At 67.0% G+C, this 115,343-nt stretch carries 93 protein-coding genes and 1 pseudogene (1 of these 94 running past the window's edge); 50 read left to right on the plus strand and 44 right to left on the minus strand.

Features of this window, described 5'->3' with window-relative positions; genetic code table 11:
* From AVE30378_RS05570 to AVE30378_RS05585, 4 genes are all read right to left on the minus strand, one after another.
* On the minus strand, nt 1-586 hold a 586-nt coding region (locus tag AVE30378_RS05570), incomplete at its 3' end, for an enoyl-CoA hydratase-related protein (RefSeq protein ID WP_208742356.1).
* A complete protein-coding gene (locus AVE30378_RS05575) occupies nt 583-1,878 on the minus strand; it encodes an acetyl-CoA C-acetyltransferase (RefSeq protein WP_129239780.1) in 1,296 nt (431 codons plus the stop codon). The genes AVE30378_RS05570 and AVE30378_RS05575, both read right to left, overlap by 4 nt.
* 12 nt (nt 1,879-1,890) lie before the next feature.
* On the minus strand, nt 1,891-4,239 hold the full coding sequence (locus tag AVE30378_RS05580; RefSeq protein WP_129239781.1) for an acyl-CoA dehydrogenase: 2,349 nt from the start codon (nt 4,237-4,239) through the stop codon (nt 1,891-1,893).
* Between the two features lie 50 nt (nt 4,240-4,289).
* Entirely contained in the window at nt 4,290-4,955 is a 666-nt protein-coding gene (locus AVE30378_RS05585; RefSeq protein ID WP_129239782.1) for a TetR/AcrR family transcriptional regulator, read from the minus strand.
* A 385-nt stretch (nt 4,956-5,340) separates the two neighbouring features.
* Between AVE30378_RS05585 and AVE30378_RS05590 the strand changes: the two genes are divergently transcribed.
* The 3 genes from AVE30378_RS05590 to AVE30378_RS05600 all read left to right on the plus strand — a co-directional run bounded on the left by AVE30378_RS05590 (nt 5,341) and on the right by AVE30378_RS05600 (nt 9,255).
* Nucleotides 5,341-6,945 carry a glucosamine inositolphosphorylceramide transferase family protein gene (locus tag AVE30378_RS05590; RefSeq protein WP_129239783.1) on the plus strand — a complete coding sequence of 535 codons (1,605 nt, stop codon included), beginning with the start codon at nt 5,341-5,343 and terminating at the stop codon, nt 6,943-6,945.
* Between the two features lie 564 nt (nt 6,946-7,509).
* A complete protein-coding gene (locus AVE30378_RS05595; RefSeq protein WP_129239784.1) occupies nt 7,510-8,259 on the plus strand; it encodes a helix-turn-helix transcriptional regulator in 750 nt (249 codons plus the stop codon).
* Nucleotides 8,260-8,616: 357 nt separating this feature from the next.
* Nucleotides 8,617-9,255 (plus strand): response regulator transcription factor, encoded by a 639-nt coding sequence (locus AVE30378_RS05600; protein WP_129239785.1) that lies wholly within the window; start codon nt 8,617-8,619, stop codon nt 9,253-9,255.
* Nucleotides 9,256-9,618: 363 nt separating this feature from the next.
* Here AVE30378_RS05600 and AVE30378_RS05605 read toward each other — a convergent pair whose 3' ends face one another.
* Genes AVE30378_RS05605 through AVE30378_RS05665 form a run of 13 tightly spaced genes read right to left on the minus strand, consistent with a single transcriptional unit; the run spans nt 9,619 to nt 22,859 of the window.
* A complete protein-coding gene (locus AVE30378_RS05605; protein ID WP_129239786.1) occupies nt 9,619-10,866 on the minus strand; it encodes a glycosyltransferase WbuB in 1,248 nt (415 codons plus the stop codon).
* Complete coding sequence (locus tag AVE30378_RS05610; RefSeq protein ID WP_129239787.1) at nt 10,863-11,423, minus strand: putative colanic acid biosynthesis acetyltransferase; 561 nt, start codon at nt 11,421-11,423, stop codon at nt 10,863-10,865. Before AVE30378_RS05610 ends, AVE30378_RS05605 begins: the two co-directional genes overlap by 4 nt.
* On the minus strand, nt 11,420-12,307 hold the full coding sequence (locus AVE30378_RS05615) for a glycosyltransferase family 2 protein (RefSeq protein WP_129239788.1): 888 nt from the start codon (nt 12,305-12,307) through the stop codon (nt 11,420-11,422). The genes AVE30378_RS05610 and AVE30378_RS05615 overlap by 4 nt, the downstream gene beginning before the upstream one ends.
* Before the next feature lie 13 nt (nt 12,308-12,320).
* Nucleotides 12,321-13,451 (minus strand): glycosyltransferase, encoded by a 1,131-nt coding sequence (locus tag AVE30378_RS05620; protein WP_129239789.1) that lies wholly within the window; start codon nt 13,449-13,451, stop codon nt 12,321-12,323.
* The gene (locus tag AVE30378_RS05625; RefSeq protein ID WP_129239790.1) at nt 13,444-14,736 is read right to left on the minus strand and encodes an O-antigen ligase family protein; all 1,293 of its coding nucleotides are present in this window, start codon (nt 14,734-14,736) and stop codon (nt 13,444-13,446) included. Before AVE30378_RS05625 ends, AVE30378_RS05620 begins: the two co-directional genes overlap by 8 nt.
* A gap of 27 nt (nt 14,737-14,763) precedes the next feature.
* Nucleotides 14,764-15,666 carry a glycosyltransferase family 2 protein gene (locus AVE30378_RS05630; RefSeq protein ID WP_129239791.1) on the minus strand — a complete coding sequence of 301 codons (903 nt, stop codon included), beginning with the start codon at nt 15,664-15,666 and terminating at the stop codon, nt 14,764-14,766.
* A gap of 36 nt (nt 15,667-15,702) precedes the next feature.
* Nucleotides 15,703-17,019: a lipopolysaccharide biosynthesis protein gene (locus tag AVE30378_RS05635; RefSeq protein WP_129239792.1), complete on the minus strand. Its 1,317-nt coding sequence runs from the start codon at nt 17,017-17,019 to the stop codon at nt 15,703-15,705.
* A 24-nt stretch (nt 17,020-17,043) separates the two neighbouring features.
* Nucleotides 17,044-17,997, minus strand: a complete 954-nt coding sequence (locus tag AVE30378_RS05640; RefSeq protein WP_129239793.1) for a GDP-L-fucose synthase family protein — start codon at nt 17,995-17,997, stop codon at nt 17,044-17,046.
* 6 nt (nt 17,998-18,003) lie between these two features.
* Entirely contained in the window at nt 18,004-19,113 is a 1,110-nt protein-coding gene (gmd, locus tag AVE30378_RS05645) for a GDP-mannose 4,6-dehydratase (RefSeq protein WP_129239794.1), read from the minus strand.
* 10 nt (nt 19,114-19,123) lie between these two features.
* Nucleotides 19,124-19,486 (minus strand): VanZ family protein, encoded by a 363-nt coding sequence (locus AVE30378_RS05650; protein WP_129239980.1) that lies wholly within the window; start codon nt 19,484-19,486, stop codon nt 19,124-19,126.
* 25 nt (nt 19,487-19,511) lie between these two features.
* Entirely contained in the window at nt 19,512-20,942 is a 1,431-nt protein-coding gene (locus AVE30378_RS05655; RefSeq protein ID WP_129239795.1) for a mannose-1-phosphate guanylyltransferase/mannose-6-phosphate isomerase, read from the minus strand.
* 5 nt (nt 20,943-20,947) lie between these two features.
* A complete protein-coding gene (locus AVE30378_RS05660) occupies nt 20,948-21,460 on the minus strand; it encodes a GDP-mannose mannosyl hydrolase (protein WP_422393621.1) in 513 nt (170 codons plus the stop codon).
* The gene (locus AVE30378_RS05665; RefSeq protein WP_129239796.1) at nt 21,450-22,859 is read right to left on the minus strand and encodes an undecaprenyl-phosphate glucose phosphotransferase; all 1,410 of its coding nucleotides are present in this window, start codon (nt 22,857-22,859) and stop codon (nt 21,450-21,452) included. Before AVE30378_RS05665 ends, AVE30378_RS05660 begins: the two co-directional genes overlap by 11 nt.
* Before the next feature lie 247 nt (nt 22,860-23,106).
* Here AVE30378_RS05665 and AVE30378_RS05670 point away from each other — a divergent pair, with 247 nt between their 5' ends.
* From AVE30378_RS05670 to AVE30378_RS05700, 7 genes are all read left to right on the plus strand, one after another.
* On the plus strand, nt 23,107-24,243 hold the full coding sequence (locus AVE30378_RS05670; RefSeq protein ID WP_129239797.1) for a polysaccharide biosynthesis/export family protein: 1,137 nt from the start codon (nt 23,107-23,109) through the stop codon (nt 24,241-24,243).
* A 61-nt stretch (nt 24,244-24,304) separates the two neighbouring features.
* Complete coding sequence (locus tag AVE30378_RS05675) at nt 24,305-26,566, plus strand: GNVR domain-containing protein (RefSeq protein ID WP_129239798.1); 2,262 nt, start codon at nt 24,305-24,307, stop codon at nt 26,564-26,566.
* 21 nt (nt 26,567-26,587) lie between these two features.
* Nucleotides 26,588-27,991, plus strand: a complete 1,404-nt coding sequence (locus AVE30378_RS05680) for a phosphomannomutase/phosphoglucomutase (protein ID WP_129239799.1) — start codon at nt 26,588-26,590, stop codon at nt 27,989-27,991.
* Nucleotides 27,992-28,004: 13 nt separating this feature from the next.
* Nucleotides 28,005-29,672: a glucose-6-phosphate isomerase gene (gene pgi, locus AVE30378_RS05685; protein ID WP_129239800.1), complete on the plus strand. Its 1,668-nt coding sequence runs from the start codon at nt 28,005-28,007 to the stop codon at nt 29,670-29,672.
* 16 nt (nt 29,673-29,688) lie between these two features.
* Nucleotides 29,689-30,738 carry a UDP-glucose 4-epimerase GalE gene (gene galE, locus AVE30378_RS05690; protein ID WP_129239801.1) on the plus strand — a complete coding sequence of 350 codons (1,050 nt, stop codon included), beginning with the start codon at nt 29,689-29,691 and terminating at the stop codon, nt 30,736-30,738.
* Nucleotides 30,739-30,923: 185 nt separating this feature from the next.
* Nucleotides 30,924-31,871 (plus strand): serine O-acetyltransferase EpsC, encoded by a 948-nt coding sequence (gene epsC, locus AVE30378_RS05695; protein WP_129239802.1) that lies wholly within the window; start codon nt 30,924-30,926, stop codon nt 31,869-31,871.
* A 57-nt stretch (nt 31,872-31,928) separates the two neighbouring features.
* Nucleotides 31,929-32,747 carry an NAD-dependent protein deacetylase gene (locus AVE30378_RS05700; RefSeq protein WP_129239803.1) on the plus strand — a complete coding sequence of 273 codons (819 nt, stop codon included), beginning with the start codon at nt 31,929-31,931 and terminating at the stop codon, nt 32,745-32,747.
* A 173-nt stretch (nt 32,748-32,920) separates the two neighbouring features.
* On the opposite strand, the gene AVE30378_RS05705 is transcribed toward AVE30378_RS05700, so the two are convergent.
* From AVE30378_RS05705 to AVE30378_RS05715, 3 genes are all read right to left on the minus strand, one after another.
* Entirely contained in the window at nt 32,921-33,775 is an 855-nt protein-coding gene (locus AVE30378_RS05705) for an inositol monophosphatase family protein (protein ID WP_129239804.1), read from the minus strand.
* Between the two features lie 234 nt (nt 33,776-34,009).
* Nucleotides 34,010-35,479 (minus strand): NAD-dependent succinate-semialdehyde dehydrogenase, encoded by a 1,470-nt coding sequence (locus AVE30378_RS05710; protein ID WP_129239805.1) that lies wholly within the window; start codon nt 35,477-35,479, stop codon nt 34,010-34,012.
* Nucleotides 35,480-35,626: 147 nt separating this feature from the next.
* On the minus strand, nt 35,627-36,892 hold the full coding sequence (locus AVE30378_RS05715) for a 4-aminobutyrate--2-oxoglutarate transaminase (protein WP_129239806.1): 1,266 nt from the start codon (nt 36,890-36,892) through the stop codon (nt 35,627-35,629).
* A gap of 172 nt (nt 36,893-37,064) precedes the next feature.
* Between AVE30378_RS05715 and pdxR the strand changes: the two genes are divergently transcribed.
* Entirely contained in the window at nt 37,065-38,606 is a 1,542-nt protein-coding gene (gene pdxR, locus AVE30378_RS05720; RefSeq protein WP_353851447.1) for a MocR-like pyridoxine biosynthesis transcription factor PdxR, read from the plus strand.
* On the opposite strand, the gene AVE30378_RS05725 is transcribed toward pdxR, so the two are convergent.
* Nucleotides 38,555-39,451, minus strand: coding sequence for a DUF72 domain-containing protein (locus tag AVE30378_RS05725; protein WP_129239807.1), 897 nt, complete (start codon nt 39,449-39,451; stop codon nt 38,555-38,557). The genes pdxR and AVE30378_RS05725 overlap by 52 nt on opposite strands.
* A 104-nt stretch (nt 39,452-39,555) precedes the next feature.
* Here AVE30378_RS05725 and AVE30378_RS05730 point away from each other — a divergent pair, with 104 nt between their 5' ends.
* The 7 genes from AVE30378_RS05730 to AVE30378_RS05760 all read left to right on the plus strand — a co-directional run bounded on the left by AVE30378_RS05730 (nt 39,556) and on the right by AVE30378_RS05760 (nt 50,172).
* Nucleotides 39,556-41,664 carry an ATP-dependent helicase gene (locus AVE30378_RS05730; protein WP_129239808.1) on the plus strand — a complete coding sequence of 703 codons (2,109 nt, stop codon included), beginning with the start codon at nt 39,556-39,558 and terminating at the stop codon, nt 41,662-41,664.
* Nucleotides 41,665-41,729: 65 nt separating this feature from the next.
* Nucleotides 41,730-42,734, plus strand: a complete 1,005-nt coding sequence (locus AVE30378_RS05735) for a magnesium and cobalt transport protein CorA (RefSeq protein WP_129239809.1) — start codon at nt 41,730-41,732, stop codon at nt 42,732-42,734.
* Nucleotides 42,735-43,037: 303 nt separating this feature from the next.
* Entirely contained in the window at nt 43,038-43,682 is a 645-nt protein-coding gene (locus AVE30378_RS05740; RefSeq protein ID WP_129239810.1) for a thermonuclease family protein, read from the plus strand.
* Nucleotides 43,683-43,770: 88 nt separating this feature from the next.
* Entirely contained in the window at nt 43,771-46,008 is a 2,238-nt protein-coding gene (locus tag AVE30378_RS05745) for an ABC transporter substrate-binding protein (RefSeq protein WP_129239811.1), read from the plus strand.
* The gene (locus AVE30378_RS05750; RefSeq protein WP_129239812.1) at nt 46,005-46,982 is read left to right on the plus strand and encodes an ABC transporter permease; all 978 of its coding nucleotides are present in this window, start codon (nt 46,005-46,007) and stop codon (nt 46,980-46,982) included. The genes AVE30378_RS05745 and AVE30378_RS05750 overlap by 4 nt, the downstream gene beginning before the upstream one ends.
* Before the next feature lie 5 nt (nt 46,983-46,987).
* The gene (locus tag AVE30378_RS05755) at nt 46,988-48,487 is read left to right on the plus strand and encodes an ABC transporter permease (protein WP_129239813.1); all 1,500 of its coding nucleotides are present in this window, start codon (nt 46,988-46,990) and stop codon (nt 48,485-48,487) included.
* Nucleotides 48,484-50,172, plus strand: a complete 1,689-nt coding sequence (locus AVE30378_RS05760; protein WP_129239814.1) for an ABC transporter ATP-binding protein — start codon at nt 48,484-48,486, stop codon at nt 50,170-50,172. Before AVE30378_RS05755 ends, AVE30378_RS05760 begins: the two co-directional genes overlap by 4 nt.
* A gap of 67 nt (nt 50,173-50,239) precedes the next feature.
* Here AVE30378_RS05760 and AVE30378_RS05765 read toward each other — a convergent pair whose 3' ends face one another.
* The 3 genes and pseudogenes from AVE30378_RS05765 to AVE30378_RS05775 all read right to left on the minus strand — a co-directional run bounded on the left by AVE30378_RS05765 (nt 50,240) and on the right by AVE30378_RS05775 (nt 54,085).
* Complete coding sequence (locus AVE30378_RS05765; RefSeq protein ID WP_129239815.1) at nt 50,240-50,785, minus strand: MarR family winged helix-turn-helix transcriptional regulator; 546 nt, start codon at nt 50,783-50,785, stop codon at nt 50,240-50,242.
* Nucleotides 50,786-50,823: 38 nt separating this feature from the next.
* A pseudogene (locus AVE30378_RS05770) lies at nt 50,824-52,017 on the minus strand (collagen-like triple helix repeat-containing protein); the annotation flags it as partial.
* Nucleotides 52,018-52,375: 358 nt separating this feature from the next.
* Nucleotides 52,376-54,085 (minus strand): ShlB/FhaC/HecB family hemolysin secretion/activation protein, encoded by a 1,710-nt coding sequence (locus tag AVE30378_RS05775; RefSeq protein ID WP_129239816.1) that lies wholly within the window; start codon nt 54,083-54,085, stop codon nt 52,376-52,378.
* Between the two features lie 479 nt (nt 54,086-54,564).
* Between AVE30378_RS05775 and AVE30378_RS05780 the strand changes: the two genes are divergently transcribed.
* The 17 genes from AVE30378_RS05780 (at nt 54,565) to AVE30378_RS05860 (ending at nt 70,656) form a co-directional block, all read left to right on the plus strand.
* Nucleotides 54,565-55,395: an MHYT domain-containing protein gene (locus AVE30378_RS05780; protein ID WP_129239817.1), complete on the plus strand. Its 831-nt coding sequence runs from the start codon at nt 54,565-54,567 to the stop codon at nt 55,393-55,395.
* Between the two features lie 123 nt (nt 55,396-55,518).
* Nucleotides 55,519-55,707 (plus strand): Flp family type IVb pilin, encoded by a 189-nt coding sequence (locus tag AVE30378_RS05785; protein ID WP_129239818.1) that lies wholly within the window; start codon nt 55,519-55,521, stop codon nt 55,705-55,707.
* Between the two features lie 172 nt (nt 55,708-55,879).
* A complete protein-coding gene (locus tag AVE30378_RS05790; RefSeq protein ID WP_244234974.1) occupies nt 55,880-56,383 on the plus strand; it encodes a prepilin peptidase in 504 nt (167 codons plus the stop codon).
* Entirely contained in the window at nt 56,350-56,790 is a 441-nt protein-coding gene (locus AVE30378_RS05795) for a TadE/TadG family type IV pilus assembly protein (RefSeq protein ID WP_244234975.1), read from the plus strand. The genes AVE30378_RS05790 and AVE30378_RS05795 overlap by 34 nt, the downstream gene beginning before the upstream one ends.
* A gap of 1 nt (nt 56,791) precedes the next feature.
* On the plus strand, nt 56,792-57,283 hold the full coding sequence (locus AVE30378_RS05800) for a TadE/TadG family type IV pilus assembly protein (protein WP_129239820.1): 492 nt from the start codon (nt 56,792-56,794) through the stop codon (nt 57,281-57,283).
* Complete coding sequence (gene cpaB / locus AVE30378_RS05805; RefSeq protein ID WP_129239821.1) at nt 57,280-58,230, plus strand: Flp pilus assembly protein CpaB; 951 nt, start codon at nt 57,280-57,282, stop codon at nt 58,228-58,230. The genes AVE30378_RS05800 and cpaB overlap by 4 nt, the downstream gene beginning before the upstream one ends.
* Nucleotides 58,231-58,293: 63 nt before the next feature.
* On the plus strand, nt 58,294-59,661 hold the full coding sequence (locus AVE30378_RS05810; protein WP_129239822.1) for a type II and III secretion system protein family protein: 1,368 nt from the start codon (nt 58,294-58,296) through the stop codon (nt 59,659-59,661).
* The gene (locus AVE30378_RS05815) at nt 59,658-61,001 is read left to right on the plus strand and encodes a pilus assembly protein CpaE (protein ID WP_165360103.1); all 1,344 of its coding nucleotides are present in this window, start codon (nt 59,658-59,660) and stop codon (nt 60,999-61,001) included. The genes AVE30378_RS05810 and AVE30378_RS05815 overlap by 4 nt, the downstream gene beginning before the upstream one ends.
* 37 nt (nt 61,002-61,038) lie before the next feature.
* Entirely contained in the window at nt 61,039-62,403 is a 1,365-nt protein-coding gene (locus AVE30378_RS05820) for a TadA family conjugal transfer-associated ATPase (protein ID WP_129239824.1), read from the plus strand.
* Nucleotides 62,403-63,329 carry a type II secretion system F family protein gene (locus AVE30378_RS05825; protein ID WP_129239825.1) on the plus strand — a complete coding sequence of 309 codons (927 nt, stop codon included), beginning with the start codon at nt 62,403-62,405 and terminating at the stop codon, nt 63,327-63,329. The genes AVE30378_RS05820 and AVE30378_RS05825 overlap by 1 nt, the downstream gene beginning before the upstream one ends.
* A 13-nt stretch (nt 63,330-63,342) precedes the next feature.
* Nucleotides 63,343-64,341 (plus strand): type II secretion system F family protein, encoded by a 999-nt coding sequence (locus AVE30378_RS05830; protein WP_129239826.1) that lies wholly within the window; start codon nt 63,343-63,345, stop codon nt 64,339-64,341.
* Nucleotides 64,341-65,213 (plus strand): tetratricopeptide repeat protein, encoded by an 873-nt coding sequence (locus AVE30378_RS05835; protein WP_425265777.1) that lies wholly within the window; start codon nt 64,341-64,343, stop codon nt 65,211-65,213. The genes AVE30378_RS05830 and AVE30378_RS05835 overlap by 1 nt, the downstream gene beginning before the upstream one ends.
* 22 nt (nt 65,214-65,235) lie before the next feature.
* Complete coding sequence (locus tag AVE30378_RS05840; protein ID WP_129239827.1) at nt 65,236-65,670, plus strand: DUF3613 domain-containing protein; 435 nt, start codon at nt 65,236-65,238, stop codon at nt 65,668-65,670.
* 30 nt (nt 65,671-65,700) lie between these two features.
* Nucleotides 65,701-67,806 carry a TadG family pilus assembly protein gene (locus AVE30378_RS05845; RefSeq protein ID WP_129239828.1) on the plus strand — a complete coding sequence of 702 codons (2,106 nt, stop codon included), beginning with the start codon at nt 65,701-65,703 and terminating at the stop codon, nt 67,804-67,806.
* Nucleotides 67,807-67,855: 49 nt separating this feature from the next.
* A complete protein-coding gene (locus AVE30378_RS05850) occupies nt 67,856-69,247 on the plus strand; it encodes a sigma 54-interacting transcriptional regulator (protein ID WP_129239829.1) in 1,392 nt (463 codons plus the stop codon).
* A gap of 117 nt (nt 69,248-69,364) precedes the next feature.
* A complete protein-coding gene (locus AVE30378_RS05855; protein WP_129239830.1) occupies nt 69,365-70,075 on the plus strand; it encodes a DUF2968 domain-containing protein in 711 nt (236 codons plus the stop codon).
* Nucleotides 70,076-70,197: 122 nt separating this feature from the next.
* Nucleotides 70,198-70,656, plus strand: a complete 459-nt coding sequence (locus tag AVE30378_RS05860; RefSeq protein WP_129239831.1) for a DUF1178 family protein — start codon at nt 70,198-70,200, stop codon at nt 70,654-70,656.
* A gap of 119 nt (nt 70,657-70,775) precedes the next feature.
* Here AVE30378_RS05860 and efp read toward each other — a convergent pair whose 3' ends face one another.
* From efp to AVE30378_RS05875, 3 genes are all read right to left on the minus strand, one after another.
* Complete coding sequence (gene efp, locus AVE30378_RS05865; protein ID WP_129239832.1) at nt 70,776-71,333, minus strand: elongation factor P; 558 nt, start codon at nt 71,331-71,333, stop codon at nt 70,776-70,778.
* Nucleotides 71,334-71,487: 154 nt separating this feature from the next.
* Nucleotides 71,488-72,600 carry an elongation factor P maturation arginine rhamnosyltransferase EarP gene (gene earP / locus AVE30378_RS05870; protein ID WP_129239833.1) on the minus strand — a complete coding sequence of 371 codons (1,113 nt, stop codon included), beginning with the start codon at nt 72,598-72,600 and terminating at the stop codon, nt 71,488-71,490.
* 6 nt (nt 72,601-72,606) lie between these two features.
* Nucleotides 72,607-73,809 (minus strand): DUF2863 family protein, encoded by a 1,203-nt coding sequence (locus AVE30378_RS05875; RefSeq protein ID WP_129239834.1) that lies wholly within the window; start codon nt 73,807-73,809, stop codon nt 72,607-72,609.
* A gap of 209 nt (nt 73,810-74,018) precedes the next feature.
* Here AVE30378_RS05875 and AVE30378_RS05880 point away from each other — a divergent pair, with 209 nt between their 5' ends.
* Nucleotides 74,019-74,795, plus strand: coding sequence for a DODA-type extradiol aromatic ring-opening family dioxygenase (locus AVE30378_RS05880; RefSeq protein WP_165360104.1), 777 nt, complete (start codon nt 74,019-74,021; stop codon nt 74,793-74,795).
* 74 nt (nt 74,796-74,869) lie between these two features.
* On the opposite strand, the gene AVE30378_RS05885 is transcribed toward AVE30378_RS05880, so the two are convergent.
* The 5 genes from AVE30378_RS05885 to AVE30378_RS05905 form a co-directional block, all read right to left on the minus strand.
* Complete coding sequence (locus AVE30378_RS05885; RefSeq protein WP_244234976.1) at nt 74,870-77,257, minus strand: TonB-dependent receptor; 2,388 nt, start codon at nt 77,255-77,257, stop codon at nt 74,870-74,872.
* A 122-nt stretch (nt 77,258-77,379) separates the two neighbouring features.
* A complete protein-coding gene (locus tag AVE30378_RS05890; protein WP_129239836.1) occupies nt 77,380-78,408 on the minus strand; it encodes a FecR family protein in 1,029 nt (342 codons plus the stop codon).
* Nucleotides 78,395-79,012, minus strand: a complete 618-nt coding sequence (locus AVE30378_RS05895; RefSeq protein ID WP_244234977.1) for a sigma-70 family RNA polymerase sigma factor — start codon at nt 79,010-79,012, stop codon at nt 78,395-78,397. Before AVE30378_RS05895 ends, AVE30378_RS05890 begins: the two co-directional genes overlap by 14 nt.
* Before the next feature lie 63 nt (nt 79,013-79,075).
* Nucleotides 79,076-81,781, minus strand: coding sequence for an aconitate hydratase AcnA (gene acnA, locus AVE30378_RS05900; RefSeq protein ID WP_129239837.1), 2,706 nt, complete (start codon nt 81,779-81,781; stop codon nt 79,076-79,078).
* 261 nt (nt 81,782-82,042) lie between these two features.
* The gene (locus tag AVE30378_RS05905) at nt 82,043-82,972 is read right to left on the minus strand and encodes a LysR family transcriptional regulator (protein ID WP_129239838.1); all 930 of its coding nucleotides are present in this window, start codon (nt 82,970-82,972) and stop codon (nt 82,043-82,045) included.
* A gap of 148 nt (nt 82,973-83,120) precedes the next feature.
* Here AVE30378_RS05905 and AVE30378_RS05910 point away from each other — a divergent pair, with 148 nt between their 5' ends.
* The 3 genes from AVE30378_RS05910 to AVE30378_RS05920 are packed head-to-tail and all read left to right on the plus strand — an operon-like array spanning nt 83,121 to nt 86,549.
* Nucleotides 83,121-84,008 (plus strand): SDR family oxidoreductase, encoded by an 888-nt coding sequence (locus AVE30378_RS05910; RefSeq protein WP_129239987.1) that lies wholly within the window; start codon nt 83,121-83,123, stop codon nt 84,006-84,008.
* Nucleotides 84,005-85,507 carry an AMP-binding protein gene (locus AVE30378_RS05915; protein WP_129239839.1) on the plus strand — a complete coding sequence of 501 codons (1,503 nt, stop codon included), beginning with the start codon at nt 84,005-84,007 and terminating at the stop codon, nt 85,505-85,507. Before AVE30378_RS05910 ends, AVE30378_RS05915 begins: the two co-directional genes overlap by 4 nt.
* A 55-nt stretch (nt 85,508-85,562) precedes the next feature.
* A complete protein-coding gene (locus AVE30378_RS05920; RefSeq protein ID WP_129239840.1) occupies nt 85,563-86,549 on the plus strand; it encodes a Bug family tripartite tricarboxylate transporter substrate binding protein in 987 nt (328 codons plus the stop codon).
* Nucleotides 86,550-86,592: 43 nt separating this feature from the next.
* On the opposite strand, the gene AVE30378_RS05925 is transcribed toward AVE30378_RS05920, so the two are convergent.
* Nucleotides 86,593-87,429: a FadR/GntR family transcriptional regulator gene (locus AVE30378_RS05925; RefSeq protein ID WP_129239841.1), complete on the minus strand. Its 837-nt coding sequence runs from the start codon at nt 87,427-87,429 to the stop codon at nt 86,593-86,595.
* Nucleotides 87,430-87,722: 293 nt separating this feature from the next.
* On the opposite strand from AVE30378_RS05925, the gene AVE30378_RS05930 reads away from it, so the two are divergent.
* The 8 genes from AVE30378_RS05930 to AVE30378_RS05965 all read left to right on the plus strand — a co-directional run bounded on the left by AVE30378_RS05930 (nt 87,723) and on the right by AVE30378_RS05965 (nt 98,167).
* On the plus strand, nt 87,723-88,922 hold the full coding sequence (locus tag AVE30378_RS05930; protein WP_129239842.1) for an ABC transporter substrate-binding protein: 1,200 nt from the start codon (nt 87,723-87,725) through the stop codon (nt 88,920-88,922).
* 90 nt (nt 88,923-89,012) lie between these two features.
* Nucleotides 89,013-89,870 carry a branched-chain amino acid ABC transporter permease gene (locus tag AVE30378_RS05935; protein ID WP_129239843.1) on the plus strand — a complete coding sequence of 286 codons (858 nt, stop codon included), beginning with the start codon at nt 89,013-89,015 and terminating at the stop codon, nt 89,868-89,870.
* Nucleotides 89,870-90,859: a branched-chain amino acid ABC transporter permease gene (locus tag AVE30378_RS05940; protein WP_129239844.1), complete on the plus strand. Its 990-nt coding sequence runs from the start codon at nt 89,870-89,872 to the stop codon at nt 90,857-90,859. The genes AVE30378_RS05935 and AVE30378_RS05940 overlap by 1 nt, the downstream gene beginning before the upstream one ends.
* The gene (locus tag AVE30378_RS05945) at nt 90,856-91,635 is read left to right on the plus strand and encodes an ABC transporter ATP-binding protein (RefSeq protein WP_129239845.1); all 780 of its coding nucleotides are present in this window, start codon (nt 90,856-90,858) and stop codon (nt 91,633-91,635) included. Before AVE30378_RS05940 ends, AVE30378_RS05945 begins: the two co-directional genes overlap by 4 nt.
* Nucleotides 91,632-92,330, plus strand: coding sequence for an ABC transporter ATP-binding protein (locus AVE30378_RS05950; protein WP_129239846.1), 699 nt, complete (start codon nt 91,632-91,634; stop codon nt 92,328-92,330). The genes AVE30378_RS05945 and AVE30378_RS05950 overlap by 4 nt, the downstream gene beginning before the upstream one ends.
* 31 nt (nt 92,331-92,361) lie before the next feature.
* Complete coding sequence (locus AVE30378_RS05955; protein WP_129239988.1) at nt 92,362-93,645, plus strand: Zn-dependent hydrolase; 1,284 nt, start codon at nt 92,362-92,364, stop codon at nt 93,643-93,645.
* Entirely contained in the window at nt 93,642-95,156 is a 1,515-nt protein-coding gene (locus tag AVE30378_RS05960) for a M81 family metallopeptidase (RefSeq protein ID WP_129239847.1), read from the plus strand. The genes AVE30378_RS05955 and AVE30378_RS05960 overlap by 4 nt, the downstream gene beginning before the upstream one ends.
* A 794-nt stretch (nt 95,157-95,950) precedes the next feature.
* Nucleotides 95,951-98,167 (plus strand): TonB-dependent receptor, encoded by a 2,217-nt coding sequence (locus AVE30378_RS05965; RefSeq protein ID WP_129239848.1) that lies wholly within the window; start codon nt 95,951-95,953, stop codon nt 98,165-98,167.
* A gap of 90 nt (nt 98,168-98,257) precedes the next feature.
* Here the strand turns inward: AVE30378_RS05965 and AVE30378_RS05970 are convergent, their stop codons facing one another.
* From AVE30378_RS05970 to AVE30378_RS06005, 8 genes are all read right to left on the minus strand, one after another.
* A complete protein-coding gene (locus AVE30378_RS05970; protein ID WP_129239849.1) occupies nt 98,258-99,112 on the minus strand; it encodes an amidohydrolase family protein in 855 nt (284 codons plus the stop codon).
* Nucleotides 99,113-99,118: 6 nt separating this feature from the next.
* The gene (locus tag AVE30378_RS05975) at nt 99,119-100,210 is read right to left on the minus strand and encodes an ABC transporter ATP-binding protein (protein ID WP_244234978.1); all 1,092 of its coding nucleotides are present in this window, start codon (nt 100,208-100,210) and stop codon (nt 99,119-99,121) included.
* Between the two features lie 10 nt (nt 100,211-100,220).
* Nucleotides 100,221-101,825 (minus strand): phytoene desaturase family protein, encoded by a 1,605-nt coding sequence (locus AVE30378_RS05980; RefSeq protein WP_129239851.1) that lies wholly within the window; start codon nt 101,823-101,825, stop codon nt 100,221-100,223.
* A complete protein-coding gene (locus AVE30378_RS05985) occupies nt 101,822-103,483 on the minus strand; it encodes a class I adenylate-forming enzyme family protein (protein WP_129239852.1) in 1,662 nt (553 codons plus the stop codon). Before AVE30378_RS05985 ends, AVE30378_RS05980 begins: the two co-directional genes overlap by 4 nt.
* A gap of 3 nt (nt 103,484-103,486) precedes the next feature.
* Nucleotides 103,487-104,305, minus strand: a complete 819-nt coding sequence (locus tag AVE30378_RS05990; protein ID WP_208742357.1) for an ABC transporter permease — start codon at nt 104,303-104,305, stop codon at nt 103,487-103,489.
* Nucleotides 104,302-105,147, minus strand: coding sequence for an ABC transporter permease (locus AVE30378_RS05995; RefSeq protein ID WP_129239853.1), 846 nt, complete (start codon nt 105,145-105,147; stop codon nt 104,302-104,304). The genes AVE30378_RS05990 and AVE30378_RS05995 overlap by 4 nt, the downstream gene beginning before the upstream one ends.
* Before the next feature lie 69 nt (nt 105,148-105,216).
* A complete protein-coding gene (locus tag AVE30378_RS06000; RefSeq protein ID WP_129239854.1) occupies nt 105,217-106,290 on the minus strand; it encodes an ABC transporter substrate-binding protein in 1,074 nt (357 codons plus the stop codon).
* 43 nt (nt 106,291-106,333) lie between these two features.
* Entirely contained in the window at nt 106,334-107,821 is a 1,488-nt protein-coding gene (locus AVE30378_RS06005) for an aldehyde dehydrogenase (protein ID WP_129239855.1), read from the minus strand.
* Nucleotides 107,822-107,936: 115 nt separating this feature from the next.
* On the opposite strand from AVE30378_RS06005, the gene AVE30378_RS06010 reads away from it, so the two are divergent.
* A complete protein-coding gene (locus tag AVE30378_RS06010) occupies nt 107,937-108,833 on the plus strand; it encodes a LysR family transcriptional regulator (RefSeq protein WP_129239856.1) in 897 nt (298 codons plus the stop codon).
* A 30-nt stretch (nt 108,834-108,863) separates the two neighbouring features.
* Here AVE30378_RS06010 and AVE30378_RS06015 read toward each other — a convergent pair whose 3' ends face one another.
* On the minus strand, nt 108,864-109,463 hold the full coding sequence (locus AVE30378_RS06015) for a transglycosylase SLT domain-containing protein (RefSeq protein ID WP_129239857.1): 600 nt from the start codon (nt 109,461-109,463) through the stop codon (nt 108,864-108,866).
* A 216-nt stretch (nt 109,464-109,679) separates the two neighbouring features.
* On the opposite strand from AVE30378_RS06015, the gene AVE30378_RS06020 reads away from it, so the two are divergent.
* Nucleotides 109,680-111,572 (plus strand): patatin-like phospholipase family protein, encoded by a 1,893-nt coding sequence (locus tag AVE30378_RS06020; RefSeq protein ID WP_129239858.1) that lies wholly within the window; start codon nt 109,680-109,682, stop codon nt 111,570-111,572.
* Between the two features lie 17 nt (nt 111,573-111,589).
* Nucleotides 111,590-111,919, plus strand: a complete 330-nt coding sequence (locus AVE30378_RS06025) for a hypothetical protein (RefSeq protein WP_129239859.1) — start codon at nt 111,590-111,592, stop codon at nt 111,917-111,919.
* A 129-nt stretch (nt 111,920-112,048) separates the two neighbouring features.
* Here the strand turns inward: AVE30378_RS06025 and acnB are convergent, their stop codons facing one another.
* Together acnB and AVE30378_RS06035 are read right to left on the minus strand one after the other, a co-directional pair.
* Nucleotides 112,049-114,640 carry a bifunctional aconitate hydratase 2/2-methylisocitrate dehydratase gene (acnB, locus tag AVE30378_RS06030; RefSeq protein ID WP_129239860.1) on the minus strand — a complete coding sequence of 864 codons (2,592 nt, stop codon included), beginning with the start codon at nt 114,638-114,640 and terminating at the stop codon, nt 112,049-112,051.
* 175 nt (nt 114,641-114,815) lie between these two features.
* Nucleotides 114,816-115,343, minus strand: the 3' portion of a protein-coding gene (locus tag AVE30378_RS06035; protein ID WP_129239861.1) for an FxLYD domain-containing protein. 369 nt of this gene lie beyond the right edge of the window; the window shows 528 of its 897 coding nt (coding positions 370-897); its start codon lies off the right edge, out of view; the stop codon is at nt 114,816-114,818.

Here is a 115,343-nt window from a genome sequence, read left to right on the forward strand (position 1 = left end):
GCAGGCGGGGAGGGACCCGCGCGTCCGCCAGGCCCAGCGCCGCCGCGCGCCGCGCGTCGGCGCCGCGGCCCGTGAGCATCATGTCGAGCGCCGCGGGCGCGCCGATCAGCCGCGGCAGGCGCAGCATGCCGCCCCAGCCCGGGAAAATGCCCAGCATGACCTCGGGCAGCGCGAGCGACGCGCCGGGCTGGTTGGCCACCAGGCGGTAGCGGCAGGCCAGGGCCAGCTCCAGGCCGCCGCCCAGGCAATGGCCCTGGATCAGCGCCAGGGTGGGGTAGCGCACCGCGGCCAGGCGGTTGAAGAGGTTCCAGCCGCGCGCGACCAGCGCGCGCGCTTGCTCGGGTGTGTCCAGGCTGGCGAATTCGTTGACGTCCGCGCCCACGATGAAGCCCGTGGCCTTGCCGGACCGGATGACCAGGCCGGCGGGCGGCGCGGCGTCCAGCGCGTCCAGCACGACGGTCAGTTCGGCCAGGGTATCGGCCGACAAGGCGTTGACGGCGCTGCCGGCCCGGTCGAACGTCAGCCAGGCCAGGCCGTCGGGATCGCGGTCCAGGCGCCAGTGGGAAAGCGTATCGATCGTCGTCATGGGCGGTCCTCGTCCAGGGTTTCGACCAGCATTGCGCCGCCTTGGCCGCCGCCGATGCAGATGGCCGCCATGCCGCGCCTGGCGCGCCGGCGCTTCAGGGCGTCGAGCAGGTGCAGCACGATGCGGGCGCCGGAGGCGCCCACCGGGTGCCCGATGGCGATCGCGCCGCCGTCGACGTTGAGCCGGGCGGGATCGAGATCGCCCCAGGCCGCGGTGCCGAGGTGTTCCCGGCAATAGGCCTCGTCGCGCCAGGCCGCGAGGCAGCCCAGCACCTGCGCGGCGAAGGCTTCGTTGATTTCCCACAGGTCGAGGTCATTGAGCCCCAGGCCGTGGCGTTGCAGGATCGGGGTGGCGGCATGCACCGGGCCCAGGCCCATCTGCGCCGGGTCCAGGCCGGCCCACTGGCTGTCCACGATGCGGCCCAGCGGCCGCAGGTTCCATTTGCGGACGGCTTCTTCCGAGGCCAGCGCCAGCATGGCGGCGCCGTCGGTGACCTGCGAGCTGTTGCCTGCCGTGATATTGCCCCAGGGTTTGTCGAACACGGGCTTGAGCCTGGCCAGCTTTTCCGGCGTGGAGTCCGCGCGCACGCCGTCGTCTTCAGGGTACAGCCTGCCTTGCGTGTCGATCAAGGGCGCGATCTCGCCCATGGGGCCACCGGCGCGGGCCGCCAGCGCGCGCCGGTGGCTCTCGGCCGCATAGGCGTCCATCGCGGCGCGGTCGATGCCGAAGCGGGTGGCGAGGTTCTCGGCGGTCTGCCCCATGGACAGGCCGACCACGGGGTCGGTCAGGCCCTTGAGCAGGCCGATGACGGGCGCCAGGTTGCGCAGCCGGAACCGGCGCAGCGCCGCCAGTTTGGCGCCCGCGCCGCGCGCCGCGTACCATCCGGCCAGCCAGCGCACCATGTCGTCCGAGAACAACACCGGCGCGCGCGACAGCGCGTCGGTGCCGCCGGCCAGCACCAGTTCCGAACGGCCGGACTGGATATTGGCGATGCCGGAATCCAGCGCCTGCATGCCGGACGCGCAGTTGCGCATCACGGTCCAGCCCGGCACCTTGTTGCCGCAGCCCAGCCGCAGCGCGATCACGCGGCCGATGTTCACTTCGTCGGGGGAAGGGGCGGCGCAGCCCACGATGACCTCGTCGAGGTCGGCGGGCGCGAACGGCTGGCGCAGCAGCAGGGCGCGGCCCGCCTGCACGGCGAGGTCGCCGGCGGAGAAGGGGCCCGGGCCGGACCGCGCCTTGAGGAACGGCGTGCGCAGGCCGTCGACCACGTAAACCGGTTTGAATGCCATCCGATTCCTCCTTCAAGCGGCCTTGCGTTCGGCGGCGGGATCGACCCGATCCACGGTGCCGAGGTCGAAGGCGAAATCATCCACTTTCACCACGGCATCGCGCAAGCGGTTGCGGCGCTTCATCACCGCGTATTCTTCCGCGGTGATGCCTCCGATGGCGAAAGCGGCATCGGCGATGTCACGCACGTTGGCTTGCGGATTGCCGTCCAGCGCGCCGCGCTTCTCGAGTTCGCGGATCTTGGCCTCGATGGGCTCGGCGTCCAGCGTGGCGGCCAGCGCCTGTTCGATGGCGCCCACGGGTTCCGCGTCGGTGGCGGGCAGGTGGCAGCCCGCGGTCAGGCGGTCGCGGGTGGCGCCAGGCTGGATCAGCAGGCGCGCCACGTCCTGGCCCAGTTGGTCCGACGGCAGGGCCTGGCGGCGGCCCCACGGAAAGATGAGGCGGGCCAGGCACCAGGCCACGGCCCGGTTGGGAAGATTGTCCAGCACGCCGTCGAAGGCCTGCTGCAGCTTGAACAGCGCGTCCTGGATGGACCAGTGCGCCAGGGGTTCGTCGGCGGCCTGGCGGCCTTCGTCCTCGAAGCGCTTGAGCGTGGCGCTCGCCAGGTACATCTGCGAGAGGATGTCGCCCAGCCGCGCGGACAGGCGTTCGCGCCGCTTCAGGCTGCCGCCGAGCACCAGCATCGAGGTGTCGGCCAGCAGCGCGAAGGCGGCGCTGTAGCGGCTGAGCAACTGGTAGTAGCGTTTCATGGCGGGCGCGGCGTCGGCGTTCACGCCGACAAACCGCGCGCCCGTCAAGGCGGTGCCCGCGGCGCGCAGCGCATTCCCGGCGACGAAGGCGGCGTGGCCCCAGAAGGCCCGGTCGAAATCGGCCAGCCCCTGCCGGCGGTCGGACGACTGCGCGGCCTGCATTTCCGCCAGCACGTAGGGATGGCAGCGGATCGCGCCCTGGCCGAAGATGATCAGGCTGCGGGTGAGGATGTTGGCGCCTTCGACGGTGATGCCGATGGGAATCTGCTGGTAGGCGCGGCCCAGGAAGTTGGAGGGGCCCAGGCAGATGCCCTTGCCGCCGATGACGTCCATGCCGTCGTTGACGACCTGGCGGGCGCGTTCGGTCACGTGGTACTTGACGATGGCGGAGACGACCGACGGCTTTTCGCCCAGGTCCACCGCGCCGGCCGTCATGGCGCGGGCGGCGTCCATCATGTAGGTGTTGCCGCCGATGCGCGCCAGCGCCTCTTCCACGCCTTCGAATTTGCCCACGGGCATGCGGAACTGGCTGCGCACGCGGGCATAGCCGCCGACGGCGCGCGCCGTCAGCTTGGACATGCCGGTATTGGACGAAGGCAGCGAGATCGAGCGCCCCGCCGCCAGGCACTCCATCAGCATCCGCCAGCCCTGTCCCGCCATGGCCGGGCCGCCGATGATGAATTCCAGCGGCATGAAGACGTCGGTGCCGCGCGTGGGGCCGTTCATGAACATCGCGTTCAACGGGAAATGGCGGCGGCCGGTGTCCACGCCCGGGTGGTCGTGCGGCACCAGCGCGCAGGTGATGCCCAGGTCTTTCTTGCCGCCCAGCAGGCCGTCGGGATCGTACAGGCGGAACGCCAGGCCCAGCAGGGTGCATACCGGCGCCAGCGTGATGTAGCGCTTGTCCCAGGTGACCTTCATGCCGATCACTTCGCGGCCCTGCCATTCGCCCTTGCACACGATGCCGCTGTCCGGGATGGCGGCGGCGTCGGATCCGGCCCAGGGGCTGGTCAGCGCGAAGGCGGGCACTTCCTCGCCGCGGGCCAGCCGGGGCAGGTAGTGGTTCTTCTGTTCGTCGGTGCCGTAGTGCAGCAGCAGTTCGGCCGGGCCGAGCGAGTTCGGCACCATGACCGACACCGCCAGCGCCGACGAGCGCGTGGACAGCTTGGTCACGATTTCGGAATGGGCATAGGCGGAGAACGCCAGGCCGCCGTATTCCTTCGGAATGATCATGCCGAGGAAGCCCTCGGCCTTCAGGTAGTTCCAGACGTCCGCCGGCAGGTCGAAGCGTTCCTGCGTGACGTTCCAGTCGTCGACCCTGCGGCAGGCCTCTTCGGCCTGGTGGTCCAGGAAGCGCTGTTCCTCCTCGGTCAGCCGCGGGCGGGGATAGGCGAGCAGGCGGCTCCAGTCGGGCCGGCCGCGGAACAACTCGCCCTCCCACCAGACCGTGCCGGCCTCCAGCGCATCGCGCTCGGTGTCCGACATCTGCGGCAGCACCTTGCGGTACAGGTTGAAGATCGGCGCCGACAGCAGGGCCCGGCGGATGGGACGCACGCCCAGCGCGGCGGCGGCCAGCACCGCGACGACGGCCAGGGCGAGGATGACTGCGTTCATGTTCTTGTCTCCATGGATGTTCGGTTCCGGCCGGCGGGCCGCGGTGCCGGTCAGGGCACCGGCGGCAGGGGGGAGCGCAGGCCCCCGAGCAGGAAGCTCATCAGGCGCGGCAGCAGCAGGTCCGGGTTGTCGGGCTGTTCGGCTTCGTCGATGGTCCAGCCCGTGACCGAGCGCAGCAGGTCCGTGCCGATGATGGCGTACGACGTGGCGCCCAGCATGAACTGGAAGCGCCACATGATTTCCGCGCGGGGCACGTCGGGCAGCGCCGCGAACAGCGCGTTGCGGTAGCGCTCCAGCACGTCCGCGTATTCCTCGGCAAACAGGGCGCGGATGAAATCCGAAGGGTCCGTCATGGTGCGTTCCAGCAGCGGCAGGAAGGTGCTGCCGGCCTGGGCGGGGTCGGCGGCCAGACGCAGCAGCGTGCCGAAGAAGGCGTCCACGATCTGCGACGGCTTGAGGGGCTTGCCTTCGGCTTGCGCCTCCAGTTCGTCCAAAAGCCGCAGGCGTTCGTGGTTCAGCACCGCCAGGCGGCGTTTGAGCACCGCTTGCACGAGTGACTCCTTGGAGCCGAAGTGATAGTTCACCGAGGCAAGGTTCACGCCGGCCGCGCCCGTGATCTGCCGCATCGACGTCGCGTCGTGTCCCTGCTGCGCGAACAGGGCTTCGGCGGTGTCCAGGATCGCTTCACGGGTAGAGGGGGATCTGATTTCTTGCATAAGGTTGAATTCAAACGTTTGTTTAAAAATCATTATGCGTTAGGGATGGCCGAGATGCGAGCCTCGGCTATCCCCAATAGGGTTTACCACTAGCGTTCAGGCGCCCGTCATGTCGCGTTCGTCCGTTTCCGCGCCGGCTCCGCCGCATGGATGAGCGGGACCGTGCGGCTGGACGAGCCGGCGCCTCGGCCGTCCGGACGAGCTTGAGCCTTTTGCCCTCGGGCTGGCGCTCTAGGATAAATGTGGTCTGGAAGACAAGCGCAAAAGCACGCAGTATCGGCGCGAGGGATCGAATGCGCAGAGCCGAAAAAGCCCGCATGCATGGCTAGCCCGTTCGCGGTACGGGCAGGGAAAACGGACTCGCCCCGACACAGGAGCAGGAGAAATGAAGACCTACAGAGTGGGACTGCTGGTTGATGGGTATGAGCAACCCGGCTGGATGCATGAGATGGTCGAGTGGCTCCAGCACAGCCAGGATTTCGCTATTGCTGCTTTGCTGGTGATGAACGGGGCGCTCGACGACAGGCCGCCCCGCCTGGGGGCGCGCGCCCTGTTCGGCACGCTGTCGCGCCTGGAAGCCCGGCTGCTGCCCGCCAAGCAGCGCGACATGCTGGCTTGCCACGACCTGCGCGACAGCCTGCCGCTGGAAGCGGCCGCCGTCGTGCCGCTGGCGCGGGACGCCGCCGCGGCCGAGAGGCAGGACGAGGTCGCCGCGCTGGCGCTGGATCTGGTGATCACACTGGGGTCGTCGCCGGCCTCGCGCGAACAGATGGCGGGCTGGGCGCGGCTGGGCGTATGGCAGTTGAGTTATTCCGACATCGCGGTGGCGACCAGCCGGTACGCCGGCTTCTGGGAGGTCTACCAGCGCGAGGACCACACCACCGTGAAGCTCTGGCGCGTCGGGCTCTGCGTCGAAGACGACGAGCTGCTGGACCAGCGCAGTTTCAACACCGAAGTGTTCTGGTTGAAGAACCAGGCCCGCGCGTTCAGCCTGGGAAATTTCATGGTCTATGACGCGCTCCAGGCGCTGGCCCGTTCGCGGCAGGGCGCCGCGCCGCCGGGCATGCAGATCATGAGCGGCCAGCGGCGGGCGGATCCGGCGGAGTGGGATAGCGCGGCTTATATCGCGCGTCAGGCGTGGTTAATGTCCGATTTAATTGTGCGACGCATCATGAAACGCAACGTGCGGTGGCGGATCGGCATGTTCCCGTCTGCCAGGCAGCAGGCCGTGGTGTCCGAGGCCATGGTGTTGCAGCCGCCCAAGGGCAGGTTCTTCGCGGATCCGTTCGTATATACACAGGACAAGAAGCCATATATATTTTTCGAAGACTACGATTTTAATTCCCGCAAGGGCACGATCTCTGTCGCCACCTACTCCGACGGGGCTTTCCGCCTGCTGGGAACCGCCCTGAACCTGCCGTACCACCTGTCGTTCCCCTATATCTTCGAGCACGACGGCGTGACCTACATGGTGCCGGAGACCTGCGGAAACCGCAGTATAGAATTATGGAAATGCACGGATTTTCCGCTGAAATGGGAGTTGGATGTTAATCTGATGACGAATATATCGGCGGTCGATACGATTATTTTCAAACACGGCGAATACTGGTGGCTATTAACTAATATCGACCGCACCGACGGGCAAAGTCATTGCGACGAATTGTTCGCCTTTTTCGCCGATTCGCCGCGCTCGACGGAGTGGACGCCGCATGCCTGCAACCCCATCGTCCGCAACCCGATGCGCGCCCGCAACGCCGGAATCGTTGTGTCGCCTGGCGGAGAGGTGATCCGCTGCGCCCAGTACCAGGGCTTCTGCCACTACGGCAAGGGCGTCTCCCTGAACCGGATCGAAGAACTTTCGCCGTCCAGCTACGTGGAAACGGACGGCGAAATCCACTACGCGAGCTTCCTGAGGAAGCGTCATGCTTCAATGCACCATTGGCACCACCAGGGGGGGCATACGGTATTTGACTTCGCCTATATGGAGTAAATGATGCCGGCCGCGCAAAAATTAAAATGTTACCCATATTTCGAATACGGAAAGCGCCCACGGGCTCGATGTGTCCGAGGAAACATCTAGACAGCTATTGGCCCCGAAAACGGAAGTTCCTGGCCGCGTCTGGCAGATGCCCCGACGCGGCTTTTTCATGGTTGTAACAGCGGCGGCGGCGGCCGGATCCGCCGCCGGGCGAGGCCGCCGTCATAGGGAAAACGGCGTTTGTGGCAGAGAGAATTCCTGGTGGAAACCCTAGCGTCTGAAAGAACGAAAGGAACATCTCATCCGGATTTACGATAGTGATTAAGGCTAACGAATGATTTCTGTTTTTGTCGGATTATATCGCCGCGAAACGTCTTGATTTTGCCAATTTCGAACCATAAGATGGGTTCATGCCATCCGTTATGTTGGCTACCAAAGTCTCCCAGCCCAAATGCCCCGGTTCGGCTTCATTAGATACTCCGGGATATTGCGGACCACCCCCGCGGGGCTGGATAAAAATAGTCTTCAGCACAGCGAAGATCCCTTCTAGGCCCGTCGAAAAACCGGGAGGACACCATGGCCAAGATGGTCCTGATTGAAGCCCATCCGCTCCTGCGGCTGGGGTTGTGGCAGATTCTTAGCAAGTTGGATGATGTGTGGGAAATCGAGGGGATGGGCCTGGCGGACGTTTCCAAGGCCGATGGCGTGCATGCGGGTGCCGATCTCCTCATCTACGGATTGCCGGTGGACACCGACGAGGCGTGGAGCGCGCTGCACGAAATCCAGCGCGTCCTGACGCCCAAGCGGATCCTGCTTCTGACGGACGTGATGCCGTTGCCCATGCCGGTGCAGGGGCTGCCGGGCGCAAGCGTCTACGGCTGCCTGATGAAAACGGCTTCGGTCGAAATCCTGGAAGCGGCCATTCGCCTGGTCATGGCGGGCGGGCAGTGCTTCCCCAGCGAGCAGGCCCTGCAGACTTCCGCGCAGGCGGTCTGCGCCTTGCCTGCCCGGGACGCCGACGATGCCGCTTCCAAGGGCGCCATGCCCGTCAGCGCCGGCGCGCAGTTGCTGCAGATCACGCCGCGCCAATATGAAGTGCTGGTGCTGCTGGCCCGGGGGTATCCGATCAAGACGGTCAGCAGGATGCTCAATATTTCGGTGGCCACGGCGAAGACGCATGCCTGCACGCTGTACCAGCGGCTGCATGTCAAGAACAAGGGCGAAGCCGTATACGCGGCGCTGCAGCGCGGCGCGACCCTGGAATGGCATGAACCCAACGGCAGGGACGTGGATGCCGGGCAGATGTACGGGCGCAAGGTCGGATAGCGGTTGCGGGTTGCGCTGCCTGCCCGGCAGCCTGGAACGCCAGTTCCGGTGCTGCCGGGCCCGCGCATAGCCATCCTGGCTACGTCATACATAGCAGTGAGGTGGTTGCAGCACAAGCGTATTCCTCCACCATTCATCCACCTGAACGAGATTCAGCGAACGTAGCCGCTGATAGCATGGGTTGTGTCCGCAAGCATGGGTCGAAAGGGCGAACCACCGCCGCCTCGCCAATGCGATCCGATGCCGTGGACGAGCTTCCCGTGAGGTCGGTGACGCAAATAGCCTGCCGTTGCAGCAATGATGCGCCAGCGTCATGGGAACCGTGTATGGGCCGTGTGTCACAAGGTTCCCCTCGGGATGACAACCGTACTGATCGAAGACTACGCTCTGCTTCGTGTCGCGATCCAGCATGTGCTGGAGCGTGTGCGGAACGCCGACGACATCCTGGCCATCTCGCCAGCGCATCTGCTCAATATGTCCAGCTCGATCAACCGCCCAGTGGAACTGCTGGTCGTGGGTTGCAGCGGCCTGGCCGAACAGGACGTGGGACTCCTGTCGCAATCGATGGCGTTCTTCATGCCCCGGCTGGTGCTGGTGCTGTATTCCGTGCTGGACCAGGGCGTCATGGCGGCGTGCGCGCGCGCCGGAGTCGCGGGCTACCTGCCCAAGGCGTCCAATCCCGACGCGCTGGCCGCCGCGGTCAACCTGGTGCTCGCGGGCGGCGAATGCTATCCGCAACCCGTCGCCCGGCCCCATGGCGCCGTGCACGCGCCGACGCAGGAACTGCGCGAACTGACGCAACGACAGGAAGAGATCCTGCAACTGCTGGTACAGGGCAAGACGATGCGTGAGATAGGCGAGCACGTCGGCATTTCGGTGGCGACCGTGAAGAGCCATGCGCGCACCCTGTACTGGAAGCTGAATGCGCGCAACCAGGCCGAGGCGGCCTATATCGCGGTGCAGATGGGGCTGGTCAGGAGCGGCGGCCAAACATGAGCCGGCGCGTAGGATGGGTGGAGCGCGGGAGTTTTTAAGTAAGAACTCAGGTATCCAGCGCGCGAAACCCATGCGGCCGTGGGCAGACAGTGCCCGCAATGCAGGTGTCTGACACCCCTGAAACGCTGGTGCAAGCCGAAGGTTAAACCCATGCGGCCGTGGGCAGACAGCGCCCGCAATGCAGGTGTCTGACACCCCCGAAACGCCGATGCAAGCCGAAGCTTGTCTCCCCGGGTGTCAGACACCGATGGAGCAGACTGTGCCCGGCATCGGCAGGAAAACAACCGATTGCGGCAGCATGGGTTTCGCGCGCTGGATACCTGAGTTCTTACTTAAGAACTCCCGCGCTCCACCCATCCTACGTCACACGCCAGCCCCCGCCGGTTTTCCCTTGGAGGCCGCGACGGCGGCGAATTCGCGTTCGGCCGCCGCCAGCACGGCGTCCACGTGCAGGTGGGCCTGCGCGTACTGGCGCGCGGCGGCGCCCAGCGTTTCCCGGATCTGCGCGTTGTAGCTGAGCTTGCGCACCGCCTCGGCCATGGCCGCGCCGTCCTCGGGCGGCGTCACGAGGCCGCAGCGTGCCACGACGGCGGCCAGTTCCGTGCCGGGCGCGGCGCCGCACACCACGGGCCGGCCACTGGCCAGCATGCCGGTCAGCTTGGAGGGCATCACGAGGTCGGCCGCGCCGGCGCGTTGCGGCAGCAGATGGATGTCGGCGGTGTTCAAGAGTTCGCCCAGCCTTTCGGCCGGCTGCAGGTCCAGAAAGGCGACGCGGGGGAGCCCCTGGCATTGGGCCTCGAGCGGAGCGCGTTCCGGGCCCTGGCCGCAGAACACGAACCACAGGCGCTGCTCGCGGCCGAGCCGCCGCGCCACGTCCGCCAGCGTGTGCAGGCCTTGCTTGCCGCCCATGTTGCCCGAATACAGCGCGACGACGGCGTTGTCCGGTATGCCCAGCTCGGCGCGGTAATCGCCGCCTTCGCGCGGCGCGATCGCGTCCACGTCGATCCAGTTCGGCAGCAGCACCGCGCGGCCCGGCTCCACGCCCTTGGCCAGCGCCAGGTCCAGCATGCGGTTCGAAATCGTGGAAACGCGGTCGAAGCGGCGCATCAGCCAGCGTTCGGCGCGGCGCACGGCGGCGCGCAGGCCCTTGCCCTTGAGCAAGCCCAGTTCGAACGCGGCATCGACTTCGTAGTCCTGAATGTGCAGCCACGCGCGGGCGCCGCAAAGCCGCGCCGCCAGCCAGGCGGCGGGCGCGCAGAAGAGCGCGGGCTCGACCACGAGGACAATGTCGGGCCGTCCGGCGGCGGCGCGCAAGAGCGAGGGCAGGCTGGACAGGGCGAAGCTCGCCAGGTGGACCAGGCGCTTGAGTCCGCCCGGCTTCCCGGGGACCCAGAGCGGCGCCCGGCGCACCGTGACGCCGCGCCGCGTCTCCTTGGCATAGCGGCCCGCCCGGTAGCCCGGGTGCACCTCCCACTGGGGATAGTAGGGCGGGGCGGTCACCACGCCGACTTCATGTCCGCGCGCGGCCAGCCATTCGGCCATCTCGGCGCTGTATTTGCCGATGCCGGTGAGTTCGGGCGCGTAGTTGATGCCGTAGATGAGGATCTTCATGCCGCGCCAGCCTTGCGCGGCCGGACGGGGCGGCACGGGTTGCCGTGGCACACCATGGCGGGCGGCATGTTGCGGAACACCGAGCTGCGGGCGCCGACCACGGCCTCGCGCCCGATCGTCACGCCGGGGCCGACGAATACGTCGGTCGCCACCCAGGCGCCTTCCTCGACGCGGACGGCGCGTTCGCGCAGGGGAAATTCGGGCTGCGCGGCGTCGTGGTCGGCCGCGCACAGATAGCTGCGCTGCGAGACCACCGCGTGGGCGCCGATCTGGATGGGGCCCAGGCTGTAGATCACCGCGTCGTCGCCGATCCACGCGTAGTCGCCTATCTCCACCTTCCAGGGATAGGTCACGGTGGCGGTGGGCCGGATCAGCACCTTGCGGCCGATGCGCGCGCCGAAGCATCGTAGCAGCCACCGGCGGAATCCGTATGCGACCTGCGGCGACCAGCGGAACAGCGTGCCTTGCACCAGCCACCACAACTGCACCGTCAACGCGGAGCGGCCGCGCTGGCCCGGGGCCAGCGCAAAGCGGTCCAGACGCTGGAGCGCGCTCATTTCGCCGCTCCCGCCACGGTGCCGTCGCGCGCCGCGGCGGCGCTGGCCTGGCGCGCCTTCCGGAGTTCCTCGGTCTTGATCCGGATCTGCCAGTAATACATGGCGCGCGCCACGGCGTAGTCGTAGCCGGCCTTGCCGTCCAGGAAGCCCAGCCGGAAAACGTAGGAGTGCAGGAAGGAGATCGGCGCCTTGAACGGCATGGCCTGGAAGATGCGCTTGAGCAGCGCGCGGGCGCCGACGTTGGCTTCGCGCGGATCGTTCATCAGGCCCTTGGTGCGCAGGTTGGCCTCCCAGTCGGAGTAGCGGTTGTGCTTGTCGAAATAGTGATAGAGCGAGTCATGGTCGTTGTGCACCATGCGCTGGCGCAGGGCGAAGGTCCCGCCCTGGACCTGCGGCTGGTAGTGTCCTTCCACTTCCCACATGTGGGCGACGTCCAGGTCGTCGTAGTCCAGGAAGCGCGACCGGTCGCGCGCCAGCAGCGCCAGCTTGTAGACGCGATGGCCGTGTTCCAGCTTCTTGCCGCAGAACACGTAGTCGAACGGCACGAAGGCGCCGCCCGCGCCGGCGGCGAAGCGCGGCAGCGCCTCGCGTATCTCCGCGGCCAGCCCGGGCGTCATTTCCTCGTCGGCGTCGACGTACAGCACCACCGGGTGCGAGAAAGGCAGTTGTTCCAGGCACCACTGCTTTTTCTTCGGGTACTTGCCGTTCCATTGGAAGTTGGACACCTTGGCGCCCAGCGCCGCCGCCATCGCGCAGGTGGCGTCCGTGCTGTTGGAATCCACGACGAAGACCTCGTCGAATTCGGCCAGCGCCTTCAGGCACTTGGCGATATTGCGTTCCTCGTTCTTCGTCATGACGACGACCGAAACCGGTATCTTCTGCATGATGCTGTCCTGTTCAGGGCGTGCCGCGCTGCATCAGCGGCTGGAATAGCGCGATGACGTTGCGGCAGTGCCGTTCTAGGGAAAAGGCGTCGGCGCGTTCGGGGCCCTGGGCGGCCAGCCGTTCCCGCATGTCGCCGTCATAGGCCAGCCGGCGCACCGCGGCGGCCAGCGCGGCGGCGTCGCCCACGGGCACCAGCAGGCCGTAGCGGCCGGAGTCCAGGATTTCGGCGGGGCCATGGGGGCAGTCGGTGGAGATCACCGGCACGCCCAGGCACAGCGCCTCCACGAGCACGTTGCCGAAGCTCTCGCGCACGGAAGTCAGGGCGAACGCGCCGGCGCCCGCGATCACGGGAAACGGATTGTCGATGTGGCCGGCCAGCGTGACCCGCGTGCGCGAGCCGTGATCGTCGATCCGCTTCTGCAGGGCGGCATGTTCGGACCCCTCGCCCAGGATGGTGAAGGCGATGCCGGGGTCGTCCAGCAGCGCGGCGGCGTCGACCAGCGTGGCGTAGTCCTTCACCGCTTCCAGCCGCCCGACCGCGACCACGCGGTAGGGCGCCTGGTCCGACGGTTCCTGGGCGCGGTGCGCGCCCTGCTGGCGGACATTGTCCAGCGGCACGCCGTTGTAGATGGTGTGGACCTTGCCGCGCAGCGGAGGGAACATGCTGACCAGGTCCTCCTTCACGCCGCGCGACACGCCCACCACCGCGTCATGGCGCCGGTAGGTCTGGCTGACGAGCCAGTATTTCAGGCGCCGCATGCGCGAGGCCCCGTAATGGATGGCCGGACTGCTGTGCTCGAAGGCGACCGTGCTGAAACGCCCGCGCAGCAGTTTCTTGGCCAGCACCACCAGCATGTTGCACAGCAGTCCGTGCGAGCAGACGATGGCCGGCTTGTCGCGCCTGATCTGGCGAAGCAGGCGGATGAAGGCCATGGGCAGCATCAGCCGCAGCCGGGTGGGCGACTCGATGATGGGCAGCGCGCGCGTCACCTGGGGGTTGGAGACGGGGTACTCCCGGTTGCGCGAACGCAGCAGGAACAGGGCGGAATCCACTCCCTGTTCCGGCAAGGCGTCCACGATGAAGGCGACGCATCTTCCGACGCCGCCGTGCAGGTCCGGCGCGACAAACAAGACATCAGGCATGAGGAATCACTCGTGGTGGAGTCCGGCGCCCGGTGTCCGGACGAGGGCTGGGGGCGGACGGCGCGGTCGAGGGGACGGGCATGGTCTGCGCATTGCGCATCAGCGACAGGCAATAGCACAGCAGGAAACCGGTGAAGGCGGTCTTGGGGGCGTAGGCCAGCCCGCCGGACATCGAGTCGATGAAGATGTAGACGGGCGCGGTCGCCAGCAGGTAGCGCCTGTGCAGCTCCAGGCCGGGATGCGCGTATCGCCTGAGCAGCGTCAGCAGCAGGATGAGCAGGGGCGGCAGCATGATCATGGTCGTTCCGACCACGCCGAATTTCATCAGGTAGAAGGCCCAGGAATTGTGGGCGAAGGTGCTGAGTTCGAAGCCGTTCTCGCCCATGACCCAGCTCCGGAAGCCGGCGCCCTTGCCGAACACGGGGCTTTCCGCGAAGAAATCCATCTGCCCCTGCATCTCCTGGATGCGCGCGCCGTAGCTGGAGTCCTCGTCCAGGCGTTCGACGCTGAAGATGCGGTTGGCCAGCACGTCCAGGTAGCCGATGCTGGCGAAGACCAGCACGCCGGCGATCGCGGCGGGCGCGAACACCAGGATGGCGCGCCGCCGGATCTCGGGGCCGGCGCCCAGCATCACGGCGATCAGGACGGAAACCGCCAGTTGCAGGTATTGGCTGCGGTTGAGCGAAAAGACCAGCGCCAGCAGCATGTAGACCGTCAGCGCATAGGCCTTGGGCCCGGAGACGTTCAGGGTGCGGCGGAAGTACAGCAGCGACACGACGCCGAACGGGATGGCCCAGACGCCCAGGCGCACGTTGCGCAGCGGGTTGGACACGCTGAAGCCCTGCACCTGTTCCAGCAGCATCAGCGTGGCGACGGCGAGGCAGGCGGCCACGATGTATTTCTGCAGCACCGCGTAGGCGGCCGGGCTGTCGATGTCCTTGTAGCAGAGGAAAGGCGTGCACAGGAAATAGAACACGATGCGCAGGTCCCGCGCCACGTCGCCGGTTTCGATGCCGGGGTGGTGCATCGACACCAGCAGCAGGTACACCACCGAGAGGCTCTGGATGCCCAGCAGCAGGCCCAGCAGACCGCGCGGCAGGGCGTAGGCGGCCGGATCCGCGAGCCGCAGCGCCTTGACCACCAGCATGGCGACGAACAGCACGTCGAAGGGGGACAGCTTGAAGCTGCCTACGCCCAGGACGAAACGGTCGTCGTTGAGGGCGAGCGCCGTGAAGGCGAACAGGCCCAGCAGGTGCAGGGTGGACAGGCGGCGGTGCGGATTCATTGCGGCTTTTCTCCGTGTGGACGGGACCTAGTGCGCGGACCAGTCGTCGCGGCCGAATATCTTGGTGGTCAGTTTGTCCAACAGGTAGGACAGGTCGCCCTGCCGCGCGTGCGCGGCCACCTTGGAGGCGCGGCAGGACAGTTCGAACAGCCGCCCCAGTCCCGGCTCGGTGCGCCGGATGCGCGTCACGATCTGTTCGCGCTCTTCCAGCAGCACGTCCTGCATCAGCGCGGTCTTGGTTTCGTCATGGGCCGTGTACACGCCCATGGCGTCGGGCACGATCAGGTTCTTGCCTTCGCGCAGCAGGCGGCTCCACAGTTCCAGGTCCATGCAGTAGCGCATGCTTTCCTGCAGCAGGCCGTACTTGCGCAGCAGGTCGCGGCGGAAGATGGCGGACTGGTTGGGAATGGACGCCTTCACGACCGTCAGCGTGCCCCGGTTGACCGGCGTGTAATGGATCTTGCGGAAGATCCGGTTGTCCGCGTCCGCCACGAACAGGTTGCCGCTGACGATAGGCGCGCGGCCTTTCGAGGCCGCCGAGCCCAGTTTGCGCAGCGCGCCCGGGAAGTACAGGTCGTCCGAGTTCTGCCAGCCCACGTAGTCGCCGGTGGCGCGCTCGAAGCCCTTGTTGATGGCGTGGGACTGGCCGCGGTCCGGCGTGCTTTCCCAGTAGGTCAGATAGCGCTCGTACTTGCGGATGATGTCCACGCTGCCGTCGGTCGAACCGCCGTCGATAATGATGTATTCCAACCGCGGATAGCCCTGGTTCAGCACGGACAGGATGGTGCGTTCCAGGAAGCGGGCCTGGTTGAACGAGGGGGTCACGATGGTCACTTTCGGCATCAGGCCGCCGGCGATCGGCGCTGGCGGGCGAAGCTCGCGGACGAAGTCGATGAGCTGACGTGAATACTCGTTATGACGCTTGCGCATGTAGGACCTCAGCATGTTGGTTGGTGTGAACAAGCCCTAGCGGGTGGCCGCAGGCAAGGCGCCCGGGAAATCGGGGCGGGATTGACGGATGGCGAGTGCCACGCCGGCCAGCGTGATCGCCCCATAGGCCATGCGGCCCCAGGCCGCGGCGTGTTCTCCCGCGACGTGCACCAGCCCCGCCATGACGCACAGCATGGCCAGTCCGCCCAGGCCGTTCAGGATGGCGATCGCGCGGGAATTGCCGAGTCCCAGCAGGGAGAAATGGGCCGCGGCGTTCAGGGACAGCAGGCCCGACGCCACGATGAGCAACTGGAAGGTCCCGAGATGATCCCGGGCCACGTCCGCGCTCAGCAGCACGTTCAGGAGCGGATGGCTGACGGCCAGCACCGCGAGCGTCGCGCCGGCGGACAGCGCCAGGTTCCACAGCATCATGCGGCGGATTTCGCGTTCGGCGGCCCCGGGGTAGGGGGGCGAGACGGACAGGCGGCTGACGCGCGGCATGGCCTTCTGGAAAATGGCGACCGACGCGGTGTGGATGATCTGGCCGACCTGCACGCCCACGGTATAGATCGCCAGCGCCGCCGGGCCCATCAGGCTGCCCACCAGCACGCGGTCCACCGATCCGAAGGCCAGGGCGCTCAGGCTGTTCAGCCACGACCAGCGGGAGAACCGGAAGGCGTCCATCATGGCGCCGCGGTCGCGCACGGGGCGCACCAGCAGCCGGCCGTAGGCGCGGGAGAACACGCCCATCTTCACGGAGCCGGCAAGCAGCAGCCCGAGCGCCTGGGCCAGGCCGGTCCAGGTGGGGGAAGCCGTCAGCCAGGCCGCGGCGCAGGCCAGCGCCATCGTGCCGCTGCGGCTGAACACCTCGCACAGCGCCGTGGAACGGAAGTCCTCGCGCCCTTTCAGGCAGCCGGAGAACAACTGGTCGTACTGCTGCGTCAGGTAGATGGCCAGCGCGGGCAGCGCCAGCATGGTCACCGCCACGCCGCCGAAGGTGGCGCCGGGCCAGCCCAGGCCCACGGCGCCCCAGAGCAGCAGCGCGGCCAGGGTCACGACGCCCAGCGCGCAGCCGATGAGCGACAGGCTCACGCCCGCCGCGCGGTAGGCGCCGCCGGGCTCGTGCAGGCGTTCGGACACCAGCTTGGTAGCGGTCACGGCCGCGCCCAGGTTGGCGGCGTTGCCGAAGCCGGCCAGGGCGATGATCATGGAGTACTGGCCGAAGCCCACCGTCCCCAACTGCCGGAACAGGATGGGCAGGGCCACCAGCGCGGCGACGGGGCCGATGCCGTACTCCACCAGCCCCCAGAAGGAGGCGTTGCCGGCGATGTGTTTCCTGAGCAGTCCAAGCATGGCTAGGGCCTGTTGACGCGGCCGTCAGGCCACGGGCAGCGCATGCTGGGTGCGCTCGCGCAGAAAGTGTCCGTAGGCCAGCGTGATGCCGTGCGTCAGCGAGATCTCCGGCCGCCATCCCAGCGCCCGCACCCGGGTCGAGTCCATCAGCTTGCGCGGCGTGCCGTCGGGCTTGCCGGTGTCATAGACGATGTTGCCGGTGTAGCCCACGACGCGCGCCACCAGCCTGGCCAGCTCGGCGATCGAAATGTCCTGGCCGGCGCCGATGTTATAGATGCCTTCGGCCTCGGGATGCTCCATCAGCATGACGCAGGCCTGGGCCAGATCGTCCACGTACAGGAACTCGCGCAGCGGCGCCCCGGTGCCCCAGATGGTCACGCTGTCCTGGCCCGATTCGAGCCCTTCATGGAACTTGCGGATAAGCGCGGGCAGCACGTGGCTGCTGTGCAGGTCGTAGTTGTCGCGCGGGCCGTAGAGGTTGGTCGGCATGGCGCAGATGAAGCGCGCCCCGTACTGGCGCTGGTATGCCTCGCACAGTTTCAGGCCGGCGATCTTGGCGATGGCGTAGGGTTCGTTGGTGGATTCCAGGGGCCCGGTCAGCAGCGCGTCTTCGCGGATCGGCTGGGGGGCTTCCCGGGGGTAGATGCACGACGACCCCAGGAACAGCAGCTTGCGCACCCCCGCCGCGTAGGCGGCGCGGATGACGTTGCACTGGATCATGAGATTCTTGTAGAGGAAATCCACCGGATGCGTCTGGTTGGCCAGGATGCCGCCCACCTTGGCGGCGGCCAGGTACACCACGTCGACCGGCGTGGTCGAGAAAAAGCGGTGCACCTGGTTCTGGTTCTCCAGGTCCAGCTCCTCGCGGCTGCGGGTCACTACGTTGGCATAGCCGCGGCGATGCAGTTCGCGGACGATCGCGGCGCCCACCATGCCGCGATGGCCGGCGACGAAGACGCGCTGCTCCAGGTTCGTCATGGCCGACTACTCCTTGTAGGCATAGATTTCGTAGCCGTTCTGCTCGACCAGCGCATCGCGCCGCGCGTCCCGCAGATCGCTTTCGATCATTTCCTTGACCAGTTCCGCGAACGTGGTGCGCGGCGACCAGCCGAGCTTCTCGCGCGCCTTGGTCGGGTCGCCCAGCAGGGTCTCCACTTCCGTGGGCCGGAAGTAGCGCGGGTCGACCCGCACGATGACCTGGCCGGGCTTGACGTCGTGCACCGGCGAGAACAGCACGGTCGCGGTCTCGTCCAGGCCTTCGCCCTCCCAGGCCAGCAGGATGCCCAGCTCGCGCGCGGCGGTGTTGATGAATTCGCGGACGCTGTATTGCATGCCGGTCGCGATGACGTAATCCTCGGGGGTGTCCTGCTGCAGCATCAGCCACTGCATTTCGACGTAGTCCCGGGCGTGGCCCCAGTCGCGCAGCGCCGACAGGTTGCCCAGGTACAGGCACTCCTGCAGCCCCAGCACGATGCGCGCCAGGCCGCGGGTGATCTTGCGGGTGACGAACGTCTCGCCGCGCTTGGGCGATTCATGGTTGAACAGGATGCCGTTGCAGGCGTACATGCCATACGCCTCGCGGTAGTTCACGCTGATCCAGTAGGCGTACAGCTTGGCCGCGGCGTACGGGCTGCGCGGATAGAACGGGGTCGTCTCCTTCTGCGGAGTTTCCTGCACCAGGCCGTAGAGTTCGGACGTCGAGGCCTGGTAGAAGCGGGCCTTGTTCTCCAGCTTCAGGATGCGGATCGCTTCCAGCAGGCGCAGCGTGCCCAGGCCGTCGGCATTGGCCGTGTACTCGGGCTCCTCGAACGACACGCCGACGTGGCTCTGCGCGGCCAGGTTGTAGATCTCGTCGGGCTGCACCGACTGCACGATGCGGATCAGGCTGCAGGAGTCGGTCATGTCGCCGTGATGCAGCACGAAATTGCGGGGCTGATCGTGAGGATCCTGGTACAGGTGGTCGATGCGGGCCGTGTTGAACAGCGAAGCGCGCCGCTTGATGCCGTGGACCTCATAGCCCTTGGCAAGCAGGAACTCCGCCAGGTAGGACCCGTCTTGGCCGGTTACGCCGGTAATCAGTGCCCGTTTTGGCATGGTTGTATCCTTAAGACTTAGTAACTGCACGAAAGGAGCCGAAGGCTGCGGTACCAATGTGCAATGAGATTACTGTTGCACCAGCCGCAGAGATATCGGCCAAAAGGTCTAAGAAATCAGCCTGTCGATAGGGAAAAAGGGACTGGATTGATTCATCCAGCGCACCCAGCGCCGAGACCGCCAGCAGGGCCGTCAGCCCGGGGCGCCGGTTGACCGAGAGATAAATGAGCCCGGTCAGGAAGGCGTAGGCCGCAAGGTGCAGGCGCTTGTCCCCGAAGGCGTCGGACATGTCGGACGCCAGCCCGGGCAGATTGCCCACCGTCACCAGCGCGAGGAAGAACAGCCCGGCGGCCGGCAGGCAGATCCGGGCCATGCCGGGGCGCCAAAAAGGAATACGGTCATACCCTTCCATACATGTCCTGGAATCGAACGATGTCGTCTTCTCCGAGATAGGCTCCCGACTGCACCTCGATGATCTCCAGCGGGATCTTCCCGGGGTTTTCCAGGCTGTGGATTTCGCCCAGCGGGATGTAGGTCGACTGGTTCTCGGTCAACAGGTACTGCTTGTCGCCGTTGTAGATGCGCGCCGTTCCCGACACCACGATCCAGTGTTCCGCCCGGTGGTGGTGCATCTGCGAGGACAGGCGCGCCCCGGGTTTCACCGTGATGCGCTTGACCTGGTAGCGCGGCCCCTGGCCGACCGAGTCGTAGGATCCCCAGGGCCGCTGGACCTCGCGGTGGTGGTTGAGTTCCGAGCGGTGCTGGGTCTTGAAGATCTCGACCAGGCGCTTGACGTCCTGCGAGCGCGACTTGTGGGCCACCAGGACGGCGTCGGCCGTTTCGATGACGACGATGTCGTCCAGCCCCACCGAGGCGACCAGCCTGCTGGTGGAGTGGATGAGGCAGTTGCGCGAATCCTCCACCATGACGTCGCCCGTGGTGGAGTTGCCCTCCACCGTCTTCTGGGCGATGCCCCAGACCGCGTCCCAGGCGCCCACGTCGCTCCACGATGCCGCCAGCGGGATGACGACGGCGCTGTCCGTGCGCTCCATGATGGCGTAGTCCATCGAATCGCTGGGGCAGTCCTCGAAGGACGGGCCGTCCAGGTGGAAGAGCGCGTTTTCGCCATGCCCGGCGGCCACGGCCGCCTGCACCTGTTCCAGGATCCTGGGGGCCAGCCTGGCCATTTCCGACAGGAAGACCGAGGCCTGGAAGGCGAACATGCCGCTGTTCCAGTAGTAGCCGCCGTCCTCGATGAAACGTTGGGCGACTTCGGGCGACGGCTTTTCGACGAAGCGGCGCACGCGGCGCGCGGGCTCCATGGCGCCGGGCTCGTCGGCCTGGATGTAGCCGTAGCCGCTGAGCGGAGCGGTCGGCTTGATGCCGAAGGTCACCAGCGCGCCCTGCCGCGCGGCTTGGTAGGCCTCGGCGAAGGCGGCGCGCAGGACGTCGCCATCCTCCAGCACGTGGTCCGACGGCATGATGAGCATGACCGGGTCTTCGCCGTCGCGCATCGCGCGCAGGGTGGCGGCTGCGATCGCCGGCGCCGTGTTGCGCGCGTAGGGTTCCAGGATCACCTCGACGTCCTTGATGCCCAGCTCCAGCGCCTGCTCGGCCGCGATGTAGCGGTGCGCGTCGTTGCACACCAGCGTGGGCCTGGCCTCGGCGCCGGCCGAGCCCAGGCGCCGCAGCGTGTTCTGCAGCAGACTGCGGTCATCGGTCAAACGGATGAACTGCTTCGGCAGCAGTTCGCGCGAAAGCGGCCACAGGCGCGAGCCGGAGCCGCCGCAAAGAATGACGGCCCGGTACGGGGGAGGGGGATTGGTCATGGCGCTCACTCCTTGAAGTAGGCCTGGGTGTATGGATGCACGCCGGGGTCGGCGGCGATCGCCTCCGCGGGCTGCCAGCGGTAGCTGCGGTGCTGGGCCTGGGGCAGGCTGGAGATGTCCAACGGGATTTCCGCCTCGTAGGCGAGGACGACGTAATGGGTGGAGCGTCCGGCTTCGCCCGCGAAATTGGTGCCATAGAAGTGCTCGTACACGCCCCTCGGCTTCCAGGCCTGTTCAGGGACGGGCACGCCCAGCTCGTCGCGGGCGATGCGGCGCAGCGCGTCGCGCAGCGTTTCGTTCTTGCGGATGCGCCCGCCCGGCACGAACCAGGCGCCCTGGGCGGGCGGGTTCGCGCGCAGGCCGGTCAGATAGCGGCCGGCGGCGTCGCGCAGCAGCAGGTCGATGGACACCAGGGGCAGCATCTCGACCGCGCGGCGGAAGTCGGCGCCGGCCAGCATGCCGTTCTTGCGCGCGGCCGGCTCCGGGCGCGCGGGCCATCCCAACGGTTCAGTAGACATTGCGGCCCGTCCATCCCGATACCGCCGTGCGGGCGATGATCAGCAGGTCCATCCTGAACGTCCAGTTCTGGATGTAGTAAATGTCGTGCTCGACGCGGTCGCTCATCTTGCGCAGCGTGTCCGTCTGGCCCCGCAGGCCATTGACCTGCGCCCAGCCCGTGATGCCCGGCTTGACGCGGTGGCGCATCATGTAGCGCTGCACCAGGTCCTTGTAGAGTTCGTTGTGCTCCAGCGCGTGGGGCCTCGGGCCCACCACGGACATATCCCCCATCAGCACGTTGAGGAACTGGGGCAGTTCGTCCAGGCTGGTGCGGCGCAGGAATCCGCCGATCCGCGTGACGCGGGAATCGTTGCGCGTGGCCTGCGTCACCACGCCGTGTTCCTGGTGCATCGTCATGGTCCGGAACTTGTAGACGTGGAACACCTTGCCGTCCACGCCCAGGCGCGGCTGGGTGAAGAACACGGGGCCGCGCGACGTCGCCTTCACCAGCAGGGCCACGGTCAGCATCAAGGGAGAGAGGCCGATCAGCGCGCAGAAGGCGAAGCTGCGGTCGAAGACCTCCTTGGCCAGCCCCCGCACGCCGGCGGCCGGCAGGCTGTTCAACTGGATGGCGGGCAGGCCCAGGAATTCGCCGATCTGGTGCCCGAGCAACTGGATGGACATCACATCGGGGATCCAGCGGATGTCCACCAGGTCATTGCGCAGGTGGTACAGGACTTCGCGCAGCTCCTGGCCCGCCTCCATCGGAAGCACGATCCAGATTTCGCGGACGTTGTTCTCGTGCACGAAGCCGTGCAGGCCGTCCAGGTCGTGCAGCCGGCGCACCTGGGGCGGCAGGTTCTCGTGGGGCTCGGCGTAGATGCCCGCCACTTCATAGCCCGTGCCGCGGTAGCGCTCGACGCGGCGCCACAGGTCGTGGCCCAGCGCCCCGAAGCCCACCAGCAGCACGCGCTTGCGGTCCAGCCCGCGGTCGCGCGCCGCGCCCAGGGCCGCATAGACCGCGATGCGCACGCCGGCCAGCGTCAGCGCCGCCATGACGAACCACGTAGCCGCCCATATGCGGGATATCGCCGCGGTCTGGTGCATGAGAAAACTGATGCAGATGCCCAGCGCGAACACGGTGGCCCATGCCGCCAGACTGCGCCCGACCAGGTCGGCCAGCCGCCGGCCGCGCCAGGACACGTACAGCCGGAAGGCGGGGAAGATGGCGATGACCCCGAGGCCGCACAGGTACACAAGGAACAGATGGATCTGCGGGGGATCCGCCAGAGCATCGTCCGAGAATTTCAATCCGGTGGCAGTCAGGCCGCAGGTAATGACGATCGCGGCGTCGAGCAAGCGATAGAGATAGCTTGCTCCGCTGAATCTTGCCGACGTGTCCGCTTGAGACGGGTCCATCGCGCACTCCTGTTCGTGGGGAGCCGCCTTGCCGTGCGCCGGGAAAAACCGTGCACCGCCGCAAAGCGTGGGGCTACCGACAAAATCTTATTGAGTGCCAAGCCCACCCGAAACCTCCAAACGATGTAGGAGAAGGCTTAGGGCATCCGTCGAATGTGCGGGGCCAGGAAAAGGGAGTGGAATGTCGCAACCCGTTACGCATCGGGCTCCTTTCCAAGCAACGAAGTCATTCACAAGTGGATTTGCCATGACTACTTTTTTCGGAACGTTGAGCCGAGCCATAGCCGCTATCGCGCTCGTGTCCTCGCTGGGCGCTTGCGCCCTGTCTCCCGGTATGACCTTTGACGCCAATCAGCTCGCAGACCCGCTGGATCCCAATTCGAAGGCCGTGATCAAGGAAATCACGCCCAGTCTGGTCCTCGACGACCAGCGCGCGCGCGAAGCGCTGCTGGACAACGCCGGCATCGACCGCCTTTATGGCAAGTCCGGACCCTACGTCATCGGCCCGGGAGACATCCTGTCGGTCGTGGTGTGGGACCACCCCGAGCTCGTCCTTCCGACGCAAACCTACGCCATTGGTTCTGGGGTAACCGAACTAGCCATCGGGGATACCGCTTCGGGCATTCCGGGCTATACGGTCTCATCCACTGGATATATCCAATTTCCCTATGCCGGACTGCTGAAAGTGGCGGGGTTGACGGAACTCCAGGCGCGCAATCTCATAGTGAACAGTTCAGGCAAGTACATCCAGGATCCGCAGATCACCGTGCGCGTTCTGGGATATCGCAGCAAGCGCGTCTACGTCGATGGCGAAGTGACGACGCCGGGCACGGTTGCGATCAACGATATTCCGATGACCCTGCTGGAAGCGATCAACAGGGCCGGCGGCATTTTGCCGACGGGCGACCGCAGCGCAGTGTACGTGATTCGCGAGGGGCGGCGTACCCGGGTGAACCTGCCCGCGCTGATCGAGCGCGGCCAGGACCTGAACCAGGTACTGCTGAAGCCGGGCGACATCGTCAGGGTGACGCCGCGCGACGACAGCAAGGTATTCGTGATGGGCGAAGTCACCGTGCCCACCGCGGCAGTGATGCGCGACGGACGCATGTCGTTGACCGAGGCGCTGGGCTTGGCCGGAGGACCGAACCAGTTGACCGCCAATCCGTCGCAGGTGTTTGTCGTTCGCAGCACGGAGCAGGCGACGCCGCTGGTGTTCCACCTGAACGCCGGTTCGCCGCAGGCCCTTGCGGTGGCGGAGAAGTTTGAGTTGCAACCCAAAGACGTCGTGTTCGTGGATTCGGCCGGCCTGGTGCGGTGGAACCGCTTCATCAGCAACCTGTTCCCGAGCGCGCAAACGGTACAGACCGTGAAAGCCATTGACTAGTTTTTGATCCACGCCTTTGGGGACGCCGCGACCGCAGCGGCGTCTTCTCTTGGAGAGCTGCATGTCGTTGCCCATCGAATCGTTCGAGCCGTCCGTGCCGGCTCGCCAGCAGGAAACCCCGTTGTCGTCCCACGTGGACGCCATCTTCTCCAACCGGTGGATGATCATTGCGATCGCGCTGCTCGCTTTCCTGGGAGCGCTCGCCTACGTGATGGTCACCCCGAAGGTGTTCTCGGCCGACATCATCGTCCAGGTGGAGGAGGAGATGCCGCAGGGCCAGAGCCGCAGCCTGCTCGGGGACGTCTCGACCATGTTCGACACCAAGGCGGAGACCTCGGGCGAAATGGAGGTGCTGCGTTCGCGCATGGTCGTCGGTCCGGCCGTCGACAAGTTCCTGCTGTACATCCACGCCAAGCCGCGCTATTTCCCGGTGGTGGGCGAATGGCTCGCGCAGCGCTATGAAAGCATGCCCTATCCCACGAGCCTGCCGCGCGGCGGCTACGCGTGGGGCGGCGAGGCCATCGCGATCTCGCAGTTGGACGTGCCCAACGAATGGCTGGGCAAGCCCTTCCGCGTGACCACGCTGGGAGAGGGGCGCTTTACGCTGAGCGACAAGCTGACCGGCGCGACCTTCAACGGCACGGTCGGCAAGCCCGAGCACTTCCTGCTGCCGGGCGGCGGGGCCATGGACGTGCACATCGACGCGCTGACCGGGCGCCCCGGCACCGAGTTCGTCGTGTCGCGCAGTTCGCGCCTGGCCGCCATCGAGGACGTGCAGGCGCGCCTGGGCATTTTCGAGCGCGGCCGCACCTCGGGCGTGATCGGCGTCACGCTGGAAGGCAACGATCCCGCGCTGACCACCGCCGTGCTGAACCAGATCGGGCAGGAGTACGTGCAGCAGAACGTGAACCGCAAGTCGGCCCAGGCCGAGAAGTCGCTGGTTTTCCTCGAACAGCAGTTGCCCGTCCTCAAGGGCGAGCTGGACGCGGCCGAGACCAAGTACAACGCGCTGCGCAACAAGCGCGGCACCATCGACCTGAGCGAAGAGGCCAAGCTGATCCTCGCCCAGTCGGTGGACGCGCAGACCAAGGTGATGGAGCTGCGCTCCAAGCGGCAGGAAATGATCACGCGCTTCGCGCCCACCCATCCGAGCATCGTGGCCATCGACCGGCAGATCGCGGGCCTGACCGGCGACGTGAACCGCATCGGCAACAACATCCGGCAACTGCCCGACCTCGAGCAGGACGTGGTGCGCCTGGTGCGCGACGTGCGCGTCAATACCGAGCTCTACACGGCGCTGCTGAACAACGCCCAGCAACTGCGCCTGATCCGCGCCGGCAAGGTGGGCAACGTGCGCATCCTGGACGCCGCCGTGCAGCCCGACAAGCCCGTGCGCCCCAAGGCCGCCATCATCATCGGCGTGGCGACGGCGTTCGGCCTGATCTTCGGCATGCTGTGCGCCTTCGTGCGCAACGCCCTGTTCGGCGGCCTGTCCGAACCGGACGACGTCGAGCGCCATACCGGACTGCCGGTGCTGGCCGCCATCCCCTACAGCGACATGCAGGACAAGCTGTGGCGCCGCAGCCGGCGCAAGAACGCCACCGTGCCCGCGCTGCTGGCGCAGAGCCAGGGCAACGCGCCGCCCATCGAAAGCCTGCGCTCCTTCCGTAACGTGCTGCAGGCGTCGCTGCGCCAGTCGGCCAACAACATGGTCATGTTCACCGGCCCCGTGGCCGGGGTGGGCAAGTCCTTCCTGTCGGCCAATTTCGCCTTCATCCAGGGCGGCGTGGGCAAGCGCGTGCTGCTGATCGACGCCGACTTCCGCAAGGGTCAATTGAACCGCTATTTCGGCGTGCCCAAGGAAGACGGCCTGTTCGAGGTGCTGTCGGGCACGATCCCGCTCAGCCGGGTGCGCAAGCACAGCGTGTCCGAGGGCGTGGACTTCATCGCCACCGGCGCGGTCACCTTCGACCCCTCCGAGCTGCTGGCCTCGCCCGTGTTCGGCGAAACCCTGCGCGAACTCGCTTCCCAGTACGACATGGTGATCCTGGACACGGCGCCCGTGCTGTCGTCCCCGGACGCGGCCGTCGTCGGCACGCACGCCGCCGCGGTCATGGTGGTGGTGCGCTCCGGCATGAACACGGTGGGCGAGATCCGGGAAACGGCCAAGCGCCTGATCCAGGCGGGCGCGCCGGTCGACGGCGTGCTGTTCAACGGTCTCAAGCTCCTGCCGGAACGCTTCGGCTTCCGGTCCAAGTACGGCAGTTACCGCTACTCCCGTGCGGCGTATTACGGCGACTTCAAACAGAACGGCCCTAAGTGAACGCCACCCGGAGAAAATGGCATGCACGGAACATTTGGCTGGGACACCCCGCAAATTCTGGATGCGGTTTTCAAGGCTTATGACATACGCGGCACGGTGCCGGACGAGATCGACGCGCGTTTCGCGCACAGCCTGGGCATGGCGGCGGGAGCCCGGGCGCGCGAGCAGGGCGCGCGGTCGATGGTGGTGGGGCGCGACGGCAGGCTGAGCAGCGTGGAGCTGGCGGCCGCGCTGCAGGCCGGCCTGCGCTCGGCGGGCATGCACGTGATCGACATCGGCATGGCGACGACGCCGATGGTGTATTTCGCGGCCCGCCTGATGGACACGGGCTCGGGGATCGCGGTCACGGGCAGCCACAACCCGCCCGCGCACAACGGCTTCAAGATCGTGCTGGACGGCGCCTCGCTGTATGGCGAGGGCATCACCGCGCTGCGCGACGCGATGCGCCAGCCGATCGAGTCGGCCAGCGTGGCCGGCGGCCGCACGCAGATGCAGATCATGCCGTGCTACGCGGCGCGCCTGATGGGCGACATCCGCATGGCGCGCCCGATGAAGATCGCCATCGACTGCGGCAACGGCGTGGCGGGCGCGGTGGCGCCGCCGCTGTTCCGCGCGCTGGGCTGCGAAGTGACCGAGCTGTTCTGCGAGGTCGACGGCTCGTTCCCCGGCCATCATCCGGACCCCGCCGATCCGCAGAACCTGCAGGACCTGATCTATTGCCTGCGTTATTCCGACTGCGAGGTCGGCCTGGCGTTCGACGGCGACGGCGACCGGCTGGGCGTGGTGACGAAGTCCGGCCAGATCATCTGGCCCGACCGCCAGTTGATCCTGTTCGCGCGCGACGTGCTGTCGCGCAATCCGGGCGCCGAGATCCTCTACGACGTCAAATGCAGCCGCCACGTGGCGCGCGCGGTGACCGAGGCCGGCGGCAAGCCCACGATGTGCAGGACCGGGCATTCGCTGATCAAGGCCAGGATGCGCGAAACCGGCGCGCTGCTGGCCGGCGAGATGAGCGGCCATATTTTCTTCAAAGAGCGCTGGTACGGCTTCGACGACGGCATCTACGCCGCCGCGCGGCTGCTGGAGATCCTGTCGGCCGCGCCGGACCCGTCCGCGCTGCTGGAGAATCTGCCGCAATCCTGCGCCACGCCTGAAATCAAGCTGGGAACCGCCGAGGGCGAGCAGTTCGATCTGGTGGAGGCGCTGCGCGCGCAGGGGGAATTCCCCGGCGCCGTCTCCGTCAGCAATCTGGACGGTGTCCGGGTGGACTATGCCGACGGCTTCGGCCTGGCGCGTCCGTCCAACACCACGCCGACGGTGGTATTGCGTTTCGAAGGGGACACCGTGGCCGCCCTGGCCCGTATCGAGGAGGACTTCCGCAACGCGTTCCGACGCATTGCCCCTCATGTTCGTTTACCGTTTTAAGGAGCATCACGCGATGGGAAAGGCCAAATATGCGATTGAGGCGTTGAGGGCGAATTCCGGGCTGGCGGACAGCCCGGAGTGGCTGGCGTTTGCGCAGGCCGCGCACTCCGCCGAGCTGGATGCCGGCGCGCTGAAGGTCATCGAGGCGGCGGGCTTGTGCGTGGATCTGACCATGCAGCGGCAGTCCCCGGCGCTGGACGCCGCGGCGCAGTCGCTGCTGCAGGCGCGCGGGCTGGCGGACGCGCGCCGCGCGCTGTTCGCGGGCGAGCCGGTCAACTGGACCGAAGGCAAGCCGGCCTGGCACACGGCGCTGCGCGCCGGGCGCACGCGCGAGCAGCCGGACGGGCAGGACGCGGATTCCGTCTGCGAGTATTCGCGCATGGCGGACTTCGTCCGCAAGCTGGACCAGGCCGCCGATTTCTCCACGGTGCTGCACATCGGCATCGGCGGCAGCGATTGGGGGCCGCGCCTGGCGATCCAGGCGTTCGGCGGGCCGTCGCAGCGCCGGCAGATCCGCTTCGTGTCCAATATCGACGGGCATGCCTTCCACGACGCCGTGGCGGGGCTGGACCCGCGCCGCTGCCTGGTGGTGGTGTCCTCCAAGTCCTTCACCACCGCCGAGACGCTGCACAACGCGCGCGCCGCCATCGCGTGGCTCAAGCACGGCGGCGTGGCCGACGTGTCGGAACACCTGGCGGCGGTCACCGCTAATGCGTCGGCCGCGCGCGCGCTGGGCGTGCCTTCCAGCCAGGTCTTCAAGATGTGCGACTGGGTGGGCGGGCGCTATTCGGTCTGGTCGGTGGCGGGCCTGTCCATCGCGCTGACGGTGGGCGCGGAGGTGCTGATCGGCATGCGGGCGGGCGCCGAAGCCATGGACCAGCATTTCCAGCAGGCGCCGTTCGCGTCGAACGCGCCGGTGCAGCTCGCGCTGGCGGGGCTGGTCAATTGCAGCGTGCTGGGGCACAACTCCCTGAACATCGCCGCCTACAGCGCGCGCCTGCTGCACCTGGTCACCTACCTGCAGCAACTGGAGATGGAATCGCTGGGCAAGCGGGTCGCGGGCGACGGCGCGGCGGTCGGCGTGCCGACCGCGCCGATCATCTGGGGCATGCCGGGCACCGATGGACAGCACACCTTTTTCCAGTGGCTGCACCAGAGCGAGGACGGCGCGCCGGTGGACTTCATCGCCAGCCTGCAGGGCCATGCCGACAGCCCGGACGCGCACCGCATGCTGCTGGCCAACTGCCTGGCGCAGCGCCAGGCCCTGCTGCGTGGCAAATGCCTGGAACAGGCGCTGATGGACGTCGCGCACATCGACGACCAGGAGCGCGCGCTGAGCCTGGCGCAGCACATGGTGCACCCGGGCGGGCGGCCGTCCTCCCTGATCGTGCTGCGCCAGTTGGATCCGCGCGGACTGGGCGCGCTGCTGGCCCTGTACGAGCACAAGGTGTTCGTGCAGAGCGTGGTGTGGGGCATCAATCCCTTCGACCAATGGGGCGTCGAGCTGGGCAAGCGCCTGGCCACCGGCATCGAGCGCGAACTGGCGGTGCCGGTGTCGGCCGGCCTGGTGGACTGGGGGCACGACGCGTCCACCTCGTACTGGATCGACCGCTACCGCAGCCATGCGCAGGCGCCGCGTCCGCGCCATGCCTGGGTGCCGGGCGTGGCCGCGCATCTGTGACGGCGGAGGTCAGCCCATGCCGGACCTGCATGTATTGGTGACGGGCGGCGCCGGCTACATCGGCACGCACACGCTGGTGGCGATGCTGGCGGCCGGCCAGCGCCCGCTGGTGCTGGACGACTTCAGCAACGGCAGCCGCGAGGCCGTGCGCCGGGTGGAACGCCTGTGCGGCGCGGAGATCCCGCTGGTCGAAGGGGATATCCGCAGCCCGGGCCTGGTCGAGTCGGTGCTGGCCGCCTCTGCGGCCCGCGGCGCGCCGGTGGCGGCGGTGCTGCACCTGGCGGGCAGCAAGGCGGTGGGCGAGTCGGTCGCGGACCCGCTCAAGTACTACGACAACAATGTCGGGGGCTCGGTGGCCTTGCTTCGCGCGATGCGCGAGGCCGGCGTGGCGCGGCTGGTGTTCAGTTCGTCCGCCACGGTCTATGGCGAGCCGCAATACCTGCCTTTCACCGAGGCGCATCCGCTGGCGCCGACCAACCCCTACGGGCGCACCAAGCTGATGGTGGAAGAGATACTGCGCGACGTCTGCGCGGCCGACCCCGCCTTCAGCGCCGTGACGCTGCGCTACTTCAATCCCATCGGCGCGCACCGCAGCGGGCAGATCGGCGAAAGCCCGCGCGATACGCCCAACAACCTGTTCCCCTTCATCACCCAGGTGGCGGTGGGCCGCCAGCCTTTCCTGCGCGTCTTCGGCGACGACTACGACACGGCCGACGGCACCGGCGTGCGCGACTATCTGCACGTCATGGACCTGGCGCAGGGCCACGTGCGGGCGCTGGCGTATTCGGAGGGCCACCCCGGTTTCGTGGCGGTGAACCTGGGAACCGGGCAGGGCACCAGCGTGCTCGAACTGGTGCGGGCCTTCGAGCGCGTCAACGGCTGCCGGATCCCCTTGCAGCCGCAGCCCCGGCGCCCTGGCGACATCGAACGGATGTGGGCCGATCCGGCGCTGGCGGCCTCCCTGCTGGGATGGCGCAGCACGCACGGCGTGGACGCCATGTGCGCGGACGGCTGGCGCTGGCAGCAGGGCAACCCCCAGGGCTACGAGCCGGAGGCCGGGACATAAACCCCTACGCCGTGTCGGAAGGATTCCGCGAAACGGGCGCGAGCGGTTACAGTTGACGGGAATATTGCGAAGCAGCATTGCCCGGCGGCCAGGCCGCCGGGACGATACACCGTCAGCGAGGCATCTCCCATGTTCGATTTCAACCCGTATGCCGGCGCGGCCGGCGCCCGGCCGGAGCTCCGGCGATGAGCGGGCCCACCTACATTGCGCCGGCCCACTGGAACCTGGACAGCATCGTGTCCGGCCTGCGCGAAGCGCGGGTCGCGTGGCGCGGCCCGCGCGGCCGCCTGCGCGAGGACGCCGGCCTGCGCGAGTTCCCGTCCCTGGAAAGCCTGCGCCAGATCATCAAGGAACTCTGTGGCGCCTTGTTCCCGATGCGCCTGGGGCCGATCGACCTGCGCGAGGAGGTCGAGGATTTCTACGTCGGCCACACCATCGGCGCGGCGCTCGACGCGCTCCTGCACCAGGTCTGTCTGGAACTCCAGTACGTGGGCCGGCCCGAGCAGGCCGCGTCCTCGGGCACGCGGCAGCGGGCCATCGAGATCGTGCGCCAGTTCGGCGCCGAACTGCCGCGCGTGCGCGCCGCGCTGGACCTGGACGTGACCGCCGCCTACCAGGGCGATCCGGCCGCGCACAGCGTGGATGAAGTGCTGCTGTGCTACCCGGGCGTGGCGGCGATGATCCACCACCGCCTGGCCAACGTCCTGTACCGCCTGGGCGTGCCGGTGCTGGCGCGCATGGTGGCCGAGATCGCCCACGCCGACACGGGCATCGACATCCATCCCGGTGCCACTATCGGGCGCAGCTTCTTCATCGACCACGGCACGGGCGTCGTGATCGGCGAAACCGCCATCATCGGCGATCGAGTCCGCCTCTACCAGATGGTCACGCTGGGGGCCAAGCGCTTCCCGCCCGGCGAGAACGGCGAACTCAAGAAAGGCCTGGCGCGCCACCCCTTGATCGAAGACGACGTGGTGATCTACGCTGGCGCCACGATTCTCGGCCGCGTCACGATCGGCAAGGGCTCGACCATCGGCGGCAACGTCTGGCTCACGCGCAGCGTGCCGCCGGGCAGCAACGTCACCCAGGCCAGCCTGGTCAGCGACATGCCCGACTGCGGCCTGGGCGGCTGAACGCCGCTGCCCGCGGGTGCCGCCCCGCGCACCCGGGGCGGCCGCATTGGAGTCAGGATGGATACACGAGTCTCGGATCTGGCCGCGCTGCGCGGTTTCATCGACCGCCACCCGCGGCTGTTCGTGCTGACCGGGGCGGGCGTCAGCACCGATTCGGGCATTCCCGACTACCGCGACACCGAAGGCGAATGGAAGCGCAAGCCGCCCATGACGCTGCAAACCTTCATGGGCGGCGACCTGGCCCGCGCGCGCTACTGGGCGCGCAGCATGGTGGGCTGGCGCCGTTTCGGCCACGTGCAGCCCAACGCCTCGCACCGGGCGCTGGCCCGGCTGGAATCGCGCGGCCGCGTGGCGCTGCTGGTGACGCAGAACGTGGACGGCCTGCACGAGGCCGCCGGCAGCCGCGAGGTCGTGGACCTGCACGGCAGGCTGGATCAGGTGCGCTGCATGGCCTGCGACTGGCGCGGCGGGCGCCACGCATGGCAGGAGGCGCTGCAGGACGGCAATCCGGACTGGACGCTGCTGGACGCCACGGACGCGCCCGACGGCGATGCGGACCTGGACGGCGAGGATTTCACCCGGTTCCGCGTGCCGCCCTGTCCGAACTGCGGCGGAATCGTCAAGCCGGATGTGGTCTTCTTCGGCGAGACGGTGCCGCGCGCGCGGGTGGACCGCGCCAACGCGGGCCTCATGGGCGCCGACGCGGTGCTGGTGGCGGGGTCGTCCCTGATGGTGTATTCCGGCTACCGCTTCGTGACCGCCGCCGCGCGCAACGGCATGCCCATCGCGGCGATCAACCTGGGCCGCACCCGCGCCGACAGCATGCTGACCCTGAAAGTGGAATTGCCCTGCGCCGTGGCGCTGGATGCCCTGTAACGGGCGGGCGGAAGGCCGCCGCCGCCGGCCGGTTTTTGACCGGTTTAAGCAAGTGCTTGCCCCGCAAGGATTTTTTTACGCTGTTACAGACCTTTCCATAGGGTTGTCCACAGGAACTGGGGATAACTCCTAGGGATAACCCCGATTTTTGGACCTTTCCCGGGGCGGATCTGTCAAGCCTCCGCGGCCTCTGCCGCGTCCCCCATTAGCGCCTTGCGCGCCGCATGCCAACTGCCGGCGTCCGGCGCGTACAGCAGCCCGCCGGTCCGATGGGTGGGCTTATAGGGAGATCCGTCGAAGTGCGCCGAGTAGCCGCCGGCCTCCCGGTGCAGCAGCCAGCCCGCCGCGTGGTCCCAGGCGGTCAACTGGTTGTACAGCGCGACGTGGCAGTGCCCGGCGGCCAGCATGCGGTATTCATGCGCGGCGCAGCGCAGCGAGGCCGTGCTGGCCAGGCGCGAGAGGTTGCCGTTGACGGCCGTGCGCAGCGGCTCGGGCAGGGCGCCGGTGGCGATCAGGCCGTCCATGTCCTCGGGAGGCGCGGGGCTGGCCACCGCCAGTGGGACCTGCCGGCCGTTCTCGTACTCCATCCACGCGCCTTCGCCGCGCACCGCCAGCGCGCTGTCGCGGTTGAGGGGATCGTAGATCACGCCGGCGATCACGTCGCCGCGATGACAGGCGGCGACCATCATGCCGAAGAGCGGCAGGCCCGCCACATAATTGCGGGTGCCGTCGATGGGGTCGATCAGGAAGGCCAGGTCGGCGTCGACCAGCATGTTCAGCAAGGCGGGGTTGCGGGCCGAGGCTTCTTCGCCGATCAGCACGGCGCCCGGATGCAGCTTGGACAGGCGCGCCGCGATGAGGCGCTCGGCGGCTTCGTCCGCGTCGGTCACGAGGTCGCGCGGAGAACTCTTGCCGCGCACCGCGCCTTCCGGCAGGTTGCGAAAACGCGGCATGACCTCCGTTTGCGCCGTTTCGGCCAGAACGGCCGCAAGCCGGCGGGTGTCCTCGCGGGTAAAGGTTCTGCTCATACGGGCTGGGCCTGCTCATCTGGGGAACGGGCAAATCTACCATGCCTGGCGGGATGGGCTGGTGTCAGACACCCGGGAAGGTTCGCGTCAGCCCGTAAGGGCGTCTCGTACGGGTGTCAGACACCGGGACGGCCAGGCGTCAGACGCTGAACGAGATCAGGTGTCAGACACCCGTACGAGACAGCCTCACGAACCAAGGCAGCCCCACCCGGGTGTCTGACACCCCCCCAGAACTCACCCCCCCAAATCAACGCAGAGGTACTTGATCTCCAGGTATTCCTCGATCCCGTACTTCGAGCCTTCGCGGCCCAGGCCGGATTGCTTGACGCCGCCGAACGGGCCGACTTCGTTGGAGATGATGCCGGTGTTGATGCCGACGATGCCGTACTCCAGCGCTTCCGACACGCGCCAGATGCGGGCGTAGTCGCGGGTGAAGAAGTAGGCGGCCAGGCCGAAGATGGTGTCGTTGGCCATGCCGATGACTTCCTCTTCCGTATCGAAGCGGAACAGCGGGGCCACCGGGCCGAAGGTTTCCTCGGTCGCGAAGCGCATCGACTGGGTCACGTCGCGCACCACGGTCGGTTCGAAGAACGTGCCGCCCAGCGCATGCGGCTTGCCGCCGGCGATGACCTTCGCGCCGTGCGCGGTGGCGTCGGCGATGTGTTCCTGCACTTTTTCCACGGCGCTGCTGTCGATCAGCGGACCTTGCGTGACGCCGTCGGCGAAGCCGTCGCCCACCTTCATGGCCTCGACCTTGGCCACCAGGCGCTTGGCGATCTCTTCGTAGACGCCGGCCTGCACGTAGATGCGGTTGGCGCACACGCAGGTCTGGCCGGCGTTGCGGTACTTCGAGGCCAGGATGCCGTCCACGGCGCGGTCCAGGTCGGCGTCGTCGAACACGATGAAGGGCGCGTTGCCGCCCAGTTCGAGCGACAGCTTCTTGATGGTGGGCGCGCATTGCTCCATCAGCGTGCGGCCGACTTCGGTCGAGCCCGTGAAGCTCAGCTTGCGGACCACGTCGCTTTCGCACAGCGCCGCGCCGATTTCACGCGAGCTGCCGGTGATGACGTGGAAAACGCCCGCGGGCACGCCCGCTTCCTCGGCCAGCACGGCCAGCGCCAGCGCGGTCAGCGGCGTCTGCTGGGCCGGCTTGACGACCATGGTGCAGCCGGCGGCCAGCGCGGGGCCGACCTTGCGCGTGATCATCGCGGCGGGGAAGTTCCAGGGCGTGATGGCGGCGGTGACGCCGATGGGCTGCTTGAGCGCCATCAGGCGCTGGCCGGCCTTGGGGCTTTGCAGAATGTCGCCGTCGATGCGCTTGGCTTCTTCGGCGAACCACTCCAGGAACGAGGCGGCGTAGGCGATTTCGCCGGCGGCTTCGGTCACGGGCTTGCCCTGTTCGGACGTCATGATGGCGGCCAGGTCCTTCTGGTGCTGCACCATGAGCTGGGCCCACTTCAGCAGGATCGCGGCGCGTTCCTTGCCGGTCTTGGCGCTCCAGGCGGGCAGGGCGGCCTCGGCGCTGGCGATGGCCTGTTCGGCTTCCTTGCGGCCCAGCTTGGGCACCGACACGATGGTCTTGCCGGTGGAGGGATTGTCCACGGGGATGGCGGGGCCGTCGCCGGCGCCCACCCACTTGCCGTCGATGTAGCAGGCGTCGCGCAGCAGATTGGGGCGCGCCAGGGGTTGGGTCAGTGCAGTCATTGTTGGAGTCTCCTTGAATGGAATGCGGCCGGCCGGGAAACGCTTGCGGGCGCCGCGGGTTTTCCGGCTCGATGGCCGAGCCGGAAACCGCTACGCCCGCAATGCTTGTGCCTGCCCGCCGGAAATCGGATGCTCAGGCCCCGGTCGTCAGGCCGCCAGCGCCTCGGACAGGATGGCCAGCGCGCGATCGAACTGGGCCTCGGGAATGGTCAAGGGGTACAGGAACCGCAGGACGTTGCCGTACACCCCGCAGCTTAGCAAAATCAGGCCCTTTTCGATGGCGCGGGCTTGCACGCGCTTGACCGCTTCCGCGTCCGGCTTGCCGGTGGCGGGATCGTTCAGCTCCAGGGCGACCATGGAACCCAGGCCGCGCACGTCGGCGATGCCGGGGACCTTGGCGCGCAGGCCTTCCAGGTGCGCGCGCAGCTTGTCGCCCAGTTGGTCGGCGCGTTCGCACAGCTTTTCCTCGGCGATCACGTCCAGCACGGCGTGCGCGGCGGCGACCGCCAGCGGGTTGCCGGCGTAGGTGCCGCCCAGCCCGCCCGCGGCCGGGGCGTCCATGACGTCGGCGCGGCCGACCACGCCCGAGATCGGGAAGCCGCCGCCCAGGCTCTTGGCCATCGTGATCAGGTCGGCCTGGACCGCGTGGTGTTCCATGGCGAACAGCTTGCCGGTGCGGCCGAAGCCGGTCTGGACTTCATCGGCGATCAGCAGGATGCCGTGCTCGTCGCAGACCTTGCGCAGCGCCGTCATCAGTTCGGGCGGGGTGATGTTGAAGCCGCCTTCGCCCTGCACCGGCTCGATGATGATGGCCGCGACGCGCTTGGGGTCGATGTCGCACTTGAACAGCAGGTCCAGCGCCTTGAGCGAATCGGCCACGGTGATGGACTGGGTGGCGTTGGGGAACGGCACGTGATAGATGTCGCCGGGCATCGGGCCGAACGACAGCTTGTAGGGGGCGACCTTGCCGGTCAGCGCCATGCCCAGCATGGTGCGGCCGTGGAAGGAGCCGGAGAAGGCGATGACGCCCGAGCGGCCGGTGGCCGAACGCGCGATCTTCACGGCGTTTTCCACGGCTTCCACGCCGGTGGTGAAGAAGGCGCTCTTCTTCAGGCCGTCGATGGGCGCCAGGCGGTTGATGCGCTCGGCCAGCGAGACATAGCCTTCGTACGGCACGATCTGGTAGGCCGTGTGCGTGAAATTGTCCAGTTGCGCGGAGACCGCGGCCTTGACCTTGGGGTGCAGGTGGCCGGTGTTCAGGACGGCGATGCCGCCCGCGAAATCGATGTATTCCTTGCCGTTGGCGTCCCACAGCGTGGCGTTTTCGGCGCGCACCGCGTAGAAGTCGCACATGACGCCGACGCCACGCGGCGTGGCCAGGGAACGGCGGGTATTCAGGTCCTGATTCTTCATCTCAGCCTCGCAGAGCATGATGGGCGGTAAAAAAACCCCACGCCGCGCCTTCGGCTTGCCGCCCCCCGAGGGGGCGTTTTTTACCTGGGGGCGGCCCGGCGGTAATAAACCCTATTTAATGCTACGATGGCCCCATTTGTGGGAACCACTTTGATAAATCAGGTAGAACCAATTGCGTTCCATCGTCGGTGACTTGCTGCTGCTGCGCCTGGCCGATGGGTCCGGCGAGCCCATGAACAAGCGCTTGTACCAGGGCATCCGGGAAGCGATCCTGGACGGGGCCATCGCCGCGGACTCGCGGCTGCCCGCCACGCGCGACCTGGCGGCCGAACTCGGCATCGCCCGCAATACGGTTGTCCACGTCTACAGCCAGCTCCTGGCGGAAGGCTATACCCGCAGCCGCCAGGGCAACGGCACCTTCGTCAACGCCTCCGTCCCGGATTCCTACCTGGCCAGCGGCCGGCGCCGGCGCCAGCCGCCGCCGGCCCAGCCGCGCCCGGCGCTGTCCCCGCGCGGCGCGGCCATCGTCGACGGCGCGTCGGCCTCGCCCTACCAATGGGGCGCCTTCATGCCCGGCGTGCCCGACCTGACCGAATTCCCGCACAAGAAGTTCGGCCGCATTTTCAGCGCCCTGTGGCGCAATCCCTCGCCCGACCTGCTGACCTACGCCTATGGCGGCGGCCTGCCGGCGCTGCGCGAGGCGCTGGCGCAGCATCTGGCGCTGACCCGCTCCATCGACTGCGACCCCGAACAGATCATCATCACCGAGGGCTCGCACCAGGCCATCGACCTGACCGCCCGCATCCTGGGCGAGGCCGGCGAGACGGCCTGGGTCGAGGATCCGGGCTACTGGGGCGCCCGCACCATCCTGCAGGCCAACGGCCTGCGCACGGTGCACCTGCCCGTGGACGAAGAGGGCATGCGGCTGCCCGAGACCGCCGCCACGCCGCCGCGCTTCATTTTCGTCACCCCGTCGCACCAGTATCCGCTGGGCCCGGTCATGTCGCTGGCGCGCCGCCGCCAGTTGCTGGCGGTGGCGCGCCAGAGCGGCAGTTGGATCATCGAGGACGACTACGACAGCGAATTCCGCTTTTCCGGCCGCCCCATCGCCTCGCTGCTGGGGCTGGAGCCGGACGCGCCCGTCATCTACATGGGCACGTTCAGCAAGACGCTGTATCCGGGCTTGCGGGTCGGCTACCTGGTGCTGCCCAAGGCCCTGACGGCCGCGTTCCAGGCCGCGCACGCGGAGCTTTACCGCGAAGGCCACCTGATGACGCACGCCGCGCTGGCCACCTTCATCTCGGAAGGCCATTACGCCGCCCACATCCGCCGCATGCGCATGCTGTACGGGCGCCGCCGCGCCATGCTCGTCAACCTGATCGAACGGCGGCTGGGCCCCGACTGGCTGCATCGCGACGCCAGCATGGCGGGCCTGCATCTGGTGCTGACCCTGCCGCGGGACATGGACGACCTGCGCGTCGTGGACGTGGCGCGCGGCAAGGGCGTGCTGACGCGCGCGCTGTCGCGCTACTACGTCAATGAAGAAGGGCGCCGGCCCGGCCTGCTGCTGGGCTACGCCTGCGTCCCCGAGAACGAGATCGCGCGCAAATTCGAAGTGCTGCTGGAAAGCCTGGCCGAGGTGGCGCGCGCGCCCGCCGCGGATCAAAAGCGCGGCAGCGCTGAGGCGAAGGCGGCGGCGTTGCGCATGCCCTGATCCTCGAAGTTGGTGTTGAACACCGCATGCGCCTGGGCGCTTTGCGCGGCCAGGCGGGAAAAACGTTCGGCCAGTTCCGCCAGTTCCTGTTCCGAATATTCGTACTGGAAACGTCCCGAGGACGCCGCGCCGGCGGCGTTCCACGCGGCCGCGTTGCGGCCATGCAGGCGGAGCAGGGTCAGCTCCGGATGCGTGTTTTCCCAGACGGCGGGCACCGTGTTGTCGAAGCCCTGCGGCGCGTCGACGACCGTGTGCACCACGCCCAGGTCGCGCTCGAACGCCAGCGTATCGGCCGTGGCCGCGGGGGTCTCGAACCAACTGCGATGCCGGAACTCCACCGAGATCAAGTGTTCTTCCATGCGCCGCGCGCAATCGGCCACGCGCGCGCGCCCGCGCGCATCGCGCCGGATCCAGGACGGAAACTGGAAATGCACCGCGCCGAGTTTGCCGGGCATGCGCAAGGGCTCCAGCGCCAGTTGATACCGGCGCCACAGTTCGCCGCGAAGATCCTCGGGCATCTGGTCGTGATAGAGGGCGGCCTCGGGACTATCGCCCAGTTCGCGCCGGATATCCGCCGGCAGCGCGGCAAGTGGCGTCCGGTGCCCGGTGAACAGCCGGAAGGCCTTGATGTTGAAGACGAATCCGTCCGGCGTGCGCTGGTCCCACAGATAGGCGTTTTCCGCGGTGGGCAGGGCATAGAAGCTGGAATCCACTTCGGCCATCCCGTACCGCGATGCGTAAAAGCGCAAGCGTTCTTCGGCGCTGCGGGCCTCGGGCGGATAGAAGCGTCCGCAGGCCAGCAGGGTGGGATCGGTCCAGGAGGCGGTGCCGGTCAGGAGGCGCATCGGACGAAAGTCAAAAAATTCTGTATAAATATACAGTGTTCATCCAGAGCCGGGCAACGCCCCGGCTCGTTATTTCCCGAGGCCGCCGTGCGCGGCCCTGTTCCATGTCCGACCCGACCCGCCTGCCGTCCCCGTCCGATTCCAACCGTCCCGACCCCTTAGCCGACCTCAACCCCGCCCAGCGCGAGGCCGCCGAGTTTGGCGTGGCCGGCGCGCCCGGGGACGACGGCCCCCTGCTGGTGATCGCGGGAGCGGGCTCGGGCAAGACCAATACGCTGGCGCACCGGGTCGCGCACCTGATCCTGAACGGCGCGGATCCCCAGCGCATGCTGCTCCTGACGTTCTCGCGCCGCGCGGCGCTGGAAATGGAGCGGCGCGTGGGGTCGGTGCTGCAGCGGGTGATGAACCTGCGCGCCACGCAGCAGCCGCCGTCGCTGCCCTGGGCCGGCACCTTCCACGCGATCGGCGCGCGGCTGTTGCGCGATTGCGCGCAGCGGATCGGCCTGTCCGAAGCCTTCACCATCCACGACCGCGGCGACGCCGAGGACCTGATGGGCATGGTCCGCCATGAACTGGGCCTGTCTTCCACGAAATCCCGGTTTCCGCTCAAGGGCACCTGCCTGGCCGTCTATTCGCGCGTGGTCAACAGCCAGACCCCGGTGGCCGACGTGCTGAAGACGTCCTTTCCCTGGTGCGCCCAATGGGAAGAGGAACTGAAGAACCTGTTTCGCGGCTACGTCGCGGCCAAGCAGGACCAGCAGGTGCTGGACTACGACGACCTGCTGCTCTATTGGGCGGAGATGATGTCGGACCCCGGGATAGCGGCCGACGTGGGGGCGCGCTTCGACCATGTGCTCGTGGACGAATACCAGGACACCAACCGCCTGCAGGCGGCCATCCTGCTGGCGATGAAGCCCGACGGGCGCGGCCTGACCGTGGTGGGCGACGACGCCCAGTCCATCTATTCGTTCCGCGCGGCCACCGTGCGCAACATCCTCGACTTTCCGGCCCAGTTCCCCAAGCCCGCGCGCGTCATCACGCTGGACCGCAACTACCGTTCCACCCAGCCCATCCTGAACGCGTCCAACGCCGTCATCGGCCTGGCGACGGAGCGCTACGCCAAGGATCTCTGGACCGACCGCCAGTCGTCCCAGTTGCCCGAACTGGTGACGGTCAGCGACGAAGCCGGGCAGGCGCGCTGGGTGGCCGACCAGGTGCTGGCGCAACGCGAAGCCGGGGCCGCGCTCAAGTCGCAGGCCGCGCTGTTCCGCACCTCCAGCCACAGCGCCGCGCTGGAACTGGAGCTGACCCGCCGCAACATCCCCTTCGTGAAGTTCGGCGGCCTGCGCTTCCTGGAGGCCGCGCACGTGAAGGACCTGCTGTCGCTGCTGCGCTGGGCCGAGAATCCGCGGGGGCGCATGGCGGGTTTCCGCGTGGCGCAACTGCTGCCGGGCATCGGCCCCGCCACCGCGGGCAAGCTCATGGACGCCATGTCAGCGTCGGCGGAACCCTTGCGCGCGCTGCGCGAATTCAAGCCGGGCGCGGCCGCGCAGGAAGAATGGGGCGGCTTCGCCGATACCTACGCGGCGCTGTGCGATCCGGGATTGAAATGGCCGGCCGACGCGGACCTGGCCCTGCGCTGGTACGCGGGGCAACTGGAGCGCCTGTACGACGACGCGCGCGTGCGCCGGGCGGATCTCGACCAGTTGTTGCGCATCGCCTCGGGCTACCCGTCGCGCGAACGCTTCCTGACCGAACTGACGCTGGATCCTCCGGACGCCACCAGCGACGAATCGGGCGCGCCGCTGCGCGACGAGGACTACATGATCCTGTCCACCATCCATTCCGCCAAGGGGCAGGAATGGAAGGCGGTCTACGTCCTGAACGCGGTGGACGGCTGCATTCCGTCCGACATGAGCACCGGCACCGCGGAAGAAATCGAAGAGGAGCGCCGGCTGCTGTACGTGGCGATGACGCGCGCCAAGGAACGCCTGCAGCTCATCGTGCCGCAGCGCTTCTACGTGCACCAGCAGACCGGCATGGGCGACCGCCACGTGTACGGCTCGCGGACCCGCTATATCTCGAATGCGATGCTGCCGCTGTTCGACCACCTGCCCAAGCTGCCCGACCTGCCCGCGGGGCGCGGCGCGCCGAAAGAGCCCCAGGCGCCCAGCGTGGACGTGGCCCGGCGGGTGCGCAGCCTGTTCTCGTAGAACGGGCTATCATCGCCCGATACCTACAAGCTGTCCGGCAGGGATCGCATTGCCCGAGGGTGTTTATGTCTACTGAAGAACGTGCCGCCGACCCGACGACGCGCGAGGTCGTGGCGTCGATCGCCTACGTGAACGGACGGCGGGAGCGCGAGGTTCCCATCGACCAGGTCGCGCAGTACGTCGGCCGGGACCAGGGCATGCTCTGGATCGGCCTGCGCAATCCCGGTCCGGAACTGCTGGCCAGGGTCGCGCGCGAACTCGGCGCCTGCGACAAGAACCAGGAAGAGATGCTGGAAGCCCACCGGCGGCCGAAGATCATCGACTACGGGAACATGATCCTCATCGTCGCCATCACGGTGGAGGTCGAGGCCGAACGGCCCATTTTCGGCGAGACCCAGTTCCTCATCGGCGACGGTTTCCTGGTCACGGTGCGCCGCGGCGCCACCGCCGGCCACAGCCCCCTGCGGGAACGGCTGGAGGCCTCGCCCGATCTTCTCAAGCGGGGCAGCGACTACGTCGCGTCCGAATTGCTGGACTGGCTGGTCGACCGCTACGTCGCGGCGGCCGGCAAGATCGAGACGGTGGTGGAGGGCGCCGAGCAGAAGCTCCTGATCCGGGGCGCCAAGGACTCCGACATCCGCAGGCTGTACCGGCAGCGGCGCGACCTGCTGCGCATCCACACGGTGGTGTCGCCGCTGGCCGAGATCTGCCGCCGGCTGGCGCGCGTGGAAATGTCGGCCGTGGACGAGCACGCCCGCCCGTACTTCGGCGAAGTGGCCGACCGCGTGCTGCGCGTGGACGAACTGTTCAATTCCCTGCGCGAATCCCTGGCGTTCGCCTTCGAAGCCAGCCTGATGATCGGCCAGGCGGCGCAGAACGACACCACCCGCAAGCTGGCCTCCTGGGCCGCCATCCTGGCCGTGCCCACCGCCATCGCCGGCATCTACGGCATGAACTTCGAATTCATGCCCGAACTGAAGTCCCCCTGGGGCTATCCCGTCACCCTGGGCGCCATCGCGACGGCGTGCTCCGTCCTGTACTGGCGCTTCCGCAAATCCGGTTGGCTGTAGGATGGGTGAAGCGCGAGAGTCCTTAAGCAAGAACCCCAGCATCCAGCGCGCGCAACCCATGCGGTCGCAATCGGCTGTTGTCGGCCGATGCCGGGCGCCGGTTTCTCACGGCCGCATGGGTTGCGCGCGTTCAGCGCTGTCGTTCTTGCTTAAGGACTCTCGCGCTTCACCCATCCTACGCCGCTACTCCCTGTTTTTCGGCTCCCGGCAAGAATAGCCGCCCCGCCGCCGGGCCGCCCCAAGGCGGCGCGGGGGCCGACCATCTATGGCACACTCCCACCGTTTTCCTACCTGGAGCCGGCGGTGCGTCGCAAATCTCCCTTTGGCGGCAGCAAGCTGACCGCCCTGGCCGTGGCCGTGATTCTTGCGGCCGCGGGCGCCATCGTCAATTGGCTGCAGCCCTCGGAGCCGGAAGGGCGGCGGTCGCCCCCCTCCGCCCAGAACCGGCCGGGCCCGGCCCTGGCGGGCGGGATTCCCCAAGGCAGCTACACGCTGACCGGCATGATCGTCAATGTCGCCGACGGCGATACCGTGACCCTGCGCGCGCCGGACGGCCAGCGCAGGATCCGCATGGACAGCATCGACGCGCCCGAGGAGGGCCATGGCGCCGAACAGCCCGGCCAGCCCTATGCCGAGGCCTCGCGCAAGCACCTGGCCGGCCTGGTCGCGGGCAAGACGCTCACCGCGCAATGCTACGAGCAGGACCAGTACGGACGGGACGTCTGCGCGCTGATCCTGGAAGACGGCCGCTCCGCCAACCGCGCCCAGGTCGAGGCCGGCTACGCCTGGGCCTATACGGCGCGGCAGGGCGACTACCTGCGCGACAAGGCCATGCCGGACCTCCAGCGCCAGGCCAAGGCGGCCGGGCGCGGCCTGTGGGCCCAACAGGGCGCCATGCAGCCCTGGAAATGGCGCTATGACTGCTGGCGGCAGCGCCAATGCGGCTGACCGGCAGCCGGCCGTAGGGGATGCCTGGGTATGGGCCCGGGCCCGTGTTTGCTATCCTCTGTCGCAACGATTCGAAGGGAAGGTTTCCATGCGTGCACTGAAGCGGCTCTGGGCGACGGCCATGCTGTTGTTGCTGGCGTTGGCGGGCTGCTCGCAAGAAAGCCCCATCAACAGTCCCTATCCGTCCGGCGCCGAAGCCCGGAACACGCTGTATTCCGCTTTCGTCAAGCGTTCCCCGAAGTACCTGGACCCGGCCAGTTCCTATTCCGGCGATGAAACTCCCTATACCTACAACATCTACGAGACGCTTTACGGCTACCACTATCTGAAGCGGCCGTACGAACTGGTGCCGCGCGCGGCGGCGTCGATCGATCCGCCGGTCTACCTGGACGCGCAGGGCAACACGCTGCCGGCCGACACGCCGGGCGAGCAGATCGCGCAAAGCGTCTACGACATCAAGATCCGCCCGGGTTCGCGCTTCGCGCCCCATCCGGCGTTCGCCCGCAAGCCCGACGGCGGCTACGACTACTATCCGCTGGCGCCGGGCGAGCTGGACGGCAAGTACTACATTCCCGATTTCCCGCGCACCGGCACACGCGAACTGACCGCCGACGACTACGTCTACGCCTTCCGCCGGCTGGCCAGCCCGCGCGTGGTGTCGCCGATTTCCTCCCTGATGGCCGAGCACGTGGCCGGCCTGAAGGAATACGGCGAACGCCTGCGCCAGCGCGACCAGGCGCTGCGCCGCGACGCGCCGGGCGGAGCCGGCGCGCCGCCCTGGCTGGACCTGCGCGAGCCCGACGGCTTCACCGGCGTGCAGGCGCTGGATCCGCACACGCTGCGCATCCGCGTCAACGGCAAGTACCCGCAGTTCAAGTACTGGCTGGCCATGACCTTCACGGCGCCCATCCCCTGGGAGGCCGACCGCTTCTACAGCCAGCCCGGCATGGCGGCGCACGACCTGTCGTTCAATACCTGGCCCGTGGGCACCGGCCCGTACATGCTGGTGGAGTCCTTGCAGAACCGCCGCCACGTGCTGGGCCGCAATCCCAATTTCCACGGCGAACCCTATCCCTGCGAGGGCGAGCCCGGCGACCGCGCCGCCGGCCTGCTGGCGGACTGCGGCAAGCCCACGCCCTTCATCGACCGGGCGGAATTCAGCGTGGAAAAGGAAATTACCCCGCTGACGGGCAAATTCACTCAGGGCTATTACGACATGCCGCAGATCGAGCGCGGCGAGTACGGGGTGGCCATGTTGGTCGCCGCCGCCGACAGCCAGGACAAGGCGCGCCTCTACAGCGAGCACGGCATCAAACTGCCCACCACGGTCGAGACCGCCAACTGGTACATGGGCTTCAACTGGCTGGACCCCGTCGTGGGCAAGGGCGATACGCCCGAGCAGGAGGAAAAGAACCGCAAGCTGCGCCAGGCGATCAGCATCGCCTTCGACTGGGAGGAATACGTGGCGGTGTTCGAGAACAGCCAGGCGTCCGTGGCCTACGGCCCGGTGCCGCCCGGCGTGCTCGGCTACCGCGATCCGCCCGAGGGCGTGAATCCGGTGGTCTACGACCTGGTGGACGGCAAGCCGGTGCGCAAGTCCGTGGACGCGGCCAAGCGCCTGCTGGCCGAAGCCGGATACCCGGACGGCCGCAACGCCAAGACCGGCGCGCCGCTGGTGCTGTACTACGACTCCATGTCGGGCGGCGGCTCCAATCCGCAGTTCGACTGGATGCGGCGCCAGCTTGCCAAGATCGGCGTCCAGTTGGACGTGCGCGCCACCGACTACAACCGCTTCCAGGACAAGATGATGCGCGGCGCCGCCCAGATCTTCCTGTGGGGCTGGAGCGCCGACTATCCCGACGCCGAGAACTTCCTGTTCCTGTTGTACGGCCCGAACGCCAAGGCCAAGGGCGGCGGCGAGAACGCGGCCAACTACGCCAGCCCCGAGTACGACCGCCTCTTCGAACAACTGAAGTTCCTGGACGACGGCCCCGAAAAAGAACAGTTGATCGCCAGGATGGTGGCCATCGTGCAGCGCGACGCGCCCTGGATGTTCGGCTATTTCCCGATGTCGGGCGGCGCCTACCAGCAATGGGTGGGCAACGCCAAACCGACGCAGATGGTTCGCAACACGCTCCAGTACATGAAGATCGACCCCGAACTGCGCCAGCGGAAAATCGACGAATGGAATTCTCCGCGGTGGTGGCCCATCGGTGTCTTCATATTGCTGCTGGCGCTGGCGGTCTGGCCTTCCTACGTGGCGCTGAAGCGGCGTGAACGCCAGACGGCATTTGTGCCGCGCGTCGGCAAGGAGCATCAATCATGATCGGCTACGTGATCCGCCGGCTGCTGTACGGCGTGCTGATCCTGATCGGCGTGAACCTCTTCACCTTCATCCTGTTCTTCGCGGTGAACACGCCCGACGACATGGCGCGGCTGGCCATCGGCGGGCAGCGCGCCAACCAGGAAGCGGTGGAAAAATGGAAGGCCGAACGCGGCTACGACAAGCCGCTGTTCTTCAATGGCCAGGCGCAGGGCGCGGCGCGGCTCACCGACACGGTGTTCTACCAGCGTTCGGTGCCGCTCCTGGCCATGGACTTCGGCGCCTCCGACGGCGGCCGCGACATCGGCCGCGAGATCCAGACGCGCATGGGGCCCAGCCTGGCGCTCGCGGTGCCCACCTTCGTCCTGGGGCTTTTCGTCAGCATCGTCTTTTCCCTGACGCTGGTGTATTTCCGGGCCACGCGGCTCGACTTCTGGGGCGTGGTGCTCTGCGTGCTGCTGCTGTCCATTTCCAGCCTGTTCTACATCATCGCCGGCCAATGGGTCTTCGCGAAGCTGCTGCGGCTGGTGCCGTTCTCGGGCTTTTCCGGGGGGCTGGACGCGGTCAAGTTCCTGGCGCTGCCGGTGCTGGTGGCCATTGTGTCGCGGCTGGGGCCGGAGGCGCGCTTCTACCGCACCCTGTTCCTGGAGGAGATCGGCAAGGACTACGTGCGCACCGCCCGTTCCAAAGGGCTGGCCGAGCGCGTGGTGCTGTTCCGGCACGTGCTGCGCAATGCCATGCTGCCTATCCTGACCAGCACGGTGGCCGCCTTGCCGCTGCTGTTCATGGGCAGCCTGATCGCGGAATCCTTCTTCGGCATCCCCGGCCTGGGCAGCTACACCATCGACGCCATCAACGCGCAGGACTTTTCGATCGTGCGCGCCATGGTGTTCCTCGGTTCGGCCCTCTACATCGTCGGGCTGATCCTGGCCGACATTTCCTACACGCTGGCCGACCCCCGCGTCAGATTCGAGTAGCCGACATGCCCAAGTTCGTCTTCCTCTGGACCGATATCGCGCTGTGGCTCATGGCGCTGGGCGCCGCGGCCTACGCCTGGCGCGTGCGCCGCAGCCCCAACCTGCGCGCGACCTGGGTCCGCGTCGCCCGCGATACGCCCGCCATGTGTTCGGCCGTGATCCTTTCCGCCTTCGTCGCGGTCGGCCTGCTCGATTCGGTGCACTACCGGCCGCTGCTGCCGCCGGCGCCCGGGGCGGCGGCCGACGCGGGCCCGGTCTATGCGCCCGCGGTCCAGTCGGCGCTGGACGGCCTGCTGGCCGGCACCGTGCTGACGCGGCCGGAGAAAACCTATTCCGTGCCGCTGGCCGTGCGCCAGTTCACCAAGGAAACCCTGCTCGTCGACGGCAAGCCGGTGCGCGACTTTCCCCGGCTGCGTGGCGCGGGCGTGCACCTGGACGATCCCGACGGGGATCACTTGGGCGACGTGTTCAAGCGGCTGGGCGGGGGCCTGGCCGGGGGGCTGGCGGTCGCGCTGGCGGCGGCGGGGCTGCTGTCTGTCGGCCTGGCGCGGCGCGCCCGGGCGGCCGCCGACACGGGGAGCGGCCATGCCGGCGTGCCATGGGTCGCCATGTTGCTGACGTTCACGCTGCTGTGCCTGGCGGTCGGCGCCCTGGCCGGGCTGTCCAGCGGCTACCATGCGCTGGGCACCGACCGCATCGGCAACGACGTGCTGTGGCAGGCGCTGAAAAGCATCCGCACCGCGCTGGTCATCGGCAGCCTCACCACCATCGCCATGCTGCCGCCGGCGATCGTCTTCGGCATCGCCGCCGGCTATTTCAAGGGCAAGGTCGACGACGCCATCCAGTATCTCTACACCACCATCACCTCGATCCCGGGCGTGCTGCTGGTGGCCGCCTGCGCGTTGATGATGCAGGTCTACATCGACAACCACGCCGACCTGTTCGATACCTCCGCCGCGCGCGCGGACCTGCGCCTGTTCCTGCTCTGCATGATCCTGGGGTTCACGGGGTGGGCGGGGCTGTGCCGCCTGCTGCGCGCGGAAACGCTGAAGCTGCGCGAACTGGAATACGTGCAGGCGGCGCGGGCGTTCGGCGTGTCGCACTGGCGCATCATGACGCGCCACCTGCTGCCCAACGTGGCGCACCTGGTGCTGATCACCATGGTGCTGGAATTCTCGGGCCTGGTCCTGTATGAAGCCGTGCTGTCCTACCTGGGCATCGGCGTGGATCCCAGCATGAATTCCTTCGGCTCCATGATCGACGGCGCCCGGCTGGAGATGTCCCGCGATCCCATGGTCTGGTGGAATCTGATGACCGCTTTCATTTTCATGCTGGCGCTGGTGCTGGCGGCCAATCTGTTCGCCGACGCCGTGCGCGACGCCTTCGACCCCCGCACCCGCCGCTACAAGCCCGGCCGCATCGCCCGCTACGGCCTGTTCGGCCGGGGGGCCAAGCCCGCGCTGGCGGCGGACGCCCGCCAGTCCCGGCCGGGAGACGCGCCATGAACCAGGCTCCCTTGCTGGAGGTGCGCGGCCTGGACGTGGACATCGCCGGCGAAAGCGGCATGACGCACGCGGTCAAGCGCTTGCAACTGGCCATCGCCCGGCGGCAGACTTTCGCGCTGGTCGGCGAATCCGGCTGCGGCAAGAGCATGACGGCGCTTGCCTTGCTGCGCCTGCTGCCGGACGCCGGACGCATCGTGGGCGGGCAGATCGACCTGGACGGAGAAGACCTGAACCGCCTGCCGGAAAGCGCCATGCGCGGGGTGCGGGGCGGCCGGATCGGCATCATTTTCCAGGAACCGTCCACCAGCCTGAACCCGGTCATGCGGGTGGGCGACCAGATCGTCGAAACGCTGGCCGCCCATACGCCCCTGCGCGGCGCGGCGGCGCGCGCGCGCGCCATCGACTGGCTGCGGCGGGTGGGCATCCCCGAACCCGAGCGGCGCGTCGACGACTATCCGTTCCAGTTCTCGGGCGGCCAGAAGCAGCGCGTCATGATCGCTATCGCGCTGGCGGCCGAACCGTCGCTGCTGATCGCCGACGAGCCGACCACGGCGCTGGACGTCACCGTGCAGGCGCAGGTGCTGGACCTGCTGGCCGACATCCAGCGCGAAATGGGCATGGCCGTGCTGCTGATCACGCATGACCTCGCCGTCGTGAAGAACGTGGCCCACCACGTGGCCCTGATGCGCGGGGGCGAGATCGTGGAGAGCGCCGACGCCGAGGAGTTCTTCCGGGCGCCCAAGCATCCCTATGCGCGGCAACTGTTCGAAGCCATTCCCACCTTCGAGAAGCGCGGCGTTCCCTTGACGGAGCCGGGCCGCGAGGCCATGGCCCGCGGCGGCCGCGCCGCGGACCGGGCCGCGCGCGGCGGCGTGGTGCTCGACGTCCAGGACCTCAAGGTCCATTACCCCGTGCGCAAGGGCCCGCTGCGCCGCATCGTGTCCTGGGTCAAGGCCGCCGACGGGGTCACGTTCACGCTGAAGGCGGGCGAGACCCTGGCCCTGCTGGGCGAGTCCGGCTGCGGCAAGACCACCACCGGCAAGGCGCTGCTGCGGCTGATCGACGGCGCGCGGGTCTCGGGCCGCGCCATGCTGCTGGGACAGGACCTGCTCGTCGCCGACCGCCGCAAGCTGCAGCGCCTGCGGCAGGACATCCAGATTGTCTTCCAGGATCCCTACGCCTCGCTCGATCCGCGCATGCGGGTGGGAGACATCCTGGACGAAGGCCTGGCGTCCCTGCGGCGCGGCATGAGCAAGGAGGCGCGCGCCGAACGGGCGGCGCGCCTGGTCGAACGGGTCGGCCTGCCGGCCAACACGCTTGCCCGCTATCCGCATGAATTCTCGGGCGGCCAGCGCCAGCGCATCGCGATCGCGCGGGCGCTGGCCGTCGAACCGAAAGTGCTGATCTGCGATGAGCCCACGTCCGCCCTGGACGTGTCGGTGCAGGCGCAGATCCTGGACCTGCTGCGCGAGCTGCAGGACGAACTGGGCATCGCCTACCTGTTCATCACGCACAACTTCGGCGTGGTCGAATACCTGGCGGACCGCATCGCGGTCATGGAGGGCGGCCGCATCATCGAACTGGGGCCGGCCGCCGAGGTGCTGCATGCGCCGCGCCAGGACATGACGCGCAGGCTGCTGGCGGCCGTGCCGCGCCTGCAGTTCGGTCCGTCCGGACCCGCCTGAAAGCCGATGCGCCCCGTTCCTCGCGGAACGGGGCGCGCATTGCCATGCCCGGGCCGGAGTCCGCCCGTCAGAACGTGCGCTGCGCGCTGCCCGCTTCCAGCCAGACGAGCGTGTCGTGCCGCAGGGCGCGCACGCACTGCGCCAGGTAGGCGTGCACCGTCTCCAGCTCCATGGCGTCGTAGCGGCGCGCCGTCGCCGCGACCGCGTCGGCCACCCACTGCCGTTCCTGCAACAGGTGCTGGCACTGTTCCTCGACCGGCCGGATGACGATCATGCGGCGGTCCAGGGGATGGCGGCCGCGCTGCACGTATCCGGCCGCCTCCAGCCGGTTGATCAGGGCCGTCGCGCCGCCCGAGCTGATGCCCATCAACTGGGCGAGCTGCCCGGTGGGCAGGGCGTCGAACTCCATCACCAGCTCCAGCGCCTTCAGGTCGGCCAGTGGGATGCCCAGCTTTTCGGCGAGGGCGGACTGGCACGCCGCGTGGTAGGCGGCGAACTGCCTGCCCAGCATCAGGACGACGTCCTCCAGCATCTCCGGACGCGCTTCGCTTCTGCGCGCATCGGGCATCACGGTCACATGCTCGTGGCGCAGAATGGTCTCTTGTTGCAGCATGGCTTCGCTCCCTTGAGGATGGAGGATCATTGCCGGGCCGACAGGCCGCCCAGCAGGCCGCCCAGGAGGCCGCCGTTGGCGGCGCCGCCGCCGGTAGTGCCGCCGGTAGCGCCGCCGGTCAGGCCGCCCGTGACGCCGCCGAGGCCGCCGGTCAGCGAGGCGACGGCTCCGGTGGCGTTCGCGAGCGTCGCGCCCAGCGGATTGGCGTTGCCCGGCGTGGCGTGGAGCAGGCCGCCGGCGCTGGCGACCGTGCCGCCCAGGCCTTGCAGCACGCCGTTCAGTCCGGCGGCTTCCCCGGGCAGCGATCCGCCCAGGTTGGTGACGGTGCCGCCCAGGCTGGTCAGCAGGCCGGCAACCGGCGCGCCCAGCCGGGTGGTGTCGCCCACCTGCTGGGTCAGCCCGGTCGCGGTGCCGGCGAGCGGGCTGGCGCTGGGATCGAGCGCCGCGCCCAGGCCGGCCAGCGTGGGTTGCAGGCCCAGCGGCAGCACGTTGTCCACGGTCTTGCCGGCATTGCCCAGCGCCGGTTCCAGCAGCGGGGTCGACGGGCCGCCCAGCACGCCGCCGGTGATGCCGGACGCCGCCTGCGTCACGGGATTGAGCAGGCCGCCCTGTCCCGACAGGCCCGCGGTCAAGGCGCCCACGGCGCTGGTGGCGTTGCCCAGCACGGTCGTCAGGGGATCGGGGTTGTTCGCGTCAGCATGCAGCAGGCCGCCGGTGCTGGCCACCGTCTTGCCCAGGCCGTCCACCAGGCCGCCGACGCCGGCGCCCAGGCCGCCCGGCAGGCCCGCGCCGTCGACCGTGGCGCCCAGGCCGCCGACCAGGTCGCCGACCTGTTTGGCGGCGCCGTCCACCGGCTGCCCCAGGCCCGTCGCGGCGCCGATCTGCTGGGTCAGGCCCACCACCGTATCGGCCACGGGCTTGACGGTGGGATCCAGGGCCTTGCCCACGCCGCCCAGCGTCGCGTCCAGATTCAGCGGCAGGGTGTTGTCCACGGCGCCGCCGGTGTTGCCCAGGGTCGTTTCAAGCAGGCCGGCCGTGACGGGATTGGTCGGGTCGGTGCCGCCGGGCTTGGTGCCGCCGGGGCTCGTCGGGATGCCCGTGCCCGGCAAACCCGCGGATTTGCTGCCGCCACCGCCGCCGCCGCATGCGGCCAGCGCGCTCATCAGCGCGGCGGCCAGGGCCGTGGAAGTCAGGATGCGCGAAAGGCGGCGAACCTCGATTTTGGTATGCATGGCGAACTCCTTGTGTTGGAAGAGTCAGGCGGAGAAACGGCCCGATACACCTACACATGCACAAAGCGTGCCAACATTTTTCAAATTGCGAGTCCAGCCTCTGATGCTCGTGACTCGGTTGTAAAAAATCCTTTTATTTCATGGTGTTGAGAGCCGGTGTCGGGTTTACCCCGATTCTGTGAAACTCACGGATTTACGATCACGCGGAGCCTGCGAATGTTACGAATGGCCGCTTATCCGGGGTAACGTTACGGATAACGTTACGTTACGCCGGACACGGTTGCCATGCCGGAAAGACGAAGGCCGCGGGAGGGGGGAAGCGCGGGCGTCCAGATGGGTTGCGCGCGCGCGACGGCGTTCAGAACGCGTCGTAATAGAGCGAGTAATTGGCGTTGAACCGCAGGTCGCGATTGTTGTCGATGGTTGCGGATCCCACCGGCTTGGCGACGTTGAAATCGAACAGATAGTATTTGTCGTCCGTGAAGCGGATGCCCAGCGCCACGGAAGACAGATGCCGCTGGTTCAGCGCCTGCAGGCTCTTGTTGTTGTACCAGGTGCGCGCGTAGTCGACCAAGGCATAGGGCTGCACGCCGGACAGGTATTCCCAGCCCGTGCCGAAGCGCCGGTTGATTTCCGCCGACACGCCTATGCCCTTGTCCCCGCTCTGTTCGCCTTGGGGATACCCCATGGCATAGCGCCAACTGCCGTACGAGACCTGCTCCGACGACGGCAGGATGTCGCTGGAATATTGCCCGGCGCCCGAGAAGGTCAGGCCGAACTGGGCGGGCAGCGCGAAGGTCTGCTTCGCGTTGAGGTTGTAGCGGGTGAAGTCCAGGTCGAGGATGGGCTTGGCGGAATATCCGTAGTTCGTGGAGATGTCCTTCTTGGCGCCGGCCGCGTCGAAGCCCTTGGCCACGCTCAGCGCCACGTCCGTGGCCTGGCTTTCGGATAGCTGGATGTAGCGCAGTTCGGCGCTGGCGGCGCGCACGCGGGCATCCTGCTGCAGCCAGCGGTCGGTGCTGCGGGAGTCGTAGCGGTCCTTGGAATTGGCGGCATACACGCCGAGCGTGCCCGTAAGCGAACGCGTGTTGTTCAGCAGGAACGGATAGCTCACTCCGATGCCGATGCGGTCATTCTTCACGCGCCGCTCGAAGCCCAGGTATTCGATGGCGTCGTCCTTGGGCCTGGCGTCGTAGTGGTAGCCGTCGACCTTCACCGCCAGGCCGTCGGCGCCGATCGGCACGCGGATTTCGCCCGACACGTACTTCACGTCGTCGGTGTTGAAGGGCACCGAGGCGGTCAGCTTCACCTGTTCGCCCAGAGGCGTCAGGCTGTTGGCCGCCAGGTTCACCAGCGGCTGCATGCCGGTGCCGAGGTCGGCGATGCCGCCGGTGAGGCCGACGGGCTGCCGGCTCGCCGCCAGCACCAGTTCGGTGGCGCCATCGGCGCGGCGCGGCAGATCCAGGCTGGGCGTGAACTTGACCCCGGGCACCGTGCGCATCAGGTTCAGTTGCCGTTCCAGCGTGGCCTGCCTGAGCGGCCTTTCCTCTTTCAAGGGGCCGGCCAGGGTTTCAAGGCGGTCCAGCGCATTGCCGATGTCGCCTTCGATGCGCACCGAACCGATGAATCCCTCGACCACCGTCACCACGACCAGGCCATTGGCGAAAGCCTGGTTCTGCACCAGCGCGAACGACAGGGGATAGCCCTTGTCGCGGTAGAGCTGGGTGATCTTGTCCACCTGCTGCACCAATTCGCCCAGGCTGATTTCCTTGCCCGCCAATGGGCTCAGCAGCGCGGAAACCTCTTCGAAGGGAATGGCGCGCACGCCGGTCACGTCGAAATTGCGCGGCACGATGCGCTGCGCCAGGCGAGCCCGCAGGGCCAATTGTTCAGGAGTCGCCGTCTGCACGACGGGCGGAGGCTGCGTTGCCGAAGGCGGGCGTTCCAGCTTCGGCATGGCATCGACTGGATTGCCCCGCAGCGGACCTTCCGCGCGGGCATCGGCGCCGGCCGCGAGGGCGCAGACGAGGGCGAGGGAAAGCGGGCCTGCCGGAAGCGTGCGTCTCATGCCTTTTATGTCTCTCGTTTCGGCGGCGCAGTTCAACAGAAGTCCGATATTCGCCGGGTCTCGGATACGGGACGGAACAACGCCTGTAAACAAAATTTGCCGTGAGGTTTCGAATATGGTGCCAGCCGCTCGTTAAAATGACAATTTATTTCAAGCCGCTTAATTAGAAACGGCAAAATACCAACAATGTTGCAAACTTGAAACTGCATGAATAGGAATAAAACAGGGCTAAATAATTGTTTTAAATGAGATATACAAGAATATAGGAATATGAGTTACATATTGAATCCAGCATTATTACGAATATTGGTGAAAACCCTGATGTGTATTAAATAGTAATAGATAAGACTATAAAAAACGTATTTGTAAATGGCACTGGCTCAGGCTACGGGAGTCCATCGGATGAGCAAGGGTGACCGCAAGAAGAACCGCAAGCGCGAGCCGGCCGCGCGGGGCAGCCGGTTTCAAAAAGGTCGGCCATGACCCCGGGCGAAATCGTTCCGCTTTCCTTCAACGGGGGGCTCGTGGCGCTCTCGTTCCTGGTCGCCGTTCTCGGTTCCTACGTGGCCATGCTGGCGGCGGCGGGCATCCGGGCCGAAACCCGGGACGGCGAAATCCGCATCGGCTACATCCTCATCGGCGCGGTCGCGATGGGCGGGGTCGGTATCTGGAGCATGCATTTCATCGGCATGCAGGCCCAGAACCTGCCGTTCGAAGTGGGTTATCAACTGGGTCTCACCGTGCTCAGTTTCCTGGTCGCCGCCGGCCTTTCCGGTTGGGCCTTCTGGTTTATCGGGCGCGAGCGTTTCACTTTTTTCCGCTGCCTGACCGGCGGCGCCGCGGCGGGACTGGGCGTGGTGGCCATGCATTATGTGGGCATGAGCGCCATGCGTATGCCGGCCGTATTGCTCTGGAATCTGCCGATGGTGGTTTTGTCGGCGTTTATCGCCGTCATTGCCGCTTCCGCGGCGTTGTGGCTCGCTTTCAATACCCAGAATGAACGCCAGCGTTTTGGATCGGCGGTCTTGATGGCGCTGGCGATCTGCGGCATGCATTACACCGGCGCGGCGGCGGGAACCGTCGTCTGCACGGCGGCTCGGGAATATGCCAGCCTGCAGATCGGCGGCGTCATGCTGCCCTATATCGCATTCGCTTTGTCCGCGGCGACGATGCTGCTCATGAGATGGCATTTGCAGCGGGCATCCAGACGGTTCCGCGCGCGCACCGCGCGGCGCATCGACTCGATCATTGAATCGGCGCCGATGGCGAGTCCGGGGAGGTTGCCCGGATCCGCCCCGGGGCCGGGTTAGGGGGGGCTCCGGATGCGCGCCGGCAAGCGACAGCGCCGGCGCGCGGGGCGGTTCCGGGGAAAGTGGGCTGATTCCGCCGCAGGCGGGCAGCCCGGTGATAAATCGAGATCGATGGAGCTCGACATGAAAGCAAAACTTGCGCAGTTCTGGAATGACGAAGACGGCATCACCGCCCTGGAGTACGGGCTGATCGCCGGCATGATCGCGGTGGCCCTGCTCATCTCCGTAAAGACCTTCACCGATGCGCTGGATGGCCTGTTCGCGGGAATCGGCGAGGCGTTGAGCGGCAACACGCCCGGCGCAGGCGGCTGACGCGGCCGGATCCGGAACGGGGCCATGCCGCGATGCCGGGCTGCTTCCCGCCATCGCGGCGTCCACCCGCCTGTCCGCGTCCTCGGCTTGAAGAGAACGTCGTCCATCCGGAGGGACGGGCCCGCCGTTGAATCCGATTTCTGAAGGTTCTGCCTTGTATCCAGGGGAAGTATTGTGGTGGCTGCTGTTCGCAAGCTGGATTCTGGCGCTGATCCACAGCGATCTGCGCTATCGCCGCGTCCCCAACGCCTTGATCGTCGCGGGGGCGGCGGCGCAGTTGCTATGGCTGCTGGCCGCGTTGTTCGCGCCTGGCTGGGCCTACCCGCCGCGCTGGTCGGGATGGCTCATGGCATTGCTGGGATTCCTGGCCGCGGTTCCGTTCCTGCCGCTGTGGACCCGGCGCCTGATGGGCGCGGGCGACATCAAGGCGATCGCCGTCCTGGGCCTGCTGCTGGGCCTGGCGCCGCTGCTGGCGGTTCTTGCGATTGCCAGCCTGCTGGCGGGCCTGCACGCCTTGCTGTACCTGGCGGCGTCGCGCTTCGTGACGCTGGGCGGACGGCTGCGCCAGATTCCGTACGCCGCCTACCTGGGCGCCGCCGCGCTCAGCGTGGCGCTTATGCCCTTGAATTCGGCCTGGTATTCGTGGTGTTCTTCCTGGTGTTCTACGGGATCCTGACGTATTCCCTCGTGGCCGCCGCGCAGAACTCCGTCGCGCTTGCCGCGCAGGACGGCGCGCGCAAGGTGTTGCAGTGGCAGGCGGGCACGCCTTCGCTCGCGGCTCGCGCCAACGCGGGACGCGATACCGCCCTGCGGCGCGCGGAATGGATCAGCGCGGTCTCGGCATCGCCGGTCCAGGTGGCGGTTTGCGGCAGTTCGGGCACGCTGAGCAGTTCGGCGGGCGGGGCCTGCAGCGGATTGCCGGTGGCCGCCGGCCAGGTCGAGGTGACGGTTTCCTATGCGTACGGGGCCCACCCCCTGATCCCCTCGGTGCCCTTGCTGCGGACGGCGCTGATGCCGGCCTCCAGCGTGCTGAGCGCCCGCGCCCTGGTGCATCTGGGCGATTCCCTGGACGAGGGAGGCTGAGATGCGCGCGCCTTGCCGGTTCCATGCGCCGCATTCCCCCCGCCGGTCCCAGCGAGGCATCGCGGCGCTGGAATTTTCGCTGACCTTGATCATGCTGCTGATGTTCATCTGCGGCGTGCTCGGCTTCGGCGCCTTGTTCTGGATGCAGCAGCAACTGGCCTCGGCGTCGGCCGACGGCGCGCGCGCCGCCGTCTTCGCGCGGTTCAGCGGCCAGGCCGATGCGCCGTCCGCGGCGTGTTCCGCCGCGATGAGCGCCTTCTCGCCCGGCTCCGGCGTGGCGTGCGCGGCCTCCAGCGCGCCGTGCGACTGGGTCGGCTCCGAAGGGCAGCAGGCCAATTGCGCCACGGTGGCCATGACTTACGACACCCAGTCCTGGCCGTTGCTGGCCACCTTGCAGGGCCTGATCGCCGCTTTGCCCGGCGTGGGGCGGAACTGGATTCCCACCCGGCTGCATTCGCAAGCCGTCGTACAGATATCGCAGGGGGCGCCATGAGCGGTTTGAGCAAGTTCGTCGCGGGGATGCTGTTGGCGGCGGGCCTGGTGCTGGCCTTCATCGCCTGGAGGCTGGCTTCCGCGCCGGCCCCCGTCGCGCCGGCGCCCGCGCCCGCACCGCAGGCGGCGCAGCCCGCCGCGCCGGTCAAGTTCCATCCCGTCGTCGTGGCCAGGGAGCCGATGCCGGCCGGCACGCGCATCGATGCCGCAAAGATGCTGGCGGTGGCCCAGTGGCAGGCGGCGCTGTCGGGCGGCTACGAGACCGTGGCCCCGCTGGAAGGCGCCGTGACGAAGGTGGACGTCGCCGCGGGCGACCCGATTCTGCCCAGCCTGCTGGCGCAGGGGCTGGCCCGCCACCTCAAGCCGGGCGAACGCGCCGTCGCCATCGCGGTGGACGACGTGGCCGGCGGCGGCAACCGCATCGCGCCGGGCGATTGGGTGGATGTGTTCTTCATGATCGACAAGGGACAGGAGGTGCCCGGCGCCCAGGCGCGCCTGCTGCAGGCCCAGGTGCGCGTGCTGGCATACGGCAGGGCGTCCGTGGACGGGCCGGAGGAAAAAACGGCGGGACAGCCGGGCGCGTCCGGCCAGCCCGCGAAGACGGCGATGCTGGCGGTGCCGGTCGAACAGGTCAACGAACTGATGCTGGCCAGCCGCGCGGGCCGGCTGCAACTGGCGCTGCGTCCGGTGGGCGACGAGAACGTGCCGGACGCGGAACTGTTCGTGCCGCGCGGCGCGGTCCTGGCGGCCCGGGCCGATTTGACGCCGGCGCAGCGCGAAGCGCTGAAGCAGCCGCCGAACCGCGCCTTCGCCGGCGAAAGCCTGGTCCAGCTCGATGGAACGACGGCCGTCGCGCGTCCGCCCGCCGCGGCCGCGCGCAGCGCGCCGGGGGGCGGAAGGACGGTCGAAATCCTGCGTGGAGACAAATCCGAACGAGTGCGCTACTGAACGCAGCCGCGCGTGGCCGGGCCACTCGCGGCTGGACTCTTGCCTATGACCAGATCCAGTCCAATGAAGAAACCTCAGTGCATCTCTCTCATCCGGCGCCTGTCGGCGATCGCGGCGATCGGCTGCGGCGGCATCGCCCTGGCGCAGTCCGCCGTGCCCGCGGCGGCTGCCGACGCGCCGGCTCCCGTCCGCGATCTTGCCCTGGCCGTCAAGGGCCAGCAGACGCTGCTGCTCGATGGCGCGGCGCCTTCGCGCATCGCGATCGGCGATCCCGACGTGGCCGACGTGAGGATCCTGCCCGCCTCGGGCAAGCGCGCGGGCTCGCTGCTGATCTACGGCAAGAAGCCCGGCACCACGCAGTTGCGGATCTGGAGCGGCGCCAGCCCCGCGCCGCAAGTCTGGAACCTGCGCGTGGGCGGCAGTGTCCAGGGCGCGCTGGCCAGCCGGGGCATCGCAGGCGGGGCCAATATCGATATCGCGGGCGACCGCGCCGTGGTCTCCGGCCATGCCGAAACGCCGATGGGGCAGGTCGCCTCCGTCGCCATGGCCGCCGCCGCCGTGGGCGGCGAGAAGAACGTGGTGGACGTATCGTCCGCCGGCACCAGCGGCGTCGTGCAGGTCGAAGTCAAAGTCGTCGAGGTGTCGCGTTCGGTGATGAAGGAGGCCGGCATCAACTGGACCGCGGGAGGCAGCGGGCCGTGGAGCGCGGCCAGCAGCCTGATCCCGGCAAACCTGGGCGCGGCGGCGTCCGGCTTTTCGCTGTTCTACGACACCAACAATTTCTCCGCCAACCTGCGCCTGCTGCAGACCAACGGCATGGCGCGCGTGCTGGCCGAACCCACGCTCGTGGCGCTGACCGGGCAGAGCGCCAGCTTCCTGGCGGGCGGCGAGCTGCCGATTCCGGAGTCCGGGGGGCTGGGAACGGTGTCGGTCGCGTTCAAGCCTTTCGGCATCGGCCTGACCGTCACGCCCACGGTGCTGTCGCGCGACCGCATTTCGTTGAAGGTGGCCCCCGAGGCCAGCGAACTGGACTACAGCAACGGCATCGCGATCAGCAACGGTCCGGACTCCACCTCGATCATCCCGGCCTTGCGCACGCGCCGCGCCGATACGACTGTCGAGCTGGGCGATGGCGAAAGTTTCGTGATCAGCGGCCTGGTGTCGCGCCAGACCAAGGCGATGGTCAGCAAGGTGCCGCTGCTGGGCGACCTGCCGATCATCGGGTCGTTCTTCCGCAGCCTGGACTACAAGCAGGAGGACACCGAGCTGGTCATCGTGGTGACGCCGCGCCTGGTGCGCCCCATCGCGCGCGGCGTGACCTTGCCGCTGCCGGGGGAAAAACAGGAGCGCGCGGACAGCGGCTTCAATGCGTGGGGCTATTACCTGACCGGCCCGGTGGGCGGCCAGCAGATGCCGGGCTTTTCGCGGTGAACAATATGAAAACACATGCTAGCGAGTGGGTGGGCCTGCAAAACAGCAGGCGGTTTCTGTTTTGCTCCCAGGGCGCGGACGTCGCCGCCCAACTGGGACAGGCGCTGGGAGACATGGGGATGCTGACCCAGGAATCGCCCGGCACGGAAGAACTGGCGCGGCGCCTGGCGGAAATAGCGCCGCAGGTGGTGTTCCTGGATTTCACCCTGAGCGGGGACGAGCCCGGGAAACTGTTCAAGTCCGCCGAACTGGCGCGCCTGTTGGCGCGCATTGCGCCGAGCCTGCCGCGGGTGGCGGTCGGGCTGCTGAGCCAGCCGGAAGGGGCCATCGCGGCCTTGCGCGCGGGCGTCAGCGATTTCGTGGATCCCACGGTGGCGCCGCAGGAAATCAAGGAAATCGTGCTGAGGCTGCTGGACGCGCAGCCCGGCGACTCGCGTGCGGACGGTTCGCGGCGCAGCGTGCTGCTGCTGGGCGCACGGCCCGGCGTGGGCGCCAGCACCCTGGCCGTGCACCTGGCCGGCATGGTGCAGGACCGCCTGAAGCACGTGCATGCCGCGCACGCCGGCGCCCATGCGGGCAAGGCCCCCAAGGCCCACGCGGCCGAGCCGGGGGACTTGCTGCCCTTGTCCAGCCGCGTGGCGCTGATGGACCTGGGCTGGCCGGTGGGCGATTGCCAGCTCTATCTGAACATTGGCGGCGATTTCGACTTCGCCGAGGCGGCGCGCAATCTGCGCCGCCTGGACTCCACGCTGCTGGGATCGGCCATGCCGCACACGGCCAGCGGCCTGAGCGTCCTGTCCCTGCCCCGCGACCTGGGGCAGATGCGCGATGTCTCGCAGTCCGACTCGCTGCTGGTCTTCGAGCGCATGCGCCAGCACTTCGGCGTGGTGGTCGCGGATTCGGGCGGCTTCACCAATCCGGAGTTCGTGGCCGGGCTGGCGCGGGCCTCGCAGCAGAACTGGATCGTGACCGACCAGAGCGTCGGCGCGCTGGTGTCGCTGGCGGGGCTGCTGCAGGAGCTGGAGCAGTTGCACGTCGAACGCCGCAGCCTGGGCCTGATCGTCAACCGCTACGACGAGCGCTACGGCATGACCGCGCAGCAGATCGCCGAGCGCTTCCAGTTGGAGCTGGTGGGCACGCTGCCGGACCGCACGCTGGCCCTGATGGTGTGCACCAACCAGGGCCATCTGCTGCACGAGGAAGCCGAGCGGGACATCTACGTGCGCGCGGTGCAGACGCTTGCGGAAAAGCTGTGCGTGGAAGAGAACCCGCCTGGCGGGCGGGCAGGCTGGCTGGCCACCTGGCTGCCCGGCGTGCATCGCCGGATGGTGGTCGGTTAACGGAAAGACGAACGGACGGACAGCGGCGGGATCCGACATGATCATGACAGCGACGGTAGAGTTCGGCGGAGACGGCGACAAGGGCTTTTCGGCGTCGAACCGATTCCAGGAAGTGAAGACGGCGGCGTACGAGCACCTGCTTTCCCGGATCGAGGAACTGGGCGCCGAGTTCGGCCGCTGGGCCCGTTCGGCGATCCAGGAGTTCGTGGACATCGAGGTCGCGAGCTTCGTGCGCCTGCGCAGGGTGCCGATCAACGAAGGCGAAATGCGGCAGATCGCCGAGGCGCTGACCAAGGAACTGGCGGGCCTGGGGCCGCTGGAGGATCTGTTGGCGGATCCGGCCGTGGAAGACATCCTGATCAACGGCTACGACAATGTGTTCGTGTCGCGCCGCGGCGTGCTCGCCCGCGAGACGCTGAGGTTCACCGACAACCAGCACGTGTTGCGCATCGTGCGCCGCATCCTGGCTCCGATCGGCCGCCGCCTGGACGAGTCCAGCCCCATGGTGGACGCGCGCCTGCCCGACGGCGGCCGCCTGAACGTGGTGATCGAGCCGCTGGCCGTGGACGGCCCCATGGTCTCGATCCGCAAGTTCCGCCAGGATCCGCTCAAGCCGGCCGACCTGCTGACCCTGGGCACCTTCGACGAAGAGATCTACCGGCTGCTGCACGAGGCAGTGAAGAACCGCTGCAACATCCTGGTCTCCGGCGGCACGAGTTCCGGCAAGACCTCGCTGCTCAACGCGCTGGCGTTCTTCATTCCGGAGACCGAGCGCGTGGTCACGGTGGAGGACACCGCGGAACTCTCGCTCAACCACCCGCACGTGGTGCGGCTGGAGTCCCGCCAGGGCGGCTTCGACGGCAGCGGCGCGGTCAGCATCCGCGAACTGATCCGCAATAGCCTGCGGATGCGGCCGGACCGCGTGGTGGTCGGCGAAGTGCGCGGCGCGGAAGTCATGGACATGCTGCAGGCGATGAACACGGGCCACGAGGGGTCGATGGCCACCATCCATGCGAATTCGCCGCGCGAATGCCTCTACCGGATCGAGATGCTGGCGGGATTCGCCGGTTTCCAGGGCAGCGAGGACAGCCTGAGGCGGCAGATCGCCAGCGCGCTGGATTTCATCGTGCAGATCGGCCGCCTGTCCAGCGGCAAGCGCCGCGTGCTGTCGGTGACCGAGGTCACGGGCATGGGCGACAGCGTTATTTCCACCCAGGAGCTTTACCGCCACGAGACGTTCATGACGCCCGAGGGCGAGGAAAAGGACCGCTGGAAGTGGCTGGGCATCCATCCCCATACGCCCAAGCTGGCCAAGATGCGTTCCGAGGCGCGCGCCAACGACGCCGCGGCGGGCGATGCCGACGGGGGCGGCGCGGGCGGATTCTGGAGCCGGAGGCGCTGATGGATCAGGTCCTGGTACTGGCGAGCCTGGCGGCGGTGCTGGCCGTCGGAGCGGTCCTGTTGTGGCGCCATGCCAGCAGCGGCGCGCGCCGCGCCGCGAGTTCGGCGTTTCTGGAGAACCAGCTCAGCCGGGGCCGCGACGCGCGCCGCGAGAGCGAGCCCTTTTCGGCGGGCTCGCGGGCCATGCGCAGCGGCCTGCTGGGATGGGACCGCCTGTTGCTGCTGGCCGGCGTGCGCCAGAGCGCGGGGCTGTATCTGCGCCTTGCGGCGGCACCCGTCGGCGGGGCGGCGCTGGCCTGGCTGTTCCTGGGGGGATTGTCCGGCGCGGTGACGCTGGTGCTGGCGGCCGTGCTGGAGTATTTCCTGCTGTGGCTGCGGGCCGACAAGCGCCAGCGCCGGATGATTTCGCAGTTGCCCGCGTTCCTGGACAACATCGTTCGCCTCGTCACCATCGGCAACAGCATGGGCTCGGCCTTCCAGACGGCGGCGGCCAACACGGACGAACCCTTGCGCGAGGTGATGGAAACGGCCGCCAGCCTGAGCCGCTCGGCCAAGGAACTGGACGCGGCTCTCGTGCACGTGTCGCGCCTGTACGGGCTGAAGGAGCTGTACATGATCGCCGCCGTCGTATCGCTGGCGATGCGTTTCGGCGGCCGCAGCGACCAGGTGCTGGAACGCATGGCCGCCTTCATGCGCGACGTGGCCCAGGCGCGCAACGAACTGTCGGCAAGCTCTGCCGAGGTGCGGCTGTCGGCCTGGATCCTGGCGCTGCTGCCGGTGGGGATCGCGGGCTTCATCATCGTGGCGAACAACAATCTGTTCATGGGGCTGTGGCACGACCCCGCGGGCTTCAAGATGCTGGCGACCGCCGTGGGCCTGCAGATCGGCGGCAGTTATTGGCTGTACCGCATGGCCAAGTCCATTTGAGGGGAGGCGCCTGATGGACATCCCGCAATCCTGGAACGTCTCCACCGTGCTGGCGATGGCGTTGATGCTCGTCGCCGCGGGGATGCTGGTGCTGGGCATCGGCATCTTGCGGCGCCTGCGCGGGCAGAGCAGGAGCCGGCAGGTCGTGGACCAGGCGCTGACGGCGCGGCGGATGGGCGGCGGATCCGCCGCGGTCCCGCCGGCGCAGGACGGGCAGGGCAGGTTCGCGGCCGCCGCGCGCGCGGCGGATTCGTTCGGCAAGCGGTTGAGCGAGGGCCGGCTGGCCGATACGCTGCTGGCCGCCGAAGACCGCAAATTGGTGGACATGGCGGGCTACGCCGACACGGGCACGGCCCGGTCGCGCTTCGCCGCCATCCGTTTCGGCCTGGCGCTGCTGCTGCCCGTCGCCGCCGTGGCGGCGGGCCTGCGCTACCGCCATATCGATGCCTGGGAAGAAATGCTCGTCGCCGCCTTTTTCGGGTTCGCGATCGGCTACATGCTGCCCAAGTGGATCGTGCGCCGCCGCGTGGCGCGCCGCCGCCGCATGGCGGCCGACGAATTGCCCTTGCTGGTCGACCTGCTGCGCCTGCTGCAGGGCGTGGGGCTGTCGATCGACCAGAGCCTCCAGGTGCTGGTGACGGAGTTCGGACAGGTGCTGCCAGTGCTGTCCCAGGAACTGCGCCTGGCGTCCGAACTGTATGTGCGCGGCAGGACGCGCGAGCAGTCGCTGGCCAGGCTGGCGGCGGGCTTCGACAACGACGACCTCTCCGCCATCTGCCGCCTGATCGCGCAGGTGGACCAGCACGGGGGCGCGGTGCAGGAGCCCCTGAACCGCTTCGGCGAGCGGCTGCGCGAATCGCGCCGGCTGGAATTGAAGGAGAAGGTGGGCAAGGCCACGGTCAAGATGACGGGGGTCATGATCGTGACCTTGCTGCCCGCGCTGTTGATCATCACGGGCGGAGCGGGATTCATCGCGGTGATACGCGCGTTGTCGCGCATGGGGGGAACATGATGGCGGGCGCAATGGAAAGGCGGCGGGGCGCGGCGCGCTGGATGCTGGCGGCCGCGTCGGCGGCGGCGGTCGCCGGCCTGGCCGGATGCAAGACGAACAGCGCGGAATCCGCGTGGCAGCTCATCCAGCAACAGCAGCAGGAACAGGCGCTGGCGCGCCAGAAAGAGGACGAGGCCCAGGGCCGCAACCGGCCGCGGGAACCGGACATGATGCTGTCCATGATCGCCGAGGCGCAGCGCCAGGAACGCTACTTCGCGTCCCTGGCCTACATCGACGCATACCAGCAGAAGTTCGGCGCCGACAGCCGCGTGGCGGTCATGCGCGCGGACGCCCTGCGGCAGACCGGGCAGACCGCGGCCAGCGAGCAGGCCTATCGCGCGCTGACCCACGGCGGCCAGGCGGCGGAGGGGTGGCACGGCCTGGGCCTGATCGCCGGCGGCCGGGGCCAGTTCGACCAGGCGGCCGACGACTTCGCGCGGGCGGCCAGGCTGGCCCCGATGAACGCGCGCATCCTGGGCGACCTGGGCTACGCGAGATTGCGGGCGGGCGACCTGAACGGGGCGCGGGTGCCGCTGGGACAGGCCGCCGAACTGGCGCCCGAGAACGGCAGGGTCCTGGCCAATATGGCGGTGCTGCTGCTGGTCGAGGGCGACCCCGTCAAGGCCCGGCGCCTGATGGACCAGGCGCAGTTGGGGGACGAGGCGCGCGGGCAAGTGCAGCGCCTGGCCTCCGAGATCCGTGGCCAGCTCGCGCCCGCGCCCTTGCCCGCCGCCAACCTGCCGGCTACCCGCGTGTCCAGCGGCGCGGGCCCCGCCATGCCGATGATGAGCCCCTTGATGGACGGCCTGGGCAACGGGCCCATCGTGCGCTAACCCCATATTCAGGAAAACTCCCATGTCCCACGCGCGCTACCTCGCTTCGTTTTCCCTGGCCATGGCGCTGGCCATGTTGGCTGCGCCGGCCAGCCATGCCCAGTCGAATGCGCCGCTGACCGGCGCCATGTCGGGCGCCGCGCCGCCGCCCGCCGCGCTGCCCGACCGGCCCGTGGTGCAGCAGGTATCCGCGCCGATGCCCGCGGAGGCGCCGGCCATGGCGCAGGCGGGCGCCCAGGCAGCCTCTCAGGCAACGCCCCAGGCCGCGGCCCCCGAAGGCTTCGGCGACGTGACGCGCGGCCTGCTGGCGGCGCAGGCCGACGGCCGGCGGGCGGGCGGAGCGCTGCCCATCCTGGGCCCGGTGTCCACCGCGGCCTGGAACCGCTATCTGGACAGTTTCAAGCATCCCATTCCCGAATGGATGCAGAAGCGCGTCGAAACCAAGAACACCAATTGAGGCCGGGATCCCAGCCCCAGCCGCCAGATCATGCCCGCCTTTTCTTCGCCTCCCGTTCCGTTGCCGCGCCAGCGCGGCAGCGTCACCGTGGCCGTGGTGTTCGCGGTCCTGGTGGGGCTGGTGCTGCTGGGCGCGGTGCAACTGGCCTACGGCTTCTACATGAAGCGCGAAATGCAGAAGGGGGCGGACCTCGCCGCCCTGTCGGCGGTCCAGGTGCTGGGCCTGGGGGCGGCCGCCGATTGCGCGCAGGCCGTCACCGCCGGCCGCATTTCGGCGCTGCGCAACGTGCCCGATCTATTCGATTCGTTCACGAACGCCGACATCACCGTCGAGTGCAAGGTCTGGGATTCCGGCCGCGCCGACGCATCCGGGATGCATGTGTTCGACGCCGCCGAGGGGGAACCGTTCAACGCCATGCGCGTGAGCGTGCGCAAGCGGCTGGTCGGCATCATCCCCGCCTTTTCAGGCGGCTCGGACGGCGGCACCCTGATCGCGGCCACGGCGGTGGCCACCATCACGCAACCCGTCGCGGCCTTCTCGGTGGGATCGAGGCTGTTGCGCCTGGAGCGCGGCGGCCTGCTGTCGCGGCTGCTTGCGTCGGCGGGCGCCTCGCCCGCGCAACTGGACGTGCTGGACGCGGCCGGCCTGGCTTCGGCCGACATTACGCCGGCGGGCCTGCTGCAGGCCCTGGGCCTGCCGCTATCCGTCGCGACCGGCGTGGGCACGCCCGAGCAATTGGCCGCCGTCGACAACCTGACCCTGGGCCAGTTGCTGAACGCCACGCTGACCGTCATCGACAAGACGGGCACCGCCAACGCCGACGTGGGGCTGTTGGCCGACGCGATCAATACCGTCCTGGCCGTGATGCCGCTGGACCTGCCGGTCAAGCTGTTCGGCGGCGGCGGCGTGATGGACGTGTCCCTCGCTGGCGGCGCCGCGAATTCCGCGCTGCAGGCCAAGGTGAATGCGCGCAATCTTCTCGAGACCGCGCTGGCCGTCGCCAACGGCGAAAACCTGATCGACCTCGGGCTGGGCAGCGCGCCGCTGGCGGGCCTGGAGGCGAAGGTCCGCATCGTGGAGCCGCCCACGGTGGCAGTCGGCGGCAAGGGCACGAGCGCGACCAGCGCCGGCATTCGCGTGTATCTGCGGCTCAATTCCAGCAGCATCCCGCTCTTGGGCCCGCTCCTGGGGAACCTCCTGAGCACGGCCGCGGACATCCCTATCGTCATCGACGTGGCGCGATCCACCGCCACCCTGACAAATATGTGCGAAGCGTCGCTGCCGCCCGGGCAGGCGACCATCGCGGTGACGGCGTCGGCGGCCAATGTCTGCGTGGGGCGTTTCCCCGGCATGCCGGGCGCGGGGGCGACCGCGGCGGAATTCGTGTCGCTGACGAACAGTTGCGAGCCCGGCTCGGCCGGCGCCATCGGGCGGTATCAGATATTGAAGCTGCTGGGCGTGCCGTTCACCGCCAAGGCCACGGTGTTCGCGTTCAGCTCATCGCAGGATACGGTCGTGACGCTGACCGAGCCGCCTTCTCCGGATTCCAGCACCACTGTCAACGCCGCGAGCCTGGATCTCGCGGGGCTGGCGTCCAGCGTCCTGAGCACACTGCTCAACGACATCCTGGGCGATGTGATCGCCACGGACCGCCAGGGATTGGCCGCGACGCTGGTGGGCGGCGGCGGCGCCAATGCGGGCAAGACCATCGCGCAGGTGTTCTCCGGCCTGAAGAACGATACGACCAGCCTGAATTCGCGCCTGGCCTCGGGCGGGCTGATCGGCCTGCTGGGCGGCACCCTGCAACTGGTCGGCAATCTTCTGGGCGGGGTGGTGGACGCGTTGGCGACCACCACGGCCGACATTGCCTGCAATCTGGCCGGCGGATTGCTGTTCCCGGATCAGGGGAAGATCCGCGAATGCCGTATCAATTACATCGCCGACAACGCGCTGGGCGGGGGCGCGGGCCATCCAAACGCCGGCTTGCAGTCGATCGTCATGATTTTGCTGGAGCCTCTGCTGGACAGCTTGTCCCTTCTATTGAATCAGGCGCTAGCCCTGCTCGGCGTGAGCCTGGGCCAGACCGACGTGTCGCTGCTTTCCGTGGATTGCGGCCGGCCCCGCCTGGTGTACTGATGATGAATACCGTGATCTCCGCTGCCTCCTTGCCCGCATGGTCCAAGCCATGAGCCAGAAATTCACTCGCGACGAATTCGACCTGTACGTCTGGGAAGGCACGTCCGACATCGCCAGCCGGGCGGAACGCTGCCTGGCCGGCATGGACGTGTCGCTGCTGCGGGCGGACGCCGGCACGGCGTTCCCGCCGCCCCGGGACCCGGGACGGCCCGCGGTGGCCCTGGTGTCGGTGTCGGTGATGGGCGACACGCGCTTCAGCGGCTACGACTGGCTGGCCGCGCAGGGCCTGCCCGTCATCTGGGTGGCGTCCGAAGCCCGCGGGCGCGATCCGCGCTACTACCCGCCCGAATACTCGTACACCCTGCCGCTGTCGTTCACCGCGTCGGACCTGCGCAAGCTGCTGTTCGAACTGCTGGGCACGCTGGACCGGCTCAGCCGTTCGGCGCCCAGGCGCGAACAGCCGCTCATCGCCGTGTCGGAACCGATGCGGAACCTGCTGGCCGAGGCGGACCTGTTCGCCGACTGCCGCAGCAATGTGCTGATCCACGGTGAAACCGGCGTGGGCAAGGAGCGTGTCGCGCGCCTGCTGCACGACCGCGCGGCCTGGTCCGACGGCCCGTTCGTGGCGGTCAACTGCGGCGCCATTCCCGAGGGCCTGTTCGAGGCGCATTTCTTCGGCCATGCCAAGGGCGCGTTCACCGGCGCGGTCGGCGCGCACAAGGGATACTTCGAGCAGGCGCACGGCGGCACGCTGTTCCTGGACGAGATCGGCGACCTGCCGCTCTATCAGCAGGTCAAGCTGCTGCGCGTCCTGGAACAAAGCTCCGTGACGCGGCTGGGTTCGACGGTGGAGGTGCCCGTGGACTTCCGCCTGGTCGCCGCCACCAACAAAGACCTGCGCGCCCTCGTGGGGCAGGAGGCGTTCCGGGCCGACCTGTACTACCGGCTGGCCGTCATCGAACTGCGCATCCCCAATCTGGAGGAACGCGGCGGCGCCGAAAAGGCCGCGATATTCCGGGCCTTGCTGGAACGGCTGGGCTCAGAGGACGAGCCGCCCGCGTGGCTGCTGGACCGCGTTTCGCGCACGCGCTTCGCGGGCAACGTCCGCGAACTCTCCAACGTGGCCGAGCGCGTGGCGATCATGAGGCGGCAATTCAAGGCCTGGGACCAGCCCCGCATCGAACGGATTTTCGACCGGATCGCCGAGCCGCCGGGCGCCTTCGGCGCCGCAGGCTCGCAATGCGAACCGCCCGTGTTCACCGACGCGGAGCGCGCCGAGCGCGCCCGCATCCTGGCCGCGCTGGACGTCAACGGCTGGCGGCGGCAGGACACCGCCAATACGCTGGGGATCAGCCGCAAGGTGCTGTGGGAAAAGATGCGCAAGCTGCACCTGGGGGCGGGGCAGGGCGAAACCGCCGAAGGCATTGTGGAGGCATCGTGAATAGGCAATAGGGAATCGCCCGTAGAGAACGACAATCCGTCCCGCGGCAAAGGTAACCCTATCTGCCCGGATCGAAATAAATTGCTATAGTTTCGCAACAATTTTTTTGGGGTAGGCATGAACGTCCACTTTATCCGTGGCGCCGCACGCATGGCGCTGTTGGGCACGGCCCTTTCCGGCCTGGCGGCCTGCGCCGTCGCGCAGCCCGAGGCGTCCCGGCCCACGGTTAAACAGGTGGAGGACACGCAGGCCGCGTCCGAGCCCGTGACGCCGCCCGCGGGCGCGCCGGCGCTCGCCGAGCGTGCGTCGTCCACCGTCGCCGAACTGCAGGGCCTGATCCAGGACCGCCAGGTTTCGGAGCTGCGCACGGCCTATAACGGCACCTACGGCGCCAGCCTGCTGTTCAAGCCCGAGGACCTGACCTACTACGTCGCCCTGTTCCAGCAGAAAGACTTCTGGCGCGTGCTGAAGACCAAGTCGGACAAGCAGGCCGAGGCGACGTACCGGGCCTTCGCCGGCCAATCGGCCAGCCTGGCCGAAGTGGACATCAAGCGGATCAAGCTGCAGGCCCAGTACGCGCACGCCGAAAAGCTGCTGGCCAGCCGCAGCGCGGAATTGAGCACCTTGCAGGCGGACCGCGCCCTGCGCCTGCAGCAGGAAGAACAGGTGGCGGCGCGCCAGGAACAATCGCGCCAGGAAGCCACGGCGCTGGCCGGCCAGGAAAAGGACGTGCGCCAGCAACTGCGCGACCTGCAGCGCCAGATCGACGCCTTGCAGGCCCAGCAGGCCCAGGTGCCGAAACCGCCCGCCCAGAAGCGCGGAAAGTAGGCGCGGCGGCGCCGGGAAAGCGGGCCTGGGGGCCCGCTTTGTCTTGGGCCGCCGGGATGAGGTAAAGCCGCCGGCCGCCGGCGCTTTCTTGTATTCTGCCTATTGCACCCCATATAGATGCCATGGCACTGAAAGTTTTCGACCTCCAGTGCGAACACAGCCACATCTTCGAGGGCTGGTTCGGTTCGCACGAAGATTACGACGCGCAGCAGGCGCGTGGCCTCGTCACGTGTCCCGTCTGCGGTTCGGCCAGCATCACCAAGCGCCTGTCGGCGCCGCGCCTGAACGTCGCCCACCTGCATGCGCCGGCCGCCCGGCCCGCCGTGCCGTCCAATGCCTCCGACGCCGAGAAAATGGCGGCGTTGCAGGCGGTCGTCATGCGCCAGGTGCGCGCCGTGCTGCGCAACACCGAAAACGTCGGGCCGCGGTTTGCCGAAGAGGCGCGCCGCATCCACGAGGGCGACGCCGATGACCGCCCGATCCGCGGCACCGCGACGCCTGAAGAACGCGCGTCGCTGGCCGAAGACGGCATCGACGTGATGGCCGTGCCGGATTTCCTGGACGACGAACGGCTGCAATGAGGGCGCCCCACCGGGGGCGCCCCGTCTCGGAGCGGCTGTGCTTGCGAGGGCTGTCGTTGCAGGTGCCGGACGAAAAAAAAGCCAGGCTCGAAGCCTGGCTTTTTTTCGTCCGTCGCCGATCAGTTGACGCGGCTGCGGTATTCGTTCGTGCGGGTGTCGATTTCGATCTTGTCGCCGATGGCGCAGAACAGCGGCACGTTCAGTTCGTAGCCGGTGTTGATCTTGGCGGGCTTGGTCACCTTGCCCGAGGTGTCGCCGCGGACGGCGGGTTCGGTGTAGGTGATTTCGCGCACGATGGTCGTGGGCAGTTCCACCGAAATGGCGCGGCCGTCGTAGAAGACCACTTCCACGGGCATCGCTTCTTCCAGGTAGTTCAGCGCGTCGCCCATGCTTTCGGCTTCGATTTCGTACTGGTTGTACTCTTCGTCCATGAAGACGTACATCGGATCGCCGAAATAGGAGTACGTGCACTCCTTGCGGTCGAGCTGGACGACTTCGAACTTTTCGTCGGCCTTGTAGACCGATTCGCTGGCCGAAGCGGTCAAGAGGTTCTTGAACTTCAGCTTCACGACGGCCGCGTTGCGGCCAGACTTGTTGTATTCGGCCTTCTGGACCACGAGGGGGTCCTTGCCGACCATGACCACGTTGCCGACTCGCAATTCCTGAGCGGTTTTCATCGATAAAACTCCGGGGGTGATAGGTGCACTCGCCGTGCTAGCAGAAAGCCCTGTCGCATTGGCCGGCGGCCAGTGTTTTCGGCTTCGTGCACACGCCCGGGAGGCGTCATAGCTGAGGCCCGACAGTTCCAGGGTCCTCAGAAAACTCTCTATTCTAACGTTTCTTGGCCAACTCTGCGCAAAAATCGGCCAGATTTTCAGCCAGGTCGGGCCTTGCCGCCTGGCTGGCATCCCATTTCCGGGCGGCCTCGGCCCAGGCGTCCCAGGCACCGGGCGCCAGGGCGGCGGCTACCGCGCCGGCCGCCAGGCCGGTCTCGGGCTGGTTCCATGCCCGGATGAGGGCCTGGGCGGCTTCCGGGGCAGGATAGCGGGCCAGCCAGGCTTCCAGCTTTTCCAGGTGGACGTTCCCGTCCTGGGGGTAGATCTGCCAGACCAGCGGGCGCGCCGCCCACGCGGCCCGGACGAAGGAGTCCTCGCCGCGCACGAAGTTCAGGTCGCAGCACCAGAGCAGCCGGTCGAAGTCCGGCTGCGCCACGAAGGGCAGCCGGGCCAGCAGGGGCGCGCCAGGCGCGGCGCAGGCGGCTTCCAGCCCGGGCGCGACGCCCTCGGGCGCCAGCAGCACGCTGGGGCGCGGATCGGCCGACAGGGCGCAGACCAGCTCCTTTACCGGAGCGGCGGGGTAGCAAAACAGGGACACGGTGCGAGCGCCGTCGCGGCGGCGCAACAGCAGGTCCGGTCCGACGCCCAGCGTGCGCAGGAAGGCGGCTTGCGCGTCCGCCGACGCCTGCAGCGCGTCCCGTTCGGCCGACAGGCCGGGTTCGCGCAGCAGGCCGCCGGTGGCGGCGGTGAAGCCGGGAAAGAAGAAATGCTTGACCAGCCCGTCCGGCCGCTGCGAGGGCAGGCCGTGGCAGCTTTCCACCCAGGATTCGGCGCTCAGGTATTCCAGGTTGATCCAGGCGGGGTGCGCGCGGCGCATGCTGTCCAGGAACGCCTCGGGGGGATCGCAGGCGAACGCCTCGATCACCACGTCGCGGGCCGTCAGCGCCGGATCCGGGCTGGCGGTCCAGTGCACGACGTCGATGCCGGCCAGCCGCTGGCGCGCCGCGCCGGGGACGATGCCCGGCTGGATGCGGGCGAAGCTGGCCAGGTCGTCGACCCACAAGCGGACATCCCAGCCGCGGCCGTGCGCCAGGCGGCGCGCCAGCCGCCAGCAGACGCCGATGTCGCCGTAGTTGTCGACGACCCGGCAGAAGATGTCCGCTTGCATCGCGGCCTAGTGGAACTTGGCCGGGGAGGCTTCCGCGTCCTCGGGCAACTCGGCGTGCACCAGTTCGCCCAGCGGGTTCGGGAAGTAGGGCGCGCCGCAATCCTCGCAATACTCGGGCGGCAGCACGCCGGGGATGCGGCGCACTTCGGTGACGCCGTATTCCTTGAGCAGGGCCGCGATCTCGTCGATGACGTCGGGCTGGCCTTCGTCCGCGGGCAGGTCTTCCTCGCGGCCGTACAGCGGCCACACGCAGCCGTAGTAGACGTCGTTGCTGCTGCGCGCCGTGAAGCCGATGCGGTATTCGTCGATCCGGCTTTCGCCGCAGCCGGCCACCACCGCGCGCAGTTGCGAGGCCTCGAGGCTGACCGCGCCTTCGAGCCAGCTTACCGCCGCGCGCAGCGACAGGGGGCGCACCCGCCGGTCCGCCTCGCGGTTGCTCACGTAATAGGCATCCGGCAGCAGGGCTTCGAAGCCGCAGCCGGGCAGCAGGGCGGCCAGCGTGGGCTGGGCCTGGGCCGCCCATTGTTCCTGGCTGGCGTCGCGGCTGGCCTCAGCTTCGCCCAGTTGTTCCTGCCAGCGGAAGATCGGCTCGTTTTCGGGCACGGCCACGGCGGCCACGATGTAGCGCGTGTCGGCCAGCATGTTGGCCGTCTCGGCCTCGGTGTTCAGCGCGGGCTTGGTGGTCTCGGCGCCCAGCGCCTGCGACCCCAGGCGCTGCAGCCATTGCCAGGTTTCCGAGAAGGTGCGGGGCATCTGGTCGACGCTGACCAGCACGGGCATCAGCGCGCTGCGGGCCTTGCTGGACAGGACGTGCCCGTGCAACTGCGCCATCAGGGCCTGCTGCGCGCTGGCGGAGATCGGGCCGGTGGGGATGGCGTAGCGGGTCCAGGCGACGATGGGCGCCACGATCAGCAGGATGTCGTAGCGGACGCCGTTCTTTTCGATTTTCATCGACTCGGACAGGGTTTCCGCCTGTTCGATCAGCACTTCGTAAGCGCCCACGTCGCTTTGCGCGAGGTGGTCCAGGGCCGCTTCCAGGGGGGCGTCCTGCCCTGCCTTGAGCAGCTTCGGGATCGCTTCGCCAAGCTGGGTCTCCCAGAAGACGTCTTCCAGGCGGCTGCCCGAGCGGTTGAGCGCCTGGGCCAGCGCGACCAGCCGGGTGGCGTCACGGGTCATGCGGGGAGCGGATTGGCTGCGGGATCGGGCCATAACTTCGGAGAACGTCCAGAAAGTGTGCAACGCGATAGTTTAACGCCCGCGCGACAGGGCGGCACGGCGGGCAGCCGGCCGGGGCGCCTGCGGGGCGGTCGGCGAGATTGGTGCCAAAACGGCAACATACTATCCCTTTGCACGGGGTTTATTGCTGAATGGAAACAGTGGAGAATGATTTCATCGACTCAATACCAGGAGGTCCCGCCATGCGCTGGCCCACGCTTTTCGTTTCCCATGGATCCCCGATGCTGGCCGTCGAGCCCGGCCTGACCGGCCCCGCGCTGGCGGACTGGAGCGCCGCGCAGGGCCGCAAGCCCAAGGGCGTGCTGGTGGTTTCGCCGCACTGGATGGGCGAGGGGCTGGCGCTGTCCACTCGCGACCGCCAGGTGGCCTGGCACGATTTCGGCGGTTTCCCGCCGGAACTCTATACCTTGCAGTACGGCGCTCCCGGCTCGCCGGCCCTGGCGTCGCGCGTGCAGGCGCTGCTGGCCGGGGCGGGCATCGCGGCCGAACAGGATTCCCGCCGTCCGCTGGACCATGGCGCCTGGGTGCCGCTGCGCTACCTGTACCCCGAGGCCGACGTGCCGGTGGTGCAGTTGTCGCTGGACCTGGGGCGCGACGCGGCCGGGCAGTTGGCGCTGGGCCGCGCGCTCGCGCCCCTGCGGGACGAGGACGTGCTGATCATCGGGTCGGGCTCGCTGACGCACAACCTGCGCGATGTCCGCATGCCGCAGAACGCGCCGGCCGTGCCCTACGTGCCCGCCTTCCAGGGCTGGTACGCGAGCAAGCTGGCGGAGCGCGACCTGCCCGCGCTGCTGGACTGGCAGGCGCAGGCCCCGGGCGCGGCGCGGGCGCACCCGCACGACGAGCACCTGATGCCCCTCTACGTGGCCCTGGGAGCGGGCGGCCCGTCGGCCACCCGGCTGACCGACGAGATCTCGTACGGCGCGCTGGCGATGGACGCGTACGCGTTCGAGGACTGAGCGGCGGGGAAGCGGCCCTTGTCGCGCACGGCGTCCCGCGGACGAGACCCGGCCGGAAGGCCGGGCCGCCGCGATCAGAAGTTCACCGAGGCGGACAGCATGTAGGTCCGGCCGGCCGCGTACGAAGCGTAGCCGTTGGAACCGTTCTGGCCCGCCGCCAGCCAATAGCGCTTGTCGGCCACGTTCTCGACGTTGGCGCGCAATACGACTTCCTTGCCGGCGATCTCGGTGCGATAGCGCGCGCCGAGGTCGAAGCGGGTGACGCCCGGCAGGCGCTTCTCGTGGGCGTTGTCCAGGTAAACGGCCGAAGTGTAAATGGCGCGGCCATTGACGGCCAGGCCCTGCACGCCGGGCACGTCCCAGTCCAGGCCCAGGCTGAACGCGCGGCTGGGCACGCCCTGCGCGCGATTGCCCTGGTTCACGCCGTCCTGCGTCTTGGTGAGTTCGCTGTTGATGAAGGTGGCGCTGGCCAGCACGCGCAGGCTCGGGACGATTTCGCCAAAGGCGTTCAGCTCCAGGCCGCGGTTGCGCTGTTCGCCGAAATAGCCGTAGAGGTTGTCGTCATTGGCGTAGGCGGACGGCCGCTCGATCTGGAATAGCGCCGCGGTAGTGGTGATGCTGCCCCAGTCGACCTTGACGCCGGCCTCCGCTGACTTGGATTTGTAGGGCTTCAACGTGTCGCCTTCGTTCCCGTAGCCATAGCCCAGCGGCACGGTGCCGCCGCTCGTCAGGCCCTTGGTGAAGTTCGCGTACACGGACACGTTGCGCAGCGGCTTGACCACCAGGCCCACCACCGGCGACACGGCGCTGGAACGATAATCCTCGCTGGACACGCTATCCACGTTTACGGTCTGGTGGCGCGCGCCCAGCGTCAACAACACGCGGTCCTGCATGAAAGACAGCGTGTCGGCCAGCGCGTAGCTGGTCAGCGTCGTGTCGTCCGTCTTGGCCGGCTTGAGCCGCTCGGCCGGCAGCGCCGGCAGCGGGGCGGGGTCGTAGATATTCGAATTGCCCATGCCGCCGGTGGTGAAGGAGTTGCCATTTTCCTGCGCCATGCGGGTGACGCCGAACGCCACGCGGTGGCCGACGGGGCCGGTCTGGAACGTCGCGGTCAGGCCGGTGTCGCCACTGAAGGTCTTGGAGTAAGAGTCGTAGTAATAGTTATAGATGGTGAAATCGCCGTTGGCGTCCGCGCCGGCCGTCCACGGCAGTAGCTGGCGGTTCTTGCCATCCCGATAGCCCGCGCCGATGTGGGCCGTAATGTGGTCGGTGAAGTCGTATTCCAGGCGCGACATGATGGTCTGGTCGCGCTGCGTCAGCTTGGCGCCGGGGAACAGGTTGGTATCGCCCTTGGGCGCCTTGGGAATGTCGGCGTCCAGGAAACCCATCTGGCCGCGGAAGCTGTCGGTGTCGTATTCCTGGTAAATCGCGTCCAGCGACCAGCGCAGGCGTTCGCCGCGGTAATCCAGCCCCAGCGCGCCCATGTCGAGTTGCTGGTCGCCGCCGCTCACGGTTGCCTCGCCGCCGCGCTTGGCGCCGTTGAAGCGCACCCCCCAGGCGTTGTTTTCGCCGAAGCGGCGGCCCATGTCTATCTGCCCCGTGAAGTTGGATTCGCTCATGTAGCTGGCGGTCACGCGGGTCAGCGGTTCGTCCTCGGCGCGCTTGGTCACGATGTTGATCGCGCCGCCCACGCTGCCTTCCGGCGGAATGCCGCGCATCAGCGTGCCGGGGCCTTTGAGCACTTCCACGCGCTCCATGATCTGCACCGGCACGCGGCTGGACGACACCAGGCCGTACAAGCCGTTCACGCTCACGTCGCCGCTGTTGACCGCGAAGCCTCGGATCTGGAAGTCGTCGCTGAATCCACCCGTCGACGTGGTCATGCGCACGGAAGCGTCGTTTACCACCACGTCGGCCAGGGTGCGCGCCTGTTCGTTGTACAGCAGGTCGGACGTGTAGTTGACGGTGGAGAACGGCGTGTCCATCACGTCGGTCGACCCCAGCAGGCCCAGGCTGCCCCCGGTGGCGACCTGCCCGCCCGCGTAGGGCTCGGCCAGCGTGCCGAGAATGCCCGCGCTCACGGTCACCGGCTCGAGCGTCGTCGCTTCCGCCACCGGGCGGGACAATCTGACGTTATTGCCGCTGCGCGTGTACTGGATGTCCGTTCCGGTCAGCAATTGCCGCAGCGCTTCCTCGGGGGCGAGCCGGCCGGACACGGGGCGGGCGGCCAGCCCCGCCACCAGATCGGGTGAAAAGAAGACTTGCAGCGACGTCTGCTGGCCCAGTTTCAGCAATGCGTCGCCCAGCGGCTGGGCGGCGATGCTGACGTTGACGGCTGCATCCTGCGCCCTGACCTGCTGAGGCGCCAGGCTGAACGCCAGCGCGAGGGACAGGGCCAGGGCGGTCATGCCGCCGGCCGATATGGGCCGGCGTTGCGGCCGGCGAACAAGGGTGTGGCTCATGGTTCGGGGTTTTCCTGTGAAAAGCCGGCGCACGCGGACGCGTGCTCCTACACCCTTACAGACGCATAACCCCCTCTGGCACCAGAATAAAAATCATTCCTATAAGGAACTTTTACTTTTTGTCACAGATTTTCGGCCGCCGCCGCAATCACCACGCCGCCGTCCGGCAGCCGCCGCACGTGCACGGGCGCAATGGAAGGCAAGGCGTCGATCATGGCGTCGGGGTCGTCCACGCTGAAAACCCCGGACACGCGGTACTTTCCCGTTTCCGTTCCGGCCAGCCGGGCGGGGTAGGCCAGATAGCGGTTCATTTCGTGCACGACGCTGGCCAATGGCACGTTGTTGAACACCACCTTGCCGCGCTGCCAGGCGGCCACCTCGGCGGCATTGACGCGCTGGATACGCTCCGGCATCTGTCCGGCGCGGGCGACGATCTGCTGATTCGCGGCAAGCTCCCGGACGCTGCGGCGCCACCAGCGGCCGGACGCCACCTGCACGGATCCGGACTCCACCGTGACCCGCATTGCGTCGGCGTCGCGCCACACGTCGAAGCGCGTGCCTGTGGCGGCGGCCTGCCCCACGCCCGCGTCCACCACGAAGGGGCGGCTCGCGTCCGGCGCCACGTCCAGGAATACCTCGCCGCAATGCAGAACGAGCAAACGCTGGTCGTCGCACAAGCGCAAGGTCACACGGGTATCGGAATTCAGGTCGAGCGTCGAACCGTCCGGCAACGGAACGCGGCGGCGCTCGCCCTTGCGCGTTTCCAGTTCGGCGGCATATTGCGGCGATGCTTCCAGCCAGCCGGCCTGGCGAAGCGCGCCCGCCGTCACGGCCAGCGTACAAACCGCCGCCAGTCCCAGCCCGAAGCGCCGGCGCGAAGACAGCGACTTCGGCGGCGCGGCAGGATCCGCCGCCATGGCGCGCAGGCGCGATTCGGGAACGGACGAGGCGGCGTCCCACAGCCGGGCCAGTTTGCCGTAGCGCCGATCGTGCTCCGGGTCGGCGGCGCGCCAGGCGGCGAAAGCCCGCCGCTCTTCTTCGGTCACCTCGCCGGAATGCATCCGGGCAAACCATTGGGCGGCGTCGCGAGGATGCTCTAGCGCGTCGGGGGGCCGCCCCGCGCGGTGGCCGGGATCGTCAATAGGGCGCATGGATGTCCAGGCGCTCTTCGAGGTGGCGCAGGGCGCGGGTCATGTACTTTTCCACCATGCTGCGGGACAGGCCCATTTCCTGCGCGATTTCGCTGTGAGTCTGGCCTTCGAGCCGATGCCGGACATAAATCTGCCGGCATTTGAGCGGCAGTTCTTCCAGTGCGGATGCCAGGGCATCGGCCAGTTGCCGGCATCGTACGTGGGTCTCCGCGCCCGGCGCGACCGAATGCGAGGCTTCTCCCAGTTCGTCGAGCGGCAGCATTTCCAGCGCCCTGGCATGGCGATGCCGGCTGATCAGGCGGTTGGATATTCCTCGCGCCAGATAGGCGCGCGGGTCCTGGATGGCGCCGACGCCGTTTTCCAGCATGCCCTGTACGGTATCGTGCAGGGCATCCTCGCTGTCTTCCCGTCCCAGGTCTTTGCGCCGCAAAATGCCGAACAGATCGCGGTAATGGGCAAGCCAATCTTTTTTCAGCCTGGCGGACATGGAGGACAACGCAAACGCAGGAAGGTTGCAATTATAATGATTTTGATAATCATTTTCAATTTTTGACGCTGTGACTACACCTTCCGCGGCACGAAGCTGACCCAGGTAGCGGCTCAATAAGATAAGAGGCCTGAGCCCGGTACGGTACCGGACTCAGGCCCTGGCCTTCCTGAACTGCGATCAGGCCGCGAGCAGTTGGCGCAGCACGAAGGGCAGGATGCCGCCGTGCTGGTAGTAGTCGACTTCGATCGGGGTGTCGATGCGCAGCAGCACCGTCACGTCCTGTTTGGAACCGTCCTTGCGGGTGATCGTCAGGGTGACGTCCTGCATCGGCTTGATGCCGTTTTCCAGGCCCGAGATGTCGTACGTTTCTTCGCCGGTGATGCCCAGCGACTGCACGCTGTCGGCGCCCTTGAACTGCAGCGGCAGCACGCCCATGCCCACCAGGTTGCTGCGGTGGATGCGTTCGAAGCTGCGGGTGATCACGGCCTTCACGCCCAGCAACTGGGTGCCCTTGGCCGCCCAGTCGCGCGACGAGCCGGTGCCGTATTCTTCGCCGCCGAACACCACGGTGGGCGTATCGGCCGCGACGTACTGCATGGCCGCGTCATAGATGGACATCTGTTCGCCGGTGGGCTGGAACAGGGTGTCGCCGCCTTCGAAGCGGCTGCCGTCGGGCAGTGCCGGGATCATGAGGTTCTTGATGCGCACGTTGGCGAAGGTGCCGCGCATCATGATTTCGTGGTTGCCGCGGCGCGAACCGTAGCTGTTGAAGTCGGCCTTCATGACGCCGTTCTCTTTCAGCCACTTGCCCGCGGGCGAGGTTTCCTTGATGGAGCCGGCCGGCGAGATGTGGTCGGTGGTGACCGAATCGCCGAACACGCCCAGCGCGCGGGCGCCCTTGACGGTCGGGATCGCGCCCGGCGTCATGCCGAAGCCCTCGAAGAAGGGCGGTTCGGCGATGTAGGTGGAGTCGGGCCAGTTGTAGGTGTCGCCCTTGACGCCCTTGATGTTCTCCCAGAGCTTGCCCGGGTTGGTCTTGACCTGGCCGTAGTTGGCCTCGAACGCCTTCGGGTCCAGCGCGTACTTCAGCAGGGCTTCGACTTCCTCGGTGGTCGGCCAGATGTCGCCCAGCCACACGTCGCCCTTCTTGCCGCGGCCCACGGGTTCGGTCATCAGGTCGCGCATGACGGTGCCGGCCAGGGCGTAGGCCACGACCAGCGGCGGCGAGGCCAGGAAGTTGGCCTTGATGTTCGGGTGGATGCGGGCCTCGAAGTTGCGGTTGCCCGAGAGCACGGCCGAGCAGATCAGGTCGTTGCCGATGATGGCTTCGTTCAGGTCCGGGGTCAGGTCGCCGGCGTTGCCGATGCAGGTCGTGCAGCCGTAGGCGGCGACGTCGAAGCCGAGCTTTTCCAGGTAGGGCAGGAGGCCCGTCTTGGTCAGGTATTCGGTGACCACGCGGGATCCGGGGGCCAGCGAGGTCTTGATGTGCTTGGGCACCGTCAGGCCCGCTTCCACGGCCTTCTTGGCCAGCAGGCCGGCCGCCAGCAGCACGCTGGGGTTGGACGTGTTGGTGCAGGACGTGATGGCCGCGATCAGGATGTCGCCGTTCTTGACCTGGGTGCCGGCGCTGGTGGTGAAGGCGCGGCCCAGCTTTTCGGCGGGCTGGTTGAAGCCGTTTTCGGCGACGGGCTTGGAGTACAGGTCGATGAAGGTGTTCTTGACGTTGCCGATCTCGATGCGGTCCTGCGGACGCTTGGGGCCGGCCAGCGACGGCGCGACGGTGGACAGGTCCAGCGTCAGCAGCTTGGTGAAGTTGATGTCCCCGGCGGCGGGCACGCCGAACATCTTCTGGGCCTTGAAATAGGCCTCGAACGCGGCGATTTCGTCTTCGGTGCGGCCGGTGCCGCGGAAGTAGTCGATGGTGCGCTCGTCGACGGGGAAGAAACCCATGGTGGCGCCGTACTCGGGCGCCATGTTGCCGATGGTGGCGCGTTCGGCCACGGACAGGCTGGCCGTGCCTTCGCCACAGAACTCGACGAACTTGCCCACCACTTTTTCACGGCGCAGCATTTCGGTGATGGTCAGCACCAGGTCGGTGGCGGTGACGCCGCCGCGCAGCTTGCCCTTGAGCTCCACGCCGACCACGTCGGGGGTCAGGAAGTAGACGGGCTGGCCCAGCATGCCGGCTTCCGCCTCGATGCCGCCCACGCCCCAGCCCACCACGCCGATGCCGTTGATCATGGTGGTGTGGCTGTCGGTGCCCACCAGCGAGTCGGGGTAGTAGACGTTGTTCTTCTTGTCCAGGTGCACGCCGCGCGCCAGGTATTCCAGGTTCACCTGGTGGACGATGCCGAAGCCCGGAGGCACGACGCCGAAGGTGTCGAACGCCTGCATGCCCCACTTCATGAACTGGTAGCGCTCCTGGTTGCGCTTGAATTCCAGCTTCATGTTCAGGTCCAGCGCATTCTTGGTGCCGAAGTAGTCGATCATGACCGAGTGGTCCACCACCAGGTCCACTGGCACCAGGGGCTCGATGCTCTTGGGGCTCTTGCCCATCTTGTCGGCCACCGAGCGCATGGCGGCGATGTCGGCCAGCAGCGGCACGCCGGTGAAGTCCTGCAGCACCACCCGGGCCACGACGAAGGGGATCTCGTCTTCGCGGCGGGCGTTGGCCTGCCAGTTGGCGAGTTGCCTGATGTGTTCTTCGGTGACTTTCTTGCCATCGCAGTTGCGCAACACCGATTCCAGGACGATCCGGATCGAGACCGGGAGCCGCTGCACGTCGATGCCGAGGGACTTGCCCAGCGCCGGCAGCGAATAGTACTGACAGGATTTATTGCCGATCTTGAAATTCTTGAGGGTGTCTAGGGTGTTGTGCGGCATGATGGACTCCGTGGTTTTTGCCCGGCTGAAGCCGGCATTTTCTGGCGTTTTTGCGCATTTGTCATTCTATGTGAGACTGGCGCCTGCGCGGCCGTATGTCTTATATCTTATATAAGACTTGGATGGGCCGTCAAAGTTCCCGTCCGGTGATGTGGCGGGCGGCCTTCTGCCTCACCCGATACTCTGGCCGAGGCACGCGCGACTCGCAAGCCTCTTTTATCAAGAAAGTCCTACGCCGGTGTTGCGGCCGCGCGAGGATTCCTACGCAAGAAAGTCGCCCAGCAGCGCGGTCACTTCAGTGCGCAGGAAATCGACCACCGCGCGCTGGGCGGTCGATGGATAGGGGTTGGGCGTGGTCAGGATGAAGAGCTTGTCGCCCGGTCCCAGGGCCTGATAGGCGGGCAGCACCGGCGTCAGCCGTCCGGCCGCGATGTCTTCATGCACCACATAGGCCGGCAGCAGCGCCACGCCCGCGCCGGCGCGGGTGGCCTGCGCCAGAAACGGGAAATACTCCGATTGCAGCCGCGGCGCGAGCTTGGCCTCGTGCAACTGATCTTTGCGGCGCAGGCGCAGCGTGACCTGGGGCCTGGGGTCTGGCGGGCCCAGGAACTGCAGGCGGGCAAGGTCGCGCGGATGGGCCGGCGGGCCGAACTGCGCCAGATAGGCGGGCGCCGCGCAAAGCACCCATTTCACCTCGCCGAGCGCGCGCGCCACATAGTCCTGCGGCGGCGTGCTCATTACCCGCAGCGCCACATCTATTTCCGACGAGATCAGGTCGCTTACCCGGTTGGAAAACAGCACGCGCAAGGTCAGAGAGGGATGCCGCAGGGCGAAGCTCACCAGCAGCGGTCGCAAGGGGTCCAGCTCTCCCAGCCCGGTGGGAATGCTCAGCCGAACGTGGCCCGTGGGCTCGGAGCCGAGCTTCTGCAGGGCGTGGCGGGCGGACTCGACTTCGCGCGCCATGCGCGTGCCGTGTTCATACAGCACCGAGCCCTGTTGCGTTAGTTCCAGCCGGCGCGTGCTGCGCCGGATGAGCTGGGCGCCGAAGGCGCGTTCGAGTTTCTGCAGGTTGCGGCTCACGTGCGAGCGCGTGACGCCGTGGCGCACCGCCGCCTCGCTCAAGGTGCCGGCGTCGACGATGGTGACGAACAGTTGTATCAGGTTGAGGTCCAGCGCGGGCAGGGCGGGCATGCGCAGTCTGATTGTTGACTGTGAGGAAACATAGTTTACGCAAAGTGCGGGATTGTCGCGGTATGGCGCGGGTTGATATTCTGGTCTTCAACCAACAGGAGACCTGGCCATGCCGCAGACCCCGCCCACCGGAAGCCCCCCTCAAACCATGTTCCGCGCCGACCTGTTCCGCGGCCAACGCATCCTCGTCACCGGCGGCGGCACCGGCCTGGGTCACGCCATGGCGGAACGGCTGGCGTCCCTGGGCGCGTCGCTGCATCTGTGGGGGCGCCGCGCGGCCGTGCTGGAGGAGGCCGCCGCGGGCTTGCGCGAACGCCACGGCGCCGAGGTCCAGGTGCAGGCGGTGGATATCCGCGACGCCGAGGCCGTGGACGCCGCGGTGCAGGCCATCTGGACAGAGCATGGGGCGTTGACGGGCTTGATCAACAATGCCGCGGGCAACTTCATCAGCCCCACGGAGAAACTGTCGCCGCGCGGCTTCAATGCCATCGCCGACACCGTGTTTCGCGGCACCTTCTATACCACCCAGGCCGTGGGCAAGCGCTGGATCGCGGAAGGCCGCGGCGGCGCGGTGCTGTCCATTGTGGTGACCTGGGTCTGGACCGGTTCGCCCTTCGTGGTTCCGTCGGCCATGTCCAAGGCCGGCATAGACGCCATGACCAAATCGCTGGCCATCGAATGGGGCCGCCACGGCATCCGCCTGAATGCCCTCGCGCCAGGCGTGATTCCGACCGAAGGGGCCAGCGCGCGGCTGCGGCCCAAGGACACGAGCGCCGATGCCCAGGCCCGGCAGAACCCCATGCGGCGCCTGGGCACCGGACACGACATCGGCGAGCTGGCGGCCTTCCTGCTGAGTCCGGGCTACGACTGGATCAACGGCCAGACCATTGCGCTGGATGGCGGCGATTATCTGGCCAACGGCGCCTACTTCAAGCAGTACGCCGAATGGAGCGATGCAGACTGGGCCGCCGCGCGCCAGGCGATCGAAGCGCGCACGGCGCAGGACAAGGCGCAGCGCAGCACGGGGGGCGCATGACCGGCAGCGGCATCCATGCGGGCGGCCAGAGCCTGTCGGGCGCGGCGCTGGCCGCGCGCGGCGAGCAGGTCGCCGCCGGCCTGGCGGCTCGCGGCTTGCGGGAAGGCGACGTGATCGCCGTCCTGCTGCGCAACGGCTTGCCCTATCTTGAAATCATCCAGGCGTGCAAACGGCTGGGCTGCTACTACTGTCCGATCAACTGGCACTTCACCGCGGCGGAAGTGGCGTTCCTGGTTGAGGATAGCGGCGCCCGGCTGCTGATCGCCAGCGCCGATCTGTGGCTGCCGCTGCGCGACGCATTGCCCGCCGGACTGCCCGTGCTGCTGGCCGGTCCCGGCGCGTCGCAGTCCGGGGCCGAGGACTACGACGCCTGGCGCGACCGCCAGCCCCCCTACGACGGGCCGCGCGTGGCGCCGCGCGGCCACATGGCCTATACCTCCGGCACGACGGGCCGGCCCAAGGGCGTGGTGCGCGCGCCATTCCCGCTGGAGCATCTGGCGCGCCATCTGGAGCAGGTCGAGGCCGTCGTGGAAGCGGCCTACGGCCTGCGCCCGGGATGCCGCGCGCTGCTGCCCGCGCCGATCTACCACAGCGCGCCCAGCGTGTTTGCGCAGGTGGCCTTGCGGGTCTGCGAAACCTTCGTCCTGACCGACAGGTTCGATCCCGTCGAAGTCCTGCGCCTGATCGAAGCGCATCGCATCGATACGGTCTACCTGGTGCCCATCATGTACGTGCGCATGCTGAAGCTGGATGGCGCCACGCGCGCCGCGCACGATCTGTCGTCGTTGCGCTTTGTCGCGTCGACCGGCGCGCCTTGCGCGCCCGAGATCAAGCGCGCCATGATCGAATGGCTGGGTCCCGTGGTGCATGAAACCTACGCCTCCAGCGAGGCCGGCATGGTCACGGTCATCGATTCGCATGAGGCGCTTGCCCGCCCCGGCAGCGCCGGCCGCCCCATCGGCGGCGCGCAGGTAAGGATCTATGGCGAAGACGGGACGCCCTGCGCGGCGGGCCAGGTCGGGCGGATCCACGTGCGCCAGCCGGCCTACGCGGATTTCACCTATCGCAACAACCCGGAGGCCCGCGCCGAGGTGGAGAAGGACGGCCTTATCGGTCTGGGCGACCTGGGCTACCTGGACGCGGACGGTTATCTGTACGTGTGCGACCGTGAATCGGACCTGGTGATCTCGGGCGGCGTGAACATTTATCCGGCCGAGGTCGAGCACCAGCTCATGCAGTATCCCGGCGTGGCGGATTGCGCGGTGTTCGGCGTTCCGGACGACGAGTACGGAGAGCGCCTGATGGCGCTGGTGCAGCCCGCGGCGGGCGCGTCGCCCGAACCCGCGGAAATGACGCAATGGCTGGCCGGGCGGATCGCGCGCTACAAGGTCCCGCGTGAACTGCGCTTGCGCCCGGAGCTGCCGCGCGACGACAACGGCAAGATCGCCAAGCGCAGGCTGCGCGCCGAATTCTGGGCGGGGCGCCAGCGCAAGGTATAGCGGATAGCGGCGCATGGCCGCGATTACAAGAGCTGGATAGCTCGGGAGACAAGCAATGACATACAGACTGACCTCCAGGCTGCGCCGCATCGCGGCCGTGGCAATCTTCGCGCTCGCCGGCCCGCCCGCCGCGCTGGCATCCTTTCCGGACAAGCCCGTCAAGCTGGTCGTGCCCTATACCCCCGGCGGCTCGGCCGACCAGTTGTCGCGGATGCTGGCCGAAGGCCTGTCGCGCGACCTCGGGCAACCCGTCGTGGTGGAGAACAAGCCGGGCGCCAACACCATGATCGCCGCCACGCAGGTGGCGCGGTCCGCGCCCGACGGCTATACGCTCTTGCTGGCCAGCAATGCCAGCATGGTGCTCAATCCCATGCTCTACCGGCGCATCGCCTACGATGCGGCGCGCGATTTCCGTGTGCTCGGCATTGCCGCCGAGCTGCCGCTGGTGGTGGTGGCCAACAACGAGGTGCCCGCCGCCACGCTGGCCGAATTCGTTGGCTATGCCAAGGCGCGGCCCGGCAAGCTGAACTATGCCTCGGTGGGGATAGGCAATCCGCTGCAGTTGGCGACCGAGCTGTTGAAATCGCGCACCGGCATGGACGTGGCGCACATCCCGTACAACGGCAGCGCGCCCGCGCTGACCTCGCTGATGGGCAACGACACGCAGCTCATGGTCGACGTGATCAGTACCTCGTTGCCGCTGGTGCGGGAGCGCAAGATCAAGGCCCTGGCCGTCACGACCAGCGAGCGGCTGGCCGTGCTGCCGGATGTGCCGACCGTGGCGGAAAGCGGCTTTCCGGGATTCCGCGCGGCCACCTGGTTCGGCGTGGCCGTGCCTGGCGCCGTGCCGCGGGCCGAGGCGCAGCGTCTGCGGGCGGCGGTGGACAAGGTGCTGAAGGATCCGGCCTTCCGCGGCCGCTTCGAGCCGCTGGGCCTGGTGATCCAGGCGCCGCGCAGCCAGGCCGATGTCGATGCCTATGTGGAGGAAGACCGCCAGCGCTGGAGCGCGGTGATCAAGGCCAACGCCATCAAGCTGGATTGAGGCGGGCAGGGCGCACCGCCCCGTCCGCAGGGGCGCCGCGCCTTCAGGCTTTCTTGCGGCTGCCGCGGCGCGCGTTGCGCGTGACGTTGCGCCGCGACATTTCGGAATCCAGGATCAGCCGGCCCTCGAGCTTGCCGTGCATGCGCTTGACCGAGCGCATCGCGTCCTGCATGTGTTCGCTCATCAGCGCGCGCACCTGTTCGACGTCGCGTTCCCGGGCCGCCGCCAGGATCTGGCGGTGAAAGCCCGTGTTGGCGCTGCCGAAGCGCTGTTGTTCGGCCAGGGGCATTTCGTTGTCGAAGACCGTTAGCTGCCGGATCATTTCGTTGGTCATTTCGCAACTGAACCGCAGGAACGGGTTGGGGCAGGCCGCGGCGAAGATGTCGTGGAAATTCATTTCCTCCTGGCGCTGCGCCAGCGGGTCCTCGACATGCTCGGCGGACGGATCGCAGCAGGCGATGTTCTGTTCCAGCGCGGCGAAGTGCGCCTCCGTCAGGAACGGCACGGCGCTGGCGGCCAGCTCGGGTTCCAGGAGCTTGCGCACCTGGTAGATGTCCTCGATCCGCACTTCCTTGAAGAACAGGTAATTCTGCATCAACTGGAAGGTGCGGTCCAGCGGCACCTCGACCACCGTGGCGCCGCCGCCCGGGCCGGTGCTGACCTTCACCAGCCCCTGCACCTCCAGGGACTTGAGCGCCTCGCGCATGGTGCTTTTGCTGACCGAGAACATGCTTTGCAGTTCGCTCTCGCGCGGAAGCTTGTCGCCGGGCAACAGATTCTTGGCCGTGATCAGCCGCTTGATCTCTTCGGCGACCAGATCGCTGCGCTTGGGCGGGCTGGAGATGCCGCCGGCCGGTAGGTCCTGACTGTCGAACGCCATTGCGTTTCTCCGTTGCGGGTGTGCGGGGGCGCGCCGCTTACGGCTCGCCGCGGCCCAGGGTTATACCTGATACCGCGGCTATTGACAGAGCCGGACCCCCAATCTGATCATAATAATAATCCTATTTATCATGATAAATAGGATGGTAGTCGCGGGATGGGCAGGCCGCGCTTTTCGGGGCGGCCGCGCCCAGGAGCTTGGAGCAGACAGAGTCGGAAAGGGGACGCGCATGGGGCGCGCTCGACATCGTCAATATGCCGCGGCAATGCCGGCGGCAGCCAGGGAGAACCATCTTGAATCGCCGCAACCTGCTGAAAATCGCCGCGCTTGGCGCGGTGCCCGGATCGCTGTGGGCCGCCCGGTCCGCGCTGGCGCAAGCCGACGCCATCCAGTTCGGGTGTCCGGTGCCCATGTCGGGCCCCTTCGCCGCCAACGGCAAGTTCGCCGATCTGGGCATGAAACTGGCGCTGGAGCAATACGGCCGCGCGCTGGACCGGCCGCTGGCCTATACCGTGCTGGACACCGAGGGCAAGCCGGCGACGGCCGTGCGCAAGGTGCAGGAAGTCGCGCAGCAGAAGGGCGTCAAGTTCTTCGCCGGCGGGATCCTGTCGTCGGAAGCGCTGGCCATGGGCAAGGAGGTCGAGCGCGCGGGCGGCGTGTTCATCACCACCGCGGGCGCCGACGAAATCACCGGCAAGGACTGCAACAAGGCGACGTTCCGCTGGTCGGTGCCCACCTTCGGCGCCATCGAGCAGACCGTCCGTCCGCTGCTGGAAACGCTGCCCAACGCCAAGCGCTGGTACACGATCACGCCGCAGTACGTGTTCGGCGACGGCCTGCTGAACGCGGCCAAGGCGATCTTCAAGGAAAAGGGCATCGAGCACGTGGGCAACAGCTACCACTCGCTGACCGAGAAGGAATTCAGCGGCTATCTCACCAATGCGATGGCCGCCAAGCCCGACGTGCTGCTGATCCTGAACTTCGGTTCGCAGTCGTCGGACACGCTGCGCCAGGCCGTCAGCTTCGGCATGAAGCAGAACTGCACCATCCTGGTGGCCTGGGCGTCGGGCCTGGAACAGTTCGAAAGCCTGGGCGCCGACCTGTGCGAAGGCGTCTACTTCGGCGCCCAGTACTGGCATGGCATCGATTCGCCGCTGAACAAGGAACTGGTGAAGCTGTCCCAGGAAAAGACCCGCGCCAACCCGAACTACAGCCTGGCCGGATCCTACATCTGCACCCGCATCATGCTGGACGCCATCGTCAAGGCCGGCAGCGCCGATCCGGCCAAGGTCGTGGCCGCGATGGAAGGCATGGCCTACCAGGGGCTGACGGGGCCGGAGGAAATCCGCAAGGAAGACCACCAGGTCCTGAAGAACTACTACCTGCTCAAGGGGCGCGCCAAGAAGGACATGAAGGACAAGGACGACTACGCCGAGATCGTGCATAGCGGCCGGTCCTTCCTGCCGCCCGCGGAAACCGGCTGCAAGCTCTAGCCCGCCCTCGAGGCCGGCCCCGCGGGCGCGCCTGCCGCCCGCGCGGGCCGCGCGTCCTGCGGCCTTTCGTTTCCTCCACCGGGCATCCCCATGAACGTCTATCTGCTCCAGGTCATCAATGGGATCGGGGTGGGCATGCTGTACTTCCTGCTGGCAGTCGGCCTGTCCATCGTCTTCGGTCTGTTGCGCTTCGTGAACTTCGCCCACGGGGCGTTTTATCTGCTGGGCGCCTATTTCTGCTTCCAGGCCATCCAATGGGGCCTGGACTTCTGGCTGGCCTTGGCCATCGTGCCGCTGCTGGTGGGCGCATGCGCCTGGGCGGCCGAAAAACTGGTGCTGCGCCACGTCTACGCGCAGGCGCACGAGTTCCACATCCTGATCACCGTGGGCCTGGCCCTGGTGCTGCAGGAACTGGTCATCGTGGTCTGGGGGCCGATCGGCGACAACGTGGCCGCGCCCGCCTCGCTGCAGGGCGTGGTCATGTGGGGCAGCTTCATCTATCCCAAGTACCGCCTGTTCGTGATCGGCTTCACCGCGGTCTTCTCGCTTCTGCTCTGGTACGTGCTGGAAGGCACGCGGCTGGGCAGCGCCGTGCGCGCCGGCAGCGAATCCACCGAAATGGTGTCGATGCTGGGCATCAACGTGTTCCGCATGTTCAGCCTGGTGTTCGCGCTGGGCGCGGCCACCGCGGCGCTGGCCGGGGTCCTGGCCGCGCCGATCCGCGGAGTGGAGCCCTTCATGGGCGTGGAGGCGCTGGGCATCGCCTTCGTCATCGTGGTGGTGGGCGGCATGGGCAGCTTCTTCGGCGCGCTCGTCGGCGGCCTGCTCATCGGCGTGGTGCAAAGCGTGATGAGCACGCTGTGGCCGGAAGGCGCGCGGCTGATGATTTATGTGGCGATGGCGGCGGTGCTGCTGCTGCGTCCCCACGGCCTGATGGGGAGAGGATGATGACGCGCTTGAAATCGCACGCCCAATTGCTGCTGGCGCTGGCCGTGGTGCTGTTGCTGCCGCTGTGCATGCAGTCCGGATCCCTGGCCGCGGAAGTGCTGATCTACGCCCTGGCGGTGCTGGGCTGCAACCTGCTGCTGGGCTTCACCGGCCTGCTGTCGTTCGGGCAGGGCATCTTCTTCGGCCTGGGCAGCTATGCCGTCGGCATTCTGCTGACGCGCACCGGCATTCCGCTGCCGCTGGCGCTGCTGGCGGCCATGGCGGTGGGGGCGCTGGCCGCGACGCTGGTGGGCTGGTTCGCGATCCGCCAGCGCGGCACCTATTTCGTGATGCTGACCTTGGCCTTCGCGCAGATGTTCTACTTCCTGGCCTACAGCCTGCCGGACCTGACCGGGGGCGACAACGGCCTGCTGGACGTGCCGCGTCCGCCGCTCTCGGTGGGCGGGCTGGAGATCCTGCCTCTGGATTCGCCGTGGCGGTTCTACGGCTTCGTGGCCGGTTGCTTCCTGGCGGTGTTCTGGCTGCTGCTGCGAGTGACCAATTCCGTCTTCGGCCGCACCCTGCTCGCGATCCGCGACAACGAGGCGCGCGCCACGGCGGTGGGCTACAACGTGCGGATGTTCAAGCTGGCGGCATTCGCCATTTCCGGCGCCGTCACGGCGCTGGCGGGCGCCTTCCTGGCCATGATGACCGGTATTGCGCCGCTGTCCAGCATCGAATACCACAGCAGCGAGATGATCCTGGTGATGACGGTCATCGGCGGCACCGGCAATCTGTTCGCCTCGGTGCTGGGCTCGGCGTTCTATGTCTTGTTCGCCGATTGGCTTTCCACGCTCTGGCCCCGCTGGCTGATGCTGCTGGGCTTCCTGCTGATCGCCGTCAGCCTGTTCATGCAGAAGGGGCTGTGGGGCCTGGGAGAACGCATCTGGCTGGCGCTGCGGCATCGCGCTGGCGGCTCGGAGCCGGCCGCCAAGGAGACGAACGCATGAATCAGGCCACTTCCACGCCGCTCATGCAGGCGCGCGGCATCGTCAAGCGCTTCGGCAAATTCGTGGCCCTGCACGGGGTGGACCTGCAGGTGCGGCCGCGCACCGTGCATTCCGTCATCGGCCCCAACGGCGCCGGCAAGACCACGCTGTTCCACATCCTGACGGGCACGCTGCGAGCGAGCGAGGGCAGCATCGTGTTCGACGGCCAGGACGTCACCCAGGAGGCCGACTACCAGCGCGTGCAGCGCGGCATCGCCCGGTCCTTCCAGGTGACCAGCCTGTTCGCCAACCTGTCGGTGCGCGAAAACCTGCGGCTGGCGGCGCAGGGCGCGCACCGGGCCGGCGCATTCGATTGCTGGCATCCGCCGACGGGCGCGCGCGCGCAGCGCGAAGTCGTGGACGCGGCGCTGGAGCGCCTGGGGCTGCCGCGGCTGGCCCACGTGGCCGCGGGCGCGCTGTCGCACGGCCAGCAGCGGCGCCTGGAGGTGGGCATGGCCCTGGCGGCGCGGCCCCGCGCGATCTTCCTGGACGAGCCGACCTCCGGCATGGGGGTGGACGACCTGGAGGAAATGAAGCGCCTGATCCGCAGCCTGCGCGACGACCACACCGTGGTGCTGATCGAGCACAACATGAACATCGTCATGGACATCTCCGACACCATCACGGTGATGCAGCAGGGCCGGGTGCTGGTCGAAGGCCCGCCCGACGCGATCCGCAGCGACGAACGGGTGCGCGCCGCGTACCTGGGCAACATGATCACGGGAGGCCGGGCATGATCCTGCACGTCGACGCCATCCACAGTTATTACGGCAAGAGCCATATCCTGCAAGGCGTGTCGCTGACGCTGCCGCAGGGCACGGTGGTCACGCTGCTGGGGCGCAACGGCGCCGGCAAGTCCACCACCTTGAAGACCATCGCCGGCGTGATCGCGCCCAAGGCCGGGGCGGTGCGCTTCGGCGGCCGCGACATCGCCGGGCTGCCGGCCCACAAGATCGCCGCCCTGGGAATCTGCCTGGTGCCCGAACACCGCGGCATCTTCAAGCTGCTGACGGTCGAGGAAAACCTGAAGCTGGGCATGCGCCGCGATTCGCCGTGGCAACTGGACGACATCTACCGCATCTTTCCGCGCCTGAAAGAACGGCGCAGGAACGGCGGCGGCCAGTTGTCCGGCGGCGAACAGCAGATGCTGGCCATCGGGCGGGCGCTCATGAACCATCCGCGCGTGCTGATGCTGGACGAGCCGGTCGAGGGCCTGGCGCCCGTGATCGTCGAGGAGATCGTGGCGCAGATCCAGTCCATCAAGCGGGCGGGCGTCACCATCCTGCTGGTGGAGCAGAACCTCGAGGTCTGCACCCAGCTTGCCGACCGCCATTTCATCATCGAACAGGGAACCATCGTCTACGAAGGCAGCAACGCCGACTTCATGGCGGACGAGAACGTGAAGGACCGCTATCTGGGCGTGGGCGTCTAGCCCCATGCGCAAAGACCGCAAGGAAACCACCATGGAAATGAACGCATTGGAGGCCGTCAGCGGCATCCGCATCGACGGCGAGCGCCTCTGGGATTCGCTGATGGAACTGGCCCGCATCGGCGGCACCGACAAAGGCGGCGTGTGCCGGCTGGCCCTGACCGACCTGGACCGCCAGGGGCGCGACCTGGTCTGCGCCTGGGCCCGCGAACTGGGCTGCAGCGTGCGCGTGGACGCCATCGGCAATATCTTCATGCGCCGCCCGGGGCTGCGCGACGACCTGCCCGCCGTCATGACGGGCAGCCATATCGACACCCAGCCCACCGGCGGCAAGTTCGACGGCAATTACGGCGTGCTCGCCGGCATCGAGGTCCTGCGCACCCTGCAGCAGCACGGCATCGCCACCGAGGCGCCGCTGGAAGTGGTGGTGTGGACCAACGAGGAAGGCTCGCGCTTCGTGCCCGTGATGATGGGGTCCGGCGTGTACGCGGGCGCCTTCACGCTGGAGCATGCGCTGGCGGCGCGGGACCGCGACGGCGTTAGCGTGGGCGACGCGCTGCGCGCCATCGGCTATGACGGCCCCGAGCCGGCCAGGCCGCGGGCGGCGGCCGCGTATTTCGAAGCGCATATCGAACAGGGCCCCATCCTCGAAGCCCGCGGCATCACCATCGGCGCGGTGCAGGGCGCGCTGGGCCAGCGCTGGTACGACGTCGTCGTCACCGGGCAGGAGGCGCACGCCGGGCCCACCCCGATGGAGCTGCGCCGCGACGCCCTGGTGGCCGCATCCCGGCTGGTGCTGGAGATCAATCGCATTGCGCTGGACCATGCCCCGCACGGCCGCGCCACGGTGGGCTGCATCGACGGCTACCCGAATTCGCGCAACGTGATCCCGGGCCGCGTGGCGCTGACCGTGGACCTGCGGGCGGCCGACGACGCCACCCTGGACAGCATGGCCGCCGCCCTGGCGCGCGCCTGCGGCGAACTGGCGGAGCCCGGCCGGCTCGATATCGAGAGCAAGGAAGTGGTGTACTTCCCGCCGCAGCCCTTCGAGCCCCGGCTGGTGCAGGCTGTCCGGGACGGCGCCCGCACGCTGGGGCTGGATTCGCTGGACGTGATCAGCGGCGCGGGCCATGACGCGGTCTACATGGCGCGGGTCGCGCCCACGGCCATGATCTTCGTGCCGTGCAAGGACGGCATCAGCCACAACGAAATCGAGGACGCTCGGCCCGAGCACCTCGAGGCCGGCTGCAATGTGCTGCTGCACGCCATGCTGCGCTGCTGCGGCCGGATCCAGTTCCCCGAAGGAGCGCCGGCATGAAAGTCCTGATCGCCCGCATGAACCACGAGACCAACACCTTCTCGCCGGTGCCCACGCCGCTGTCCGCGTTCGGGCTGGACGGCCCCACCTACGATGCCGGCGCCTATGCCGAGAATCACGGCAAGCGCACCGCCATGTCGGCCTTCATCGACCTGGCCGAGGCGCGCGGCGCGGAACTGGCCACGCCGGTGTCGGCCACTGCCTATCCCAGCGGCCGCGTGGCCGCCGACGCCTACGAAGCCATATGCGAACGCATTGTCGCGGCCGCGCCGGGCTGCGGCGCCATCCTGCTGGACCTGCACGGCGCGATGGCGGTGGAAAGCACCGACGACGGCGAAGGGGACCTGCTGGAGCGCGTTCGCCGCGCCGCGCCGGGCGTGCCCATCGGGGTGGCGCTGGACCTGCACGGCAACGTGACGCCCAAGATGGTCGCGAACGCCGACGTCATCATCAGCTTCAAGACCTATCCGCACATCGACATGTACGAAACCGGCGAACACGCGGGCCGGCTGCTGTTCGACAGCATCGACGGCCGCATCGCGCCATTCATGGCCTGGCGCCGCCTGCCGCTGGTGTCGCACACGCTGCGCAGCAACACGGACGAAGGCGCCATGCGCGACGCCGTGGAGATGGCCAGGCGCGCCGAAGCCGAGGGCGCGCTGGGCGTGTCCGTGCTGGCGGGTTTCGGGCTGGCCGACATCCCCCATCCCTGCCTGAGCGTGGTGGCGGTGGCCGACGGCAGCCAGGAGGCGGCCGAACGAGTCGCCAGCGATATGGCCGCGGCGATCTGGGCTCGCCGCGAAGGCTTTCTCTACGAAAGCGAACCGCTCGCGCAATCGCTGGCGCGCGCGGGGCGGCTGGCCGAGAGCGCCGACAAGCCCGTGCTGCTGCTGGACCACGGCGACAACTGCATGAGCGGCGGAACCTGCGACACGATGGACGTGCTGGTGGCGGCGGTGGAGGCGGGGCTGGACGGCATCGTCGCGGGCCTGTATTGCGACCCCGAGGCCGTCGACACACTGACTCGCGCCGGCGTCGGCGCGGAGGTGGAGCTGCCCGTGGGCAACAAGCGGCCCATCGACAGCATCGGCCGGCCGGCCAGTCCGGTCACGCTGCGCGGCACCGTAAGCGCGCTCACCAACGGCGAATACGTCATCACGGGGCCCACCTACACCGGTCAGCTCGTCAGCATGGGCCGCAGCGCCGTGCTCGATATCGGCGCGGCCAGGCTGGTCATTACCGAGCGCACCCACGAACCCTGGGACCTGGGCGTGTTCCGCAGCCTGGGGGTCGAGCCCACCGAGGCGCGCTACATCCTGGTCAAGTCGCGCATGTATTGCCGACCGGTGTTCGTGCCGATTTCCTCGGCGCTGGTGGAGTGCGACAGCCCCGGCGTCACCAGCTCGGACTGGTCGCTCTTCGATTTCCGCAAGCGCGCCGGCCCGCATTTTCCGCTGGAACCGCTGGCCCCGGGCGACTACGATGCCAGCCGCGCGCCGGTGGAAGGGTGAGAGTCCGAAGGGCAGGTGTCTGACACCGGCGTCGGCAGTCGTCTCTTGGTCAGGTGTCTGACACCCGTACGGGACGGCCTTCAGTTTGCTCCAGTGCTTCCCGGGTGTCAGACACCCGGCGGCGGCAATCGCATCTTCGCGGGTGTCAGACACCCGTGACCACCCCTGCAAGCCGTAGCGGCATCGCGTACGGGTGTCAGACACTTGGTCGCTCTTCGATTTAGGTCAGGTGTCTGACACCCGTACGGGGCGGCCTTCAGTTTGCTCCAGTGCTTCCCGGGTGTCAGACACCCGGCGGCAGCAATCGCATCTTCGCGGGTGTCAGACACCCGTGACCACCCCAGCAAACCGTAGCGGCGTCGCGTACGGGTGTCAGACACTTGGTCGCTCTTCGATTTAGGTCAGGTGTCTGACACCCGTACGGGACGGCCTTCAGTTTGCTCCAGTGCTTCCCGGGTGTCAGACACCCGGCGGCAGCAATCGCATCTTCGCGGGTGTCAGACACCCATGACCACCCCAGCAAACCGTAGCGACGTCGCGTACGGGTGTCTGACACTGACTCACCTGGCGATTTTTAGGGCCGTTGCCGCTCGGCAACATTCACATGTTTAGCATCTAAGATAAATAATGAGAATGATTCCTCTTTTTCGTATCATGCACGGAAAGAGTTGAAGCCCCATGGTGCCGGAGGCCGGCCGCGTCCCTTCGGGACCGGCGGCGCCCCTGCATGGCGCACCCGCCCCATCGGGATTCCGTAGTTCCCCGATTTCTTCCGCATGAACGGACATCCCGACATGAAAATCAAGACCCTAGCCTGCATGGTGGCCGCGCTTCCGTGGTGCCTTCCCGTCCACGCCCAGAACGCCGCGCCGCCGGCTCCCGCCACTGGCCAGGGGCCGGTCGTTTCCATGGATGCCATCACCGTCGAGGCCAGCGCGGACGCGTCGGCCGGCGGCCTGGCCGAGCCCTTCGCGGGCGGGCAGGTCGCGCGCGGCGGCCGCATCGGCCTGTTCGGCACGCAGGACATCATGGATACGCCGTTCAGCATCACCAGCTACACCAACGAGCTGATCCAGGACAGGCAGGCCCGCAGCGTGGGCGACGTGCTGCAGAATGATTCGGGCGTTCGCGTGGCGCGCGGCTTCGGCAACTTCCAGGAGTCGTACTTCATCCGCGGCTTTATTCTCGGCTCCGACGACGTGGCCTACAACGGCCTGTACAGCCTGCTGCCGCGCCAGTACATCGCCACCGAACTGTTCGAGCGCGTGGAAGTGCTGCGCGGCGCGTCCACCTTCCTGACCGGCGCGGCGCCGGGCGGCGGCGGCATCGGCGGGGTGATCAACCTGGTGCCCAAGCGCGCGCCGAACGACCCTCTGACCCGCGTCACCACCGGCGTGTCCAGCGGCGGCCAGTTCCAGTTGTCCACCGACATCGCCCGCCGTTTCGGCCCGGGCGACAGCACCGGCATCCGCTTCAACGCGGCGCAGCGCAGCGGCGACACCGGCATCGACGACGAGCATTCCCGCACTAGCCTGGTGTCCCTGGGCCTGGACTGGCGCTCGGCCGACACGCGTTTGTCGGCGGACATCGGCTGGCAGGAAAACAAGCTCAAGCGCGCGCGTCCCAACGTGACGCTGGGCGCCGGCGTGACCTCCGTGCCCGATGCGCCGGACGCCAGCTCCAACTATGCGCAGCCGTGGTCCTATTCCAATGAGCGCGACGTTTTCGGCACCGTGCGCGCCGAGCACGACTTCAGCGACAAGCTGACGGCCTATGCGGCGTACGGTTTTCGCCGCAGCGACGAAGCCAATTCGCTCGGCAACGTCACGCTGAGCAACGGCAGCACGGGCGCCGGCAGCTTCTATCGCTTCGACAACACCCGTGAAGACAGCGTGAACACGGGCGAACTGGGCCTGCGCGGCAAGGTGCGCACCGGCCCGGTGGGCCACGAGTTCGTCGTGTCGGCATCCTTCTTCGACCTGAAGAAGAAAAACGCCTACGTGATGGACTGGCAGAACACGTTCGCCACCAACATCTACGATCCGGTTTCGTATGACAAGCCGGCATTCAGCGCCGCCGCGCTGCGCGGCAACGACCTGGACGATCCGGCGCTGCAAGGCCGCACTCGCCTGAGCAGCTACGCCATCGGCGATACCCTGTCGTTCCTGGACGACAAGGTCCTGCTGACGGCCGGCATCCGCCACCAGCGCCTGTCCCAGCGGGACTACGCGTACAACACCGGCAAGGAAAGCGGCGCCTACGACGCCAGCCACAATTCGCCCGCCGCCGGCATCGTCGTCAAGGTCGCGCCCAGCGTGTCCCTGTACGCGAACTACATCGAGGCGCTGGTCGCGGGTCCGACCGCGCCCGCGGTCGCTGGCGGCCGGCCGGTGCCCAACGTCGGCGAGAGCCTTTCGCCCTTTGTCTCCAAGCAGAAGGAAATCGGCGCGAAGTACGAATCGGATCGACTGGGCGGCGGCCTCGCGCTGTTTTCCACCGACAAGCCGCGCGCCATGTACAACGCCAACAACGAGCTGACCACCTCCGGCAAGGACCGCCATCAGGGCATCGAGCTGACGATGTACGGCGAACCCGTGAAAAGCGTGCGCCTGCTGGGCGGGCTGACCTGGCTGGACGCCGAGCAGCGCTCGACCGGCACGCCCGCCATCGACGGCAACCGCGTGATCGGCGTGCCGCGCTTCCAGGCGAACCTGGGCGTGGAATGGGACATCCCCGGCGTTCCCGGCCTGGCCGTGGACGGCCGCATGGTCTACACCGGCTCTTCCTACGCCGACGACGCCAATACGCTCAAGGTGCCCGGCTGGACCCGCTTCGACGCCGGCCTGCGCTACATGATGGACGTGGACGGCCACGTCCTGACCCTGCGGGCGCGCGTGGACAACATCGCCAACCGCAACTACTGGTCCTCGGTGGGCGGCTATCCCGGCAACGGCTACCTGGTGCTGGGCGGGCCGCGCACGTTCTCGCTGAGCGCGAGCATGGACTTCTGAGGACGCCCCGCGGAGTACGCCCGCGGGTGAAAATCCCGGCCTCCGGCTTCCGGACCGGGATTCTCGGTTGTACCGAACGCGGGCCCGGGTTCAATGCAGACGCAGATACGCGGCTGCATTGTCATACAGCCACGCCCGGCGCACGTCGTCGGTCAGCGCCAGCTCCTCGATTTCGGCGATCGAGCGGTCTACCGGAATCATCGGATAGCCCGACCCGAACAGAACGCGCTGTTTGAGCAGGCCGGCTCCATACCGCAAAAGCGGTTCGTAGCCCGAACCCGGAGTGCCCGCCAGTTTCGGCCGCACGGCGCTCAGCCCGATCCATAGGTTGGGATGGCGCCATGCCATGGCGATGAGCTCCGAGATCCAGGGCCACCCAGGCGGCGACGCGCACACCCGCAGGGTCGGGAATGCGGTCAGGACATCGTCCAGCGCCAGCGGATGGCCGTAGATGGCCTTGCTGGATAGCGAAAAATTCATGCCGCAGTGGATGTTCACCGGGATGTCGAGTTCAGCGCACAGTTCATAGAGCGCCATCAGCTTGGGATCATTGATGGCCAACTGATGCTCGAATCCCTGGACGTTGAGCCCGCGCAAGCCGAGGTCGCGGATGGCGTGATTCAACTCATCCAGCGCGTCCGCGCCGCGATGCGGGTCCACCGCGGCGAACCCAATGAACCGCGGGCCGAATTTTTCGCAGAAATCCGCGATCACCTCGTTCGGAACCTTGAACCCCATGGTGGTCTGCGCATCGCGCGCCTTCAGCACCACGTGCTTGGCATTCAGGCGGTCGTACAGCGCAAGGTAGTCAGCCAGCGCTTCCGGTCCCGACGCCTTCGGTACCAGGCTTTCGCTTTTGGCGTACACGCGCCGATAGTTGTCCATGTGCTGCGTGTTGATTATGAATTCCGCCAGGGGCGGACGGCTCGCAAAATCGATGATCATGATGATTCAGCCTTTATCGGACGGTTGCAGCGCGATGGCGCTTTCCGGCAGGAAACACACCTGCACGGACTCCCCTTTGCCGTACAAACGCGTGCCCGGATGGTTGGATTGCTGCACGGTGATCTCCTTATTGCCAGCCAGCCGCACACGGTGCTTGACCGTGCCGCCAAGGATCAGGTGATCCACGACATCGGCGCGCAGGCAGTTCTCGGCCGGCGCGACGCGCGCGGCATCGGCCGCGCGCAGCACGAAGTTCTCGGGGCGAACCAATACCGTCAAGGCGTCGCCGGCTTTGCCCGGGCGCCGCGCGCCCGCGCATCGTAGGCGCAAGCCCGCGGTCTCGACCTCGAAATGGCCGTCGTCGGCGGAGATCATCCTGGCGTCGAAGAAATTTCCCTGCCCGATGAAATCCGCGGCAAACACGGTCCGGGGCGAGAAATACAGTTCGGACGGCGTGCCGATCTGTTCGATCGCGCCGTTGTTCATCAGCACGATGCGGTCGGAGAGCGTCAGTGCTTCTTCCTGGTCGTGCGTCACGTTCACCATCGTGATGCCGAGATCGGCGTGCAGTTGCTTGATCTCGAATTGCATTTGTTCGCGCAATTTCTTGTCCAGCGCGCCCAGCGGTTCGTCCATCAGAATGAGCGAAGGGCAGTAGACGATGCAGCGCGCCAGCGAGACGCGCTGCTGCTGGCCGCCCGATAGCTCCTTGGGCCTGCGCTGCTCGACGTTGGACAGGCGCACCAGGTCGAGCACTTCCCGCACGCGCCGCTTGATGTCCTTTTCGGCCACGCGCCGCACGCGCAGCGGGAAGGCGATGTTCTCGAAAACGGTCATGTGCGGCATCAGCGCATAGTTCTGAAAAACCATGCCCAGCCCCCGCTCACCCGGAGAGAGGCTGGCCGTGTCCTTGCCGTCGATCAGCAGCTTGCCCGTGGTCGGCTTGATCAGGCCGGCGATCAGGTTGAGCAGTGTGGTCTTGCCCGAGCCGCTGGGGCCGAGCAATGTCAGGAACTCCCCGCGCTCGACGCTCAGGTTGATCAATTCAAGCGCGGTGGTGTTCCCGTAGCGCTTGCCGATGTCTATGAAATCTACCATTCCCATGTCGTCAGCCTTTGGAGTTCGAGTTGCCCAGGAACTTCCCGACCACGGCGGCCGCATTGTGTCCCGGGACGCCTGTTACGCCGCCGCCGGGGTGCGTGGAGGCGCCGCACATGAACAGGGCGTTTACCGGCGTTCGATAGTCGGCAAAACCCTTTGCCGGACGCTTGAAGAAAATCTGGTCGGCGCTGAGTTCGCCGTGATGCACATGCCCGCCCGGAAGGAAGAACTCGCGTTCGAAGTCCGGCGCCACTTTGATCTGGCCGTGCAGGATCTGCGCGCGGATGCCGGGCGCATGGGTTTCCAGGGTGGCAATCGTGCATTCGTACAGCGCCTGGCGATCGGCGTCCGTCCAGTCGCCCGTTTTCAGGCGATAGGGCGCATGCGAGCCGAAAATGCTCATTACGTGGTGGCCGGCGGGGGCCAGGGTGTCGTCCAGCGCCGACGGCGTCAGCACCGCCAGGCACGGGTTGCGCGCAAACTCGCCGTATTTCGAGCAGTCGAACGCGCGTTCGATGTAATCGATGCTGGGGCCGATCTTGACCAGCGTGGGATAGTCGTACCCCATGCTTTCCGGATCGAACAGCCGGAAGCGCGGCAGGCCGTTCAGGGCCAGGTGGACTTTGTAGGACGTGGACCGGTCGCGGATACGGGCCACTTCCTGCCGGAACGCCTCGGGCAGCGGCGTGTCGCGCAGGAGTTGCTGGAAGGTCAGCTTGGCCGGCGCGTTGCTGATGATGGCCCGCGCGAGCAAGGTTTCGCCTCCGGCGAGCCGCACGCCGACGGCCCGGTTGTTCTCGACCAGGATCTCTTCAACCTGGGCATTGCAGCGGGCCTGCATGCCGTATTCGGATCCGGCGCGCAAAATGGCTTGCGAGATCGAGCCCATGCCGCCGCGGATGATCCCCGGCCCGCCAGCCGCGGTCGTGTTGTCGCGGAGAAAGCCGCGCAGCAGAATGTAGGCCGAGCCGGGCGTTTTCATGCTCATCGTGCCGCCCGCCGCAGAGGCATAGAACCCCAGCACGGATTTGACGTCGTCGGATTCGAACCATCGCCCCAGAAAGTCGTAGGCGCTGAGGGTGAGCAGATCGTAGATGTCGTAGAGCTGGTCCAGGGCCGCGCGGTTGCGCCACCCGAATTTCGCGAGTTCGAGCAGCTTGGGCAGGCTGGCCGAGGTGGGGTTGATCGGCGCCTGGAACAGCAGGGCGCGTACTTTTTCGCCGGCCGTCTTCATGAATTCCAGGTAACCGGCATAGGCGTCGGCATCCTTGCGCGAGAACTTGGCGAACTCGCTTTTCAGGCGTTCCGGATCGTGCCAGAAGGTGAACGAGGCGTCGCCCTCCAGAGGCTGGAAGGTGGGGGTTTGCGCGATGACTTCCAGGCCGTGCCGTTTCAGATCGAGGTCGAGCATGACCTTTGGTTGCAGCAATGCCATGAGGTAGGAAGCCGGCGAAACGCGGTAGCCCGGCCAGAGTTCCTCGGTCACGACCGCGCCGCCCACTTGCGCCTTGCGCTCCAGCACACACACTTTGGCGCCTCGGCGTGCCAGGTAGGCGCCGCAGACCAGGCCGTTGTGGCCGCCGCCGATGATGATGGCATCGAAATCGTTCATGCCGATTTCTCCATATTCGGGGCATCCAGCCATTGCCCGGATTGGCGATCGAAAGTGCGTTCCTTCATGTCCGTGGCCTGCTCGCGCAAGGTGCCCTTGGCGATCTTCAGCGAGGCGGTCTTGGGCAACGCGTCGATGAAGGAGTAGTAGCGGGGAACCTTGAACTTCGCCAGGTTCGTCTGGCAACCGGCGATGATCCGTTGCAAGGACTCGTCGCTCGCGGGCACGCCTTCGCGCAGGACGATATAGGCTTTCACCTCTTCGCCGCGGATGGAATCGGGCACCGGAACGGCCGCCGATTCGCCGACTTCGTTCAATCCATTGAGCACCGCTTCCACCTCGCGCGCGGCGATGTTCTCCGCGCTGCGGCGGATCATGTCCTTGTAGCGGCCCTGGATGTAGAAGTAGCCTCTCTCGTCGCGGCGAAAGGCGTCGCCGGTGCGAAACCAGCCATCCAGGAATGCGCTTTCGGTGGCCGACGGGTTGTTGTAGTAGCCCAGGAGAATGCCGCGTCCCCGGATGCAGAGTTCGCCCACTTCGCCTGGGGCAGCCTCGTTTCCGGACTCGTCGATCACCTTGCACTCGCGGAAAGGCGAGGGCACGCCGCAAGCGCCGGAGCCCACCATGTCGGTCGCTTCGATCGGCATGAACATGGCCGGGCCCACTTCGGTCATGCCGAAGGCTTCGCGCGCCACCACGTCGAATCGCTGCTCGATCCGGGCGTGCAGGTCGCGCGGCGCGCCGTAGATGTTCGCCCGCACCAGACGATTCTTCCCATCCTCGGGCTGCGGCTCCTGCTTGTAGATCAGGTAAGGCATCAGGCAGAAGTTGATTTCATAATCCCTGACCCATTGCATGAAGCGCGACGCGCTCTGCTTGTTCGCCACGAACAGCGTGCCGCGCTGATAGATCGTCATCAGCAGGAGCCACTGCGGATCCATGTAGTAGAACGGCGTGGGCGCCAGCAGGTTGCGGTAGCGGCGGCCGTCGCGGAACGCGTTCGCCTTGCCGCTTACCAGCCAGTACTCCTGCGTCAGCATGCAGCCCTTGGGGAACCCCGTGGTGCCGGAGGTGTACTGGATATTCAGGAGATCACCGTGGCCGACCGAGGAGGTGTCCAGCGGGCGGCGCGGCGTATCCGCGAGCGTCTCCCAGGAAGTGAAGCCGTGGTCCTGGCCCGTGACCACGACATGGTCATGTTGCAGCTTGGTGGACGCGTTGCGCACGAACTCTTCGATCAACGGGGCGAGCGAGTCGTGGGTGACGAGGAACGTCGCATCGCTGTTGGACAGGACGTAGGTCAGCTCGCGCGGGGTGTAGCTGGTGTTGACGGGCACCATGACCGCGCCCAGGGTGGCGATGGCGAACCAGGTGAGCGGCATGGCGGGAACGTTCGGCATCATGACCGCCACGTGGTCGCCCTTTTTGACGCCCAGGTCCTGCAGGCCGGCCGCCAGGCGCTCGACGCGCTCCAGGCAGTCGGCGTAGGTGATGGTTTCGCCGATTTCAAAGAAATTCCACAGGGTGGCGGACCCGTTGTCGCTGGCCGCTTCCGCCAAGAGCGCATGAAGGTTTTCGGGCAGCGGCGCGCTTTCGATCTTGCGCCGGCGTTCGGGCAAGGAGGCAACGGTCTGTGCGAGAGTGTCGTGATAAGCCATGTTTCAGTTGTGCGCTTTAGGATTGGATTCTTTCAATGCGAGGATGGCGAGGCAGAAGACCAGCGAGGCGATCGTCAGCATGCTGGATATCGCGGTCAGCACGGGCGAGACCTCCCAGCGCAGGGCGCTGTACATGCGCACCGGCAGGGTCGTGGTTTCCGGCCCCGTAATGAAGTAGGCGACCACGACTTCGTCGAACGAGATGAGGAACGCAAACAGGAGGCCGACCAGGATCGACGTCTTTATCTGCGGAACCAGCACCTGGAAGAACGTCCGGAAAGGCCCGGCGCCCATCAAGGTCGATACGGCTTCCAGCGCGGGATCCGTGTGCCGCATGCCGGCGCTGATCGAGATGAACATGAACGGCATCACCAGCGTGCTGTGGGTCATGACCAGCCCAAGCGTGGTGTTGTCGATGCGGACGGAGGAGAAGAAGATGTACACCCCCAGCCCCAGCGAAATCACCGGGATGAGCATGGGGCTGATGAAGAACAGCTCCACCGCCTTCAGGCCGCCGAATCGGCACCGGTTGAGCGCATACGCCGCGGGCAAGGTGACCGCCAGCGCCAGGATCGACGTGAGCAGGGCGACGGCCAGGCTCTGGAGCGCCGGCTGCCACCACGACGGGTCGGAAAAGAAGGCGCGATAGAGTTCGAACGACAGGTGCTCGGGAGGAAAGGTGATTTCCTGGCCGCCGCTGAACGACGCGGCGACGATGATGGCGATCGGACCGACCAGGAACACGTAGCCCAGGATGGCGATCGCCCACGGAAGGGCTGTGCTGCAACGGCCGAGGAACTTGGAGAATCGGGTAGTCTTCACGCGGTGGGCTCCTTCTGGCCGGGAGCGCCGCCCTGAGTCTTCAGCAGCAGCAGGATGAATGCGCCCGACAGGGCCAGCAGAATCATGGCGATGGCGGATGCGCCTTCCCAGTCCAGGATCTGGCGGGTATAGAGGTCGACGAGATTGGCCATCATCATGTCCTGCCGTCCGCCCAGAAGCGCGGGCGTGACGAACATGCCCAGGGAGAGCGTCATCGCCATCAGGGTGGCCGCCATGACGCCCGGCATGCTCAATGGCAGCGTGATGCGCAGGAAAATGCGGATCGGACCGGCGCCCATCAGCCTGGCCGCGCGGGCCAGCAGCGGATCCACGGCCAGCAGGCTGGCGAGGATGGGAAAGACGGTGAACGGCAGCAGGTAGTTGATCATCCCGATGATCACGCCGGTGCCGTTGAACAGCATCTGGATCCGGGCCTGTTCCCCGAACAGGCTGACGATCGCCCGGTTCAACAGGCCCTGGTCGCCCAGCAGCACCGTCAGCGAAAAGCTCTTGACCAGCACGCTGGTCCACAGGGGAACCATTACGAGAGTCAGGTAGATGAGGCGCCGGGCGCCGTTCTGGCGAGCGATGTGAACGGCAAGGCAATAGCCGCCCAGCGTGCTGAGCAGGGTCGCGATGAAAGACACCTTCAGCGTATTGGCAAGGACCTTGGCGAACAGGGGGCCTTCGAACAGCGACGCGTAGGAGGCCAGGGTGTAGCCCCCCGAGTACACGCTTTTCCAAGCGACGACACACAGAGGATAGAGAAAGAAGACGCACAACAGCAGGCTAGCGGGCGCCAACAGCAGCGCCGCATGCCGCTTTCCAAGCATGCTGACCATGATCGACGGAATCTCCGAAAAGAGGGCGGTGTGCCGGATCGGTCTCCGGCACCCTTACTGCGCGCTGCCCTAGACGAGCAGCCAGCCGGTGAAGCGCTTCTGGAGCGCTTCGAAGTTGTCCGCCCACCACGCGTCGTCGATGACGATGTTTTCCCTGCTGGCCATGTCGGGCAGGTACTTCTTCGTGGCTTCCTGCACCAGCCCCGCCGCTGCCTTGTTATTCGGCGAGAAGAACATGCGATTGGAGAACTCGGCCTGGCGGTCGGGGCGCAGGACGAAGGCGATGTAGCGCATCGCGGCTTCCCGGTTCTTGGATCCCTTGGGCACGGCCAGGTACTCAGTGGCGTTCACGGTCTGCGACAAGGGCATGTCGATCGAATTGCCGGCCTGCTGAGAAGGGATGACGCGGGTGATGAAGCTGTAGGAGAAATCCACTTCATTGTTTATCACCAGCGATATCGTTTCCGGCGTGGTCTCGGTCCATTTCCGGACGTGCTTCTTGATGCGTTCGAGCGACTTGAAAGCGCGCTCGACATCCAGCGGATACAGCTTGGACGGTTCCACGCCGTCCGCCACCAGCGCGATTTCCAGCATTTCGCTCACGCGTGGACGCAGGGCGCGGCGTCCGGGGAATTTCTCCACGTCCCAGAACTCCTTGAAGTTCGTCGGGAACTTGCCGGAGGGAAAGCGCTTTGGGTCATAGGCGATGCCCGCGGCGAAGAGGAAAGTCCCCACGTGGTCCGCGCCTCCGGGCACGATCAGGCTGGAGGTGTCCACGATGTTGCGGTCGATGGGTTCCCAGATGCCGTCCTTGGAGGCGGAGAGAATATGCGGCCCGATGCTATCGAAGACGTCCCAGGAGACGTTGTTGTTGCGAACCTGGACCTTGAGCTTCGTCAGGTCCGCGTTGTTGACGATGTTTACGCCGATGCCGGTTTCCTTGGTGAACGGTTCGGCAAAGATCGCGCGCACGTTCTTTTCATAGTCTCCGCCCCAGCAGGTCACGGTAATCGACTGGGCGGCGCTTGCGGCGGGCGCCCAGGAGGCGAGGCCGGCCAGCGGCGCCGCGGCGGCCGCCTTGAGGATCGAGCGGCGCGTTACGCCATGGACCGCGCTGCTGGTGGTGGTGTCTTTGATTTTCATGTGTTTCCCCTTGGTGTGTCGTTGTCGTGAATCGATCAATCAATCAATGCGCAAGCCAGATGGACTTCCAGTCGGTGTACTTGTCGAAGGCATGCAAGGACTTGTCCCGGCCGAAGCCCGATTGCTTGAATCCGCCGAACGGGGCGGACATGCTGCCGCGGTCGAAGCAGTTCACCCACACGACGCCAGCTCGCAGCATGCGCGATGCATTCATGGCCGTTTTGACGTTGTCGGTCCAGATGCCCGCGGCCAGGCCATACTGGCTCGCGTTGGCCACGGCGATCGCTTCGTCCGCGCCCGACACGGTGATGGCGGACAGCACCGGTCCGAAGATCTCTTCCTGCGCGATCCGCATATCGGGCGAGACGTCGGCGAAGACGGTGGGCTCCATGAAGAAGCCGCCGGATTCCTCCCGGGCGCGCCGGCCGCCCGCGATCAGGCTGGCGCCTTGCCGGGTGCCGGACTCGACGTACGACATGATGCGGTCGAGTTGCTTCTCGCTGATGATCGCGCCCAGGCGCGTGTCGGGATCCAGCGGGTCGCCGGGGCGCAGGCGGGCGGCATGCTCGGCGACCTTGCCCAGGAATACGTCCTTGATCGCCCGGTCCACGATCAGGCGCGAGCCGGCATTGCAGACCTGGCCGGCGTTGGCGAAGATCCCCGCGGCGACCGACTGCGCGGCGGCATCGAGGTCGCTGCAATCCGCCAGCACGATATGCGGGCTCTTGCCGCCCAGTTCCAGGCCGATGCGCTTAATGTTGGACAGACCCGAATACTGCATGAACAGTTTTCCGACCTCGGTCGATCCGGTGAAGCCGATCGCATCGACGTCCATGTGCATGCCCAGGGCGCGGCCCGCGGTTTCGCCAAAGCCGGGGACGACGTTCAGCACGCCCTTCGGAATGCCGGCGTCGGTGGCCAATTGGGCAATGCGGATCGCCGTCAGCGGCGATTGCTCCGCGGGCTTGAGGACCACCGAATTGCCGGAGGCCAGCGCCGGGCCGAGCTTCCAGCAGGCCATGGACAGCGGGTAGTTCCAGGGCACCACGGCAGCCACCACGCCCAGCGCCTCGCGGATGACCATGGTGGTCATCGCATGGCCCGAAGGGGCCACTTCGCCGTAGACCTTGTCGATGGCTTCGGCATACCACTGGATCGTCGTGGCGGCGCTAACGATATCGCCATTGAATGCGTTGGTGATGGGCTTGCCAACGTTCAACGACTCCAGCAGCGCGAGCTCTTCCCGGTGCGCCAGGAGCAGGGCGGAAAACTGCAGCATGATGCGCTTGCGCTCCAGGGGAGGCATGCGCGACCAGTCGCCGCGCTCGAATGCGCCGCGGCAACTGGCGACGGCCCGATCGACGTCCGCAGCCTTGCAGGAGGCGATCTGGGCAAGGGCCTTGCCCGTGGCCGGGTTGATGCAGGCGAAAGTTTCCGAATCAATGGCATCGACGTAGGCGCCGTCGATGTACGCACGCCCTTCGATGCTGAGTTGGTTGGAACGTTGATGCCAATCAAGCTGTACAGACACTGAATTCCCCTGAGGTGGTCTATCGGTAGGGGAAGTCTAGGATTGCGCATCCCATTGCGTCTATTAGTATTTAGTTGGAATGAACCAAAATAAAATTGATAAGGTGTAAACCCTAATGCTCAATATCCGTTATTTATCCGCAGTGCGTGCCGTCATGCGCGCAGGGTCGATTTCCGGTGCTGCGCGCATGCTTTTCCTGACACAGCCGGCGGTGACGAAATCGATCCAGCTCGCCGAGGAGGAGCTGGGGGTAAAGCTCTTCGTCCGATCGAAAGGGAAGCTGATTCCGACAGCCGAAGCGACATTTCTGTACCCTGAGATGGAGCGCATTTTCGGCGACATCTTTCATTTGCAGGATCTTGCGAACGAAGTGCGCCAGGGGCATGCGGGCCGCATCGTCCTTGCCACGGTGTCCAATCTGTCGGCGGCGCTTTTGGGGCGGGCGATCGCCCAATTCCGCACGCGGCATCCCAAGGTCCGCTTCGACGTTGAAGTCCACAGCACCAAGGTAGTGCTGGAGCGGGTGAGGCTGGGGCAGGTGGGATTGGGGCTGCTGGATCTGAGCCCCAAGGACCCGTCGAACGTGGACGTCATGGAGCTGTGCGACGCCTCGGTGCATTGCGTGATGCCGCGGGATCATCCGCTGGCGCAGTTCGAGTCCGTCACGCCGGCATTGCTGGTCGACTACCCCATCCTGACGTTTCCCGACGATACGACCTCAAACAGTCTGGTGCGGGAGGCGTTCAGGCAGGACAAGGTGCCGTGCAACTTCATCATGACGATCAATCACTCCTACCTGGCTTGCTCCTTGATCGATCTTGGCAGCGGCGTCGGCCTGATAGACGAATTCCATCTTCACACCGACTCCTTTCCCCGGCTGACCGCGCGCCCCTTCCTGCCGACGATCCAGCTCAAGCCCACGGTCGTGACGACGGCGGGGCGCATGGTGTCGTTGATCGTGGGCGAGTTCATCGAAGAGTTGAAAGTGACCGCCCAGCGTGTCGCCCGATAGGCGTGCGGCCATCTTGCGGCCGCCGAGGATCTACCAGAACCATCCGCCCCGCGTCAGGCTGCTCTCGCAGCCCTTGTACTGCGCGCTGAACTTCTCGGCGCGCGCCTGGACCTTCTGCGATACGGTCTTGAGCCAGGCCTTGCGGTCATAGCTGCGATTGCGGTAGCCCGTCCAGCCCTCGTGGTAGTTCAGGTACTGGCCGTAGGCGTCCCATTTGGAGATGCCGTTGAGGCGCTGGGTCCTGTTCATGTACCAGCCCATGAAGTCCAGGGCATCGGCGAAGTCGTCGCGGCTGGCTCCCCAGCCGCCGGCGTCCTTCTTGTAGTCGGCCCAGGTTTCGTCCTTGGCCTGGGCATAGCCATAGGCGGAACTGACCCGGCCCCAGGGAATGATGCCCAGGAAGTAGTAGCGGGGTGGCACCGCGTCCTGCTTGAACGAGGACTCCTGGTACATCATGGCCATCGGCACCGGCACCGGCGCGCCCCATTTCTTCTGTACCTTCAGCGCGGCGTCGTGCCAGTCCGGCTTTTCGCGGAAGATGGCGCAGATATTCTCGGTATTGGACGGCGGCGCGGTGGCGCAGCCGGCCAGCGCCAGCAATAGCGGCAGCGGCAGCAAAAGCCGGGTCATCGCGCAATGATCCTCAGGGGCGGGGAGCCGGCGGCGGCAACGAAGGAGGGCGTGAAAGGTCTGGGAGCTGGCAATGAGACTCGCAATGGCAAAGAGGCCAGTTAGGCGCACTGGAATGGGTCGGCAAACTTCTCACAACAATTATAGTTATTTCGTATATATTTGAATCAAGTTGTGACGCCGACGTTTTAATGAAGCGCAATCTGGGAGACATACATGCCTCAGTCCAGCCGTTTCTTTTTTTTCGTCCTTGTTCATGTAGGGGTTGCAAACGCCGAGTGTCCGATCCCGGATGGCCCGCTTGCAGCACGCATACCGATCGCTCAGACAACGCCGGAAACATTGGCCTGTGATTTCCGCGCGGAGCGCGCTGCGCGGCCCTCTCCCCAGGTCGGACTTGCTTTGTCTGGTGGTGGCACGCGAGCGGGCCTGTTTGCGCATGGCGTCATGCAGGGTCTGTTCGATTCAGGGCTTCTCGAAAAGGTTGACACCATATCGAGCGTTTCCGGTGGAGGCTATGCTGCGCTTTGGTACTTCACCAAACGTATGGAAGCGGCGCGCCAGGGCTGGGATTATCGGCAGATCTTCTCCGACTGCCTTCCCACTTGGTGGGTGGGGGACCCAGGCAGACAGGCGGGACCGCTTACCGATCTCCAAAAACTCATCGCGCAGGCCAAGGGTTGGCCCATGGCTTGTCCGAATTCTGCGCATTTTGCACCTGGCGATCCCTATCGGTGGCAGGCCCATCTGGCCCGATGGCCCGACATCTTTGGCGAATCGCCCGTTGTTGTGACGGGAAGCCGGCAATCCGGTCCTTGGTTTCAGTTGCTGGGCATGGGGATCGAGGCTGCATTCACGACTATTACGCGACTGCAATTGCGTAGCGATGTCGGGGATCTTTATCAGGCTGGCATCGAACGGACCTGGGGCTTGAATCCTGTGCCGCGCAGTTTTAACGGGCCGGTGAACGCGCTTGCGGACAGAAAGACGAAATGGGCATATACCAACGATAACGGCAATCCGCGAAGGACTACGGTAGGGTTAGCGGTGGATTTGGCCAATTGGGCTGCGTTGCGCGATTGGCTCGGCAGGACGCCTAATGCGCCTAGTTGGGTACTGAACGCCAGAATAGGGAACAAGCAGCACGACGTGCGCCCTGAGACCATTTATGAAATGAGTCCGTTCGTCTACGGTAGCGATAGCAGCAAATACAGTGGCGCCGATTTTCCCTATCCTGGTCTAGGGACCGCGGTTCGGATTTCCGGGGCATTCGCAGACTATCAGGGGCTGCCTGAGGGGACGGGGGCCGCGAAGACACTCCAACGCTTTTCCGCAATCACTCGCAACGCTCGTTGGAGTATGGAAATGAAGGGCGAGGCGGGCCAGGCTCCATACAATCTGAGCGATGGGGGCGGTGAGGAGAATCTCGCGCTGTACAGTCTGGTTCGACGCGGTATTCCCAACATCATCGCGGTCGATGCGAGTTTCGATGCCGCAGGACGCATGGACGATCTTTGCCGGGTGCGCCAGGGGCTCGCTCGCGACGGGCTCGTGCTTGAAGTCCCGGCGCTGGAAGAGTTGCAGCAGGTTTGCGAGCAGGCTGGAACCAAGGCCTATAACACCTCGGCCTGGTTGAATCCGGTAATGAGCGGGAGGGTGAAGTGGCCCGTCAATCCGGCCACGGGTGCGGTAACGATGCCCGACACCAAAATCTGGTTCATCAAGCTCGGCTGGAACCAGCAAGAGTATCGCCGCGCATTTAACGAGGGCCAATGCGAGAACGCGGCGCATCCCGTGTCTTGCCTGTTGACCGTCTACTACGGGCATAACACCACGATTGTCGACAAGAAAGACCGCTATATGCTGTTTCCGCAACTTAGCACCGCTGGCCTAACGCTGAACTCAAGTACCTATTTGTTCTGGGCCTACCGCGAACTGGGGCGCTCGGCTGGCAGGATGCTTACGTGGAATGAAGCGGCCGAGACTATCGAGTACGCCGCAACGCGCGAATGCGCCCAGGTCGCTCGACGATATGTCAAAGGTCATCGCGCCGGTGTTTTGCCACGCGACACAAGCAGCGATCCTTCCTGCAGGGACGCGCCGCCTTGAAAGGAGAAACGAAAGATATGCTGGAGATGGATAAGGATGAGATTGACGCGGCCGGCTACTTCAATCACGTCAACCTAGTGGTAGGCATGTTTGGCGTGTCGGCCTCCTTGACGGTCATGCAGTTTCGCGCGCCCGCGGTACCCGCTTTGGTGCTTGCCATATTGATGACGTGCGCGGCGATAGGTTACGCGGGCCCGTTCCGGAAGGACTATCACAAGCGCTATCGAGGACTGTGGAAAATTCCAGCTTTCATAGGCAAGATGTGGCTGTTTTTGATGAATATCGTCTTTCTGATGCTGGTCGGGGTTGGTTTCATTACTAAAGAGCAGTTGTCCGCATTTGTCTGACCAAAAAAAGCCCGGAGTATGAACTACCCCTCAAGGTTGGATTCATGTCCAACTCATGGGGCAGTTCAGTACTCCGGGGCTGTCGCGCAGGCCTGGGCCTGGCGGTAGCGGGCAGGGCCCGCCGGCCGCTTAGACTTCGATGACGTCGGCCACGTCCTTGTAGTCGGCGATCTTGTCGAAGTTCAGGTACTGGTAGATCTGGTCGCCGCTCTTGTTGATGACGCCCATGTCGGCCATGTACTCGTCCTTGGTCGGAATGCGGCCCAGCTTCGAGCAGATGGCGGCCAGTTCGGCCGAACCCAGGTACACGTTGGTGTTCTTGCCCAGGCGGTTCGGGAAGTTGCGGGTGCTGGTCGACATGACCGTCGCGCCTTCGCGGACTTGCGCCTGGTTGCCCATGCACAGCGAGCAGCCCGGCATTTCCGTGCGGGCGCCGGCCGTGCCGAACACGCCGTAGTGGCCTTCCTCGGTCAATTGCGTGGCGTCCATCTTGGTCGGCGGGGCGACCCACAGCTTGACCGGGATGTCGCGCTTGCCTTCCAGCAGCTTGGAGGCCGCGCGGAAGTGGCCGATGTTGGTCATGCAGCTACCGATGAACACTTCGTCGATCTTGGCGCCGGCGACTTCCGACAGCGTCTTCACGTCGTCCGGGTCGTTCGGGCAGGCCACGATGGGCTCGTGCACGTCGGCCAGGTCGATCTCGATGACGGCGGCGTATTCGGCGTCGGCGTCCGGCTCCAGCAGCTTGGGATCGGCCAGCCAGGCTTCCATGGCCTTGATGCGGCGGCCCAGCGTGCGTTCGTCTTCATAGCCGTTGGCGATCATCCACTTCAGCATCACGATGTTGCTGTTGATGTATTCGATGATCGGTTCCTTGTTCAGGAACACCGAGCAGCCGGCGGCCGAACGTTCGGCGGAGGCGTCCGACAGTTCGAAGGCTTGTTCGACCTTCAGGTCGGGCAGGCCTTCGATTTCGAGGATGCGGCCCGAGAAGATGTTCTTCTTGCCTTGCTTGGCGACCGTCAGCAGGCCTTGCTTGATGGCGTACAGCGGGATGGCGTTGACCAGGTCGCGCAGCGTGACGCCGGGTTGCAGCTTGCCCTTGAAGCGGACCAGCACCGATTCCGGCATGTCCAGGGGCATCACGCCCGTGGCGGCGGCGAAGGCCACCAGGCCCGAGCCGGCCGGGAACGAGATGCCGATGGGGAAGCGGGTGTGCGAGTCGCCGCCGGTGCCGACGGTGTCGGGCAGCAGCATGCGGTTCAGCCACGAGTGGATCACGCCGTCGCCCGGACGCAGCGAGACGCCGCCGCGGGTGCTGATGAATTCCGGCAGCGTGTGGTGCGTCTTCACGTCCACGGGCTTGGGATAGGCGGCGGTGTGGCAGAACGACTGCATCACCAGGTCGGCCGAGAAGCCCAGGCAGGCCAGGTCCTTCAGCTCGTCGCGGGTCATGGGGCCGGTGGTGTCCTGGCTGCCCACCGAGGTCATCTTCGGTTCGCAGTAGGTGCCCGGGCGGATGCCCTTGCCTTCCGGCAGGCCGCAGGCGCGGCCGACCATCTTCTGGGCCAGGGTGTAGCCCTTGCCCGTGTCGGCCGGATCCTTCGGCAGGCGGAACAGCGTCGACGGCGCCAGGCCCAGCGCTTCGCGCGCCTTGGCGGTCAGGCCGCGGCCGATGATCAGCGGAATGCGGCCGCCGGCGCGCACTTCGTCGAACAGCACGTCGGACTTCACTTCGAATTCGGCGATGACTTCGCCGTTCTTGATGGCGCGGCCTTCATAGGGGCGCAGTTCGACCACGTCGCCCATTTCCATCTTGGAAACGTCGAGTTCGATCGGCAGGGCGCCGGCGTCTTCCATGGTGTTGTAGAAGATCGGGGCGATCTTGTTGCCCAGGCACACGCCGCCAAAGCGCTTGTTCGGCACGAAGGGGATGTCTTCGCCCGTGAACCACAGCACCGAGTTGGTGGCCGACTTGCGCGACGAACCCGTGCCGACCACGTCGCCCACGTAGGCGACCAGGTGGCCCTTTTCCTTCAGCGATTCGATGAACTTGACCGGGCCGCGCTTGCCGTCTTCTTCCGGTTCGAACGCGGCGCCGTCGCGCTTGTTCTTCAGCATCGCCAGGGCGTGCATCGGGATGTCGGGGCGGGTCGTGGCGTCGGGCGCCGGCGACAGGTCGTCGGTGTTGGTTTCGCCAGGCACCTTGAAGACGGTGATGGTCAGGCTTTCCGGCAGTTCCGGACGGCTGGTGAACCATTCGGCGTCGGCCCAGCTTTGCAGCACGGACTTGGCGTTGGCGTTGCCCTTGTCCGCCTTTTCCTTCACGTCGTGGAAGGCGTCGAACATCAACAGGGTCTTTTTCAGCGCATCGGCGGCGATGGTGCCGATTTCAGCATCGTCCAGCAGTTCGACCAGCGGGCCAATGTTGTAGCCGCCGAGCATCGTGCCCAGCAGTTCCGTCGCCTTGGCACGGCTGATCAGCGCACAAGCTTCCTTGCCCAGCGCCACGGCGGCCAGGTACGAGGCCTTGACCTTGGCGGCATCGTCCACGCCGGCCGGCACGCGGTGGGTCAGCAGCTCGACCAGGTTCTGCTCTTCGCCAGCGGGCGGATTCTTCAGCAGTTCGATCAGTTCAGCGGTTTGTTTGGCCGTAAGGGGCAGCGGGGGGATCCCCAGGGCCGCGCGTTCGGCGACGTGTTGGCGGTAGTTATCCAGCATGTGAGGCCTGCTCAAAGTCGGGTTGGAAGAAGGGTTGTCGGCCCGAATTGTAGAGGGAAGAGGGGGACGCAAGCAAATGTCTTATATCTTATATAAGACTTGGCTCGATAGCTGTTGCGTAAGGGCGACGCCGGCCGGCCCGGCCCGCAGGGAGGCCGCCCGCCGCCCGGCGGCGCTAGCGCGCGTCCGCGTCGTACACTATTTCCACCCGGGCGAAATTGGCGCCGTGCTGCTTCACGTTTACCTGGAACGGCGCGCTCTCGCCCGGCTTGAGCCTGGGCAGGCGCAGCTCCTGGAAAGTGGCGCCCGACAATTGGTCCTGGGCGTCGTAGAGGCTCACCCAGGCCTTGACGCTCTCGACTTCGGCCGGACTGTCGTTGCGCACGCGTCCGTGGACGGTCACGTACTTGTAGCGGTAGCGGTAGGTGAAGTTCAGGGTGCCCGTGCCGACGCTGGCCTCGGTGTTTTCGACCGAGACGTCCAGTTTGGGCCGCGGGCCGGGCAGGGCGGCGCGCTTGGCGGGCAGCCAGTCCGTCTTGACTTCCGTGTAGCGCTCGACGCGCCCGGTCAGCGCCACCGGCACCCGTTCGCCGGGATACAGATGGGCCGGCAGGCTCCAGGCCTGCCTCAGGTCCAGCGCGCGCGAGCCGTCGAATACCGCGATCGCCGCCTTCGGCGACAGGGCCACGTACCGGTCGCTGGT

This window comes from Achromobacter veterisilvae (assembly GCF_900496975.1).
In the GTDB taxonomy this organism is placed as follows: Bacteria; Pseudomonadota; Gammaproteobacteria; order Burkholderiales; family Burkholderiaceae_B; genus Achromobacter; species Achromobacter veterisilvae.

Coding starts and splice junctions, on each gene's coding strand:
- AVE30378_RS05575 (WP_129239780.1), bottom strand. CDS start 1,878: ATGGCATTCAAACCGGTTTACGTGGTCGACGGCCTGCGCACGCCGTTC.
- AVE30378_RS05580 (WP_129239781.1), bottom strand. CDS start 4,239: ATGAACGCAGTCATCCTCGCCCTGGCCGTCGTCGCGGTGCTGGCCGCC.
- AVE30378_RS05585 (WP_129239782.1), bottom strand. CDS start 4,955: ATGCAAGAAATCAGATCCCCCTCTACCCGTGAAGCGATCCTGGACACC.
- AVE30378_RS05590 (WP_129239783.1), top strand. CDS start 5,341: ATGAAGACCTACAGAGTGGGACTGCTGGTTGATGGGTATGAGCAACCC.
- AVE30378_RS05595 (WP_129239784.1), top strand. CDS start 7,510: ATGGCCAAGATGGTCCTGATTGAAGCCCATCCGCTCCTGCGGCTGGGG.
- AVE30378_RS05600 (WP_129239785.1), top strand. CDS start 8,617: ATGACAACCGTACTGATCGAAGACTACGCTCTGCTTCGTGTCGCGATC.
- AVE30378_RS05605 (WP_129239786.1), bottom strand. CDS start 10,866: ATGAAGATCCTCATCTACGGCATCAACTACGCGCCCGAACTCACCGGC.
- AVE30378_RS05610 (WP_129239787.1), bottom strand. CDS start 11,423: ATGAGCGCGCTCCAGCGTCTGGACCGCTTTGCGCTGGCCCCGGGCCAG.
- AVE30378_RS05615 (WP_129239788.1), bottom strand. CDS start 12,307: ATGCAGAAGATACCGGTTTCGGTCGTCGTCATGACGAAGAACGAGGAA.
- AVE30378_RS05620 (WP_129239789.1), bottom strand. CDS start 13,451: ATGCCTGATGTCTTGTTTGTCGCGCCGGACCTGCACGGCGGCGTCGGA.
- AVE30378_RS05625 (WP_129239790.1), bottom strand. CDS start 14,736: ATGAATCCGCACCGCCGCCTGTCCACCCTGCACCTGCTGGGCCTGTTC.
- AVE30378_RS05630 (WP_129239791.1), bottom strand. CDS start 15,666: ATGCGCAAGCGTCATAACGAGTATTCACGTCAGCTCATCGACTTCGTC.
- AVE30378_RS05635 (WP_129239792.1), bottom strand. CDS start 17,019: ATGCTTGGACTGCTCAGGAAACACATCGCCGGCAACGCCTCCTTCTGG.
- AVE30378_RS05640 (WP_129239793.1), bottom strand. CDS start 17,997: ATGACGAACCTGGAGCAGCGCGTCTTCGTCGCCGGCCATCGCGGCATG.
- gmd (WP_129239794.1), bottom strand. CDS start 19,113: ATGCCAAAACGGGCACTGATTACCGGCGTAACCGGCCAAGACGGGTCC.
- AVE30378_RS05650 (WP_129239980.1), bottom strand. CDS start 19,486: ATGGCCCGGATCTGCCTGCCGGCCGCCGGGCTGTTCTTCCTCGCGCTG.
- AVE30378_RS05655 (WP_129239795.1), bottom strand. CDS start 20,942: ATGACCAATCCCCCTCCCCCGTACCGGGCCGTCATTCTTTGCGGCGGC.
- AVE30378_RS05660 (WP_422393621.1), bottom strand. CDS start 21,460: ATGTCTACTGAACCGTTGGGATGGCCCGCGCGCCCGGAGCCGGCCGCG.
- AVE30378_RS05665 (WP_129239796.1), bottom strand. CDS start 22,859: ATGGACCCGTCTCAAGCGGACACGTCGGCAAGATTCAGCGGAGCAAGC.
- AVE30378_RS05670 (WP_129239797.1), top strand. CDS start 23,107: ATGACTACTTTTTTCGGAACGTTGAGCCGAGCCATAGCCGCTATCGCG.
- AVE30378_RS05675 (WP_129239798.1), top strand. CDS start 24,305: ATGTCGTTGCCCATCGAATCGTTCGAGCCGTCCGTGCCGGCTCGCCAG.
- AVE30378_RS05680 (WP_129239799.1), top strand. CDS start 26,588: ATGCACGGAACATTTGGCTGGGACACCCCGCAAATTCTGGATGCGGTT.
- pgi (WP_129239800.1), top strand. CDS start 28,005: ATGGGAAAGGCCAAATATGCGATTGAGGCGTTGAGGGCGAATTCCGGG.
- galE (WP_129239801.1), top strand. CDS start 29,689: ATGCCGGACCTGCATGTATTGGTGACGGGCGGCGCCGGCTACATCGGC.
- epsC (WP_129239802.1), top strand. CDS start 30,924: ATGAGCGGGCCCACCTACATTGCGCCGGCCCACTGGAACCTGGACAGC.
- AVE30378_RS05700 (WP_129239803.1), top strand. CDS start 31,929: ATGGATACACGAGTCTCGGATCTGGCCGCGCTGCGCGGTTTCATCGAC.
- AVE30378_RS05705 (WP_129239804.1), bottom strand. CDS start 33,775: ATGAGCAGAACCTTTACCCGCGAGGACACCCGCCGGCTTGCGGCCGTT.
- AVE30378_RS05710 (WP_129239805.1), bottom strand. CDS start 35,479: ATGACTGCACTGACCCAACCCCTGGCGCGCCCCAATCTGCTGCGCGAC.
- AVE30378_RS05715 (WP_129239806.1), bottom strand. CDS start 36,892: ATGAAGAATCAGGACCTGAATACCCGCCGTTCCCTGGCCACGCCGCGT.
- AVE30378_RS05725 (WP_129239807.1), bottom strand. CDS start 39,451: ATGCGCCTCCTGACCGGCACCGCCTCCTGGACCGATCCCACCCTGCTG.
- AVE30378_RS05730 (WP_129239808.1), top strand. CDS start 39,556: ATGTCCGACCCGACCCGCCTGCCGTCCCCGTCCGATTCCAACCGTCCC.
- AVE30378_RS05735 (WP_129239809.1), top strand. CDS start 41,730: ATGTCTACTGAAGAACGTGCCGCCGACCCGACGACGCGCGAGGTCGTG.
- AVE30378_RS05745 (WP_129239811.1), top strand. CDS start 43,771: ATGCGTGCACTGAAGCGGCTCTGGGCGACGGCCATGCTGTTGTTGCTG.
- AVE30378_RS05750 (WP_129239812.1), top strand. CDS start 46,005: ATGATCGGCTACGTGATCCGCCGGCTGCTGTACGGCGTGCTGATCCTG.
- AVE30378_RS05755 (WP_129239813.1), top strand. CDS start 46,988: ATGCCCAAGTTCGTCTTCCTCTGGACCGATATCGCGCTGTGGCTCATG.
- AVE30378_RS05760 (WP_129239814.1), top strand. CDS start 48,484: ATGAACCAGGCTCCCTTGCTGGAGGTGCGCGGCCTGGACGTGGACATC.
- AVE30378_RS05765 (WP_129239815.1), bottom strand. CDS start 50,785: ATGCTGCAACAAGAGACCATTCTGCGCCACGAGCATGTGACCGTGATG.
- AVE30378_RS05775 (WP_129239816.1), bottom strand. CDS start 54,085: ATGAGACGCACGCTTCCGGCAGGCCCGCTTTCCCTCGCCCTCGTCTGC.
- AVE30378_RS05780 (WP_129239817.1), top strand. CDS start 54,565: ATGACCCCGGGCGAAATCGTTCCGCTTTCCTTCAACGGGGGGCTCGTG.
- AVE30378_RS05785 (WP_129239818.1), top strand. CDS start 55,519: ATGAAAGCAAAACTTGCGCAGTTCTGGAATGACGAAGACGGCATCACC.
- AVE30378_RS05800 (WP_129239820.1), top strand. CDS start 56,792: ATGCGCGCGCCTTGCCGGTTCCATGCGCCGCATTCCCCCCGCCGGTCC.
- cpaB (WP_129239821.1), top strand. CDS start 57,280: ATGAGCGGTTTGAGCAAGTTCGTCGCGGGGATGCTGTTGGCGGCGGGC.
- AVE30378_RS05810 (WP_129239822.1), top strand. CDS start 58,294: ATGAAGAAACCTCAGTGCATCTCTCTCATCCGGCGCCTGTCGGCGATC.
- AVE30378_RS05820 (WP_129239824.1), top strand. CDS start 61,039: ATGATCATGACAGCGACGGTAGAGTTCGGCGGAGACGGCGACAAGGGC.
- AVE30378_RS05825 (WP_129239825.1), top strand. CDS start 62,403: ATGGATCAGGTCCTGGTACTGGCGAGCCTGGCGGCGGTGCTGGCCGTC.
- AVE30378_RS05830 (WP_129239826.1), top strand. CDS start 63,343: ATGGACATCCCGCAATCCTGGAACGTCTCCACCGTGCTGGCGATGGCG.
- AVE30378_RS05835 (WP_425265777.1), top strand. CDS start 64,341: ATGGCGGGCGCAATGGAAAGGCGGCGGGGCGCGGCGCGCTGGATGCTG.
- AVE30378_RS05840 (WP_129239827.1), top strand. CDS start 65,236: ATGTCCCACGCGCGCTACCTCGCTTCGTTTTCCCTGGCCATGGCGCTG.
- AVE30378_RS05845 (WP_129239828.1), top strand. CDS start 65,701: ATGCCCGCCTTTTCTTCGCCTCCCGTTCCGTTGCCGCGCCAGCGCGGC.
- AVE30378_RS05850 (WP_129239829.1), top strand. CDS start 67,856: ATGAGCCAGAAATTCACTCGCGACGAATTCGACCTGTACGTCTGGGAA.
- AVE30378_RS05855 (WP_129239830.1), top strand. CDS start 69,365: ATGAACGTCCACTTTATCCGTGGCGCCGCACGCATGGCGCTGTTGGGC.
- AVE30378_RS05860 (WP_129239831.1), top strand. CDS start 70,198: ATGGCACTGAAAGTTTTCGACCTCCAGTGCGAACACAGCCACATCTTC.
- efp (WP_129239832.1), bottom strand. CDS start 71,333: ATGAAAACCGCTCAGGAATTGCGAGTCGGCAACGTGGTCATGGTCGGC.
- earP (WP_129239833.1), bottom strand. CDS start 72,600: ATGCAAGCGGACATCTTCTGCCGGGTCGTCGACAACTACGGCGACATC.
- AVE30378_RS05875 (WP_129239834.1), bottom strand. CDS start 73,809: ATGGCCCGATCCCGCAGCCAATCCGCTCCCCGCATGACCCGTGACGCC.
- AVE30378_RS05880 (WP_165360104.1), top strand. CDS start 74,019: ATGCGCTGGCCCACGCTTTTCGTTTCCCATGGATCCCCGATGCTGGCC.
- AVE30378_RS05885 (WP_244234976.1), bottom strand. CDS start 77,257: ATGAGCCACACCCTTGTTCGCCGGCCGCAACGCCGGCCCATATCGGCC.
- AVE30378_RS05890 (WP_129239836.1), bottom strand. CDS start 78,408: ATGCGCCCTATTGACGATCCCGGCCACCGCGCGGGGCGGCCCCCCGAC.
- acnA (WP_129239837.1), bottom strand. CDS start 81,781: ATGCCGCACAACACCCTAGACACCCTCAAGAATTTCAAGATCGGCAAT.
- AVE30378_RS05905 (WP_129239838.1), bottom strand. CDS start 82,972: ATGCCCGCCCTGCCCGCGCTGGACCTCAACCTGATACAACTGTTCGTC.
- AVE30378_RS05910 (WP_129239987.1), top strand. CDS start 83,121: ATGTTCCGCGCCGACCTGTTCCGCGGCCAACGCATCCTCGTCACCGGC.
- AVE30378_RS05915 (WP_129239839.1), top strand. CDS start 84,005: ATGACCGGCAGCGGCATCCATGCGGGCGGCCAGAGCCTGTCGGGCGCG.
- AVE30378_RS05920 (WP_129239840.1), top strand. CDS start 85,563: ATGACATACAGACTGACCTCCAGGCTGCGCCGCATCGCGGCCGTGGCA.
- AVE30378_RS05925 (WP_129239841.1), bottom strand. CDS start 87,429: ATGGCGTTCGACAGTCAGGACCTACCGGCCGGCGGCATCTCCAGCCCG.
- AVE30378_RS05935 (WP_129239843.1), top strand. CDS start 89,013: ATGAACGTCTATCTGCTCCAGGTCATCAATGGGATCGGGGTGGGCATG.
- AVE30378_RS05940 (WP_129239844.1), top strand. CDS start 89,870: ATGACGCGCTTGAAATCGCACGCCCAATTGCTGCTGGCGCTGGCCGTG.
- AVE30378_RS05945 (WP_129239845.1), top strand. CDS start 90,856: ATGAATCAGGCCACTTCCACGCCGCTCATGCAGGCGCGCGGCATCGTC.
- AVE30378_RS05950 (WP_129239846.1), top strand. CDS start 91,632: ATGATCCTGCACGTCGACGCCATCCACAGTTATTACGGCAAGAGCCAT.
- AVE30378_RS05955 (WP_129239988.1), top strand. CDS start 92,362: ATGGAAATGAACGCATTGGAGGCCGTCAGCGGCATCCGCATCGACGGC.
- AVE30378_RS05960 (WP_129239847.1), top strand. CDS start 93,642: ATGAAAGTCCTGATCGCCCGCATGAACCACGAGACCAACACCTTCTCG.
- AVE30378_RS05965 (WP_129239848.1), top strand. CDS start 95,951: ATGAAAATCAAGACCCTAGCCTGCATGGTGGCCGCGCTTCCGTGGTGC.
- AVE30378_RS05970 (WP_129239849.1), bottom strand. CDS start 99,112: ATGATCATCGATTTTGCGAGCCGTCCGCCCCTGGCGGAATTCATAATC.
- AVE30378_RS05975 (WP_244234978.1), bottom strand. CDS start 100,210: ATGGTAGATTTCATAGACATCGGCAAGCGCTACGGGAACACCACCGCG.
- AVE30378_RS05980 (WP_129239851.1), bottom strand. CDS start 101,825: ATGAACGATTTCGATGCCATCATCATCGGCGGCGGCCACAACGGCCTG.
- AVE30378_RS05985 (WP_129239852.1), bottom strand. CDS start 103,483: ATGGCTTATCACGACACTCTCGCACAGACCGTTGCCTCCTTGCCCGAA.
- AVE30378_RS05995 (WP_129239853.1), bottom strand. CDS start 105,147: ATGGTCAGCATGCTTGGAAAGCGGCATGCGGCGCTGCTGTTGGCGCCC.
- AVE30378_RS06000 (WP_129239854.1), bottom strand. CDS start 106,290: ATGAAAATCAAAGACACCACCACCAGCAGCGCGGTCCATGGCGTAACG.
- AVE30378_RS06010 (WP_129239856.1), top strand. CDS start 107,937: ATGCTCAATATCCGTTATTTATCCGCAGTGCGTGCCGTCATGCGCGCA.
- AVE30378_RS06015 (WP_129239857.1), bottom strand. CDS start 109,463: ATGACCCGGCTTTTGCTGCCGCTGCCGCTATTGCTGGCGCTGGCCGGC.
- AVE30378_RS06020 (WP_129239858.1), top strand. CDS start 109,680: ATGCCTCAGTCCAGCCGTTTCTTTTTTTTCGTCCTTGTTCATGTAGGG.
- AVE30378_RS06025 (WP_129239859.1), top strand. CDS start 111,590: ATGCTGGAGATGGATAAGGATGAGATTGACGCGGCCGGCTACTTCAAT.
- acnB (WP_129239860.1), bottom strand. CDS start 114,640: ATGCTGGATAACTACCGCCAACACGTCGCCGAACGCGCGGCCCTGGGG.